This is a genomic window from Paludibaculum fermentans, assembly GCF_051172195.1.
In the GTDB taxonomy this organism is placed as follows: Bacteria; Acidobacteriota; Terriglobia; order Bryobacterales; family Bryobacteraceae; genus Paludibaculum; species Paludibaculum fermentans_A.
Map to the genome: position 1 here is coordinate 2,364,499 of NZ_JBPJAQ010000001.1, position 109,909 is coordinate 2,474,407.

The 109,909-nt window shown below is 61.4% G+C and carries 118 protein-coding genes, 1 tRNA gene and 1 pseudogene (2 of these 120 running past the window's edge); 78 read left to right on the top strand and 42 right to left on the bottom strand.

All coding sequences use genetic code 11. From position 1 onward, the window contains the following. The 35 genes and pseudogenes from rplC to ACR9Y2_RS09660 form a co-directional block, all read left to right on the top strand. Positions 1 to 182, top strand: the 3' end of a protein-coding gene (gene rplC, locus ACR9Y2_RS09490) for a 50S ribosomal protein L3 (protein ID WP_435040907.1). It extends 445 nt beyond the left edge of the window; the window shows 182 of its 627 coding nt (coding positions 446-627); its start codon lies beyond the left edge, outside the window; the stop codon is at positions 180 to 182. Positions 183 to 188: 6 nt separating this feature from the next. Continuing rightward, on the top strand, positions 189 to 815 hold the full coding sequence (gene rplD / locus ACR9Y2_RS09495) for a 50S ribosomal protein L4 (RefSeq protein WP_435040908.1): 627 nt from the start codon (positions 189 to 191) through the stop codon (positions 813 to 815). Continuing rightward, positions 815 to 1,102, top strand: coding sequence for a 50S ribosomal protein L23 (locus ACR9Y2_RS09500; protein WP_194447951.1), 288 nt, complete (start codon positions 815 to 817; stop codon positions 1,100 to 1,102). The genes rplD and ACR9Y2_RS09500 overlap by 1 nt, the downstream gene beginning before the upstream one ends. A gap of 18 nt (positions 1,103 to 1,120) precedes the next feature. After that, entirely contained in the window at positions 1,121 to 1,954 is an 834-nt protein-coding gene (rplB, locus tag ACR9Y2_RS09505; RefSeq protein ID WP_435040909.1) for a 50S ribosomal protein L2, read from the top strand. A gap of 19 nt (positions 1,955 to 1,973) precedes the next feature. After that, a complete protein-coding gene (gene rpsS / locus ACR9Y2_RS09510; RefSeq protein ID WP_194447953.1) occupies positions 1,974 to 2,258 on the top strand; it encodes a 30S ribosomal protein S19 in 285 nt (94 codons plus the stop codon). 33 nt (positions 2,259 to 2,291) lie between these two features. Further along, a complete protein-coding gene (rplV, locus tag ACR9Y2_RS09515; protein WP_435040910.1) occupies positions 2,292 to 2,654 on the top strand; it encodes a 50S ribosomal protein L22 in 363 nt (120 codons plus the stop codon). A 19-nt stretch (positions 2,655 to 2,673) separates the two neighbouring features. Beyond that, a pseudogene (rpsC, locus tag ACR9Y2_RS09520) lies at positions 2,674 to 3,294 on the top strand (30S ribosomal protein S3); the annotation flags it as partial. Positions 3,295 to 3,630: 336 nt separating this feature from the next. Next, on the top strand, positions 3,631 to 4,050 hold the full coding sequence (gene rplP / locus ACR9Y2_RS09525; protein ID WP_194447956.1) for a 50S ribosomal protein L16: 420 nt from the start codon (positions 3,631 to 3,633) through the stop codon (positions 4,048 to 4,050). Between the two features lie 39 nt (positions 4,051 to 4,089). Further along, positions 4,090 to 4,299: a 50S ribosomal protein L29 gene (rpmC, locus tag ACR9Y2_RS09530; RefSeq protein ID WP_435040911.1), complete on the top strand. Its 210-nt coding sequence runs from the start codon at positions 4,090 to 4,092 to the stop codon at positions 4,297 to 4,299. A 3-nt stretch (positions 4,300 to 4,302) separates the two neighbouring features. Continuing rightward, complete coding sequence (gene rpsQ / locus ACR9Y2_RS09535; RefSeq protein ID WP_435040912.1) at positions 4,303 to 4,593, top strand: 30S ribosomal protein S17; 291 nt, start codon at positions 4,303 to 4,305, stop codon at positions 4,591 to 4,593. 43 nt (positions 4,594 to 4,636) lie between these two features. After that, entirely contained in the window at positions 4,637 to 5,005 is a 369-nt protein-coding gene (rplN, locus tag ACR9Y2_RS09540; protein WP_194447959.1) for a 50S ribosomal protein L14, read from the top strand. Between the two features lie 2 nt (positions 5,006 to 5,007). Beyond that, complete coding sequence (gene rplX, locus ACR9Y2_RS09545) at positions 5,008 to 5,385, top strand: 50S ribosomal protein L24 (protein ID WP_435040913.1); 378 nt, start codon at positions 5,008 to 5,010, stop codon at positions 5,383 to 5,385. Positions 5,386 to 5,417: 32 nt separating this feature from the next. Next, entirely contained in the window at positions 5,418 to 5,969 is a 552-nt protein-coding gene (rplE, locus tag ACR9Y2_RS09550; RefSeq protein WP_435040914.1) for a 50S ribosomal protein L5, read from the top strand. A 27-nt stretch (positions 5,970 to 5,996) separates the two neighbouring features. Beyond that, on the top strand, positions 5,997 to 6,182 hold the full coding sequence (locus ACR9Y2_RS09555) for a type Z 30S ribosomal protein S14 (protein WP_194447961.1): 186 nt from the start codon (positions 5,997 to 5,999) through the stop codon (positions 6,180 to 6,182). Between the two features lie 104 nt (positions 6,183 to 6,286). Beyond that, positions 6,287 to 6,682: a 30S ribosomal protein S8 gene (gene rpsH / locus ACR9Y2_RS09560; protein ID WP_194447962.1), complete on the top strand. Its 396-nt coding sequence runs from the start codon at positions 6,287 to 6,289 to the stop codon at positions 6,680 to 6,682. A gap of 65 nt (positions 6,683 to 6,747) precedes the next feature. Continuing rightward, positions 6,748 to 7,284, top strand: coding sequence for a 50S ribosomal protein L6 (gene rplF, locus ACR9Y2_RS09565; RefSeq protein WP_435040915.1), 537 nt, complete (start codon positions 6,748 to 6,750; stop codon positions 7,282 to 7,284). A 20-nt stretch (positions 7,285 to 7,304) separates the two neighbouring features. Next, positions 7,305 to 7,664, top strand: a complete 360-nt coding sequence (gene rplR, locus ACR9Y2_RS09570; RefSeq protein WP_435040917.1) for a 50S ribosomal protein L18 — start codon at positions 7,305 to 7,307, stop codon at positions 7,662 to 7,664. Between the two features lie 2 nt (positions 7,665 to 7,666). Further along, positions 7,667 to 8,179 carry a 30S ribosomal protein S5 gene (rpsE, locus tag ACR9Y2_RS09575; protein ID WP_435040918.1) on the top strand — a complete coding sequence of 171 codons (513 nt, stop codon included), beginning with the start codon at positions 7,667 to 7,669 and terminating at the stop codon, positions 8,177 to 8,179. 1 nt (position 8,180) lies between these two features. Beyond that, positions 8,181 to 8,363: a 50S ribosomal protein L30 gene (gene rpmD, locus ACR9Y2_RS09580; RefSeq protein WP_194447966.1), complete on the top strand. Its 183-nt coding sequence runs from the start codon at positions 8,181 to 8,183 to the stop codon at positions 8,361 to 8,363. Positions 8,364 to 8,378: 15 nt separating this feature from the next. Further along, the gene (rplO, locus tag ACR9Y2_RS09585) at positions 8,379 to 8,852 is read left to right on the top strand and encodes a 50S ribosomal protein L15 (protein WP_435040920.1); all 474 of its coding nucleotides are present in this window, start codon (positions 8,379 to 8,381) and stop codon (positions 8,850 to 8,852) included. 63 nt (positions 8,853 to 8,915) lie between these two features. Continuing rightward, positions 8,916 to 10,319: a preprotein translocase subunit SecY gene (gene secY, locus ACR9Y2_RS09590; protein WP_435040921.1), complete on the top strand. Its 1,404-nt coding sequence runs from the start codon at positions 8,916 to 8,918 to the stop codon at positions 10,317 to 10,319. A 72-nt stretch (positions 10,320 to 10,391) separates the two neighbouring features. Further along, entirely contained in the window at positions 10,392 to 11,069 is a 678-nt protein-coding gene (locus ACR9Y2_RS09595; RefSeq protein WP_435040922.1) for an adenylate kinase, read from the top strand. Further along, complete coding sequence (gene map / locus ACR9Y2_RS09600) at positions 11,066 to 11,836, top strand: type I methionyl aminopeptidase (protein ID WP_435040923.1); 771 nt, start codon at positions 11,066 to 11,068, stop codon at positions 11,834 to 11,836. The genes ACR9Y2_RS09595 and map overlap by 4 nt, the downstream gene beginning before the upstream one ends. Continuing rightward, positions 11,815 to 12,057: a translation initiation factor IF-1 gene (locus ACR9Y2_RS09605; protein ID WP_435040925.1), complete on the top strand. Its 243-nt coding sequence runs from the start codon at positions 11,815 to 11,817 to the stop codon at positions 12,055 to 12,057. The genes map and ACR9Y2_RS09605 overlap by 22 nt, the downstream gene beginning before the upstream one ends. Positions 12,058 to 12,069: 12 nt before the next feature. After that, positions 12,070 to 12,183: a 50S ribosomal protein L36 gene (rpmJ, locus tag ACR9Y2_RS09610; RefSeq protein WP_194447972.1), complete on the top strand. Its 114-nt coding sequence runs from the start codon at positions 12,070 to 12,072 to the stop codon at positions 12,181 to 12,183. Between the two features lie 20 nt (positions 12,184 to 12,203). After that, entirely contained in the window at positions 12,204 to 12,587 is a 384-nt protein-coding gene (rpsM, locus tag ACR9Y2_RS09615; RefSeq protein ID WP_435040926.1) for a 30S ribosomal protein S13, read from the top strand. Positions 12,588 to 12,624: 37 nt separating this feature from the next. After that, the gene (gene rpsK, locus ACR9Y2_RS09620) at positions 12,625 to 13,032 is read left to right on the top strand and encodes a 30S ribosomal protein S11 (RefSeq protein WP_194447974.1); all 408 of its coding nucleotides are present in this window, start codon (positions 12,625 to 12,627) and stop codon (positions 13,030 to 13,032) included. A 214-nt stretch (positions 13,033 to 13,246) separates the two neighbouring features. Continuing rightward, positions 13,247 to 13,879 carry a 30S ribosomal protein S4 gene (rpsD, locus tag ACR9Y2_RS09625; protein ID WP_435040928.1) on the top strand — a complete coding sequence of 211 codons (633 nt, stop codon included), beginning with the start codon at positions 13,247 to 13,249 and terminating at the stop codon, positions 13,877 to 13,879. Positions 13,880 to 13,891: 12 nt separating this feature from the next. Then, positions 13,892 to 14,935, top strand: coding sequence for a DNA-directed RNA polymerase subunit alpha (locus tag ACR9Y2_RS09630; RefSeq protein ID WP_435040929.1), 1,044 nt, complete (start codon positions 13,892 to 13,894; stop codon positions 14,933 to 14,935). A gap of 29 nt (positions 14,936 to 14,964) precedes the next feature. After that, positions 14,965 to 15,429 (top strand): 50S ribosomal protein L17, encoded by a 465-nt coding sequence (rplQ, locus tag ACR9Y2_RS09635; RefSeq protein ID WP_435040930.1) that lies wholly within the window; start codon positions 14,965 to 14,967, stop codon positions 15,427 to 15,429. Positions 15,430 to 15,630: 201 nt separating this feature from the next. Further along, positions 15,631 to 16,086: an Hsp20/alpha crystallin family protein gene (locus ACR9Y2_RS09640; protein WP_435040932.1), complete on the top strand. Its 456-nt coding sequence runs from the start codon at positions 15,631 to 15,633 to the stop codon at positions 16,084 to 16,086. A gap of 72 nt (positions 16,087 to 16,158) precedes the next feature. Then, positions 16,159 to 16,521, top strand: coding sequence for a cupin domain-containing protein (locus ACR9Y2_RS09645; RefSeq protein WP_435040933.1), 363 nt, complete (start codon positions 16,159 to 16,161; stop codon positions 16,519 to 16,521). A gap of 402 nt (positions 16,522 to 16,923) precedes the next feature. After that, positions 16,924 to 18,117: a methionine adenosyltransferase gene (metK, locus tag ACR9Y2_RS09650; protein ID WP_435040935.1), complete on the top strand. Its 1,194-nt coding sequence runs from the start codon at positions 16,924 to 16,926 to the stop codon at positions 18,115 to 18,117. A gap of 116 nt (positions 18,118 to 18,233) precedes the next feature. Then, on the top strand, positions 18,234 to 19,529 hold the full coding sequence (gene tig / locus ACR9Y2_RS09655) for a trigger factor (protein ID WP_435040936.1): 1,296 nt from the start codon (positions 18,234 to 18,236) through the stop codon (positions 19,527 to 19,529). A 1-nt stretch (position 19,530) separates the two neighbouring features. Further along, positions 19,531 to 20,514 carry a KpsF/GutQ family sugar-phosphate isomerase gene (locus ACR9Y2_RS09660; RefSeq protein WP_435040937.1) on the top strand — a complete coding sequence of 328 codons (984 nt, stop codon included), beginning with the start codon at positions 19,531 to 19,533 and terminating at the stop codon, positions 20,512 to 20,514. Here the strand turns inward: ACR9Y2_RS09660 and ACR9Y2_RS09665 are convergent. The 3 genes from ACR9Y2_RS09665 to ACR9Y2_RS09675 form a co-directional block, all read right to left on the bottom strand. Continuing rightward, positions 20,511 to 21,170 (bottom strand): hypothetical protein, encoded by a 660-nt coding sequence (locus ACR9Y2_RS09665; RefSeq protein WP_435040938.1) that lies wholly within the window; start codon positions 21,168 to 21,170, stop codon positions 20,511 to 20,513. The genes ACR9Y2_RS09660 and ACR9Y2_RS09665 overlap by 4 nt on opposite strands. 51 nt (positions 21,171 to 21,221) lie before the next feature. Further along, positions 21,222 to 21,875 (bottom strand): hypothetical protein, encoded by a 654-nt coding sequence (locus ACR9Y2_RS09670; protein ID WP_435040939.1) that lies wholly within the window; start codon positions 21,873 to 21,875, stop codon positions 21,222 to 21,224. Between the two features lie 126 nt (positions 21,876 to 22,001). Next, the gene (locus tag ACR9Y2_RS09675; protein ID WP_435040940.1) at positions 22,002 to 23,474 is read right to left on the bottom strand and encodes a ThuA domain-containing protein; all 1,473 of its coding nucleotides are present in this window, start codon (positions 23,472 to 23,474) and stop codon (positions 22,002 to 22,004) included. Positions 23,475 to 23,674: 200 nt separating this feature from the next. Here ACR9Y2_RS09675 and ACR9Y2_RS09680 point away from each other — a divergent pair, with 200 nt between their 5' ends. Both ACR9Y2_RS09680 and ACR9Y2_RS09685 read left to right on the top strand, forming a co-directional pair. After that, the gene (locus ACR9Y2_RS09680) at positions 23,675 to 24,244 is read left to right on the top strand and encodes a sigma-70 family RNA polymerase sigma factor (RefSeq protein WP_435040941.1); all 570 of its coding nucleotides are present in this window, start codon (positions 23,675 to 23,677) and stop codon (positions 24,242 to 24,244) included. Continuing rightward, complete coding sequence (locus ACR9Y2_RS09685) at positions 24,241 to 26,736, top strand: protein kinase domain-containing protein (RefSeq protein WP_435040943.1); 2,496 nt, start codon at positions 24,241 to 24,243, stop codon at positions 26,734 to 26,736. Before ACR9Y2_RS09680 ends, ACR9Y2_RS09685 begins: the two co-directional genes overlap by 4 nt. Here the strand turns inward: ACR9Y2_RS09685 and ACR9Y2_RS09690 are convergent. The 12 genes from ACR9Y2_RS09690 to ACR9Y2_RS09745 form a co-directional block, all read right to left on the bottom strand. Next, positions 26,733 to 27,686, bottom strand: coding sequence for a BsuPI-related putative proteinase inhibitor (locus tag ACR9Y2_RS09690; protein WP_435040945.1), 954 nt, complete (start codon positions 27,684 to 27,686; stop codon positions 26,733 to 26,735). The two genes, ACR9Y2_RS09685 and ACR9Y2_RS09690, sit on opposite strands and share 4 nt — an antisense overlap. A 360-nt stretch (positions 27,687 to 28,046) precedes the next feature. Next, on the bottom strand, positions 28,047 to 28,835 hold the full coding sequence (locus ACR9Y2_RS09695; protein WP_435040947.1) for a carbohydrate-binding family 9-like protein: 789 nt from the start codon (positions 28,833 to 28,835) through the stop codon (positions 28,047 to 28,049). After that, positions 28,832 to 29,992, bottom strand: a complete 1,161-nt coding sequence (locus ACR9Y2_RS09700) for a DUF1015 domain-containing protein (protein ID WP_435040948.1) — start codon at positions 29,990 to 29,992, stop codon at positions 28,832 to 28,834. Before ACR9Y2_RS09700 ends, ACR9Y2_RS09695 begins: the two co-directional genes overlap by 4 nt. Positions 29,993 to 30,033: 41 nt before the next feature. Beyond that, positions 30,034 to 30,837 (bottom strand): HpcH/HpaI aldolase family protein, encoded by an 804-nt coding sequence (locus ACR9Y2_RS09705; protein ID WP_435040950.1) that lies wholly within the window; start codon positions 30,835 to 30,837, stop codon positions 30,034 to 30,036. Further along, positions 30,834 to 31,946, bottom strand: coding sequence for an alanine dehydrogenase (ald, locus tag ACR9Y2_RS09710; RefSeq protein WP_435040951.1), 1,113 nt, complete (start codon positions 31,944 to 31,946; stop codon positions 30,834 to 30,836). The genes ACR9Y2_RS09705 and ald overlap by 4 nt, the downstream gene beginning before the upstream one ends. After that, the gene (locus ACR9Y2_RS09715) at positions 31,943 to 32,503 is read right to left on the bottom strand and encodes a peptidoglycan-binding domain-containing protein (protein ID WP_435040952.1); all 561 of its coding nucleotides are present in this window, start codon (positions 32,501 to 32,503) and stop codon (positions 31,943 to 31,945) included. The genes ald and ACR9Y2_RS09715 overlap by 4 nt, the downstream gene beginning before the upstream one ends. 293 nt (positions 32,504 to 32,796) lie before the next feature. Continuing rightward, a complete protein-coding gene (locus tag ACR9Y2_RS09720) occupies positions 32,797 to 33,564 on the bottom strand; it encodes an ABC transporter ATP-binding protein (RefSeq protein ID WP_435040953.1) in 768 nt (255 codons plus the stop codon). A gap of 1 nt (position 33,565) precedes the next feature. Continuing rightward, entirely contained in the window at positions 33,566 to 34,327 is a 762-nt protein-coding gene (locus ACR9Y2_RS09725) for an ABC transporter permease (protein ID WP_435040954.1), read from the bottom strand. 120 nt (positions 34,328 to 34,447) lie between these two features. After that, on the bottom strand, positions 34,448 to 35,434 hold the full coding sequence (gene galE / locus ACR9Y2_RS09730; RefSeq protein WP_435040955.1) for a UDP-glucose 4-epimerase GalE: 987 nt from the start codon (positions 35,432 to 35,434) through the stop codon (positions 34,448 to 34,450). 129 nt (positions 35,435 to 35,563) lie between these two features. Continuing rightward, positions 35,564 to 37,174, bottom strand: a complete 1,611-nt coding sequence (locus ACR9Y2_RS09735) for a Do family serine endopeptidase (RefSeq protein ID WP_435040956.1) — start codon at positions 37,172 to 37,174, stop codon at positions 35,564 to 35,566. A 37-nt stretch (positions 37,175 to 37,211) separates the two neighbouring features. Next, on the bottom strand, positions 37,212 to 38,111 hold the full coding sequence (locus ACR9Y2_RS09740; RefSeq protein WP_435040958.1) for a DMT family transporter: 900 nt from the start codon (positions 38,109 to 38,111) through the stop codon (positions 37,212 to 37,214). Beyond that, the gene (locus ACR9Y2_RS09745) at positions 38,108 to 39,397 is read right to left on the bottom strand and encodes a M20/M25/M40 family metallo-hydrolase (RefSeq protein WP_435040959.1); all 1,290 of its coding nucleotides are present in this window, start codon (positions 39,395 to 39,397) and stop codon (positions 38,108 to 38,110) included. The genes ACR9Y2_RS09740 and ACR9Y2_RS09745 overlap by 4 nt, the downstream gene beginning before the upstream one ends. A 133-nt stretch (positions 39,398 to 39,530) precedes the next feature. Between ACR9Y2_RS09745 and motA the strand changes: the two genes are divergently transcribed. Together motA and ACR9Y2_RS09755 are read left to right on the top strand one after the other, a co-directional pair. Next, positions 39,531 to 40,400, top strand: a complete 870-nt coding sequence (gene motA, locus ACR9Y2_RS09750) for a flagellar motor stator protein MotA (RefSeq protein ID WP_435040961.1) — start codon at positions 39,531 to 39,533, stop codon at positions 40,398 to 40,400. A 27-nt stretch (positions 40,401 to 40,427) separates the two neighbouring features. Next, a complete protein-coding gene (locus ACR9Y2_RS09755; protein ID WP_435040962.1) occupies positions 40,428 to 41,234 on the top strand; it encodes a flagellar motor protein MotB in 807 nt (268 codons plus the stop codon). On the opposite strand, the gene ACR9Y2_RS09760 is transcribed toward ACR9Y2_RS09755, so the two are convergent. Further along, positions 41,209 to 41,871, bottom strand: a complete 663-nt coding sequence (locus ACR9Y2_RS09760; RefSeq protein ID WP_435040963.1) for an HAD-IB family phosphatase — start codon at positions 41,869 to 41,871, stop codon at positions 41,209 to 41,211. The two genes, ACR9Y2_RS09755 and ACR9Y2_RS09760, sit on opposite strands and share 26 nt — an antisense overlap. A gap of 68 nt (positions 41,872 to 41,939) precedes the next feature. On the opposite strand from ACR9Y2_RS09760, the gene ACR9Y2_RS09765 reads away from it, so the two are divergent. Continuing rightward, positions 41,940 to 42,359, top strand: coding sequence for a hypothetical protein (locus ACR9Y2_RS09765; RefSeq protein ID WP_435040964.1), 420 nt, complete (start codon positions 41,940 to 41,942; stop codon positions 42,357 to 42,359). Here ACR9Y2_RS09765 and ACR9Y2_RS09770 read toward each other — a convergent pair. The 3 genes from ACR9Y2_RS09770 to ACR9Y2_RS09780 form a co-directional block, all read right to left on the bottom strand. Then, entirely contained in the window at positions 42,356 to 42,640 is a 285-nt protein-coding gene (locus ACR9Y2_RS09770) for an NAD(P)H-dependent oxidoreductase subunit E (RefSeq protein WP_435040966.1), read from the bottom strand. The genes ACR9Y2_RS09765 and ACR9Y2_RS09770 overlap by 4 nt on opposite strands. Beyond that, entirely contained in the window at positions 42,628 to 43,785 is a 1,158-nt protein-coding gene (locus tag ACR9Y2_RS09775) for a radical SAM protein (protein WP_435040968.1), read from the bottom strand. Before ACR9Y2_RS09775 ends, ACR9Y2_RS09770 begins: the two co-directional genes overlap by 13 nt. 198 nt (positions 43,786 to 43,983) lie before the next feature. Then, positions 43,984 to 47,439 carry a carboxypeptidase regulatory-like domain-containing protein gene (locus tag ACR9Y2_RS09780; RefSeq protein WP_435040970.1) on the bottom strand — a complete coding sequence of 1,152 codons (3,456 nt, stop codon included), beginning with the start codon at positions 47,437 to 47,439 and terminating at the stop codon, positions 43,984 to 43,986. A 487-nt stretch (positions 47,440 to 47,926) separates the two neighbouring features. Here ACR9Y2_RS09780 and ACR9Y2_RS09785 point away from each other — a divergent pair, with 487 nt between their 5' ends. Both ACR9Y2_RS09785 and ACR9Y2_RS09790 read left to right on the top strand, forming a co-directional pair. Then, positions 47,927 to 48,913, top strand: coding sequence for a mannonate dehydratase (locus tag ACR9Y2_RS09785; RefSeq protein ID WP_435044845.1), 987 nt, complete (start codon positions 47,927 to 47,929; stop codon positions 48,911 to 48,913). Positions 48,914 to 49,145: 232 nt separating this feature from the next. After that, positions 49,146 to 50,429, top strand: coding sequence for a tetratricopeptide repeat protein (locus tag ACR9Y2_RS09790; protein ID WP_435040972.1), 1,284 nt, complete (start codon positions 49,146 to 49,148; stop codon positions 50,427 to 50,429). Positions 50,430 to 50,511: 82 nt separating this feature from the next. Here the strand turns inward: ACR9Y2_RS09790 and ACR9Y2_RS09795 are convergent, their stop codons facing one another. Further along, complete coding sequence (locus tag ACR9Y2_RS09795) at positions 50,512 to 50,766, bottom strand: hypothetical protein (protein ID WP_435040973.1); 255 nt, start codon at positions 50,764 to 50,766, stop codon at positions 50,512 to 50,514. Positions 50,767 to 50,941: 175 nt separating this feature from the next. Between ACR9Y2_RS09795 and ACR9Y2_RS09800 the strand changes: the two genes are divergently transcribed. Then, positions 50,942 to 51,280, top strand: coding sequence for a hypothetical protein (locus ACR9Y2_RS09800; RefSeq protein WP_321473551.1), 339 nt, complete (start codon positions 50,942 to 50,944; stop codon positions 51,278 to 51,280). Between the two features lie 8 nt (positions 51,281 to 51,288). On the opposite strand, the gene ACR9Y2_RS09805 is transcribed toward ACR9Y2_RS09800, so the two are convergent. From ACR9Y2_RS09805 to ACR9Y2_RS09815, 3 genes are all read right to left on the bottom strand, one after another. Beyond that, on the bottom strand, positions 51,289 to 52,323 hold the full coding sequence (locus tag ACR9Y2_RS09805) for a glycosyltransferase family 4 protein (RefSeq protein WP_435040974.1): 1,035 nt from the start codon (positions 52,321 to 52,323) through the stop codon (positions 51,289 to 51,291). Next, positions 52,320 to 53,384, bottom strand: coding sequence for a sigma-54 interaction domain-containing protein (locus ACR9Y2_RS09810; RefSeq protein WP_435040975.1), 1,065 nt, complete (start codon positions 53,382 to 53,384; stop codon positions 52,320 to 52,322). The genes ACR9Y2_RS09805 and ACR9Y2_RS09810 overlap by 4 nt, the downstream gene beginning before the upstream one ends. Positions 53,385 to 53,485: 101 nt before the next feature. Beyond that, positions 53,486 to 54,145: a septal ring lytic transglycosylase RlpA family protein gene (locus ACR9Y2_RS09815; RefSeq protein ID WP_435040976.1), complete on the bottom strand. Its 660-nt coding sequence runs from the start codon at positions 54,143 to 54,145 to the stop codon at positions 53,486 to 53,488. Positions 54,146 to 54,319: 174 nt separating this feature from the next. Here ACR9Y2_RS09815 and ACR9Y2_RS09820 point away from each other — a divergent pair, with 174 nt between their 5' ends. Beyond that, positions 54,320 to 54,442 (top strand): hypothetical protein, encoded by a 123-nt coding sequence (locus ACR9Y2_RS09820; RefSeq protein WP_435040978.1) that lies wholly within the window; start codon positions 54,320 to 54,322, stop codon positions 54,440 to 54,442. An 84-nt stretch (positions 54,443 to 54,526) separates the two neighbouring features. Here ACR9Y2_RS09820 and ACR9Y2_RS09825 read toward each other — a convergent pair whose 3' ends face one another. Together ACR9Y2_RS09825 and ACR9Y2_RS09830 are read right to left on the bottom strand one after the other, a co-directional pair. Further along, entirely contained in the window at positions 54,527 to 55,540 is a 1,014-nt protein-coding gene (locus ACR9Y2_RS09825) for a class I SAM-dependent methyltransferase (protein WP_435040980.1), read from the bottom strand. After that, complete coding sequence (locus ACR9Y2_RS09830) at positions 55,537 to 55,815, bottom strand: hypothetical protein (protein ID WP_435040982.1); 279 nt, start codon at positions 55,813 to 55,815, stop codon at positions 55,537 to 55,539. Before ACR9Y2_RS09830 ends, ACR9Y2_RS09825 begins: the two co-directional genes overlap by 4 nt. 42 nt (positions 55,816 to 55,857) lie before the next feature. Between ACR9Y2_RS09830 and ACR9Y2_RS09835 the strand changes: the two genes are divergently transcribed. Beyond that, positions 55,858 to 56,460, top strand: a complete 603-nt coding sequence (locus tag ACR9Y2_RS09835; RefSeq protein ID WP_435040983.1) for a hypothetical protein — start codon at positions 55,858 to 55,860, stop codon at positions 56,458 to 56,460. Here the strand turns inward: ACR9Y2_RS09835 and der are convergent. Next, entirely contained in the window at positions 56,457 to 57,788 is a 1,332-nt protein-coding gene (gene der, locus ACR9Y2_RS09840; RefSeq protein ID WP_435040984.1) for a ribosome biogenesis GTPase Der, read from the bottom strand. The genes ACR9Y2_RS09835 and der overlap by 4 nt on opposite strands. A gap of 192 nt (positions 57,789 to 57,980) precedes the next feature. Here der and typA point away from each other — a divergent pair, with 192 nt between their 5' ends. From typA to ACR9Y2_RS09855, 3 genes are all read left to right on the top strand, one after another. Beyond that, positions 57,981 to 59,774, top strand: coding sequence for a translational GTPase TypA (gene typA, locus ACR9Y2_RS09845; RefSeq protein WP_435040985.1), 1,794 nt, complete (start codon positions 57,981 to 57,983; stop codon positions 59,772 to 59,774). Positions 59,775 to 59,890: 116 nt separating this feature from the next. Continuing rightward, positions 59,891 to 61,075 (top strand): Gfo/Idh/MocA family protein, encoded by a 1,185-nt coding sequence (locus tag ACR9Y2_RS09850; protein ID WP_435040986.1) that lies wholly within the window; start codon positions 59,891 to 59,893, stop codon positions 61,073 to 61,075. An 18-nt stretch (positions 61,076 to 61,093) separates the two neighbouring features. Then, a complete protein-coding gene (locus tag ACR9Y2_RS09855) occupies positions 61,094 to 62,461 on the top strand; it encodes a Gfo/Idh/MocA family protein (protein ID WP_435040988.1) in 1,368 nt (455 codons plus the stop codon). Between the two features lie 82 nt (positions 62,462 to 62,543). Here ACR9Y2_RS09855 and ACR9Y2_RS09860 read toward each other — a convergent pair whose 3' ends face one another. Continuing rightward, positions 62,544 to 63,149 (bottom strand): RNA polymerase sigma factor, encoded by a 606-nt coding sequence (locus ACR9Y2_RS09860; RefSeq protein ID WP_435040989.1) that lies wholly within the window; start codon positions 63,147 to 63,149, stop codon positions 62,544 to 62,546. Positions 63,150 to 63,275: 126 nt separating this feature from the next. On the opposite strand from ACR9Y2_RS09860, the gene ACR9Y2_RS09865 reads away from it, so the two are divergent. From ACR9Y2_RS09865 to ACR9Y2_RS09900, 8 genes are all read left to right on the top strand, one after another. Then, positions 63,276 to 64,622 carry a tetratricopeptide repeat protein gene (locus tag ACR9Y2_RS09865; protein ID WP_435040990.1) on the top strand — a complete coding sequence of 449 codons (1,347 nt, stop codon included), beginning with the start codon at positions 63,276 to 63,278 and terminating at the stop codon, positions 64,620 to 64,622. Further along, positions 64,619 to 66,457, top strand: a complete 1,839-nt coding sequence (locus ACR9Y2_RS09870; RefSeq protein ID WP_435040991.1) for a prolyl oligopeptidase family serine peptidase — start codon at positions 64,619 to 64,621, stop codon at positions 66,455 to 66,457. Before ACR9Y2_RS09865 ends, ACR9Y2_RS09870 begins: the two co-directional genes overlap by 4 nt. Positions 66,458 to 66,522: 65 nt before the next feature. After that, positions 66,523 to 66,927, top strand: coding sequence for a GntR family transcriptional regulator (locus tag ACR9Y2_RS09875; RefSeq protein ID WP_435040992.1), 405 nt, complete (start codon positions 66,523 to 66,525; stop codon positions 66,925 to 66,927). 21 nt (positions 66,928 to 66,948) lie between these two features. Then, positions 66,949 to 67,095, top strand: a complete 147-nt coding sequence (locus ACR9Y2_RS09880; RefSeq protein WP_435040993.1) for a hypothetical protein — start codon at positions 66,949 to 66,951, stop codon at positions 67,093 to 67,095. 6 nt (positions 67,096 to 67,101) lie between these two features. Further along, positions 67,102 to 68,025 (top strand): slipin family protein, encoded by a 924-nt coding sequence (locus tag ACR9Y2_RS09885; protein WP_435040994.1) that lies wholly within the window; start codon positions 67,102 to 67,104, stop codon positions 68,023 to 68,025. A 151-nt stretch (positions 68,026 to 68,176) separates the two neighbouring features. Continuing rightward, on the top strand, positions 68,177 to 69,424 hold the full coding sequence (locus ACR9Y2_RS09890) for a magnesium transporter MgtE N-terminal domain-containing protein (RefSeq protein ID WP_435040995.1): 1,248 nt from the start codon (positions 68,177 to 68,179) through the stop codon (positions 69,422 to 69,424). Next, on the top strand, positions 69,424 to 70,677 hold the full coding sequence (locus ACR9Y2_RS09895; protein WP_435040996.1) for an NRAMP family divalent metal transporter: 1,254 nt from the start codon (positions 69,424 to 69,426) through the stop codon (positions 70,675 to 70,677). The genes ACR9Y2_RS09890 and ACR9Y2_RS09895 overlap by 1 nt, the downstream gene beginning before the upstream one ends. Positions 70,678 to 70,696: 19 nt before the next feature. Further along, positions 70,697 to 71,443 carry a DUF5995 family protein gene (locus ACR9Y2_RS09900; RefSeq protein ID WP_435040998.1) on the top strand — a complete coding sequence of 249 codons (747 nt, stop codon included), beginning with the start codon at positions 70,697 to 70,699 and terminating at the stop codon, positions 71,441 to 71,443. Between the two features lie 2 nt (positions 71,444 to 71,445). Here ACR9Y2_RS09900 and ACR9Y2_RS09905 read toward each other — a convergent pair whose 3' ends face one another. Further along, positions 71,446 to 72,552 (bottom strand): N(4)-(beta-N-acetylglucosaminyl)-L-asparaginase, encoded by a 1,107-nt coding sequence (locus ACR9Y2_RS09905; RefSeq protein WP_435040999.1) that lies wholly within the window; start codon positions 72,550 to 72,552, stop codon positions 71,446 to 71,448. 38 nt (positions 72,553 to 72,590) lie between these two features. On the opposite strand from ACR9Y2_RS09905, the gene ACR9Y2_RS09910 reads away from it, so the two are divergent. From ACR9Y2_RS09910 to ACR9Y2_RS09920, 3 genes are read left to right on the top strand one after another with little or no spacing between them, the layout of a single operon-like run. Further along, a complete protein-coding gene (locus ACR9Y2_RS09910; protein WP_435041000.1) occupies positions 72,591 to 72,986 on the top strand; it encodes a hypothetical protein in 396 nt (131 codons plus the stop codon). A gap of 22 nt (positions 72,987 to 73,008) precedes the next feature. Further along, on the top strand, positions 73,009 to 74,289 hold the full coding sequence (aroA, locus tag ACR9Y2_RS09915) for a 3-phosphoshikimate 1-carboxyvinyltransferase (RefSeq protein ID WP_435041002.1): 1,281 nt from the start codon (positions 73,009 to 73,011) through the stop codon (positions 74,287 to 74,289). Continuing rightward, a complete protein-coding gene (locus ACR9Y2_RS09920) occupies positions 74,286 to 74,960 on the top strand; it encodes a sensor histidine kinase (protein WP_435041004.1) in 675 nt (224 codons plus the stop codon). Before aroA ends, ACR9Y2_RS09920 begins: the two co-directional genes overlap by 4 nt. A gap of 6 nt (positions 74,961 to 74,966) precedes the next feature. Here the strand turns inward: ACR9Y2_RS09920 and ACR9Y2_RS09925 are convergent, their stop codons facing one another. After that, positions 74,967 to 76,436 (bottom strand): hybrid sensor histidine kinase/response regulator, encoded by a 1,470-nt coding sequence (locus ACR9Y2_RS09925; RefSeq protein ID WP_435041005.1) that lies wholly within the window; start codon positions 76,434 to 76,436, stop codon positions 74,967 to 74,969. A gap of 43 nt (positions 76,437 to 76,479) precedes the next feature. On the opposite strand from ACR9Y2_RS09925, the gene ACR9Y2_RS09930 reads away from it, so the two are divergent. From ACR9Y2_RS09930 to ACR9Y2_RS09945, 4 genes are all read left to right on the top strand, one after another. Continuing rightward, positions 76,480 to 77,337 carry a hypothetical protein gene (locus ACR9Y2_RS09930; protein WP_435041006.1) on the top strand — a complete coding sequence of 286 codons (858 nt, stop codon included), beginning with the start codon at positions 76,480 to 76,482 and terminating at the stop codon, positions 77,335 to 77,337. Positions 77,338 to 77,692: 355 nt separating this feature from the next. Then, positions 77,693 to 78,877, top strand: a complete 1,185-nt coding sequence (locus tag ACR9Y2_RS09935) for an N-acetylmuramoyl-L-alanine amidase (protein ID WP_435041008.1) — start codon at positions 77,693 to 77,695, stop codon at positions 78,875 to 78,877. Beyond that, on the top strand, positions 78,874 to 79,878 hold the full coding sequence (locus ACR9Y2_RS09940) for a hypothetical protein (protein WP_435041009.1): 1,005 nt from the start codon (positions 78,874 to 78,876) through the stop codon (positions 79,876 to 79,878). Before ACR9Y2_RS09935 ends, ACR9Y2_RS09940 begins: the two co-directional genes overlap by 4 nt. Before the next feature lie 734 nt (positions 79,879 to 80,612). Continuing rightward, positions 80,613 to 81,929, top strand: a complete 1,317-nt coding sequence (locus ACR9Y2_RS09945; RefSeq protein WP_435041010.1) for a sulfatase-like hydrolase/transferase — start codon at positions 80,613 to 80,615, stop codon at positions 81,927 to 81,929. 3 nt (positions 81,930 to 81,932) lie between these two features. On the opposite strand, the gene ACR9Y2_RS09950 is transcribed toward ACR9Y2_RS09945, so the two are convergent. Further along, entirely contained in the window at positions 81,933 to 83,363 is a 1,431-nt protein-coding gene (locus tag ACR9Y2_RS09950) for an amidohydrolase (protein WP_435041011.1), read from the bottom strand. A gap of 36 nt (positions 83,364 to 83,399) precedes the next feature. Between ACR9Y2_RS09950 and ACR9Y2_RS09955 the strand changes: the two genes are divergently transcribed. From ACR9Y2_RS09955 to ACR9Y2_RS09975, 5 genes are all read left to right on the top strand, one after another. Next, positions 83,400 to 84,932 carry a Ppx/GppA phosphatase family protein gene (locus ACR9Y2_RS09955; RefSeq protein WP_435041012.1) on the top strand — a complete coding sequence of 511 codons (1,533 nt, stop codon included), beginning with the start codon at positions 83,400 to 83,402 and terminating at the stop codon, positions 84,930 to 84,932. A 7-nt stretch (positions 84,933 to 84,939) separates the two neighbouring features. Beyond that, complete coding sequence (locus tag ACR9Y2_RS09960) at positions 84,940 to 85,854, top strand: CHAD domain-containing protein (RefSeq protein WP_435041013.1); 915 nt, start codon at positions 84,940 to 84,942, stop codon at positions 85,852 to 85,854. 72 nt (positions 85,855 to 85,926) lie between these two features. Continuing rightward, positions 85,927 to 87,609 carry an IPT/TIG domain-containing protein gene (locus ACR9Y2_RS09965; RefSeq protein ID WP_435041014.1) on the top strand — a complete coding sequence of 561 codons (1,683 nt, stop codon included), beginning with the start codon at positions 85,927 to 85,929 and terminating at the stop codon, positions 87,607 to 87,609. An 83-nt stretch (positions 87,610 to 87,692) separates the two neighbouring features. After that, positions 87,693 to 88,691, top strand: coding sequence for a methyltransferase (locus ACR9Y2_RS09970; RefSeq protein WP_435041015.1), 999 nt, complete (start codon positions 87,693 to 87,695; stop codon positions 88,689 to 88,691). A gap of 48 nt (positions 88,692 to 88,739) precedes the next feature. Next, positions 88,740 to 90,368 carry an L-lactate permease gene (locus tag ACR9Y2_RS09975; protein WP_435041016.1) on the top strand — a complete coding sequence of 543 codons (1,629 nt, stop codon included), beginning with the start codon at positions 88,740 to 88,742 and terminating at the stop codon, positions 90,366 to 90,368. Between the two features lie 61 nt (positions 90,369 to 90,429). Here the strand turns inward: ACR9Y2_RS09975 and ACR9Y2_RS09980 are convergent, their stop codons facing one another. Then, positions 90,430 to 91,029 carry a Spy/CpxP family protein refolding chaperone gene (locus tag ACR9Y2_RS09980; protein ID WP_435041017.1) on the bottom strand — a complete coding sequence of 200 codons (600 nt, stop codon included), beginning with the start codon at positions 91,027 to 91,029 and terminating at the stop codon, positions 90,430 to 90,432. Between the two features lie 180 nt (positions 91,030 to 91,209). Here ACR9Y2_RS09980 and ACR9Y2_RS09985 point away from each other — a divergent pair, with 180 nt between their 5' ends. From ACR9Y2_RS09985 to ACR9Y2_RS09995, 3 genes are all read left to right on the top strand, one after another. Then, the gene (locus tag ACR9Y2_RS09985) at positions 91,210 to 91,512 is read left to right on the top strand and encodes a PilZ domain-containing protein (protein WP_435041018.1); all 303 of its coding nucleotides are present in this window, start codon (positions 91,210 to 91,212) and stop codon (positions 91,510 to 91,512) included. Positions 91,513 to 91,545: 33 nt separating this feature from the next. Then, the gene (locus tag ACR9Y2_RS09990; RefSeq protein WP_435041020.1) at positions 91,546 to 91,851 is read left to right on the top strand and encodes a hypothetical protein; all 306 of its coding nucleotides are present in this window, start codon (positions 91,546 to 91,548) and stop codon (positions 91,849 to 91,851) included. A 126-nt stretch (positions 91,852 to 91,977) separates the two neighbouring features. Beyond that, entirely contained in the window at positions 91,978 to 93,423 is a 1,446-nt protein-coding gene (locus tag ACR9Y2_RS09995) for an AAA family ATPase (RefSeq protein ID WP_435041021.1), read from the top strand. Positions 93,424 to 93,429: 6 nt separating this feature from the next. On the opposite strand, the gene ACR9Y2_RS10000 is transcribed toward ACR9Y2_RS09995, so the two are convergent. Next, positions 93,430 to 94,437, bottom strand: a complete 1,008-nt coding sequence (locus ACR9Y2_RS10000; protein ID WP_435041022.1) for an SMP-30/gluconolactonase/LRE family protein — start codon at positions 94,435 to 94,437, stop codon at positions 93,430 to 93,432. A 276-nt stretch (positions 94,438 to 94,713) separates the two neighbouring features. Here ACR9Y2_RS10000 and ACR9Y2_RS10005 point away from each other — a divergent pair, with 276 nt between their 5' ends. After that, positions 94,714 to 95,064: an RNA recognition motif domain-containing protein gene (locus tag ACR9Y2_RS10005; RefSeq protein ID WP_435041024.1), complete on the top strand. Its 351-nt coding sequence runs from the start codon at positions 94,714 to 94,716 to the stop codon at positions 95,062 to 95,064. Between the two features lie 139 nt (positions 95,065 to 95,203). On the opposite strand, the gene ACR9Y2_RS10010 is transcribed toward ACR9Y2_RS10005, so the two are convergent. Continuing rightward, positions 95,204 to 95,938, bottom strand: coding sequence for a hypothetical protein (locus ACR9Y2_RS10010; protein WP_435041025.1), 735 nt, complete (start codon positions 95,936 to 95,938; stop codon positions 95,204 to 95,206). A 146-nt stretch (positions 95,939 to 96,084) separates the two neighbouring features. Between ACR9Y2_RS10010 and ACR9Y2_RS10015 the strand changes: the two genes are divergently transcribed. Next, positions 96,085 to 96,444, top strand: a complete 360-nt coding sequence (locus ACR9Y2_RS10015) for a thioesterase family protein (RefSeq protein ID WP_435041026.1) — start codon at positions 96,085 to 96,087, stop codon at positions 96,442 to 96,444. 4 nt (positions 96,445 to 96,448) lie between these two features. After that, complete coding sequence (locus ACR9Y2_RS10020; RefSeq protein ID WP_435041027.1) at positions 96,449 to 98,023, top strand: M28 family peptidase; 1,575 nt, start codon at positions 96,449 to 96,451, stop codon at positions 98,021 to 98,023. A gap of 6 nt (positions 98,024 to 98,029) precedes the next feature. On the opposite strand, the gene ACR9Y2_RS10025 is transcribed toward ACR9Y2_RS10020, so the two are convergent. Beyond that, positions 98,030 to 99,343 (bottom strand): cytochrome P450, encoded by a 1,314-nt coding sequence (locus ACR9Y2_RS10025; protein WP_435041028.1) that lies wholly within the window; start codon positions 99,341 to 99,343, stop codon positions 98,030 to 98,032. A 58-nt stretch (positions 99,344 to 99,401) separates the two neighbouring features. Between ACR9Y2_RS10025 and ACR9Y2_RS10030 the strand changes: the two genes are divergently transcribed. Beyond that, positions 99,402 to 99,695 (top strand): putative signal transducing protein, encoded by a 294-nt coding sequence (locus ACR9Y2_RS10030; RefSeq protein WP_435041029.1) that lies wholly within the window; start codon positions 99,402 to 99,404, stop codon positions 99,693 to 99,695. Here ACR9Y2_RS10030 and ACR9Y2_RS10035 read toward each other — a convergent pair. From ACR9Y2_RS10035 to ACR9Y2_RS10055, 5 genes are all read right to left on the bottom strand, one after another. Then, positions 99,687 to 100,109 carry a DUF2238 domain-containing protein gene (locus tag ACR9Y2_RS10035; protein ID WP_435041030.1) on the bottom strand — a complete coding sequence of 141 codons (423 nt, stop codon included), beginning with the start codon at positions 100,107 to 100,109 and terminating at the stop codon, positions 99,687 to 99,689. The two genes, ACR9Y2_RS10030 and ACR9Y2_RS10035, sit on opposite strands and share 9 nt — an antisense overlap. 338 nt (positions 100,110 to 100,447) lie before the next feature. Continuing rightward, positions 100,448 to 101,050, bottom strand: coding sequence for an NYN domain-containing protein (locus tag ACR9Y2_RS10040; protein WP_435041031.1), 603 nt, complete (start codon positions 101,048 to 101,050; stop codon positions 100,448 to 100,450). A 164-nt stretch (positions 101,051 to 101,214) separates the two neighbouring features. Next, positions 101,215 to 101,291, bottom strand: a tRNA-Arg gene (locus tag ACR9Y2_RS10045). Between the two features lie 65 nt (positions 101,292 to 101,356). After that, positions 101,357 to 102,517 (bottom strand): class I SAM-dependent rRNA methyltransferase, encoded by a 1,161-nt coding sequence (locus ACR9Y2_RS10050; RefSeq protein WP_435041033.1) that lies wholly within the window; start codon positions 102,515 to 102,517, stop codon positions 101,357 to 101,359. Beyond that, positions 102,514 to 103,362 (bottom strand): zinc metalloprotease HtpX, encoded by an 849-nt coding sequence (locus tag ACR9Y2_RS10055; protein ID WP_435041034.1) that lies wholly within the window; start codon positions 103,360 to 103,362, stop codon positions 102,514 to 102,516. Before ACR9Y2_RS10055 ends, ACR9Y2_RS10050 begins: the two co-directional genes overlap by 4 nt. A gap of 130 nt (positions 103,363 to 103,492) precedes the next feature. Between ACR9Y2_RS10055 and ACR9Y2_RS10060 the strand changes: the two genes are divergently transcribed. The 3 genes from ACR9Y2_RS10060 (at position 103,493) to ACR9Y2_RS10070 (ending at position 107,807) form a co-directional block, all read left to right on the top strand. Next, complete coding sequence (locus tag ACR9Y2_RS10060) at positions 103,493 to 104,767, top strand: Gfo/Idh/MocA family oxidoreductase (RefSeq protein ID WP_435041036.1); 1,275 nt, start codon at positions 103,493 to 103,495, stop codon at positions 104,765 to 104,767. Positions 104,768 to 104,899: 132 nt separating this feature from the next. Next, positions 104,900 to 106,486 (top strand): S8 family peptidase, encoded by a 1,587-nt coding sequence (locus tag ACR9Y2_RS10065; RefSeq protein WP_435041038.1) that lies wholly within the window; start codon positions 104,900 to 104,902, stop codon positions 106,484 to 106,486. 31 nt (positions 106,487 to 106,517) lie between these two features. Further along, complete coding sequence (locus ACR9Y2_RS10070) at positions 106,518 to 107,807, top strand: hypothetical protein (RefSeq protein ID WP_435041040.1); 1,290 nt, start codon at positions 106,518 to 106,520, stop codon at positions 107,805 to 107,807. A 6-nt stretch (positions 107,808 to 107,813) separates the two neighbouring features. Here ACR9Y2_RS10070 and ACR9Y2_RS10075 read toward each other — a convergent pair whose 3' ends face one another. The 3 genes from ACR9Y2_RS10075 to ACR9Y2_RS10085 all read right to left on the bottom strand — a co-directional run. Next, a complete protein-coding gene (locus ACR9Y2_RS10075) occupies positions 107,814 to 108,395 on the bottom strand; it encodes a hypothetical protein (protein WP_435041041.1) in 582 nt (193 codons plus the stop codon). 10 nt (positions 108,396 to 108,405) lie between these two features. Next, positions 108,406 to 109,227: an SDR family NAD(P)-dependent oxidoreductase gene (locus ACR9Y2_RS10080; protein ID WP_435041042.1), complete on the bottom strand. Its 822-nt coding sequence runs from the start codon at positions 109,225 to 109,227 to the stop codon at positions 108,406 to 108,408. A gap of 61 nt (positions 109,228 to 109,288) precedes the next feature. Then, positions 109,289 to 109,909, bottom strand: the 3' portion of a protein-coding gene (locus ACR9Y2_RS10085; RefSeq protein WP_435041044.1) for a diguanylate cyclase domain-containing protein. Its footprint extends 369 nt past the window's final position; the window shows 621 of its 990 coding nt (coding positions 370-990); its start codon lies beyond the right edge, outside the window; its stop codon occupies positions 109,289 to 109,291.

Below are 109,909 nucleotides of genomic sequence, written 5' to 3' on the forward strand. Positions count from 1 at the left end.
CGAGCTTCCCGTCCCGCGTTTTCCCCGGCACCCGCATGGGCGGCCAGATGGGCGACGTGAATGTGACGGTACGGAATCTCGAAGTGATCGATGTTGACACCGAGGACAACGTACTGATGGTCAAGGGGGCGGTGCCCGGACCGAATGGCGCTTACGTCATTGTGCGCCGCGCGAAGAGGTAACTAGCCATGCCAAAAGTTGACGTTGTTGATCTGAAAAATACGAAGGTGGGCGAGGTCGAACTGGCCGATGCTGTGTTCGGTGCCCCCGTCAACGAGAATCTGATATACGAGAGCGTGCGCCATCACCTGGCGGGCGTCCGCAGCGGCACGGCCAAGACGAAGGTTCGTCGTGAAGTGGCAGGTTCCGGCAAGAAGCTGTGGCGGCAAAAGGGTACCGGCCGAGCGCGCGTCGGTTCCGTCCGTTCTCCGCTGTGGCGCCATGGTGGTACGACGCACGGCCCGGTGCCGCGCGACTACTCCTATCGCCTCAACAAGAAGATGGTCCAGGGCGCACTGCGTTCGGCCCTGACGGCCAAGCTGCGCGACGGTGAGCTGAAGGTTGTGTCTGAGTGGAATCTTGCTGACGCCAAGACTAAGGTCATGGCCGAAGCGCTGAAGAATCTACAGGCTGACCGCAAGGTTCTGCTGGTGAGCACGAACGACGCGAACCGCAACCTGGAGCTCGGCAGCCGCAATTTGCCGGGTGTGAAACTGGTAGCGACCCAGGACGTGACGACTTACGACCTGCTGGCGCACAAACACGTTGTTTTAAGCGAGGCAGCCGCGAAAAAGCTGTCGGAGGCGTTGGCCTAATGAACCGCTACGAAGTCATTGTGCGCCCCATTGTTACGGAAAAGGGCGTCGGGAAGAAGGATACAGAGAGCACTCTCTGCTTCCAGGTTCATCCCGAAGCGACCAAGACAGACATCAAGGGTGCGGTGGAATCCCTCTTCAAAGTGAAGGTGGAAGATGTCCGTACCGCAACGTTCGAAGGCAAGCTGCGCCGCCGTGGCCGTTACGCCGGCTACCGCGGTGATTGGAAGAAGGCCTATATCCGCCTGAAGCCGGGCCAGAAGATGCCGGAGTACGCGGAGCTCTAAAGGGAGGCCGAATCAACCATGCCGATTAAATCATTTCGTCCTACCACTCCGACCAAGCGCTTCCAGACCGTTGTTACCCGCGACGAAATCACGAAGCAGACGCCTGAGAAATCGCTGACCACGGGTACTGTTGCCAAGTCCGGCGGGCGCAACAACAAGGGCCACCTGGTTATCCGGTTCCGTGGCGGCGGGCACAAGCAGACTTACCGCATCATTGATTTCAAGCGCAACAAGCACGGGATTCCGGCCAAGGTTGCCGCGATCGAATACGATCCCAACCGTACTGCCCGCATCGCCCTGCTGCACTATGTGGACGGGGAAAAGCGATACATTCTCTGCCCCGTGGGTTTGGAGATTGGCCGCACTGTCCTGTCCGGCCCCCAGGCCGACATTCTGGTGGGCAACTCGCTTCCCCTGGAAAACATCCCGGCCGGCACAATTGTTCATAACATTGAGCTGCGGCCTGGCAAGGGTGGGCAGATGGCGCGTTCGGCCGGTGCATCGGCGCAGCTGGTTTCCCGTGAAAGCGGGATGGCGCTGCTGAAGCTGCCTTCGGGCGAAGTGCGCCGTGTGATGACTTCCTGCTACGCGACAATCGGCCAGGTGGGCAACCTGGACCACGAGAATGAGTCGTTGGGCAAGGCCGGCCGCAACCGTTGGAAGGGCGTGAAGCCCCACAACCGCGGTGTCTCCATGAACCCGGTAGATCACCCCCACGGTGGTGGTGAAGGCCGTACCTCCGGTGGCCGTCACCCCGTGACGCCCTGGGGCCAGCCGACACGCGGTTTCAAGACGCGCAACAACAAGCGGACGGATCAGTACATTGCCACGCCGCGGTCGAAGAACAAGTAAGCGATAGGGATTTAAGACCATGAGCCGTTCACTGAAAAAAGGGCCGTTCACCGATGGGCACCTCCTGACTAAGGTGGTGGCGATGAACGAGAAGAACGAGAAGAAGGTTGTCCGGACCTGGTCTCGGCGTTCGACGATCAGACCGGAATTCATCGGCCACACCCTCGCCGTTCATAACGGCAAGAAGTTCATCCCCGTGTACGTCACGGAAAACATGGTGGGGCACAAGCTGGGCGAGTTCTCCCCCACCCGCACCTTTAAGGGGCATGCCGCGAAGGCCGACAAGTCCGGCAAGCCGTCCTAAAGAGCGCCGCGGGAAGGGAAAGGAATCAAGGATATGGAAGCGAGAGCGGAAGCCAGATTCATTCGAGTGTCGGCGCAGAAGGCGCGGCTCGTAATCGACCTGATCCGCGGCCGTAAGGCCGGGGACGCGATTACGATTCTGCGGACCACCAACAAGCGCATTGCGCCAACGGTGGAAAAGGTTCTGCGGTCGGCCATTGCCAATGCGGAAAACCGCAATACTGACCTCGATGTCGACACCTTGTTTGTCATTGAGGCCTATGTCAACGAAGGGCCGCGCCAGAAGAGGGTGCGCCCCGCACCGATGGGCCGCGCCTACCGGTATCAACGCCGGACTTCCCACATCGTGGTGAAGGTTGGCGAAAAGAACGCCGAAGCGGCGCTGAGTCAGAAATAAGCGGAGATACGAGAAGCGCATGGGTCAGAAAGTTCATCCCTACGGTTTCCGGTTGGGCGTCACCAAAAACTGGCGCTCTCGCTGGTTCGCCACCCAAGATTACGCGAAGCTCCTCCATGAGGACCTCGAGCTGAAGGAGTCGCTCCGCGAGCGGCTGAAGGCGGCGGGTGTCAGCTCGGTGGAAGTGGAGCGCCCGGGCGGCTCCAAGCTCCGCATCACCATTCACACTTCACGTCCAGGCCTGATCATCGGCCGCAAGGGCGCGGAGATTGAGAAGCTGAAGACGGAGTTGGCTCAGAAGACAAAGCGTGAAGTGTTCATCGACATCCAGGAAGTTCACAAGCCTGAGATGGACGCGCAACTGGTGGCGGAGTCAATTTCTCTGCAGCTCGAAAAGCGCGTAGCGTTCCGGCGTGCGATGCGCAAGGCCGTGGAAAGCGCTCTGCGTTTCGGTTGCAAGGGTATCAAAGTGCGCGTGTCGGGGCGTCTGAACGGTGCCGAAATCGCACGAAGCGAATGGTACTTGCAGGGACAACTGCCGCTGCACACCCTGCGCGCCGATATCGATTATGGTTTTGCCCAGGCGTACACGACCTACGGTGTAATTGGTGTGAAGTGCTGGGTGTATAAGGGTGAGGTTTCGACCGACGGTTTCTCGCGCCGCACGCGGACTGATGAGCCAAGGCGGAATCCGCGCGGCGACCGTGGGGATCGTGGTGACCGTGGCGATCGGCGTGAACGCCGGCCGTCTGGTGATCGCGGCGATCGCGTGGAGCGCAATAACGCTCCGGCGCCGATCACGGTGAGTGCGGACGCGGCTCCGGTGCAGGCTGCACCGCCGGCTGCGAGCAGTGTTGTGCCCCCGGTGGCGCAGCCTACGGCTCCCAGCTGGAAGCCGGAACCTGAGGCCCAGACCCCGGCCGGCGAAACCGCCGCCGAGTAAGGGACACGAGTTTAGTCAGGGAGATTACGACCCATGTTGATGCCGAAGAAGGTTAAGTATAGGAAGCAGCAGCGCGGCCGTCGCGCCGGCAAGGCGTGGCGCGGCTCAACGCTGTCATTCGGCGATTTCGGCCTGAAGGCCATGACGGTGGGCTGGGTGACGGACCGGCAGATTGAAGCGGCTCGTATTGCAATGACACGCTTTATCAAGCGTGGCGGCAAAGTGTGGATTCGCCTCTTCCCGGACAAGCCGATCACGAAGAAGCCCGCTGAAACGCGTATGGGTAAGGGCAAGGGCGCACCGGAGCAGTGGGTGTGCGTCGTTCGCCCTGGCAAAATCATGTTCGAGATGGAAGGCGTGACGCAGGAATTGGCCGCCGAGGCAATGCGTCTTGCGGCAATGAAGCTGCCCATCCGTACGAAGCTGATTACCCGCGAGGACACGGTTGGTTAATCCGGGTGAAAGGCTAAGCCGGAACAAGGAACTATCGCTATGAAAGCGGAAAAGATTCGGGAACTCGACGAGAAGGAATTGGCCTCCAAGGTCAAGGAAATGGAAGAGCAGCTCTTCCGGCTCAAGTTCCAGATGTCCATGGGGCAGATGGAAGGCCTGAAGAAGTACCGCGAGCTGAAGAAGGATCGGGCGCGCATCTACACGGTGCAGCGCCAGCGCCAACTGAAAGCCGCTGGGGAGGCAAAGTAACTCATGGCCGAAGTGCAAGCCAACCACAAAAACGAGAAGGTGGGCGAGGTCGTTTCGACCAAGATGGCCAAGACCATCGTGGTGCAGGTGACACGACGCGTGCCGCACCCCCTGTACAAGCGAATTGTGTCGAAGCGCAACAAGTTCTACGCGCACGACGAGGACGGGACGGCGAAGGTGGGCGACGTGGTGCGCATCATCGAAAGCCGGCCGTTGAGCAAGTTGAAGCGCTGGACCCTGGGCGAGATCGTTCGCCGCGCGGTGGACACCAGTGTTGCGGGACTGGCGGAGTAGCCGCAGGCCGGCAAGGTTTTAGAAGGGAAACGAGGATACTGCCATGATTGGAATGAGAACAATCCTCGAGGTGGCCGACAACAGCGGCGCCCGTAGGCTGAGCTGCATTCTGCCCCGCGGTGGCGATAAGGGCCTGCAAGCGGGCCTGGGTGACGTGATCACCGCGGCTGTTAAAGAGGCCGCCCCGGACTCCAACATTAAGAAGGGGAAGGTCGTCCGTTGCGTAATCGTACGCATGCGCAAGGAAACACGGCGCAAGGACGGCACCTATATTCGCTTCGATTCGAACGCGGCTGTGCTGGTCAACGACCTCGGCGAGCCTGTCGGCACCCGCGTCTTCGGTCCCGTCGCGCGCGAATTGCGCGACAAGAAGTTCATGAAGATTGTGTCGCTCGCTCCGGAGGTAATCTAACCATGGCGGGCCGTCTGGCAAACCGGCATAACGAGCCGAAAGAAGTAGTTAAGATCCGCTTCCGCAAAAACGACACCGTGAAGGTGATTGCGGGCAAGGATAAGGGTAAGGTTGGGCGCGTTCTTGAAGTGAACCGTGAGACCGGCCGCATTCTGGTGGAAGGTGTGCAGATGTCAAAGAAGCACATCAAGCCGAATCCGGGCCAGGGTATCAAAGGCGGCATCGCCGAACGTGAATCCCCCATCCATGCTTCGAATGTCATGATCGTGACCAACGATGGGCACACCTCCCGCATCGGGGTCAAAGTAGAGACTGTCGGCGGCAAAACCCGCCGTGTTCGTATCGCCCGCAAAACCGGCGAGACCCTCGACAAGAAGTAGAACGAGGAAACGCTGAGAGGAAGCTTCAAGCAATGGCAACGAAGGCGAGACTGAGAGATTTATACGTGACCACGGTGGTCCCGGCGCTGACGAAGGAGTTCAATTACTCCAACGTGATGGCCGTCCCGAAGTTGGAGAAGGTTACGGTCAACATCGGACTGGGCGAAGCGACGCAGAATCCCAAGATGGTTGACGGTACAGTCAACGAACTGGGCTCGATCGTCGGCCAAAAGCCGGTCGTGACCAAGGCTCGGAAGTCCATCGCGGCATTCAAACTGCGCGAAGGAATGTCGATTGGCACCATGGTGACGCTGCGCGGCGACCGGATGTACGAGTTTCTCGACCGGTTGATGAACGTGGCGCTGCCCCGTGTGCGCGACTTCCGGGGCGTATCGACAAAGAGTTTCGATGGCCGCGGCAACTATACCCTGGGTATCAAGGACCAGTTGATCTTCCCCGAGATCGACTACAACAAGGTCGAGAAGACCAAGGGCATGAACATCTGCATCACGACCACGGCTCAGACCGATGCCGAGGCGAAGGCGCTGCTGAAGTTGCTGGGGATGCCGTTCCGGCAAAACTAGGCCAGGCGAATAAGGAGCTAGATAAGAATGGCGACCACGGCGAAAATTGCCAAGGATAACAAGAAGCCGAAGTTTGCGATCCGGCACCGCAATCGCTGCAAGCGCTGCGGCCGGCCTCGGGGCTACATGCGCAAGTTCGAACTGTGCCGCATTTGCTTCCGCCTGCTTTCGCTCGCCGGGGAAGTCCCGGGCGTGACGAAGTCGAGCTGGTAAGCCCCCTCCGTTGGATCCAATCGGCGCAGCTGGCTGGTAGAGAACCCGCCAAAGCACGCCGGAGTGAAAGCAATAGCTTAAGGACGACAGGAAGAGTTTAAGTCATGGTTTCCGATCCCATCGCCGACATGCTCACACGTATCCGGAACGGCATGAAAGCCAAGTTCCCGAAGGTGGACGTACCGGCCTCGAAGCTGAAAACCGAGATTGCCCGCATTCTCAAGGATGAAGGCTACATCCTCAACTACAAGATTGTGGATGAAGGCAATCACAAAGCGATCCGCGTGTACCTCAAATACACGGCGGCCAATCAGCCGGTGATTTCGATAATTGAGCGGGTTTCCCGCCCCGGCTGCCGCGTCTATGTGGGCAGTGACGAGATTCCGAAGGTGCTAGGTGGTCTGGGGATTAACATCCTGACCACGCCGAAAGGCCTCCTGACGGGTAAGGCTGCGCGCAAAGAAGGCGTGGGCGGCGAGATTCTCTGCCAGGTCTACTAGACCGGCCGGATTTATTCAAGTCTGGAAATCTACAGGTTTCCTGGAAAGCGGACTGGAGTTAAGGAATGTCACGAGTTGGAAAAAAACCTATCCCGCTGCCGACCGGCGTCAAAGTGACGCTGGGCGCCGAGATGAAGGTGGAAGGTCCCAAGGGTAAGCTGATGGTGCCGATCCCCCACGGCGTGCGCATCGAAAAGAACGATGCGGTACTCGACGTGAAGCGGGATGGGGATCAATACGCGGCCCTGCATGGTTTGACGCGGGCTTTGGCCTCGAACGCGGTGACCGGAGTCAGCGCCGGATTCACCCGCGAGCTCGACATCGTTGGTATCGGCTACCGCGCTGAAGTAAAGGGTAGCGTCGTTGTATTCGTGCTGGGCTATTCGCACCCGATTGAGTTCCTGTTGCCGCCCGGCATTGACTGCAGGGTGGACAAGAATACGCACCTGGTGCTGACCAGCATCGACAAGCAGGCTCTTGGTCAGGTTGCGGCAAACATCCGCGCGTTGCGCCCGCCGGAGCCCTACAAGCAGAAGGGTATCCGCTATACGGGTGAAGCTGTTCGCAAGAAGGTCGGCAAGACCGGCGCGGGCGGAAAGTAGTCGCGGGAGGGTATTGAAAAATGAAGCGCTCCATCGATAAAGATTCGCGTCGCCGGCGGATTCACGTCCGGATTCGCGAGAGGGTGAAGGGTACGCAGGAGCGGCCCCGCCTGGCGGTATTCCGCAGCCTGAAAAACATCTACGCGCAGGTGATCGACGACCGCGCTGGCCGCACCATCGTTTCAGCCTCAAGCTCCGAAACGAACGCGACCGCGACTGGTGGCAACCTCGCCGGAGCCAAGGAGATCGGCAAGCTCGTCGCCGAGCGCGCCAAGGCACAAGGCGTCAGCAAAGTGGTCTTCGACCGCGGCGGTTATCTGTACCACGGGCGCATCAAGGCTTTGGCCGATGCTGCCCGGGAAGCCGGACTGGAGTTCTAACCATGGCAGCCGTTCCTGTTAAGAAAATCGATCCGAAGGCCTTCAACCTGAAAGAACAGGTTGTCAGCATCAACCGCGTGACCAAAGTGGTCAAGGGCGGTAAGAACCTCAGCTTCTCGGCCTTGGTGGTGATTGGCGATCCGGACCAGCGAGTGGTTGGTTTCGGCACCGGCAAAGCGAAGGAAGTTCCTTCGGCCATCAAGAAGGGCATCGAGGCGGCCAAGAAGAACCTGCATCATGTGAACACCGTGGGCAGCAGTATTCCCCACGTCGTGCTCGGTAAGTTCGGCTCCGGCGCAGTGCTGCTGAAGCCGGCCCCGGAAGGTACAGGCGTGATTGCCGGCGGCCCGGTGCGCGCCGTCATCCAGGCAGCTGGAATTCACAACGTGCTGACCAAGTCACTGGGCACCCACAACCCTCATAATGTTGTGAAGGCGACCATTGCTGCTCTCGACCAGCTCCGCGACAGGGCGGCAGTGGCTGAGCTGCGCGGGTTGGCTGTGGAGAATCTCTAACATGGCTGCCACAATCAAAATCATGCTGATTTCCAGCCCGATCGGTAGCCCCGAGAAGCACAAGCGGATTGTGCGGGCGATCGGACTGCACAAGATCAACCAGGTGGTCGAGAAGCCGGATACGCCGAGCTTTCGCGGGATGGCTATCAAAGTGCCCCACCTGCTGAAAGTCGTCTCCGAGTAAGGGAATAGGATTGCCATGAACCTCAGCGAAGTAAGACCGCCAAAGGGGCAAGTCAAGACCCAGCGCCGCGTTGGACGCGGTATGGGTTCCGGTCGCGGTAAGTACTCCGGCCGCGGCGCGAAGGGCGCCAAGTCGATCAGCGGCTACTCCAAGATGCGCGGCTTTGAAGGCGGCCAGATGCCGCTGCACCGCCGCCTGCCGAAGCGTGGCTTCTCCAACGCCATCTTCAAGAAGGAGTATGCCGTCATCAATGTTGGAAACCTCGAGAAGCTGGAAGGCGACACCTTTACGCCCGCCAGTCTCAAGGCGGCAGGTATCATCAAGAAGTTGGGCGATGGCCTGAAGGTCCTGGCCAACGGCGAACTGAAGCGCGCTATCACTGTGGAAGCGCATCTCTTCTCTGAAGCCGCTCAAGAAAAGATCAAGGCCGCCGGCGGCACCGTCACGGTGATCCCTCCGAAGGTCCGCCAGGAAAAGCCCGCTAAGTAGTCGTTTTCGGGAAGCGCCGCGTGCCGGGAGCATGGCGGCGCATTCGCATCAGCAAGGCAGCCCATGCAAAAGTTTTTCGAAGCTCTGGCCAACATATTCCGGGTACCCGATCTGCGGAACCGTGTGCTGTTTACCCTCGGCCTGCTCGCAGTCTACCGGTTGGGAGCGGCGATCCCGATCCCAGGCGTGGACGCTATCAAGTTCGAGGAGTTTTTCCGGCGCAATCAGGGAACGTTGTTCGGATTCCTGGATCTGTTCTCCGGCGGTCAGTTCCGTAAGCTGACGATCTTCGCTCTAGGCATCATGCCGTACATCACGTCCTCGATCGTCCTGCAATTGCTGACGATCGTCGTGCCTACCCTGGAAAAGCTCCAGAAGGAAGGCGAACTGGGACGCCGGAAGATCACCCAATGGACTCGCTACCTGACTGTCGGCCTGGGCCTCATGCAGTCGCTCTTCATCGCGACGGCGCTGCAGGGTCAAGGTAACTTCGTCGTGAATCCGGGTTTCGGTTTCATTGCTCTGACGATGTTGACGCTCACCACCGGTACGGCGTTCATCATGTGGCTGGGTGAGCAGATTACTGAGCGCGGCGTCGGCAACGGCATGTCGCTCATCATTTTCGCCGGAATCGTGGCCGGCCTTCCCTCCGCCATCGGCAATGTCTATCAGAATACGTTCGTTACCAATACCTGGCATCCGCTGCAGTTGATCATCATCCTGCTGATGATGATCGCCGTAGTCGCGTTCATCGTCCTGGTGGAGCGGGGTGAACGTCGAATTCCGGTACAGTATGCCAAGCGCGTGGTCGGGCGCCGCATGATGGGTGGACAGTCCACTCACCTGCCCCTGAAGGTGAATGCGGGCGGTGTGATTCCCGTCATCTTCGCGAGTTCGCTGCTGGCGTTCCCGCTGACGATGCTGAACATCCCCTTCATCGCGAATAACAAGTGGCTGTCCGGCTTCCTGAGTTCGATTCGCAGTGGTGAACCGCTGTACATCATCCTGTTCATCACGCTGATCATCTTCTTCTCATTCTTCTACGTCAGCATCATCTTCAACCCCAACGAAGCCGCCGACAACATGCGCAAGTACGGCGGTTTTATTCCGGGTATCCGGCCTGGCAAGAACACGGCCGATTACATGAACAAGATCCTGACGCGCATCACTGTGGTTGGCGGTCTGTACCTTGCGATCCTGTCGCTCATCCCGGAATTGATGATCGGCGGCATCAAGCTGCAGCATCTGCCCCCGGCCATTCTTGGAAACTGGATTGATGCCAATTTCCCGCGATGGCTGCTGGATGGCCTGGGCGTCACGTTCGTTTTCGGCGGCACCTCGCTGCTGATCGTCGTGGGCGTGGCCATGGACACGGTCAATCAGGTGGAGGCGCAGTTGATTATGCGCCACTATGAAGGATTCACTCCGCGCGCAGGCCGTATTCGTGGCCGGCGTAGCGGAATGTAGTGATGGAATTCGTTTCGGGCTCCTCCCAGTTCGAGGAGAGCGCCCGCCGAGGCGTCAAGCAATAAGGTGCTTATGCGGCAAACGGGCGATAGACTCCCGAAGGCGTTGATCTTGTTCGGCCCCCCTGGATCGGGAAAAGGCACCCAGGCGGCTCTTCTGAAGGAGCAGCTTCGGGTTCCTCACATCTCGACAGGGGATATGCTGCGGGAACGGATCGCCACGGGCGACCCCCTTGGGTTACAAGTCAAGGATTTGATGCAGGCTGGCCGGCTGGTTCCCGACGATGTCGTCAACCGGCTGGTGAACGATCGGATCTCCTTGCCGGACTGTGCGGGTGGATTCATCCTGGATGGATATCCCCGGACGATTCAGCAGGCTGAGGCTCTGGATGGTGAATTGCGGGCGCGCGGCTTTGAGCCGGTGGTGATCCACTTGAAAGTGGATTACAATAGGATTATCGCGCGTATAGCGGGCCGCAGGCAGTGTCCTGTCTGTGGTGCGTTGTACAGTCTCACTTCGCATCCGCCCAAGTCCCCCGACATTTGTGACAACGAGGGCAGCCGGTTGGTGGTTCGTGACGACGACAGGGAAAGCGTGATTCGCGAGCGGCTGGAAGCTTATGACCGTCAGACCAGTCCTTTGTTGGCGTATTTCGCCGCTTCCGGCGATGCATTCCACGAGGTGGATGGCAGCGTAGGTAGTCCTCAAGTGATCCTGTCGGCGGTGTGTGCGGTATTGAGTTTGGAATGATTATCCGGAAGAGTCCTGCAGAACTAGAGAAGATGAGGCGTGCCGGCCTGCTGGTGCACGCAATCCTTCAACAGGTCTCCGGAATGGCCCAGGTGGGCGTCTCGACACATGACATGGAAGTTGTGGCCGAGAAGATGATGAAGGATGCCGGCGCGAAGCCCGCCTTCAAGGGTTACTACGTGCCCGCGGCGGGGAGTAAGTTCCCCTTTGTTCTTTGCACTTCAGTCAATGATGAAGTGGTGCATGGGATGCCGTCGGCCAAGCGCGTGTTGAAGTCGGGCGACATCGTCTCGATTGATACCGGGGTGAGCCTGGAAGGCTACTTTGGTGATTCAGCGGTGACTGTTCCGGTGGGCGAAGTGAGCGACGAAGTGAAGAGGCTGTTGAGGGTGACCGAAGAGTCCCTGCAGTTGGCGATCGGGCAGATGAAAGCCGGGAACCGGTTGTTTGACGTCTGCAGCGCTGTGGAACGGCATGTCACTTCAAATGGATTTTCGATCGTGCGTGAGTTTGTGGGGCATGGGATTGGGACTTCGCTCCATGAGGAGCCGCAAGTTCCGAACTATGTGGACCGCCGCAACGAGAATCCGAGGCTGAAAGAGGGTATGGTGCTGGCCATCGAGCCGATGGTCAATGCGGGCCGGCCCGAAACCAAGGTTTTGTCCGACCGCTGGACAGCAGTTACGAAGGACGGCAGCAATGCGGCCCACTTCGAACACTGTGTGGCGATCACCGCGAACGGTCCATGGGTTCTGACTCGGCCGTAAATGCGGGCCGCGGGCCGGGCGCCAGCGGCGAAGTGGTTGAGATTTTGCCGGCGTCTACTTATCTGGTGGAGCTGGCGGATCGTCGCCGGGTGGTAGCCCATCTGGCATCGGCGGTCCAGCGTGGGTTTGTGCGGCTCCGGCTGCGGGATCGTGTCGAGGTGGAATTGACTGCCAGCGACCCGAACCGCGGGCGGATCGTAAAAGTTCTAAAGAACGACTAGAAGAGGCACGAGATGAAAGTTCGGGCGTCGGTCAAAAAAATGTGCGATAAGTGCAAGATTATCAACCGCGAAGGTGTGGTGCGAGTGATCTGCACGAACCCCAAGCATAAGCAGCGGCAGGGCTAGTAGGAGAATCGAGGAAAGCTATGGCGCGTATCGCAGGTGTGGATCTGCCGGCTCGCAAGCGGGCTGAAATTGGCCTTACATACATCTATGGGATCGGGCGCACCCGTGCGAAGTCGATCCTGCACCGGGCTCATATCGACCCGAACAAGAAGATCTCGGATTTAACAGAAGAAGAAGTTGCCCATATCCGTCAGATCCTGGAAGACGAAGGGGCCGTAGAAGGTGATCTCCGCAAGGAGATCTCGATGAACATCAAGCGGCTCATCGAGATGGGTTCCTACCGAGGCCTGCGCCACCGCCGCAGCCTGCCGGTGCGCGGTCAGCGCAGTCATACGAACGCCAGAACGCGGAAGGGTCCGCGCCGTGGCACTGTGGCCAACAAGAAGAAAGCCGGAGTGAAGTAAGCGGAGCTCGAGCGCAGGATAGGAGTGGACGTTCAAGATGGCGAAACAGCAAGCTAAGGCCAGTAAGAAGAAATCCTTCAAGAAGAAGGAAAAAAAGAGCGTACCGGTGGGCTACTGCCATATCCAGGCTACGTTCAATAACACGATCGTCACCTTCACCGACCCCATTGGCAACACGCTGGCCTGGTCCAGTTCGGGTTCCCTCGGGTTCCGTGGTTCGCGCAAGGGTACGCCGTTCGCTGCCCAGCAAGCGTCGCTCACTGCTGCCAACAAGGCGAAGGAGAGCGGCCTGCGTCAGGTGGAAGTGCGCGTCGCCGGTCCCGGATCCGGTCGTGAGTCCGCTATCCGTGCGTTGGCCACCGCCGGGATCGAAGTTCGCACCATCCGCGACACGACACCCATCCCGCACAACGGTTGCCGCCCCCCGAAGAAGCGTCGCGTCTGATTGCGGCGAGTCTTCAGGCTGCTGTGTTTCCCGCAGTTGGCGAGAAACGTGCAAGCGTTGCATGAAGCGTGTAATATTGTAAATGGCCCTTATACGGCCAGGAATTGAGGACCGGGCCTTGCGCCCGGCTTCCTCTTGTTAAGCAGGATGAAGGGAAGCTTCCCCAGCATTCCGTAAACTGCACCTCATCAGCAGGTAGTTCGAAGGAGGTCCATTGGCTCGTTACATTGGTCCCGTCTGCCGGCAGTGCCGGCGCGAGGGCATGAAACTCTTCTTAAAGGGCGCACGTTGTTTCAGTGAAAAGTGCGCCATCGAAAAGCGCAATTTTCCTCCGGGACAGCATGGTAAAGACCGTAAGCCCAAGATTGTTGGCTACGGCCTGCAGCTTCGTGAAAAGCAGAAGGCGAAGCGGTTCTATGGCGTCGGAGAAATTCAGTTCCGAAACCTGTTCGAGAAGGCCGTCCGCCAGAAGGGCGTCACGGGCGAGAACCTGCTCAGCATGTTGGAGCGCCGTCTGGACAATATCGTCCACAAGATTGGTTTTGGCACCTCCCGGGCAATGGCCCGTCAGTTCGTCCGTCACGGACACATTGCCGTCAATGGCCACAAAGTTGACATTCCTTCGTATATCGTGAGGCCCAACGATGTTGTTGAGGTGCGCGAGAAGTCGAAGCTGAACTCGGCTATCCAGGGTGCCATCGAGGCAACTGCCCACCTGCCCGCCCCCAACTGGATCGAAGTAGATCGCGAGAATCTGAAGGCACGCGTGTTGAGCCAACCGAAGCGCGAAGATCTCGTCCAGATCAAGCTCGAAGAACAGCTGATCGTCGAGTTGTACTCGAAGTAAGAGGAGCGTGCGATGTTCAAAGGATTCCAGAAACCCAAGCGGCTGGTCGCAAATACCGAAACTCTGACCGAACGGTATGGCATGTTCACCGCGCAGCCGTTCGAGCGCGGTTTCGGGACGACCATCGGCAACGCGCTGCGCCGCATCCTGCTGAGCTCCATCGAGGGGGCCGCGATTACCGCGGTCCGTATCGAAGGCGTCGAGCATGAGTTCAGCCCGATCCCCGGCGTGGTGGAAGACGCCACGGACATCATCCTGAACCTGAAGCAGGTTCCGTTTAAGATGATGGACGACAGCGTAAAGACCATCACTCTGCGCGTTGACCAGCCCGGCGAAGTCACGTCGGCGATGATCGAAACGGGACCGGATATGGAGGTTCTCGACCGAAATCTCCATATTGCTACTGTCTCGGCCGCAGGCAAGCTCCACATCGAGATGCGCATGAAGCAGGGCCGCGGCTATATCAGCCGTGACCGCAACTTCGATGAAGATCTGCCCGTCGGCTATATCCCCATCGATTCCGTTCACTCTCCTGTCCGCAAGGTGAAGTACACCGTCGAAGCAGCTCGTCTGGGCCAGATGACGGACTATGACAAGCTGATTCTCGAGTTGTGGACGAACGGCGCAGTTTCTCCTCAGGATGCGGTTGGCATGGCCGCCAAGCTGCTCAAGGATCACATGGCGATCTTCATCAACTTCGAGGAAACCCCCGATGTTGTGGAAGAGCCGGTGGAGCGCGCGGCTGGCCACATGAACGAGATTCTGAACCGCTCTGTGGAAGAGCTCGAGCTCAGTGTTCGTTCATACAACTGCCTAAAGAACGCAAATATCCAAACGATCGGCGACCTCGTTCAGAAGACGGAAGCCGAAATGTTGCGGACGAAGAACTTCGGCCGCAAGTCGTTGAACGAAATCAAGGAGATCCTCGCCGGGCTCGGACTCTCCTTTGGCATGAAGATCGACGCGTCCGGCCGTCTGATCGGGCCCAGCGGTTCGCCCAGCCCGATTACCGGCGACGACGAAGAAGACGAGAGTGCCCAGTTGGCGGGTGAGTAACACTCGCAGGAGAGCCTAGGAGAAGCGAAATGAGACACAAGAGAGCTGGTTTTAAGTTAAAGCGGGACACGAGCGCCCGCCGTGCCCTCCTGCGCGGGTTGGTCACCAGTGTGATTGAGAGTGAAGGCGAGCGGATCGTGACCACGGTTCCGAAGGCCAAGGCGGCTAAGCCGCTGCTGGAAAAGATGATCACTCTGGCCAAACAGGACACGCTCCATACCCGCCGCCAGGCTGCATCGTTTCTGATGACGCCGGCTTCGGTTAAGAAACTGTTCGACAAGCTGGGGCCCCGCTTTGCGCAGCGCAACGGCGGCTACTCCCAGATCGTTCGCGTCGGATGGCGCAAGGGCGACGGCGCTGAGCAGGCCATCCTGCAACTCGTCGGCTCGCAGCTGATTAAGCGCGCTGAAGATCGTGCCAAGCGGCGCGAAGAACGCCTCAAGGCTATGCGCGAAGGGCGCGAAGCTGAAGAGGGTGGCGAAGCAGCCGAGTAGTTTCAAACACTTACAAATAGTTCGAAGACAAGCGGGCGCTCTCCGGAGCGCCCGCTTTTTTGCGTCTCCAGCGGGGAGCGAAGGCGGGCAGAGTACTGAGTCAGAGAAGATATGAGTGTGGTACGCTAAAGACGCTTGACATAGCCACTAACATAGCGTACAGTGAGGTTGTAAGATTTGTTTGATAGGAGAGCAATAGATATGAGCAACCTCACTCGTCGTAACCCTTTTGCCGCCTTCGAGGCTTTCCCAACGGCTGGTCTCTCACTCTTCGAGGACACCCTCAATCGATTTCTCTCCGAGTCGCCTACGTCGCGCCCCTGGTCGCCCGCTGTCGATATCGCTGAGAATGAGAACGAACTCGTCCTCACTGCCGATATCCCGGGCGTCAAGCTCGAGGAGATCGACATCAAAATTGAAGACGGAACACTGAGCCTCAGCGGCAAACGGGAATTTGAAAAGAAGCAGGAGAAGGGCGGCTATCACCGCATCGAACGCAGCTATGGCTCTTTCCAGCGCGTCTTCACCTTGCCGGAAACCGTCGATGTGGAGAAGGTCTCCGCGCAGTTTGACAGCGGGGTTCTGAAGGTGACCCTACCCAAGAAGGAAGTCGCGAAGCCGAAGAGTGTCAAGATTTCCGTCGGCAGCGCCAACTAAGCTGTTCCGGATACTGCACTTTCTCGTAGCCGGTTGCCCTTGCCCGGGCAACCGGCTTATTATCATGGGGCTATGCCCCAACTCATTGCAGCGCCCACTCGTATTGAAGCAGCGGGGACCCTTCCGAAACTTATCGATGAGTACGTCGGTTGCGTCAATTCCGGTGACACAAAGGTCTCGGTAGCGCACATGCGCTCGCCCGGCGGCTGGTTGGAACCCGGGCAGCGGCCTGAATTTGACGAGTTCACCGTTGTACTCAAGGGGATGCTCAGGGTCGAATTCGAAGGCGGTACGCTGGATGTGGAGGCTGGACAGGCAGTCCATACGAAGCCTGGCGAGTGGATCCGCTATTCCACTCCGTACCCGGAGGGCGCCGAGTATATCGCCGTCTGCCTGCCTGCATTCACGCCCGACACGGTCCACCGCGATCGATAGCTTCGTTATCGGCCAGGAGCCTCGATTGAGCTTGGTCCAGATCCGGTAATGCCCGTTCGCAGGTTCGGTTCTGGCCGGGCGATCGCTGCGGAACTCCTTCCCCAAGGCCTCGAGGAGGATTCCTGTGCACATGCGCGTATTCCTCAGCCGCCAAGGCAAATAAAGGAGGAACTGTCCCTTTCCAGGGTATGGCCGATTCACCTCGCATCCCCGGCGGCACCTCCATCGTCCTCCACTCACCCCTCAAATCTCCCCATTCAGCCGAGCCCATCCCCCTTTACTCCCCAGTCATTGACGCTATTCAAACTCGTCCGCTAGACTGTCTGAGGAACCCTGAAATACCCGTGGCCTGCTCCGCAGAGCTCCCGGGATCAATACTGTCATTCCCAGGAGGGATTTGCATTGGCCGACGTCAGCCGACACATATTTACGTCGGAGTCCGTCACAGAAGGACACCCCGATAAGATCGCCGATCAGGTAAGCGACGCAGTTCTCGACGCGATCCTGAAGGAAGACCCTACCGGGCGTGTGGCTTGTGAGACTCTGGTGACCACGGGTACTTGTATCGTTGCCGGTGAGATTACTACCAGCAACCTGAAGTTCTTCCGCGATATTCCGGACCTGGCCCGCGAAGTCATCAAAGACATCGGTTTTACCAGCTCGGATTACGGCTTCGACTATAAGTCCTGCGCAGTCATCAACCTGCTGCATGGGCAGTCGCCCCACATCGCCATGGGTGTGGATACCGGCGGCGCCGGTGACCAGGGCCTCATGTTCGGCTATGCATGCGACGAGACGGCGGAATTGATGCCGTTGCCGATCATGCTGGCACACAAGCTGGTCCAGCGCCTCTCTGAAGCCCGCAACAAGAACGAAGTTTCTTTCCTCCGCCCTGACGGCAAGAGCCAGGTCAGCGTCGAGTATGTGAACGGCAAGCCCACCCGCATTGACGCGATTGTGGTCTCCACCCAGCACGACCCCAACCCCAACAAGCCGAACACGATGCCCGACGGGCTGGTGGAAGCCATCAAGGCAGACATCATCGGCAAGGTGGTTCCGGCCGACATGGTGGACGCCAACACCAAGTACCACATCAATCCCACCGGCTGTTTCGAAGTGGGTGGACCGCACGGCGACACCGGCCTCACCGGCCGCAAGATCATCGTCGACACCTACGGCGGCATGGGCCGTCATGGCGGCGGCGCCTTCTCCGGCAAGGATCCGACGAAGGTTGACCGTTCGGCCTGCTATATGGCCCGTTACATCGCCAAGAACATCGTCGCCGCCGGCCTCGCCTCGCGCGCCGAAGTCCAGCTCGCCTACGCCATCGGCGTGGCCGATCCTGTGAGCGTCCTGGTGAACACGTTCGGCACAGGCCTCATTGATGAAGAGCGCCTCACCGAGCTCGTGCGCGCCCACTTCCCGTTGACTCCCAAGGGCATCATCGAGCACCTCAAGTTGCGGCGTCCCATCTACCGGGCCACCGCTGCGTTCGGCCACTTCGGCCGCACGGGCGAAGGCTTCACCTGGGAACTCACCGACAAGGCCGACGGCCTGCGGGAAGATGCGCGGATTGCGGCAGCAGCGCGTAGCTAAACCGTGCGAAACTATTAGTTCAGGCTCATTCGCGCCGAAACGATCAACTGGCAAATTCAGCCACTACTGGGCGGGCCTTTGAGGCCCGCCTTTTGGTGTGTGGAGGTTCTTGGAAATTGGCACTCATCGAAGGTTGTAAGCACTCTCTTGACATCCATATCCCGGCCGACGCCGTCGCCGCGGAGATCGAAAAGGTAGTCGAGAAGGTTCGCGCCAAGGCGCACATTCAAGGTTTCCGCCCGGGCAAAGCTCCGGCGTCGATCATCCGCTCCAAGTTCATGGGCGATATCCGGCAGGAGGCTCTCGAAAACCTCATCCCGAAGTACCTGGACAAGGAATGCGAGAAGGAGAACCTCCACGTCGTCAGCCGGCCGAACGTCAAGGACCTTCATTTCCACGAGGGCGAAGCTGTCCATTTCAAGGCTGAATTCGAAGTCGCGCCCGAGTTCGAGCTCAAAGAGACGCGCGGGCTGACCGTCGAGTACGCCGAGCCTGTCGTCACCGAGGCCGACATCGACGCCCGCATCGAAGAGATCCGTGAGAGCAAGGCCGAGTTCGTCAACGTCGACCCGCGCCCCGCTCAGGACGGTGATCACTGCTTGGTTTCGCTGCGCTCCATCGAGGGCATCGAAGGCGAGCCCATGACGCAGGACGACATCAATATCGAGATCGGCGGCAAGGATACGTTCCAGGCGTTCAGTGATGCCCTGCGCGGCGCCGAGCCTGGCGACGTGCACGACGCCGAAATCACTTACCCTGCCGACTATGCGGCCGAGCGTCTGGCTGGCAAAACCGTCAAGTTCGCCGTCACCCTGAACCAGATCCGGCTCAAGGAAGCGCCCGAACTGAACGACGACTTCGCCAAGGACCTGGGCGACTTCCAGAACATCGCCGAATTGCGCGAAGAGATCCGCAAGGCGATCTTCCGCGAGCGCGAGTTCGCCGCCCAAAACGAAGCCAAAAACAAGCTCATCGACAAGCTGGTCGACATGCACGACTTCCCGGTGCCGGAAGCCTACGTCGAAAACCAGATCGAGAATACGGTGGAGAGCCAGATGCGTCAGTGGCAGGCGCAGGGCATCGACACCAGCAAGATCAAGCTCGATTGGACCAAGCTGAAGGATACGCAGAAGGACAAGGCTCGCCGTGACGTGATGGCCTCCCTGCTGCTTGGCAAGCTGGCTACCACCGAGAGCATTGGCGTGACCAACGAAGAGATGGACGCCGAAGTCCAGCGCATTGCCCGCCAGAAGCGCGAACCTGTCGCCGCGGCCCGCATGCGCATGGAGAAGGACGGCTCGCTCTCACGCATCGCCAACCGCATCATCACGGAAAAGACGCTGAACTTCCTCTTCGAACATGCTGTGAAGGAAGCGCCCACCACCCCTCCGGAGCCAGCACCGGCCGAGTAGCATGCTGCCGGCGGCCCGCCATCTTTTGGAAACGGAAGCCCGCGCCATCGCGCGGGCTTCTGAACGTCTGGGCGACGATTTCGAACACGCCGCGCGCCTCATTCTCCAGGCCGAAGGACGCGTCATCACAACGGGCATGGGGAAGAGCGGCTACGTGGCCCGCAAGCTCGCCGCCACGCTGTGCGCCACCGGCACCCCTGCCTCATTCCTGCACCCGGCGGAAGCTGTCCATGGCGATCTCGGCCTGGTCCAGACCGGCGATGTCGTCATCCTGATCTCCAAGAGCGGAGCGACCGAGGAACTGGTCCGGCTCGCTCCCCGCCTGCAGCAGGCCGGCGTGTCCTGCATCGGCATCCTGGGCAAGACCGACAGCCCGCTGGCGCGTGTGTGCCAGGCTGTCCTCGACGCCGGTGTCGATCAGGAAGGCGACCTGCACAATCTCGTACCCGCCGCCAGCGCCATTGTGGCTGCTGCCCTAGGTGATGCCTTGGCGGTATCCCTAATGCAGGCTCGTCAGTTTGGTCCCGAGGACTTCGGGGTCTTCCATCCCGCGGGGCAACTCGGCCGGAACCTGAGGCTCCATGTCCGTGATGCGATGCACACGGGCGACGACGTAGCCTGGGTGACGCCGGAGGCAGCTCTACGCCAGGTGGTCATCGTCATGACACGCCGATCGCTAGGCGCTGCGTGCGTACTTACACCGCAAGGCGCGCTAGCCGGCCTCATCACCGACGGCGATGTGCGCCGGGCGCTGGAATTACACGACGATATCCGTCCATTGCGCGCGGCCGACATCATGACCGTGGCGCCGCAGACGATCGGCCCGGATGCCACACTGCGCGAAGCGTTGGTTTTGATGGAGAACCGGCCCCGGCAGCTCTCGCTGCTGCCCGTTGTGGATTCCGAGAGCAAATCATTGGGGCTGCTCCGGCTGCACGATATCTATCAGGCGGGTTTGGCGAAGAGCAGCCGGGGCGCCGGCTAATCCGTCATTTCGAACCTGTGGTGGCGCGGACTCCAGCGGCGCCGAGCCAGGGCCAAAGCGGCAAGGATCAGTGGGCCACCGGTGAGCAACCCGGTACCGGGCTCCGGAATGGCATCAAGATCAGCGTATTTGTACGCGACTGAGAGGGTTCCAGTGACTCCAACAAACACCGGATCGTGGAAACCCGGGGAGAAGTGAGACTCTTCCCCATAGTAGAAAGTGAATTCCAGCGAAATCCCGCTCACCGATCCGATTCTTCCAATACCACCTTTTGACGATGCGTTGAGCCCGACCTCAATCAACTCCCCGCATTCGTGCGACATCTGTTCTCCGTGCCCATAGTCGAGATGGATACCCGGGAGCTCCGATGGAGTGAACGACCCAGATGCACTCGCAGTGTAGCTGAGCCATCCAAAGCAGCCGTACCCGGGTTCAGGCTCCCATATGGAGATCCCGACTGAGGCAAAGCCTTTCAAGTCCCAACCGAGATAGTACGATTCGAGCTTGCCGAGCCCGTCAGGAAAATCCGGCAACGTAGCGACGTTGTAAGAGCTACAGAACTCGCCGTAACACGCATCGACCGTCGTCTGATACACCAGCAATCCACCGCTGGCAGGGAAGCACAGCAAAGCACCAAGAACCAGCCTGCACCACATGGACATCCTCCTTGATGCGCCGAACACCGGCTCATCCGCCACTCGCCGACATCATAACCGCGGCGCCGGCTCACCCCTCATTTCGAGCCTGTGCTTGCGCTGGCTCCAGTGGCGTCGAGCCAGGGCCAAGGCAACCAGAATCAGTGGGCCACCCGTGAGCAGCCCGGTACCGGGCTCCGGAATGGCGCCGTATTCCACGTATTTGTACACAAGTGTGAGATCAAGCACAACGTAGCCGATCGGCGGATCGAAGTACCCCCACTCAGTCAACTCGTGCTGTTCGTAGCTGATACTCAACCACCCTGTCACTCCCTCCGGAGGTCCTGAGCTTCGACTTCTTCCGTGAGCCGAACCATCCAATCCCACCCCGACCATGCCCGTGCCGCCATCTATACCAGGTCCAAGATGAAGCTTGATCTCAGGGTCGAAGGGTTGTAACAGAATGGCATCTGCCCAGCACTCGTATGTGATGACCGACACATGAGTTTCCTCAGACCAGGGCTCAGGCCAGTGCAGCGCCAACGCACCGCCAGTGAGCTTCCAGTCTAGGAAGTACGCTTCGAGCGTCCCCAAGCCAGAGGGAAATCCCGGCATCGAAATTGGACTTCCGTCCCCAATTGAGGCGTGAATAGTCGCTTGATACACCAGCAAAGCTCCACTGGCAGGGAAGCACAGCAAAGCACCAAGAACCAGCCTGCACCACATGGACATCCTCCTCGATGCGCCGAACTGCGGCTCATCCATTCGTGTTTAAGGTGCGTTTATCGATTAACCAGATTCCTCTCAATACCACCGCCACATGCCGTCGTCAAGGGGCCTCCTTCCGGCCCCCTACCGCCCGCCGGACCAGACGATCGCCCGGTGCAGCAGATTCCGGAACCACGGACTCTCGTGCGCTTCCCGCCCATGCCCCAGCAGAATCACCGCGACACGGGATTTCTCATACGGGCTGATCCAGGCCAGTTCCTTGTCCGAGGTCTTCTCATCCGTTGTCAGCAGCGGTTGGATCCCGGCCGAGTGCCAAACGTTCTTGTACGTCTCATCCAGGACACGCATCTGCGGCAGGCCCTTTGTGATGGCGTGTGTGCCCACCGGTGTGGCCACCATCTCTACGTCGTGCAGGTACGACGACGCCGAATGCTCACCCGTCGCCTTCTCGAAGTAATGACCGCCCACGACGTCTTTCCACCACCACTCCCAGGACTGGAAGCTCACCACGGCATGATGCAGAACAATCAGGCCCTTGCCCGATTCCACAAAGTCCTGCAGATTCCTGCGTTGCGCCTCAGGCAGGTCCTGAATCATGTCATAGAGCACCACGACGTCGTACCGTTTCCGCAGGTCGCCGCGGAAGGCCGCAGGGTGTGGATCCACATTCACCCTTACACCCGGCCAGCCTTCGAAGGCGCCATAGAGCGAAGTCTCGTGATCATGCCCGCCCGCCACCAGCAGCACACGCAGGGCATCTTTGTTGACCGGATGCAGGTCCACCTGCGCGGGCAGGGTCACGGCCCTGGTCGCGGCCCACTCGACTCCGCGCGCGTAGCTGGCCGTGAAACCCGTCGATTGCATCGCATCGAGATCGTGCCCCAAGGCGGTGTGGAACACGCGCCCAGTACCATACACGTTCGTCCACAGCAGCGGCTCTTCTTTGCCATTGCCACCGATCTTCGGAGAATCAAAGGCGGTCGCCAGAATGTGTACGCCCGGCTTCAGACGGAAGTTGTGATACAGCTCATCGCTGAGCAGAAACGACGGTTTCATGCCCGCCGCGATCGGATGCGCGGCATCCTGCCATTTCACCTCGTACGCATGCCGCTGCGCATGCCCGGTCTTCGGATCCTTGTCCGACCAGACGGCGCCCACCATGGCGCCCCACGCGGTCCAAGGCGGCTGGTAGACATCCGTGCGCCCCATCTTCTCGCTCAACACCGCGGTCTCGCCAAATGGGTAGCTGCCTGCATGCACCACCACCAGGCCTTTGCCGCCCTTCACGAACTCTTCCACGGCCTTTTCGGCCGGCATGCCCCAACGGGGTCCGCAGTAATTGGAAATCAGAACATCGTAGGGCCTCAGCGTCTCGGCCGTCAGGCCCGAGGGTTCCTCCGTCACGCGCACGTCGAAGCGCCCCGTCACTTCCAGGACGCGTCGCAGGTAGGGGGTAGTCGTCCGCCAATCATGGTTGTTCCGGCCCGTCAGGATCAGAACCCGGATCTTCCCTTCCTCGAAGAAGAACTTGTCGGGCACCTGCGGGACCTGTGCCTCGGCGGTCAGGCAGAGAAGGAACAAAAGAGAACGGAACATGCTCGAACCTCGGTACTGCGTGCTATCAAACCCCCTCCAGCATACGCGCGTGACAAGGCGGTTGCGCGCCGCCGCCAGAGGACCGCAATTGCCAATAACCTCAGGCCGTTTCGCACGTCCAACTTCCAGAGACAATGAAATCGAAATTTTGGCTGGCGCCCCCGGTCAAGTCCCGAGTAGCTCAGGTTAGACTGTAGGCTATGCTCTCGTCAGACGTAACTCAACTCCTGAGAAGCTGGCGCGACGGCAACAAGCAGGCCCTCGACGAACTCCTGCCTCTCGTTTACACGGAGCTCCGCGGCCTGGCCGAACGCGCCCTCCGCCACGAGCGGCCCGGTCACACCCTCCAAAGTACGGCTCTCGTCCACGAGGCCTACCTCCGCCTGGTCCAACAGGACAATGCGGAGTGGCAGAATCGCGCCCACTTCTTTGCCATGGCCGCGCGCATGATCCGCCGCATCCTGGTCGACCACGCGCGGGCTCGGCATGCCGCCAAACGCGGATCTGGTATGCCCAAGCTGGCCTTGGACGAGGCCCTTGGCGTCGCCGAAAAGAACGATTGGGAAGTACTCGCCCTCGACGATGCACTCAATCGCCTCGCCCAGATGGACGAACAACAGGCCCAGGTCGTCGAAATGCGGTTCTTTGCCGGGCTCACCGTGGAAGAGACCGCTGAAGCCCTCGGCATCTCCACCGCCACCGTCAAACGGGACTGGGCCACAGCCAAGGCTTGGCTCTTCCGCGAGGTCAGCCGCGCCGGCGGGTCATGAAAAGCGAGCAGTGGGCCGTCGTCAAGGAGATCCTATACGAAGCGCTCGAGCGTCCCTGCGAAGCGCGACGTGAGTTCGTACTGCAGTCCTGCGGCCCCGACACCGAGCTGGCGGAAGAGGTCTTCTCTCTCCTCAACGCACAGGACGAGAACTCCGGCTTCCTCACCGTCCATCCTCCGGCCGAAATCGTTCCGGTCCCCGATCTTGAACCTGGTGACCGCATCGGACCCTACCGCATCGTGGAGGAGATCGGCCGCGGCGGCATGGGTAGCGTCTACCTGGCGGTGCGCGACGACGGCGCTTATGAACAACAGGTGGCCATCAAGCTGGTCAAGCGCGGCATGGACACCGATTTTGTCCTGCAGCGCTTCCGCTATGAACGCCAGTTGCTCGCTTTCCTCAGCCATCCCTACATCGCCCGCCTGCTGGAAGGCGGCACCACCGCCGATGGCCGGCCCTACTTCGTCATGGAGTACGTGCCCGGCCGGCCCATCATGCACTACTGCCATGAGGCGCGGGTCGATCTACAGGGCCGCCTGTGCATGTTCCGGCAGGTCTGCGAAGCGGTTGACCATGCCCACCGCAACCTGATCGTCCATCGCGATCTCAAGCCCGCCAACATCCTGATCACCGAAGACGGCATTCCGCGGCTGCTCGATTTCGGCATTGCTACGCTGCTGCTGCCCGACGCGCCGGAAATGGCCTCCGCGCGTACGGGAGAGACGCGCATGCTCACACCGGATTACTGCAGTCCGGAGCAGTTTCGCGGCGAGCCCGTCACCACTGCCGCCGACGTCTACTCACTCGGCACTGTTCTCTACGAACTGCTCACCGGCCAGAAGGCCCACAAGTTCCAGTCCAAGGTGCACTCTGAACTCGAGCGGGTCATCTGCCATGAGGATCCGGTCAAGCCCAGCGACGTCCTCACCGACGAGGTCGTGCACGCCACCATCCTGCCTAAAACCCTGCGCGGCGACCTCGATCGCATCATCCTCAAGGCCATGCACAAGGAGCCGGCCCGCCGCTACACCTCGGTGGAGCAGCTCTCCGAGGATCTGCGCCGCTACCTGGAAGGCCGGCCCGTCCTTGCCCAGCCCGACTCGCTGCCTTACCGTTGGCGCAAATTCGCAACACGAAACAAAGCCAGTGTCGCCGCCGGAGCTCTCGCCGTGCTGTGCCTGCTGGGCGGCATCGTGGCCACCACCTGGCAGGCCCACATCGCCCGCATCCAGCGCGATCGCGCCGAGCGCCGGTTTGAGGATGTCCGCCGACTGGCAACTTCCTTCCTGGTCGAGAACGACACCCTGGCGACTCTTCCGGGCGGCACCGGCATTCGCGGCAAACTCATCCAGCGATCCCTCGAATACCTTGACGGCCTGGCCAAGGAGGCCGCCGGTGATCTCGGACTGCAGCGCGAACTCGCCATGGCCTATGAAAAGATGGGCGACGTTCAGGGCCGCGCCGATGGTCCCAATGTGGGGGATACCGCCGCCGCCCTCAGCAGCTACCGCAAAGCCCTCGCTATCCGTGAATCCATGCAGGCGGCCGACCCGGGCAATGTCGAGAATCAACGCCACCTCGCCGTGTCGCTCTCCCGCATGAGCGGTGTGCTGAAGATCGCAGGCGAATACCCCGCGGGCCTCGAATTGGACCGCCGCTCTTTAGGCATCCGCGAACGACTACTGGCCGGTGATCCCGGCAATCGCGGACTCCAGCGCGAGGTCGCCGCGGGCTACACCACCCTGGGCGGCAGTCTATTCCAGGTGGGCCAGTGGGCTGGAGTCCTCCCGGCCCGCCAGAGTGCACTGAAGCTCTACATCGCCCTCACACAGCAGCCGGATGCGTCCTCTGAGGACTGGCATGGCCTGGCTCTCGCCAATCTGCGCATGGGCAGTATCCTCCGCCATTCCAAGGAGCCGGTCGAGTCGGAACGTCACTACCTCAATGCCATGAAAGCCGCCCGTGGAGGCCTCAAACTCTGGCCGTCCAACCTCGGGCTGCGGCAGATGGAGGCGTCCGCCGCCAGCGGCCTGGGCAGTCTTCAACTGGAACAGGGCCATCCCGATGCCGCCCTCCGCAACTATCAGACCGCGCAGGCGATCTACGAGGATCTGGAGCGGGCCGACCCCGACGACGTCCGCCTCCGTAGCCTCACCGCCACTGAGCACTATCACATCGGCCGGGCCCTACTGAAGCAGCGTCAGGCCAGCCAGGCGATGGAGGAGTTCCGCCAGTCGCTTTCGCTGCGCGAATCCGTCGCAGCCAGGAATTCCCTCAACGCCGGAGCAAAAGGCGAAGTGGCGGAATCGTTGGCCGGGCTCGGCGATACCCACGCCGCCATCGGCAACCGGGGCGAAGCGATGATCTGGTATGGCCGCGCCCTGACCGTCCTCGACGACCTCAAGAGACAGAAACGGGCCAACTCAGCGAGCTTGACTGAGTTGGCCCGGGTCACCGCGGAGATGGCAAAGTTGACCGCGAACGGCCGCTAGGGCGTCTGCCGGGTGTTCAGTTCCACCGAGACTGTCGACGAGAACTTCGGTCCGTCGCCAGTCGTCAGCCACGCTTCCAGTGTGTAGATGCCGTCGGCCAGGTTCGCGGCCGCCGCGGCATCGATTGCGTCTTCAATTTGATAGGCTTTCGGTCCGCCGCCCACAAACTCCTCGCCCACTACGTCAAGGAACGCCTTCCCGTCGGACCAGCGGTAGACGACTTCGCCGGCGGCATTGCGCAGCACCAGGTCATATCGTTGCGAGGTGGGGAACCGGACCTTCACGCTCAGCGCGGAGATGGCGCCCACATGGAGTACCGCCCTTAGGTGGAGCGCCTCGACCGCCGTCTGCCGTTGCAGCGAGTTCTCCGGGACGCTCAGGCGCACGATCACGCTGGGGTCGGCGCTGAATGTAAACTTTCCCACCCGGGCCGCCACCAGGTCGTATTGGACAGGGCCCGCCAGGGTGGACACCACACGGCGAACCAGCCCGACGTTCTCGACGTAAGTCTCTTCCGTGAAGCCCGCGTCGGAGCAGGCGCCCGGCCCATAGGTGACCGTCACCGCGCTGGCGAAGATACCGGCAGGACCCGCATATCCGCCGCGCTTCGCCGAAGCTTCTCCGGTCTGCTGGCAGCCGCTCAACGGCGATTCCCATTGTTTGCCAGGCGCAAAAATGGTGACTGGAGACTCGGTGCCCGCCTCCATATCCACCTGGAGGAGATCCCCCTCGGCCGTGCTCCGCAGGAAGCCGTTGGCTACCCCATAACCCTTAACGGAGTAGTACACCTGATCGTTGAATTGGTAGGGTGTCCCGACAGTGATCGTGAAAGATTGCGAGGCTCTATCCGACCGGTAAGTCCAATAGTTGCCATCTCCCAGCGGTAGGTAATCCTGGGCGAAAAGCGCTGGGCACAACAGTACCGCGAACAGGGCCGTAGTGGTTCTCATGCCGTACACGCGATGAATCAAAGGGCGAAGGATCAAACTTCTGCAATAAGTTACATTTGGAACCGGCGTCCGTAGGCAGGGTACCGGGGGCCTTGGCGGCGTCGACAGCCACCTGGAGGAGGAGGAAGCCAGCGGATGCCGCTCGGCCCCCGCCAGTGAAGGCGTACGGACCCACCGGACGGAGTAGTCAAATTGCTCGACCAGTGGAGGTACGCAGTGTATCTTGGTTCCAATTTATTGCAAGCCGAAGCAGGCAGCCAGAAACGCGGCCGCAGATTCCACAGGCGGCCAGCGATAGAGCACCTCCCTGCAGAGAGTGTAGGCCTAGCCGTGAATATTGGAAAGAAGAATTTGAGATTTCTATCTGCCAAGTTTCGGCAGGTTTTCCAGCGAATTAGAAGAGAAGTAAACTTCCGTCCAGGATTCCGGACGGTGCGTATCGTACATTCCGTGAGGGGTCCAGCACCAGGCCGGGTGCGGTTGCACTTCTTTCCCTCCAGCCATCAGCTTCTCGAAACGCCCGAAGAATATACGCCACATGTCGCCCTCGCGGGGAGGCAGCGCCCGGCCGTTTGCCAGGTGCCGCATGCCCTGCCAAGGCAGCGAGACTTCGGCCCACCAACCCTTGGAAATGTGTGCCGGATCGTTCAACTTCCCGTCAATCTGGATCGACGTCCGCAATCCGGGGAAATCCCAGTCCAGAAACGCCCAGCGCAGTCCGCGCGGATGCGTGCCGCGCCAGAACGTCGCCCCGCTGCGGTCGTAATCGCCGCCGAAAGTCAGTGCCTTCCGGTTGTGGACGTCGAACTCCTCGGAATGAAACTTCTCATACGTATCCCGCCAGATGAAGAAGACCTCGTAGATCGTCCCCAGCGCGTTCATCTCGAACTCGTAGTAGCAGTCGCCGCCGTCGATGAAGACCTCGACATCGCTTTCGAGGAAGATGAGCGAGTCGCGCTCGGTCAGCTTGGCCTCGATGAACCGCTCCTCACTCCAGAAGCGGATGTGGAGCGCCTCGTCGTCCCAGACAGCCGCCGCCCGGGTGTCGAACAGCCCTGGATCGCCCGAAACCATATCGACGAAGCGGGGCGATTGCGGTACGCGGTTCCAGTCGACGGGGCCGTCCGCGCGATAGCAGGTGTAGCTCACGGTTGCAGTTCCAGCATCACCAGGCCGGAGCCCATCTTCGGGTAGAAGTAGGTCGACTTTTGCGGCAGCACCTGACCGCCGAACGAGACCCGCGCCATCCCGTCGATGGGCAAGTCTTCCAGCAGGAACGTGATCTGCGCCCGGCCTTCCTTTACCTCCGCCAACGCCTCTTCCCGCGTCCGCTTATACCGGAGATTTGTGCCGGCGGTCACCACCTCGGGCGTGATGCCCAGCAGCGGCGAAAGGATGGAATCCTGCAGCACCGCCACATTCAACGCACCCTCGGCCGCCGGCACGTCACAGTGGAATTCTCCGCTCTCCATCACTACACCGAAACGGATGGCGCCGGCGGGCGAAACCAGCGGATCCACGCCCTCGCCCACATTGGGCAGCTTGGCCAGAAATGCCTCCGGCTGGAAATCCGGCACGGAGTGCACGATGCGGTGCGTCGCGAAGCAGCGCAGGCCCGGCGAATCCAGGCTGACAAACGTCATCAGCGTCCTGGGCTGGCCCATGCGCAACGCCGTCTCGTAGCGGTGGTGGCCGTCCGCGATCAGCAGTGGCCGGTCGCTCATCAGCGCCTGCATCGAGGAGACCCAAGCCGCGTCGGCCACACGCCACAACTTGTGCTGGGTTCGCTCGTGGTCGGCGTAGGCCAGGTCGGGTTCCGTGGCGCACACTTCGGCCAGCTTGGCCTCCACCGTGCCGCTCGGATCCGGGAACAGCATGAATATGGAATCGAATTGGACTTGCGTGGCCTGCAGCAGCCGGAAGCGGTCTTCCTTAGGGCCGCTCATCGTCCACTCATGGCGGAAGACGTTCGTCCCGTAATCCTCGGTGTCGCCGAGGCCGACAAACCCGCGGCGCATCAGGATCTCTCCTGAGCCCGGCGCGGGGAACGTCTGTTCGTACACGAAAAACGCCTCTTCCGGATCCCTGGCCACGATGCCTTCCTGCTTCCAGGATGCGAGTTTCGCCGCCGCCCCGGCATAGTCGCCCTGCGGCAGGATCAGGTGCGCGAAGTTGTACGGGCTGCGTGACTTATAGTCGGCCTCCAGGGCCGCCGGGATGACATCGTAGGGCAGGGTTGCCAGTTCCGCGATATCTCCGGCCGCAGCCGTATAGCGCAGAGCGTGAAGAGGGTGAATATTGGCCATGGTAAGCGACGAAGCCTTCCCGCTAGTGTATCGACCCGCCGCTAGTATTGCGAGCGCGTGGCCGGATTCGGAGCCGAGATGCCCACCGAGTCCAGCAGTTGGCGCGCGCCCAGTTCCATCAGTCCGATCTCGGTTGGTAACTGGAACAGCAGAAAGCCCTTCTGCCGGAACGCTTCCACCTGCGCCGCATTGCCGGCGGGCCGCCCCAGGAACTTGCCGTGCCGTTGGGCGGCGGCTGCAATCTTGTCGATCGCGTCCAGTAGTTCCGGTGCATCCTGCCGGCCGCGCAGGCCCAAGGAGAACGACAGGTCGCTGGTGCCGATGAAGATGATATCGACGCCCGGCGTCGCGCAGATCTCGTCAATATGCTCGAGGGCGGCCGCCTCTTCCACCACGCACATCACAGCCACGTTGCGGTCAGCGGAATCGTAGTAGTTGCCCGGCTCCGGCCAGGTGCGGACAGCGTTGCCGGCACCGGAGCCACGCCGCCCCAGTGGCGGATAGTGGCAGGCGTCGGCTGCGCGCTTCGCCAACTCCGCCGTCGTGGTGAAGGGGAAGATAACCCCCGTTACACCCTGGTCCAGCACCAGTTTGGCCGTCCAGTATTCAATCACCGGCACCCGTGCGAACACCTGCGCCGGCAAGCCACGCGTCCCCAGCACCATCACTCGCAGGGTCTCCAGGGTAATGGGCGAATGCTCCATCTCGATCCACAGGAAATGGAATCCAAGATTGGCCAGATGGGCCGCCGCCTCCACCGAAGGTGTGGTGACTGTGGCCGCAAAAACAGGCTGGCCCGCGCGAAGGCGGGCCAGTACGGGGAATGGATGGGAAGAAGACGTCACAGCAACGATTGTAGATCGGTGCAGGGGATGTTCTGGCTCTCGGCGACGCCAGGATACGTGACATGGCCCTTGTAGGTGTTGACGCCCAGCGCCAGAGCGGGATTCTCCGCAATCGCCTTGCCGACGCCCTTGTTGGCCAACTGCAGCAGGTAAGGCAGCGTGGCGTTGTTCAGGCCGTAGGTGGACGTGTGCGGCACGGCGGCCGGCATGTTCGAAACGCAGTAGTGCAGTACGTTGTCGACGTAGTAGACCGGATCCGTATGGGTTGTAGCGTGCGACGTTTCGCAGCAGCCGCCCTGGTCGATGGCGACGTCGACAATCACCGCGCCGCGCTTCATCAGCGGCAGCATGTCGCGCCGCACCAGCCGTGGCGCGGAGGCGCCAGGAATTAGCACGGCGCCGATCACCAGATCCGCCAGGCGAAGGGATTCCCGGATGGTCCACAGGTTCGAGGCCAGCGTGATCACGCCGCCGTTATAGATGTCGTCCAGTTCGCGCAGGCGGTTCAGGTTGCGGTCGATGATGGTGACGTTCGCGCCGAGGCCAAAGGCCATCTTCGCGGCATTGTGGCCGACGATGCCGCCGCCCAGCACCACTACGTTGGCCGGAGCCACGCCCGGGATGCCGCCCAGCAAAACGCCGCGGCCACCGTTCGGAGCCTCCAGGTACTGCGCGCCAATCTGCACGGACATGCGGCCGGCCACTTCGCTCATCGGCGTCAGCAGCGGCAGCGAGCCATCCTTCTCCTGGATGGTTTCGTACGCGATGCCAGTGACCTTGGTGTCCACCAGCTTCTGCGTAAGCTCCGGCAGGGGAGCCAGATGCAAGTATGTGAAGAGCGTCAGTCCCTCGCGGAAAAACCCGTACTCCGAAGCTTGCGGCTCCTTCACTTTGCTGACGATATCCGCCTGGTTCCAGACATCGGCTGCCGTGGGCACAATGCGTGCGCCAGCCTCCACATACTCTTCGTCGGTGATCGAAGAGAGGTGTCCGGCGCGGGTTTGTACAATCACCTGATGACCCGACTCCAGTAGCGCGGTAACGCCGTGAGGAACCAGGCCGACCCGGGATTCATGGTCTTTTACTTCACGAGGAACGCCAATGATCATGGGAGTTTTCCTTCTGGTGCCGCCTTGGGTTGAACCGGGGCCGTAGTCTGTGGCGGAGGTTCCCGTTTTGGACCGAGCCCCAAGGCGATGAGCGTGAGCGAGTCCAGCTTGCCCCGTCCGGACATGTTGTTGATGTTCTGGTCTTCCTGAAACTTCTTCAATGCTTCCGCGGACTCGGGCCCCCAGACACCGCTGGCGTCCACGTTGTAGCCCTTTTCCGTCAAGGCCTGCTGGATCTCGCGGACACGTTCTTCACCAGGCTGCTGCTGCGTCATGCGCCTGGGCGCCGCCGCGCGCCGCGAGGCCACTGCGCCCTTTTTGCCGGAACCGGTCCTAGTGGCGGCAGACTTCGTGGCGGCAGCCTTTGTCGCGCCGCCCTTCGTCGCCGGAGCTTTAGAGGCAGTAGTAGCAGCTGATTTCGATGGGCCGGCCTTCCCGGCCGCCCCTTTGCCCGCGGGCGCCTTCGAAACCGGAGCCTTGGCTACTGGTTTCTTCTGCGCGAGGGAGAAATCAGGAAAGCTGAAAGAGAGAAGCAACGCAAATGGGACAAATAGCAAACGAGGCGGCTTCACGATTGAAGGATAGCAAAGAGAGTCGAACATGGACACCACTAAGAAGGCCGAGCCGACCCCTTCCGCGAGTGCCAGGAGCTTAGGGGGAGCGGGAGGGGGGCGGATGGGGGAATATCCCTCCCGCTCCTGGCGGGTGGTGGAGCCTTCATTATACGCACTTCGATATCGCTCTGAAAGCCTCAAATTGAGACAAAGTGGAGAAAAAAATCCAGAATCCGGAGTCTGTGGCTCGATAACTGTACCAAAACATCAAGTAGAGACTCCGGGCCGCCACTTGCTCAGCCCTCAGGGGTCGGGGCACCAGGCAAGGCGTGCGTCGGATCCGCTACAAATCGCATATAAGCGGCGCAGGTTTCCCGTGCCGGAGCGTCCAGGATCAACTGCCCCTGGTGCAGCCAGATAGCCCGGTCGCAGAACTCCAGCACCGTCTCCGGGCTGTGCGAAACGCACAACAGGGTTTTGCCCTCGTCGCGCAGTTCGGCGATGCGTGTGTGGCATTTATGCTGGAACGCCGCGTCGCCTACGCCCAAAACCTCGTCGATGATGACGATAGCCGGATCGCAGTGCACCGCAATCGAGAACGCCAGCCGCAGCGACATGCCCATGGAGTAGGTCCGCAGCGGTTCGTTGATGAACTCCGCGATTTCGGAGAACTCGAGGATCGAGTCGTACCGTTCCTTTACCTGCGCCTTCGTCATGCCCAGCATGGCCGAGTTCAAATAGAGATTCTCGTGGCCCGTCAGGTCCATGTGGAACCCCGATCCAAGCTCCAGCAAGGGAGCAATGGATCCATGCACTTCCACGGATCCCTCGTCCGGTTGGGCCAAGCCGCAGACCATGCTCAGCAGAGTGCTCTTGCCCGCGCCGTTGGCGCCGATCAGCGCAATGCTCTCCCTTGGCTCCACCTCGAAGGAGATGTTCCGCAGCGCATAAAAGCCCTCCTTGCCGGGCTTGGAGGTGAATTGGCGCAGCCGGTCCCTGAGCACTACACGCGGTTTGCGGTGCTGGAAGATCTTCGAGGCGTTTTTGATGCGGATCAGGCTCATGCTACAGGTATTCGTAGAAGCGCTTCTCCGCTCGCCGGAAGATGGCAAACCCCAGCGCCATGGAAAGGGCGGAGACCAACGCCAGTTTGAGGAGTAGCCGCATGGTCGGCGCCGCGCCACCCAGGATGATGGTTTGTGTGGCCAGGATCAGCGCCGCCACCGGATTGTACTGGTAGAGATCCCGGAAATCGGCCGGCACGTTGTCGAATGTATACACGATCGGCACGATCCAGAACAGCAGTAAGTTGATTGACTCCACCACATAACGCACATCGCGCACGAACAGGTTCATCGCCGACGAGGCCAGTCCCAGACCGATCAGGAACATGATCTCGAGTCCCCATACCACCGGCAGCCACAGCCAGTTGATGTTCACCGAGAGCCCCGAGATGAGCACGAAGAACAGCAATAAGCCCAGCTGAATCAATAGATGCGTCAGATTCGAGAAGATCGAGGCGATCGGAATGATCTCCCGCTTCATGGGGATGCGCTTGATGATGGCCACATTCTCAATCAGCGAGTTAGTCGCCGAGAGCCAGGCTATGGTGAAGAAATTAAAAGGGATGAGCCCGCATAGCAGGTGCACGCTGAAGTGCGGCAACGGCCGTGCCAGGATGCGGGTGAACACGTAGGTATACACCGCCATCATCACGAGCGGATTCAGCAGCGACCAGAAAACGCCCAGCGACATGTTGCGGTAGCGGACCTTGAAGTCCTTGGCCACAAGTTCGCGGAGCAGAAATAGATAGTCGCCGTGCCACATGCAGTTACAAAAAGGTGCCGAATTTAGGTTAGCGCAGGCGGGCGGCGGGCAGCTATCAGCAATCCGCCAGGCCCGCCGGAGAACTGGCCGCGGCATCTATTCTCAAACAGATAGCTGGCGCTAGGCCAACTGCCGGGGCAGGTGCTCGTGCTGCCAGGCCCAGGCGCTGCTCACGATCTGTTCCAGTGATGAGTACTGGGGCCTCCAGCCGAGAAGCTCCGCGGCTCTGCTGGAATCGGCTACCAACGCGGCCGGATCCCCGTCGCGGCGCGGCGCCATGACGAGCGGCACACGCAGTCCGGAGACCTCTTCCACCATGTTCACCATCTGGCGCACGCTGAGCCCCGCGCCCGTGCCGAGATTCAGCTTCATACACCCGCCGCCGCTCCGTAACCGGTGCAGGGCCAGTACATGCGCCCGTGCAAGGTCGCACACGTGGATGTAATCGCGCAGGCACGTACCATCATGGGTGGGGAAGTCATCCCCAAAGACGTGCAGCGCATCCCTCTTGCCCATGGCCGCCTCGATGATGCTCGGGATCAGGTGGGTTTCCGGCGTGTGAAACTCGCCGGCCTCCCCCTCAGGATCGCAGCCGGCGGCGTTGAAGTAGCGCAGGGCGGCATAGCGGAAGCCATGGCAACTGGCAAACCAGTGCAACGCTCGTTCCACCATCCTTTTCGACTCGCCGTACGGACTCACCGGGTTCTGGGGCGCATCTTCCCGGATGGGTAGGCTGTCCGGAACGCCGTAAGTCGCACAGGAGGAGGAGAAAACAATATCCTTGACGCCGTGATCCAGCATCACGCGCAAGAGATTCAAGCTGCCTTCCACGTTGTTGCGGAAGTAGCGTACAGGTTCCGACATGGACTCGCCCACATAGGCGAGCGCCGCGAAATGCATGACGGCGTCAGGTTGATGAGTCCGGAAGACCTGGCGAAGCGCCGCTTCGTCCGTGAGGTCAGCTACCTCCAGCGGGCCCCATTTGGCGGCCCAATCGTGTCCCCGGAAGAGATTGTCCACGACAACGACTTCATGCCCCGCCTGACTGAGGGCCTTGGCGGCGTGGGAACCAACGTAACCCGCGCCCCCCGTTAGAAGTACTTTCATCGGCGAGAAGACTCTACGCACCCATGGTAACCCGGTCGAGCGCGTTCCGTTGGCTTTGTCTGCCCAAAAACGAAAGCCGCCGTAGCCCGCGGGGGCCTACGGCGGCTTCTTCTGCGTCGGCTGGAATGCTTAGTTCTGTGGAACGGTGCCCGGCAGGTAGATCCCCGTCCAGGTGATTTCCGACCGGTTGCCCGGCGCCGCGCTCGACCGCATTACCCGGAAAGCGACCGGCGCGCCCGGTTTCAGGCTGCTCAGAATTGCCTTCACATCTTCGAAGCTGGACACTGGCCGGCGGTTGATGCTGGCCAGGATATCCTTCTCCTTGATGCCGATCTCCTCGGCGGGAGAGCCGTCTTCGACCGTGGTGACCATGACGCCGCTGGGCAGGTCGTACTTCATCTCCTTGCGTTCCGCCGGGGTGAGGGATCTCACTCCGAAACCGAAGCGCGGCGACGTCATGGAGGGTTTCTCGGCCCCCGGTTCCGTCATCTCCCGGCGCAGGCCGGCGAGCTGCGGATCGTCCTTGAAGACCTCATCGCGGTCGCCAATCACAACCTTCTTTTCCAGCTTCTGGCCCTCGCGATCGAGCCCGACGGTCACTTCTGTGCCGGCCGGCATCTCGGAGACGCGGCCGACCAGATCGTCGCCATCCTTGATCGGATGGCCGTTGAGGGACAGGAGTACATCTTCACCCTTGAGTCCGGCTTTCTGCGCCGGGCCGTTGGTGGTGACGGACTCAATGATGACGCCGTTCTTGAAGCCCAGGGCCTTTAAGGTCATCTCCATGGACGTCTGGTTGCGCGGGAACTTGATGCCGATGGAGCCGCGCGAAACTTTACCGGACTGGATGATCTGGTTGTAGCTGCGAACAGCGGTGTTCACCGGCAACGCGAAACCGATGCCCTGATAGCCGCCCGACGAGGTGGCGATCATCGTGTTGATGCCGATGACGTCACCATTGATGTTCACCAGCGGACCGCCGGAATTGCCGGGATTGATCGCCGCGTCGGTCTGGATAAAGCGTTGAAATTGCTGGGGTGAGATGTCGCGGCCGGTGGCCGAAACGATGCCGGCGGTGACCGACGTCTCCAGTCCGAAAGGAGCGCCTATGGCCACTGCCCAATCACCCACCTGGACGCTCTCGGAGTTGCCGACGCGGATCGACTGCAGCGGCCGGCCGACATCGATCTTGAGAACCGCGATGTCGATCTCCGGATCGGAGCCAATCAGCTTCGCCTTGTAATCGGTCTTGTCGCCGGTGAGACGGACCTTGATGTGATCGGCCTGTTCCACCACATGCAGGTTCGTCATGATGTAGCCGTTCTTGTCGACAATGAAGCCGGAACCGGAGCCTTCCCGCTTGCGCGGGGCTTCGCCGCCGAACGGCGAACCGAAGAAGCGCTGCAATGGATCGGCGGGGCTGGCCTCGTCGTCATCGTCCTGTGGAGCCGCGTGCGGGTTGCGGCGCTTATTGGACGACTGCGTCTGCTTTGGCGTGTAATCGGTGGCGATGAACACCACCGACGGCTCGAGCATCTGCGCCAGTTTGGTGAATTCATTGGACAACTTCTTCACCGGGGGGAGGGCGAGCGGAGTTGCATCCGGCGCCACGGCCTGTCCCTTGGCGGCGCTGACTCCAACTGTCAGCGCATTGCCGACAAGGACGACCGCGGCAACGGCAAGCAGGGCCATGTTCATCGTAAAGAGCTTTTGCTGGCGGAACTTGTCAAACCAACGCATAGAACTTCCTTGTTGAATCTTTCCAGTGGTGCGACCGTTACCCCTCTTGATGTCTGGAGGGTGGCGCGGGTTTCACTTCTACCAATACGATACCTGACAAGATCAGGCCTGCACCGGTCAACGACCGCACCGTCCAGGCTTCGCCGGCCGCTAACCAGGCCGTGAGGCCCGCGAAGACGGGTTCCAGGGCGAAGATGAGGGCGGCGCGGGTGGCCGATGTATGCTGCTGAGCCCAAGTATAAAGCAGAAACGAGAGGGCGGTGGCCAGGACGGCCGTGACCACAATGCCGAAGAGGAGGCGTGGCGACCAGGCAATGTGGGGTGTCTCCAGGGTTCCGGCGGCCAGCCAGGAGAACGCGGCTACGCCTGCGACCTGAAACAGACTCAAACGCTCGTAGTCCATCTTCCTCGAATAGTGCGCCACCGAGAGCATATGCGCCGTGAAAGCCACCGCGCAGCCGACCGTGAGGATATCCCCTGCATTTAGACGAAGATCCCAACCACCGGAGGTCATCAGGGCCGTGCCGGCGGTAGCGGCTGCCGCGCCGGCGATCTCCGTCAGCCGCGGCATACTCTTATTGACGAGAGAAGCGCCCAAAGGTACCAGCACGATGTACAGCCCAGTGATGAATGCCGACTTGGAGGCGGTGGTCAGGCGTAGGCCAGCCGTCTGAAGAGCGTACCCGAGAAACAGCAGGAAGGCGCACTGGAGGCCGCCCACCCAATTGAGGGGCTGCTTCCGGGACAGCCGGCCACGGAGCACGGCCGCCAGGATCACCCCCGCCAGGGTGAAACGCAGCGCCAGGAAAAGAAAGGTGGAAGCATCGAGCAGGGCTTCTTTGACGACTACAAACGTAGCGCCCCAAATAAAGGCAATTGCAGCCAGTGCCAGTTCGGCCCGCAAGTGGCGGACTGGGCGGGTGATGGAGGAGTTCATGCGGCAAGGGCGCTGTCAGCCAACAGCAGGCACAGCAGTAGGAAGGCGCGCCGCAGCCCCAGGTCCCGGCCGTCGGGGGAATACCACTCGTTGACGGTGTGGGCTCCGCCTCCCTGCCCCCCGGCGCCGATGGAGATTGCCTGCAAGCCCATGGAAAGAGGGATATTGGCGTCGGTGGAGGCGCAATCGAGGTGCGATTTGATGCCCAGGTGCGAGTCGACGGCTTCAATGAACCCGCAGATGGGGGATCCTTCGGCGAGCCGCCCGCCGGGCCGGGCTCCGGTCTCTTTCAGCCGACCGGTGACGCGGCCCGAGACGGCGCGCTCGTTTTCCGCCCGCAACGCCCGCTCGAGTATCGCGGCCAGCGACTCGGCGAGTTCTTCCAGGTCGTGCGCTGCTTCGGCCCGTAAGTCCACTTTCACCCGCGCGCTGGCCGGAATTGCGTTGACGGTGGAGCCGCCTTCGATCACTCCGAAGTTCCAGGAGGACGGGCGCTGCCGCGGCGGTTCTTCCAGGCGGGTATCCGAATACCAGGTGATGGCGCGGGCCAGGGCGTGAATGGGGTTGGCGGCTCCATGGTCAGACCAGGAGTGTCCGCCGGGACCGGTGACTGTGATCTCAAACCGGCGGCAGGCCAACGCTTCCACGGTGATGTGGCTGGTGCTGGGGCCGTCGAGCACGAGGACCGCCCGGAGCCGCGAAGCAAAAGGAGACTGGCGGCAAAGAAAGCGCATCCCGCTGAGGTTTCCCTCGCCCTCTTCACCCACGTTGGCGACCAGCAGCAGGTTACCGAGGGGCAGTTTGGGTTTGGGCTCACTGGCGAGCGCCTTGGCGATAGCCAGCAGGGCCGTGAGTCCGGTGCCGTTATCGGCGACGCCGGGCCCACAGAAGCGTTCGCGGGCCTCGATCCGGATGTCCTCCGGATTGCGGGGAGCAAGAACTGTATCCAGATGGGCCGTCACCGCAACTAACGGGGTGTTCTTCTCGGGGGGACCCAACTGAGCCGTGACATTGCCGGCGCGGTCAATGCGGGCATCCCAGCCGAGTGAATTGAACTGCGCGGCCATCCATTCGGCACGCTTCTGTTCCTGGAAGGTGGGTGCGGCAATCCGGCAAAGCGCCAGGTGCTGCTCGTCGATCCAGCGGCGTTCGCGTGCGAAGAAACGGAGCACTTCCCGCACGCCGGGACTGTTGGCCAGCCATTCGAGGGATTCGACGGCCGGGGGCAGGGCGTGGGTCTTTGCCGCCGGATTGCGCTTGCGCGTCAAGTCGATGGGACCCAGCATTCTCTTCCAGTGTACATTGCCGCTCCAATTCCGCCGGATTCGATCCGTTCCCGGGCGGGCCGCCGGGTTCAAGGTTGGAAAGAATGGGCCGATACGGTAGACGGAAGCCCGCCCACGTGGGGGCAACTTACATATGTTTGTACTCATCGGAGTCGCAATCGTAATCGGCGCGATCATTGGCGGCTACCTCATGGAGCACGGCAAGCTGATGGTGCTCATGCAGCCGGCGGAGTTGGTGATCATCGGAGGGGCGGCGCTGGGCACGATCTTCGTCGGCAACCCGCTGCACACCATCATTGGGATGGGGAAAGCGGTGCTGGGCGCCCTGAAGGGCTCGCCGTTTACCAAGGCCTTTTATCTGGAACAGTTACGGATGCTGAACGACATCTTCGTCTATGCCCGCAAGAATGGCATGGCAAAGCTGGAATCCGATCTGGACGAGCCGGAGAAGAGTGCCATCTTCACGAAGTATCCAAGCTTCATGAAGAATCACCATGCACTGGATTTCTTCTGCGACACGGTGCGCATGTCGATCTCCGGCGGCGTAGGGCCATTTGAACTCGACCAACTGATGGAACTGGACATGGAAGTCCAGCATCATGAGGGGGCGGAGCCGGCGTCGGCGCTGACGACTGTGGCCGACGCATTGCCGGGCTTGGGCATCGTGGCGGCCGTTCTGGGCGTGGTGATTACCATGGGCGCCCTGGGCGGCCCGCCGGAAGAGATCGGCCACAAGGTGGCGGCGGCACTGGTGGGGACTTTCCTGGGGATCCTGCTTTGCTATGGGTTCCTGGGGCCGCTGGCTTCGAATATCTCCAAGATCAATGACGGACACGCGCAATACATGGGCTTCCTGCGCATGGCGATTCTCGCCTTTGTAAAGGGGACGGCTCCTTCACTGGCAGTGGAATTTGCACGGCGCGCGATTCCCACCCATCTGCGCCCGGGGTTCAAGGAAACTGAAGCAATCATTAAGGGTGGGGCTGCTGCAAAGCCGGCCTAGAGGCCGCATTGCAGGGAGAGTCGAAGTATGGGAACAGCAACAACACCTCCGCCGATCATAGTTGTCCGCAAGAAGAAGGGCCATGCCGGCCACCACGGTGGGGCCTGGAAGGTCGCCTATGCGGACTTCGTCACGGCCATGATGGCTTTGTTCATTGTGCTTTGGCTGCTCTCTAGCGACGAAAAGGTCAAGAAAGCGGTGGGCGGCTACTTCCTGGATCCTACGGGCAATGGAAAGATGGTGGGCTCAAATATGTCCGGAGCTGGAACCGGGATCGAGATGACCACGGAGAACATGAGCAAGTTGAAAGAGAAGATCGAGGCTGCCATGAAGGAGTTGCCTAAGTTCGAGCAGATGAAGAATAACGTACAGGTGACCGTGACGAATGAAGGGTTGCGCATCGAACTGCTGGAAAAGGAAAGCGGGATGTTCTTTGAAAGCGGAAACGCCAAGCCTTCGCCCCAGGGAACTGAGTTGATCAGGATGCTGGGCGAGCAATTGAGTCAACTTCCAAACAAGCTCCTGATTGAAGGACACACCGATGCGAAGCCATATGCGTCGGAGGCCGGCTATACCAACTGGGAGCTTTCCGCGGATCGGGCGAACTGTGCGCGGCGGGTTTTGCAGGAATCTGGTATCGCGGTGGACCGGGTGGCTCAAATCCGTGGTTTCGCCGATCAGCACTTAAGGAACAAGGCGGATCCGTTCGACCCGTCGAACCGCAGGGTCTCGGTGCTGGTGCAGTACCGGGATGTCCCGGCGACCAGCAAGCCGGCTCCTGAGCCGCCAAAGAGTGAAACGACGCAGCCTAAACCCGCTGAGCCTCACCACTAAGGGCGGGGGCGATTTCAGACCACCGGCGGAATGGGTGAAACTGCACAGATCTCCGTCTGAGCTGGCCGGCGAGCCAGCCCGTGGCGAACCGGCGTTCGGATGCGACCAGCAACGCGGGTTGCTCGTCGGGAGGGCCATTGCCGGCAAACGCAACGCGGTCGTACCGATTCAAGGCGTCCAGCACCACGGCGGATTTGTCGATGCCGTACGCGGGGTCATAAAACTTCGATCCGGAGGGCAGATCGAGCACGAGTCCGGATCCCTCAACAAACCGGCCCGGGTTGGAATGCACCTCCAGGTGGGATAGGCCCAGTCCCGAGAGAAGCTGATCGATGTACCAATTGGAGCCGTTGGAAACGATCACGACGTCCCAGCCGGAATCCTGGAGTTGGGCGACAGCGGCGGGCAGCGCCGGATCCACTTCCATTTGCGGCAGCAGGGCCTGCAGCACCGCCTCTCTGCAACGAATCTGCGCGAAGATGCCGGCCATGGCTTCGAAATGCGTCAGCCGTCCGGTGGAATAGCCTGCCCAGTAGTCAGGAATCGACTCGGCCGGGCAGTGTGGAAGGGCCAATTCGTAGAAGTCGACACGCGAGATGGTGCCATCGAAATCGGTGATCAGAGCGGAGGAGGGCATGGGGCGGTGCGGTGAGGGTGAAATTGCCCCCGTCCTTGCATGATAATTTATCTAGGAAACACGCGTTTATGTCACAGGTCCAACAAATTGCACTGGCGCCCGAACGGCAGGCGCTGCGGGATGCGAATCAGCTCAGAGCCGTCAACTCCCAGGAAGAGGGGACGGCCATCCGGCACCTGCCAAATGGCGTTTACGGATTCACCGGCGCTCCGGCGACCAACGAAATCCCCTTGTTCTCGAAGCCTGTCTTCGAGTGCTTCGAGGTTCAGAAGAGAGCCGACGGGGAGCTGGTCTTCGTAGGCTATGTCACTGAAAAAGAAAAGCAGACAATCGAGCAGGGGCTGGAGCCCGTCGTTGCGGATCTATACCCGGAACCGCACGGCGAGGCTGTGCAGCTGATTTCGATTCCGGGCACCCGTGTAGACCGGCGCCGTCCGCCGACGCGCGACAACGGGAACTCGATGAAGGTCGATATCGGCCCGCGCTAGTTCAGCAGGCCGAGGCGGAGCAGTTCGATTTTGAGCCGCATGCGGCTCATCCAACCCATGACGCGGCCATCCTCGATCATGGCTGGAGCGGCTTGGCAGCGGTGGATGCATTTCGACTCGCCGATGCGCAGGTCACCAGAGGCGTGCTCGTGGTGGTGCTTCAGGTCGTGCAGCAGGTCGGTTGCGCCGGCATTCCTGCAGGATTCACCGGTGCAGACCACCATCACGTGCCGGTTCCGGCACACGTGCGGGGTGGGTTTGTTCAGCGCTAGGCTTGCCATGGTGCTCCAGTGGCTTCCTTCCGTTGGGGATTCGGCTCGTAGATGCAGAAGGGCTCTTCAGCGTGATAGTCGCCCGTGACACCAAATGCGCGCGCCCGGCAGCCCATGCAAACCTGTTTGAATTCGCAGTAGCCGCACTTTCCGTCCAGGTTATTGAGATCGCGCAGGTCCTTGAAGAGTTCTGAGCCGCTCCAGACCTCTTCGAACGTCTGGCGGCGGAGATCGCCGGCCTCGAGGGGTAGGTAGCCGCAGGGTTGGACTGAGCCGCGATGGGAGATAAAACAGACCCCGGAAGCGGCCAGGCAGCCGCGCGTCATCTGGTTCAGGTCAGTGGGATGTCCACCCTGATGGGGATGGCCGGCGTGTTGGGGGTGCGGCATCTGGGCCGGAACGGCTTCGCCGGCACGGCGGGACTCGGCGCGACGCTGGCGGGCGATGCGGTAGTACTGCGGCGCGCAGGTGGCTTTCATTTCCATGCCGGAGTCCAGGTTGCGGTCGTAAAACCAGTTCAGGATGCGCTCGGCGTCGGCGCCGGTGACGGACTGATCTTCGGCGATGGTCAGCCCGCAACCCACGGGAACCAGCAGGAAGAGGTGGAAGGCGTCGACCTTCAGGCTCTTGGCCAGTTCGACCATCTCGGGCAGTTGATGGGCGTTGTGCTTGGAGACGGTGGTGTTGACCTGGGTGGAAATCCCCAGGTTCTGCAGATGTTGGATGCCGCGGATGGCAGCGTCAAATGCCCCATCGTGACCGCGGAAGGCGTCGTGGGTGCCGCGGTCGGCGCCGTCGAGGCTGATGGCGACGCGGACGATACCGGCTTCCTTGATGCGATCGGCCATGGCTTCGTCGACAAGAGTGCCGTTAGTGGCGAGGGCTACGCGGATGCCGTGGGAGACTGCACGCTTAGCAATATCGAAGACATCGCGGCGCCAGAGGGGTTCTCCACCGCTCAGGACCAGGATGAATGGGGCATATGCCGCAAGTTGGTCGACGATGTCCAAGCACTCCTTGGTGGAGAGGTCATCGGGGCTCATCAATTCGGTGGCGCTGGCGCGGCAATGGATGCACCGGAGATTGCATCCGGTTGTGAGTTCCCAGAAGACCAGCCTTGGATTGGCGATGGCGGGGATGGCTGGCGCGGTCATACAACTTTGTATGCAATTCGGGGCCCACGCAACAGTCATTTAAATTCAATAAGTTAGGGGTGTAGATAGGGCGGGTGGGGGATTACCCCCACCTCGGTAGTGTGTGGAGCAGTGTCGTCCCACCCAATTGGCCCCAGAAAAGAAAAACGGGATACCCCCGGTGAGGGGTATCCCGCGACTGAAAGGGTTAGTGTCGAATCAGAAGTCGTAGCGAAGCGCCATCTGATAGATACGGGGATTCCCGGTGGTGCCGCTGATCCGGCCGAAGCTGGCCGGCGTGGTCAGGGACACACTGGGGTTGGCGAAGTTGACGTTGTTGAGAACGTTGTAGCCTTCGGCGCGGAAGGTGACAGCGTGGCCTTCGTAGATCTTGAAGCGCTTCACCAGGGACATGTCGATATTGAAGTAGCGAGGTCCGCGGAAGGCGTTTCTGCCGCTGCTGCCAAGTTCGCCGGCGGCCGGGAAGCTGAAGCGGCCGGCTTCCTCGGAGGTGAGGTACCACACGCTGTCGCCGCGCCGGTCGATGCTGCCGATGTTCCGGCTGCCGGTGTAGTTGGCCCAGGTGTTCACGGCGCCATTGGTCGTGGTGCGGGAGGAGCTGACAGTGAAGACGGAGCCGCTCTGCCAGATCATCAGTCCGCCCAGTTCCCAGCCGCCGATGGCGGTATCAAGCCACTGCGGCATGTCGGTGCCGAAGCGCTTGCCCTTGCCGAACGGGACGCGGTAGGTGGCGGAGGCGTTGAACGAGTGGGGCCGGTCGAAGTCGCTGCGGGCGCGGTTGAGGGCGAGGTTGAAGCTGTCAATCGGGGCGGTGTAGCCGTTGCCCTCGGCGGAGCCGTTGTCGATGCTCTTGCTGAAGGTGTAGTTGGCGAACACCTGCAACGAGCTCATGTTGCGGCGCACGCTGAACTGCATGGAGTTGTAGTAGGAGCGGCCGTTGTTGGTGCCCTGACGGAGTTCGATGTACTGCGGGTAGTTCCTCAGGTAGAAGTCGGAGACACCGGCGGCGGCGTAGCGGGTGTAGTGGGTGCGGTCCAGGTTGGTAGCCGCGGTGCCCACGAGACCCTGAGTGAAGTTGGCCGCACCCAGGCTGGAGATCGCCGAGGCAGGCGTGCCGAATATCTTGACGAGGGTGTTGTTCGCCGAGATCGGTGCGGATGAATTAGTCTGGAATGCCTGCAGTTCCTTAAAGGAGCTGAGGAAGTCACCGTAGACCCGCTGCTGGTTCTGGTTCACGTTCATGAACAGTTTGATACCGCTGCTGCCCACATACGCGACTTCCACGATGGTGTTACGCATGACTTCTCGCTGCAGGTTTAGGCTGAACTGGCTGGTGTAGCCGGTGCGCAGGTTGGGGTTGAACACCGAAATCGTGTTCTGGCGGTTGTTGGGGAGCACGAGAACCGGGGCGGAGGGCTGCGCGGGCAGCGGAATGCCGTCGGCTGCGCGGATGTCGGTGCCGCTGGCGTTGGGATTGACCGGCACGCTCTGCGAGAAACCAGGGGTGGCGCCGTCGACCGAACTGGTGGTGGCGCCGATGATGCGGTCGAAGAAGACGCCGTAGCTGCCACGAACGGCCGTCTTGCCGTCGCCCTTCACGTCCCAGGCGAAACCGAAGCGGGGTGCGAAGTTGTTGAGATCGTTGTTGTACCAGGAGCCCGACTTGGCCACTGCGAAATTGGCGATCTGGCTGACCGCATTGATCTTCACGGCTTGGTCGATAATGCCCTGCTGTCCGTTGGCCTCCGACGGAACGCTGGAGTATTCCCAACGCAGGCCGAAGTTGAGGGTCAGGTTGCGGCGCACTTTCCAATCATCCTGTGCGAAGTAGCCCTGCTCATTGAAATTGAAGGTTCGGACGCGGGGCGTGCCGGCCTTCTGGAAGGTGGTCAAGTCGCTGTAGAAAGTCTGAACGACCTGATTCATCCGGCCCAGGACGTCGTTGTAGAGGCTCTCGAAGGTCTGGCGGTTACCAGAGGAGATGGTGCCGCTGGCGACGGTCGGTCCGATGTTGGCGGGCACCGCATTGCCGAGGTTCGTACCGGTGGTGACGTTCGCGTAGATGCCGGCATCGTTATAGCCCCACTGCTTGGTGCGCCGGTATTGGCCGCCGAACTTGAAGGTGTGGCTGCCCATCACCTTCGTCAGATTGTCTGTGACCTCATCGACCGGTGCGTTGCGGCCTTGGGCGAAGGCGGCGTTGTACGGATCAGTGAACAGGTTGGAGATGATGGTGGCACCCTGGAGGCGGCCGGGGCGCAGGAAGTCGGAGTTGGCGCTCTGGTGGCCGACGCGCAGTTCATTGACCAGCGTGGGCTGCAGAACCCAATCCGAACCGGCAGAGAAGCCCCACCGCACGCCGCCCTGGGCGCCCTGGGGGAACCCGGGGAAGGTGGCGTCCGCTGAATTCAGGGAGTCGATGGAGTAGGTGCGGAACCAGCTATAGCGGAAAAAGACGTGGTGGTTCTCTGTCAGGTTGTGGTCCACCTTGCCGGTATAGGCGTTGTTGCGGCTGCCGGCAGGATTGTTGAACCGGTAACCGCCGGTGTTGAGGCCGTCACCGGTATCGAAGTTGTTCGGGTCGGGCAACACCTTGAAGATCTTAGCCATCTCGGCGTCGACGCCCTTGCCGCGCGGATCGTTCTGGGCGATGTTGAACGACGAAATGGCGGTGCTGCCAGGGGCGCGCCAACGGAAAATGCCGGCCTTCGCTTCGGGCGTGAGGACGGTGCGGTTGCGGACGACTTCCTGGGAAACGCGGCTGCCCTGGTAGTTGAAGAAGAAGAATGTCTTCCCTTTCTTAATGGGTCCGCCGATGGAGCCGCCGAACAGATTCTGGATGTACTTCGGCCGGGCGATGCCTGAAGTGTTGTTGAAGAAGTTGTTGGCGTTCAGTTGGGTGTTGCGGAGGTAGTCGAACAGGTTGCCATGGAACTGGTTGTTGCCGGAGCGGGTGATGAGTTCCACCTGGCCACCGGCGTTCCGGCCGTACTCAGCCTTGGCGCCGTTTGTGATGACGCGAAATTCGCCGACGGAGTCGGTATTGTTGGCCGTCATGGCCAAACCGAGGCGCGGTGCCACGGCATCGTTCACGTCGATGCCATCCAAGGTTGTGTTGTTGCTACCCTGGCGCGTGCCGTTGACACGGGAAAAGGTCGTGTCACTGGGATCGATCTGAACGCCGGGCTGGAAGACTGCGAGAGCCACCGGGCTGCGGCCCAATTGCGGCAGTGTGTCGATATCGCGCATCGTGATGGAGCGGCCCATCTGCGCATCCGTTGTCTGGACGCGGGCGGCTTCGGCCTCCACGACCACGCTTTCCGTGACCTGACCGACCTCAAGCTTGAAGCGCTGGGTGGTGGCCACAGAGACGTTCAGTTCCACACCGCTGGCGATCGCCTTGCGGAAACCGGGTGCCTCGACGCTGATGGTGTAAGTTCCGGGCTGAAGTGAAGGAAAGATGAACATACCGTCGGGGCTGGTGACCCCTTCGGCGCGCACCTGCGTCTTCTCGTTAAGAACGACGATCTTCGCACCGGGAACCACGGCACCACTTTCGTCCTGGACAGATCCGTCCAGTCGCGAGGTTGCCACCTGTGCGACGCTGAGCGCTGCCAATAGCGCTAGAGATAGAAGTAACCTGAGTGTCGACATGACTAACTCCCCTTCGAAGCTAAGGCACGCGAGCGATGCCTCGCTACCTTTCGATGGGTATTAGTGTAGGAAGAATTGTTACTACTGTCAATGTGTTTGTTACATAACGGCAATTAATGATATTTGTATCCGAAACAGTAAGTAACTTATAATCATTCACTTGTAGGTATTGACTAGCGCTTGCTGCCGAGTGTCGTCGAGGCACACTGAATGACGTGTAAACAGCAAACTCGACATGCGGCTCAATTCGAGGCGTTGCTACATTCTCGTCAAGTAACGCGGCATTTAGCCGGATTGAGACGGACTGGAGTGCTCATGCCGGGCGGCCCGAATGAGGAAGGATCCTCCTCCACCTCGCCGAAATCCGGATATGATGCTTACGACACCAATGAAGCGGCGCACACTCCTTCTCTCTTCCGCGGCCATGGCGGCCGCTCCGCAGATTGCGGCCACGGCGGCTCCGGCGGCTAAAAGGCAGCCGATGCTGATGAAGCTGGGGACCCAGAACAACTCGGATCCGGCTTACCTGCGCATGATTGCGCCGCTGGGGATCACCCACATTTGCAGTACGCTTCCGTCGCGGAAGCTGGACGAGAAGTGGAGTGTGGAGTCGCTGAAACGCCTGAAGGAGGGTGTGGAGGCGACGGGCATTCAATTGGCCATGGTGCCCTTGCCGTTGAGCTCGAGCGTCATTGAAAAGGCGGAGTATCCCAGCCTGCTGCTGGGGCAATCGCCTGCACGCGAGAAGGCCGTCGACGAAATCTGCCAAATGATCCGCAATTGCGCCCTGGCCGGGATCCCGTCGGTGAAGTACAACATGAGCATTCTGGGTGTGGTGCGGACGGCGCCGACCACGGGGCGGGGCGGCGCGCAATACAGTACTTTTAAGTATTCGGACGGGAAGCAGGATCCGCCGAGCGCCGCGGCTCCGATGTCCGCCGATTTGTATTGGGAGCGGATCACATGGTTCCTCGATCGTGTGGTGCCGGTCGCGGCTGAGCACAAGGTGAGGATCGCCTGTCATCCGCACGATCCGGGGATGCCGAAGGGGAAGGGGTTCAAGGGTGTTGAGACCGTGCTGGGCTCAGTGGACGGGCTGAAGCGATTTGTCTCGATCCGAGAGAATCCGTACCACGGCCTGAACTTCTGCCAGGGGACCGTGACGGAGATGCTGGAGGACCCGAACCGCGAGATCGGCGACGTGATCAGGTACTTTGGCACCCGGAAGAAGATCTTCAATGTTCACTTTCGCAACATCCAGGGTAAGTTCCTGGACTTCCGGGAGACCTTCCCGGATAACGGTGACGTGAACTTCCTGAACGCCATCCGCACGTATCGAGATGTTGGCTACGACGGGATGCTGATGCCGGACCATGTGCCTCACATTGAGGGGGATGCTGGCGGGCTGATGGCCTTCGCCTTCTGCTATGGCTACATCCGGGCCCTGATGCAGGTGCTGGAGCGGGAGGGCTGAATTCGCCGGGCGACTGGAGTTCCATGACTGGAATTCTGTTGTCTTAAATAAGGATGAAGCACAGTGAGCCATTGGTCGCGGCAATGCGCACAGCCGCTGGTTCCCGCACTTGCGCTTACTCCTGGTGGCCGAATGGGAGTCGAAGAGGGGGAACAAATGAAGGCAAGCTATCGAAGGGTTCCTGTGCCATAATACCTACACTTAGAACTCAGCTACACCAGCGGAGGGTGCCATGAGTCATTTTCAACTGCTTCCGGCCGGGTGGAAAAAGGCCGTAATGGTCGGTCTGCTGACGGTCTGCGGAACGTTTGGCGCGTTCGCGCAGAAGACCGGCGGCACAGGCTCAACGGGTTCGACCGGTGGTACAACAACCCCCACTATTCCGACGCGGCCGAGTACGACGACCGGAACCACGAATCCGACCACGAGTACAACGCCTTCCATTATGGATTACCAGCGTCCCATCTACTTGTCCGGACGGGTGATGCTGGACGATGGCACTGCGCCACCCGAGCCGGTGGTGATGTTGCTTGTCTGCAACGGGCAACCGCGGCCTCAAGGCTATTCCGATATGAAGGGCCGGTTCAGCATTTCGCTGGGCCAGAACCAATCTATGTTCACCGACGCGAGCATCGGCAACCCCAATGATGCTTTCGGCACAGGAACCAGCCAGAAGAGTTCGTCTCCTGGCGGCGTGCGGAACGGGATGTCGGAGCGCGAGTTGATGGGCTGCGAATTCAAGGCGGATCTGCCTGGCTTCCGCAGCGATGTGGTTCAGTTGAGCGGCCGGCGGATCCTGGACAGTCCGGAGCTAGGTACGCTGGTGCTGCACCGGTTGGCGAACGTGCAGGGTTTTGTTTTCAGCGCGACGACAGGCATGGCGCCAAAAGACGCGAAGAAAGCATACGAGAAGGGCATGGACCTCGCGAAGAAGAAGAAGTACTCGGAGGCCGAGGCTCAACTGCAGAAGGCTGTCGAGGTGTATCCGAAGTATGCCGCGGCCTGGTTTGAACTCGGTAACAGCCTGATGGCACAGAAGAAGAACGAGGACGCGCAGAAGGCATACGAAGAATCGGTGAAGTCGGACGGCAAGTTCCTGAAGCCGCATATTCAATTGATGCAGTTGGCTCTTTCAAGCAGGGACTGGCAGTTGATCTCCGATCGCAGCGACACCGTGCTGAAGCTGGATCCGTATTCCTACTCGCAGGCGTGGTTCATCAACGCCGCTGCCAAGTACAACCTCAAGAAGATGGACGAGGCGGAGAAGAGTGCGAGGGAAGCGGTGAAGCTGGATCCGGACCACCACAACCCGAGGTCGGCTCAGTTGCTGGGCACGATCCTGGCGGATAAGGGCGATTATCCTGGTGCGCTGGAGCAGATGAAGGGCTACTTGAGCTTTGCTCCGAACGCTCCGGATGTGGAGTCGGTGCGGAAGCAAGTGGCTGAGTTGGAGCGTGTGGCGGGCGTGAAGGCTACGGCCCAGGGCGCGCCGGCGACTCCAGCGCAGAACAAGTAGGCCGCGGTCCCCTCAGTTGCGAAAGTAAGGAGCGTCCGAGCCAGATGGCTGGGCGCTCTTTCTGTTTTCGGAGCGGTTGTAATCAGGACTTCGAGATGCGGCGCGCGCGCCAGAAGGCATGGAGGCCGAAGCCAAGCATGACTAGGAAGAAGAAGGCGCCCAGGACGAACTTGACGAAGTGGGCGAAGCCGAGATCGATTTCGTTGTAGCCGCGCCAGAGAGCGCGGATCATGAGAACGGCAATGGCGATGAAAAGAAAGCCGAGAATCTCATTCCACAGCGAGTGGAGAGGCTTAATGATGCCGGGCAGGAAGGCTTGGAGGAACTTTTTGAACATTACTGGCTTGGATGGAACTGGTCCCTAAACATAGTATCAGGCGGGTGAAAAGCGATCGAATGGTGGGGATCACTCAAGCAGGGGCAGAAACCGGCCGATAAATGGGATGGAAGTGGTCCGGAGCCTTGAATGCATCCGGATGGTATTCTGAAAGTGGCCGCACACGAGGCTTACCTTGGACGATCGACTGAAAGAACTGATGCAGGAGCTGGGCAATGCGATCAACGAGTCACTCTCCGACTCGGATCGAATCGCCGCGGCGATTGGCGAAATCAAGCGAGCGGGGTATGACGTGTTCCTGGTGCTGGAAGCGACCATCGGGTTCAACAAGCGCGATGAAGCGGACGGCGAGGACGATGACGGTGCGGTACTGGAAACACGGCTGGAAACCGACTTCGAGGAAGAGTACACGAGCACGGGCAAGAACGAGCAGACGGCCCGTCTGAAGTGGACTTCGCAGGATCAGAAGTTCCTGCGGGCTCTGAAGATCGCCGTGGACGAAGACGGCCGCTAAGCGGTCCTCTACCCGCTTAACTCCTGATAGACCTTCCATGTAAGGTCCACAGCCCGCTGCCAGGAAAACTCAGCGGCGCGAATTTGCCCCGCACGCACCAAGTGATTCCGAAGTCCCTCATCCTGGATGAGGCGGCCGAGGGCGTGACCGATGGCGTCTTCATCGGTGGGGTCAACCAGCAAAGCCGCGTCTCCGCAGGCTTCAGGCAAAGCAGAGCGGTTGGAGGATACAACGGGCAGGCCATGGGCCATGGCTTCCAGCACCGGAATGCCGAAGCCTTCATCCAGCGACGGGAAAGCGAAGATCGACGCTGAGGCGTACAATTCGGCGAGTCGCTGATTATCGACCCATCCGGTGACAGAGATCCGTTCCCGGGCGGGGCTGGCGGCGATGCGCTCGTGAATGGCCGTGGCGCCATAGCCGTCGGAACCAGCCAAGACCAACTTCCAGGGTGGCGGGGCATTTCTTTCGAAGGCGGCTACGAGGCGGGCGAGATTCTTGCGCAGTTGAATGGCGCCGACGTGGAGGATCGTGGGTCCGCGATGCACCTCCGCGACTGGAAGTGGTAAATGGGTGCCGTGGGGAATGATGCGCAGGCGCGCCTCCGGGACACCGAGGAGTTCCTGAACCTGGTTCGCGGTGAAGCGGGAGACGCAGATGATGAGGGCAGCGCGGTGAGCGGCTTCACGGGCCTGTCCGGCGAAGCGGGCCCGAAAATCCGGAGAAGAATACTCCGAGGTAAGGACAAAGAGATCGTGAAAAGTGCAGATAGCGGGAGCGCCGGAACGGAGGGGCAGGCGCTGGTTGAGTCCATGAAAGAGTCCGGTACGGAATAGGGGCAGGCTGTCGAAGAGGGGACGGGCCGCGGCGTTAGGAGGCAGGGGCTCGCGGCGGCCACGCAGGTAGCGGTGCAGTCGATAGCACCAGGTGAAGCGCTGCCCGGGGTGGCTCGCAGCAAGCCCATAGAGGATCTCGCGGCTATAGACGCCGACACCAGACAGGTTCTGTCCCAGGCTGTAGGTGGCGTCGAGAGCGATGTTCAATCCTGGATCCCGTATTCCTTAAGCTTGCGATAGAGGGTCGTGCGGCCGATTCCGAGAAGGTGTGCGGCCATCACGCGATCGCCCTTAGTGTACTGCAGGGCCTGAATGATGGCGCGCTTCTCCATCTCCGAAAGAGGCAGGACCGGCATGACGAACGTGGATTCGGGCGAGGCGGTGGGGCTGGGCGCTCCCTGAACCGGAAGGTAAGAGAGGTTGCCGGGCGGCGACTGTCCGCCGGCGGCGAGGCGTCGTTTCTGCTCGAAGTTGAGAAGATTAGAGGGGGCATCGCCACCGTGGAGGAGCGGGCCGCTATTGACCGCCACCATATGCTGGATGCAGTTCTCCAGTTCGCGCACGTTGCCGGGCCAGTCATAGGCCATCAGGAGTTCGAGCAGTTCTCCGCTTAGGCGATGGCCGCTGCCATAGTTCTCGAGGAAGTGAGCGATGAGAGACGGCAGGTCATCCTTCCGCTCGCGCAATGGGGCGAGGCGGAGGGTGACGACATTGAGGCGGTAGTAGAGATCCTGCCGGAAGGTGCCCTTGTGGACTTCTTCGGCCAGGTCGCGGTTGGTGGCGGCCACGATGCGGAAGCTGGATTTGCGGACCTGCAATGAGCCGACGGGGCGGAACTCTTTCTCCTGCAGGACGCGCAGCAGTTTGGACTGCAAGTCCAGCGGGAGTTCGCCGATCTCATCGAAGAACGCGGTGCCGCCGTCGGCCTGTTCGATGAGGCCGATCTTCTGCGTATGCGCACCAGTGAAGGCGCCCTTGGCATGGCCGAAGAGTTCGCTCTCCATGAGAGGGCCGACCATGGCGGAGCAGTCGATGGTGACGAAGGGGCCGCTGGGGGAGTTGCGATGGATGGTGCGGGCGACCAGTTCCTTGCCGGTGCCGGTCTCACCCAGCAGGAGGACAGGCCAGTGCCCTTTGCCCAATTTTGCAGCCAGCCGGAGTACCTGGCGCAGGCGCGCAGACTGACCGACTAACTCATAACTCTTCTGTGACGAATCCACTGTCATCCAGTCTGGTGTCTCAAAGTGCTGTTCGAGCTGAACTGGCATACGACCTCATAGAGGTAGTGGCCGGGCAGCAGGAAATCTCTTCGTTAGATTGCGAGGCACCTATTATTCTACGCGGGCGCGGGCCGGAGAGAAGGCCCTGTCTATTGACGGGGTCGCATCTCGAGCCGCACGACGTAGCCGGCGCCGACATCCTTGCTGATCTCGTCAGCGATGACCTGGGCCTCACTCTCGGTGGCAGTGCGGCCGACACGGATGAGGTAACTGCCGGGTGTGGCGGGCCGTTCAATGAGGTCGACGGATGGGTATTTCTTAATGAGGCTCTTGCGCAGCTTAGTGCCTTCCGGCTCGGAGAAGAAGCGACCGACCTGTACGGTGTAGGTGGCCGTTGCGGTGGGCGTGCCGGCATAGGAGAGGAGCTCGATGCGGACGCGCGCCGTGCCGGGGCCAATCATATTGATGTTGCGCGCGGCGGCCCTGGAGATGTCCACGATGCGCCCGGCGGCGAAGGGACCGCGATCATTGATGCGCACCTCCACCTTCTTATTGTTGGTCAGGTTGGTGACACGTACGATAGCGCCGAAGGGCAGTGTGCGATGTGCGGCGGTCATCTGCTCCATGTCATAGATCTCGCCGCTGGAGGTGGGACGGCCGTGATAAGGGTTGCCGTACCAACTAGCGATGCCGAGCTCGGACCAGCCTGGAGAGGGCGCAGGCGGGGTGCGGGCCGTGTGTTTGTGCCTGGAACAGCCGGCCAGCGCGAGGAGTGCGCAGGAGCACAGGAGAGCAGCTTCGCGGCGCATGACAACAATGATGCTAACGGTGCGCGGATGGTTTCCACAAGCGTGTTTGCACGAACGTTTCCGCAGGCGATTGTTTCAATCGTAGAGGCACGATGATGGAGTTGCACGCGAAGGGCCGTAAGGACACTTTTTTCCTTGACTTTGGGAAGAGACCAAGTTTATAAAGAGATCACAATGCGATCGCTTGCGATCGCAAAATCTGATGTCACGGAGAATCGATCAATGAAGAACGCAACCAAGAAAGCGGCCAAGAAGGCCGTAAAGAAAGCCGCCAAGAAGGCCGCGAAGAAGAAGTAGAAACGCAGCGTTCCAACGAACGCGGCAACAGGGATCAACGACACGGCCCCGGGCAACCGGGGCCGTAGGTGTTTCAGGGCCCGCCTAGCTGCCTTCCGGCGCTTCCCGCTTCTCCATCACAAGACATCGAAACGTCTCGCCGAGCCCGAATAACAGGCTCTTGAGCTGCATGCGCAGCCGTTGCGCGGAGGCTTCATCGTCTGCATGCAGGGCAGCGGCGAACTGGTCGGTTTCCCCGGCTGACATGAGCAGTTGAGTCAGCGTAAGCAGAGGCCTGGTATGCAATCCGAGCTCGTGTGCGCAGTGCTCCAAATGAGTGAACGGCACATGCGCGGTGATGTCCTGTTCGCCGGGATTGAGCAGCACATCATCCAGTGCTTGGTGGCGACGATAGGCCATGAGTGTGCCACGCGGGAAGCGGATGATCTCACGCTCGGTGTAGCCGTAGTCGATGGCCAGGACGAAGCCGCGCGACAGAGGCTGCGTGATGCTGGCGAGCAATGATTCCAGGCCGATGGGGAGCTCGAGCCACACCTCTTCTTCCTCCCGTATATCCGTTACACGGGCACACAGATTCACAGCATAGGGCAGCCACGGACCTGAGAGGGGTTCCCCTTCCACCCACACGAAGCGGCCGTCGTGGTGGCCCACGCGCATCACGCGCGCCTCACCTTGCCGCACGCGCACGGCCTCAACGGGCAAGGCATCGAAGAGCTCGTTGCAGAAGATGACGCCTTCGAAAGCCGCAGGGACGGTGCCGCCATCGATATCGACAGGGTAGTAGTGGAAGGCATTCAAGAACTCAGCCATCTCACCGCGTCCGGCGCCCCATTCCACCACATGGAATGCACCGGCAAGGCCAAGCTGGCGCTGCCACTGCGTGCACAGCGCGGCGATGAGACGGCCGAAGACGGGTTGGAGTTGGGTGGCCGTGTAGAAGTCGCCCTGCCGGCCGAAGGGATCGGCGCCTTGCTGCCGCCGTGCGCGGCGGTAGTAGCCATGCTCGGGGTGATAGAGCGCGGCGTCCATGAAGCGCGAGAAGAGGATGGGGCCCTGGGCTTCGATCTCGGCGGCAAGCAGTTGTCCGGCGGGTGTCATGAGCGCGGCTCTCTTTCCTGCGGGTTGGAGATGAACATCTCGCAGAGGTAGTCGTGGAGGCAGTCGTAGAGGTACTTCTGAAAGGTCCAGGGAAACTGCGCTTGCTCGATGTCGCGCGGGTGGATGGGCGCGCGATAGGTATGGGCTCCGGGCACTTCTGTCTTCAGATGGATGACGAGTTCGACACCGCCGGAGGGATCGTGCTCGGCTTCGAAGACGAGGAGCAGGTGCTGATAGCGTGCGAGTTCGGCACGAACGCGTTCGAGTGGAGTCACTGCCTCCGATTGTGACTCAAAATGGGGCAGTAGACTGTGAGTATGGCGTTGCCGCAAGAGGTCCGCGTAAAGCTGTCGAGCGAGGCGGCGGAGTATGTCGCGCTGACTCCGGTGGTGGTGCAGGATCTGCCCTTCGCAGAGTTGATGCATCATGTGGCTACGGCTGCCGGCACCGATCCCGTGCGTGTGCGCGAGATTCTGAAACGCGGCACCCTCGTCAGCGGAGCTTCGCGGTTCCGTTGGGAAGGCTGGGTGTGCGAAGAGACTGATGCGGAGGCGGCGGTGGCCATGCTGCCGAAGCCGGAGCCGGGACGGCGGCTGGATCCGGCCTGCTGTCTCAGGGCGACGCTGGCGAGCGCGACGTCGCGCATCGATATCCCTCGGGAGGCGGCGCTGCCGCGGCGGTTCCTGCGCAGGCGCAGCTTCTGGCAGTGCCTGCTGGAGGCATCAGGCGATGCGCGGTATCTCACGTATTCCTATCGCGACCGCGCGGACCACTACCGGGTGGAGCTATCCGCGGAGGTATGCGGGCGGCTCAAGCAAGATACGGCACTGCTGAAGTTTGACGGACTCAAGCAGCAGATCAGGATGCGGGAGTTCGACCACATCCACTGGGTTGTGGGGCGGGCGGCTGCCGGGGCCTAGGCTCGCGCGTCTTTTGGGCCGCGGCGCGCTTTGATCTTGAGCACGATGGGTGTGCCGTCGAAGCCGAACTTCTTACGAATGCGGTTGATGACCTGGCGTTCGGTGGAGAAGTGCAGCGCCTCGCCGCGATCCATGAAGAGCACAAACGTGGGCGGCCGCACGGAAGGCTGTGTCATGAAGTAAATGCGGCGATCGCGCTCGAGCTTGAGCATGTCGACGAAGCGATTGAGCTCACCGGTGGTGACGCGCTTGTCGAAGTTCTCATAGACGGTGGCGATGTGGCGGAAAAGGCTGTTGATGCCCTTCTTCTCCTTGGCGGAGAGGAAGACGATGGGCGCGTAATCGAGGAACTTGAACTCGTCGCGGATGTTCTGTTCGAACTCTTTGCGCTTGTTCTCGGGCAGCAGGTCCCACTTGTTGACACAAATGACGAGGGCGCGGCCTTCCTCGTGGGCATAGCCGCCGATGGTGGCGTCGCTGCCGACCGGGCCTTCGGTCGCATCGATCACCAGCAGGGCGATGTGGGCCATGCGGATGTTGCGGCGGGCCATGACGACACTCAGCTTCTCGGCCATGAGGTGCGTCTTGCCCTTACGGCGAATGCCGGCAGTGTCGACGAAGACGTATTCGCGGCCGTCAATGATGGTGTGTTCGTCGACGGAATCGCGGGTGGTGCCTGCAATGGGCGAGACGATGGCGCGTTCGCCGCCGACCATGGCGTTGAGCAGCGTGGACTTGCCGACGTTGGGGCGGCCGATGATGGAGACGCGGATGGGCCGCAGCTTGCCGGCTTTCTCTTCGGGGTCCTCGGGCTCGACTTCGGTGAAGTCGCGGGTGACGTGATCGAGCAGTTCTTCCAGGCCGAGGCGGTGCTCGGCGGAGACAGAGAGAACATCCTTGAAGCCCAGTTCAAAGAAAGCGGTGGTGAGCGACTCACGCTTGGCTACGTCGATCTTGTTGACGGCGAGAGTGACTGGCTTACCGAGGCGGCGGAGGATCTGGGCGAGATCGCGATCGGCCGAGGTGATCTCGGTGCGGCCGTCGATGAGGAAGATGATCTGGTCGGCCACGTCGAGGGCGACGCGGGCCTGCTTAAGAATCTGGGCGGGAATCCACTCGGCGTCTTCCGGCACGATGCCGCCGGTGTCGATGAGCTGGAACGGGCGGTTGAAGTGAACAGCGTCGCCGATGATGCGGTCGCGGGTGATGCCGGGCTCGTCGCCGGTGATCGACTTGCGTTGACCGAGAATCGCGTTGAAGAGGGTGGATTTACCCACGTTGGGACGACCCACGATAACGACCGTGGGGAGCCCAGTGGCTTGCGGCATGACTCCTATAAGTTTAGCATCTGGTCCTAATTTCTCCCGAAGGAGCGGAGAAGAGAGCGGCGGCGTGCTGGTAAGTGATTGATTCCACGGGGTGATTGTGGTGTGAGGGGCCGGGCACCACGCTGAGTGAGCGATTCCGAGCGCGAAGAGGGGGTTACATGGGACAATGGAAGTTCCCCTTCCGATTTCCCAATGAAAGTTTCGAACCCTAATCTTCGCAATATCGCCATCATTGCGCACGTCGACCATGGCAAGACGACGCTGGTGGACTCCATGTTCAAGCAGAGTGGTATCTATCGCAGTAATGAGACGGTGCAGGACCGCGCGATGGACTCCAACGAGCTGGAACGCGAACGCGGCATTACCATTCTGTCGAAGACCACCGGCGTCCGGTATCACGGCATCAAGATCAACATTGTAGACACCCCAGGCCACTCCGATTTCGGTGGCGAGGTGGAACGTGCGCTGAAGCTGGTGGACGGCGTGATGCTGCTGGTGGATGCCAGCGAGGGTCCGCTGCCGCAGACGCGCTACGTATTGTCGAAGGCCTTGGAGCAGGGACTCACTCCGATTGTCGTCATCAACAAGATCGACCGTCCGGACGCTCGCATTCAGGAAGTGCTGAACGAGGTCTTCGACCTGTTCATCGACCTGGATGCGGCAGAGGAGCAACTGGAATTCCCGATCGTCTACACGATTGCGCGCGACGGCATCGCGAAGCTCTCACCGGAGGACCCTTCGGAGACGCTGGAGCCGCTGTTTGAAGCGATTGTGAAGTACATCCCGCCGCCGGAAGGAAATCCCGATGGGATCCTGCAGTTCCAGGTGGCGAATCTCGACTACTCGGATTATCTGGGCCGCATCGCGATCGGCCGCGTTTTCCAGGGGACCCTGCGCCAGGGCGATGAAGTGAGTGTGTGCCGCCTGGACGGGCAGGTGCACAAGACGAAGATCACGCGCATGTACTCGTTCGAGGGGCTGAAGCGCGTGGACGAGACGGTGGCGACGCCGGGCGACATCCTGGCGATTTCGGGTGTGGAAGGCATCACCATCGGCGAGACGGTGAGCCATCCGGAGACACCCAAGGCGATGCCGAAGATCCGCATCGACGAGCCGACCATCGGCATGGTGTTCACGATCAACACTTCGCCGTTTGCGGGCCGGGAAGGCCAGTGGGTGACGTCGCGGAACCTGCGCGACCGCCTGGATAAGGAACTGCTGACGAACGTCTCGTTGAAGGTGGAAGGCGGTCCGGACGCGTTCCAGGTGATGGGCCGCGGCGAGTTGCAGCTGGCGATCCTGATCGAGATGATGCGGCGCGAAGGGTTCGAGCTGATGGTGGGCAAGCCGCAGATCCTGACGAAGGAGATCGACGGCAAGGTCCATGAACCACTGGAGTTGCTGGTGGTGGACGTGCCTGAGCAGTATGTGGGCGTGGTGATCGAGAAGATGGGCATGCGCAAGGGCAAGATGTCCAAGATGGTGAACCACGGGTCCGGCCGCGTGCGCCTGGAGTTCCAGGTGCCGTCGCGAGGCCTGATCGGGCTGCGCAGCGAGATGCTGACCGACACCAAGGGTACGGCGATCATGAACTCGTTGTTCCAGGGCTACATGGAGTGGCAGGGCGACATTCCGATGCGTCCGACGGGCGCACTGGTGGCCGACCGCGCGGGTTCGACGACGGGTTATGCGATCTTCAACCTGCAGGAGCGCGGCGAGATGTTCATCGCGCCAGGCACCGAGGTGTACGAGGGCATGCTGGTGGGCGAGAATTCGCGCACGGACGACCTGGTGGTGAACATCGTCAAGGAGAAGAAGCTGACGAACATGCGGTCGTCGAGCGCGGATGAAGCGATCCGCCTGGTGCCGCCCCGGCTGCTGAACCTGGAGCAGGCGATTGAGTTCATCAACGAAGACGAGTGGGTGGAAGTGACACCGAAGTCGATCCGCCTAAGGAAGAAGATCCTGAAGGCGAACCAGCGTTAGAGGTTCGGACGATTTGAGTAAAGCGGCGGCTGGGGCACTTCCCTGGCCGCCGTTTTGTTTTGGCGGGTAACTAGAGGCTTCCTCCCTATCGTCTAGTCACATAGACTGGCAACACGATGAATCGCAGAAGCTTTGTACTCTCAGCCGGGACGGCCGCGGCTTCCACCGCGGCGATGGGAGCGAACGACCGCGTGCGCGCCGGCATCATCGGTAGCGGTGGACGCGGGCGCCTGCTGACGGCCGAATTCAAGGAAGTCGGCGCCGAGATGGCGGCGGTGTGCGATGTGTACCAGCCGAATCTCGAAGCGGGCCTGAAGGCTGCGAACACGGGCGCCCAGTCCTATAGCGACTACCGGCGCATGCTGGAGGATAAGTCGCTGGATGCCGTGATCGTGGCGACGCCGGACCACTGGCACGCGCGGATGGTGATCGATGCCGTCAACGCCGGCAAGGATGTCTACGTTGAGAAGCCGCTGTGCCACAAGATCGACGAAGGCTTCGAGATTGTGGACGCGGTGCGGCGTACGAAGCGTGTTGTGCAGGTGGGCATGCAGCGGCGCAGTTCGACTTTGTTCATAGAGGCGAGGAATGTGGCGAACTCCGGCGTGCTGGGCGACGTGCGGCTGGTGACGTCATGGTGGTTGAACCGGCAGGATGGCCTGAGCAGCGCGACGCTGCAAGGTCCGCTGGACTGGAAACAGTGGCTGGGCACGGCCCCCGCGCGTGAGATGAGCTCGCAACGTTTCTTCAACTGGTATTACTACTGGGATTACTCCGGCGGCCTGCTGATCGGCCAGGCGGCGCATGTGGTGGATGCGATCCAGTGGTTTATGAACTCGAAGCATCCGGCGGCGGTGACGTGTTCCGGGGGACGTGTAAACCTGCCGGGGGCGGAGATACCGGAGACGGCCAGCATCATCATCGAGTACCCTGAGAATTACATGGCCACCTTCACGCTAGGGTACAAGGCCATGCGATACTCCACGTCGCTGGATCAGATGAAGCAGTTCCATGGCTCCAAGGCGAGACTGGATGTTGGCCGGGAAGGCTTCCGGTTGTTCCCGGAACAGACAGGATTAGAGTTGAAGGCGGTGAAGGAAGACATCCAACCGGGTTCCTTCGTGCCGGCCACCCGCCAGCATATCCGCAATTTCCTGGAGTGCACGAAGAGCCGCAAGGATCCCAATGCGCCCGTGGAGGCCGGACTGGCAACCGCGATCGTACTGTGCATGACCCTGGACTCCCTGCGGAGCGGCCGCCGATTGAAGTGGAACGCCGAAACCCGGCGCGTAGAAACCTAGAGTGAGAGGACTTCTGAAATGCCCGAGGATCGATTGAATTCGCGCCGTGCGTTTCTGGCTACCGCGGCGGCTGCCGCGTCGGCCATGACGGCGCGTGCTGAAAAGACCATCAAGCCGGGAATCACGGCGAAGAGCGCTTCGCGCACGCTGGGCGCCAACGACCGGATTCGCGTCGGCATGATCGGCGTCGGCATCATGGGGACGGGCCATCTGCGGGCGTTCAAGCGCCAGGTGGACACGGACAAGGACATCGAGATCACGGCGATCTCCGATGTCTATAAGCGTCACCGCGAGCGCGCGCAGGCGATCTCCAAGATCGACGCGAAGAACATCGTGGTGGATTACCGCGACGTGCTGAAGCGCGACGATGTGGATTGCGTGCTGATCGCCACTCCTGATCACTGGCACGCGCAGATGGCGATCGACGCCTTTGCGGCCGGCAAGGACGTGTATCTGCAGAAGCCGATCACGTTGACGGTGGACGAGTCGGCACAGGTGATCGCGGCGGCCGCGAAGTACAAGCGCGTCTTGCAGGTGGGCAGCCAGTTCCTCTCCGACGCCCGGTGGCACAAAGTGAAGGAGCTGATCGGCGAAGGCGCCATCGGCGAAGTTCTCTGGGGCCAGACGACCTACAGCCGCAACTCCATCGTGGGCGAGTGGAACTATTACGTCGACGAGGAAGCCACGCCCGAGAACATCGACTGGACCCGCTGGTTGGGCTCAGCGAAGAAACGGCCGTTCAGCGCCGAGCGCTTCTTCCGTTGGCGCAAGTATTGGGAGTATTCCAACGGCATCGCCTCGGACCTCTTCTATCACCGTGTAGGGCCGATGCTGTTCGCGATGGGCGCGCAGTACCCCACCCGTGTATCGGGCGCGGGCGGCATCTATGTCCAGAAGGATCGCGAAGTGCCGGACACGCTCGGAATCATGGCCGAGTATGGCAAGTTCATGATCGTGGTCGCCGGCTCGATGGCGAATAACTCCGCCAACAAGTACCTGCCGGAGGTCGTTTACGGCCACTCGGGGACAATCCTGGTGGAGAACGACAAGGTAACCGTGACTCCGGAGCGGATCGCCAAAGCCTTGAACCGGCCCACCGAGGTGAAGACCTTCGACTTCCCGACGGCGGTCCGCGACATGGCCCGGCGGCACAGCGACAACTTCTTCTCGTGCATGCGGACACGCCAGACGCCGGTGCTTGGACCCGAACTGGCACACCAGATCATGGTGTCGGTGATGTTGGGGTGTGAGAGCTGGCGGACGGGTGAGATGAAGTTGTTCGATCCCAGCACGCAGAAGCGGGGCAAGAAGGCCGCGACGCGCGAAGGCTTTGAAGGCGACGGGAAGAACAGTCCCGCCGGTCCGAGGAAAGAACCGTCGGTCTAGTTAGAGAATAGGAAAAGAAGAGGGCGGCAGTTCCTCACGACTGCCGCCCTTTGTTTGCAGGAAATCCGTCCAGCAGCGCGCATCAGGCCGCTTGCGGGAGGGTCATCCGCTCTTCGAGGTAACTCTTCATGGCCTGGCGGCCGCGATATAGGTGCACCTTAATGGTGTTGACCGGGATCTTGAGGCGGCCGGCGATCTCTTCAACGCTGAGATCTTCGCTGAGGCGCAGTTTCATGGCCTTGCGGTAGGCCGGTTTCACGGCGCGCAGGCTCAACTGGATGAGGTTCGAGGTTTCGTCGCGCAGGTAGCGCTCTTCCGGATTCTCGGTTGTATCCGGCAGCTCCAATCGAATGGGTTCGCCGTTGTTGTCGGGCACGTCCTCGATGGGACGGAAGTCGTGTTTGCGGCGGCGCAGCAGCGTCAGGGACTCGTTCAGAGTGATGCGCGTGAGCCAGGTGGAGAACGATGATTCGCCGCGGAAACGGTCCAGTTTGGTAAAGGCGGCGACAAAGGCCTGCTGTGTGGCGTCCTCGGCATCTTCGGGATTGCGAACAACACGCAGGGCTGTGCGCAGCATGCGCGGCCAATACTCTTTCGTGAGCTCGTCGAACGCCGTGCGGTCGCCGTTTTGTGCGAGGAGGATCAGCTCTTGCTCTCCGGTCGATTTGGTGGTTGTCATTGTCGTCATTACTGATTCCTCCTGTGCATGTCCAGAATGCACGATGATGGGGTGTCGTCCAGAGTGAGAAATGGTGATCTCACGGTGAGAAGTCTCGCGCTACAATCGGGGAATCCAGTGGGGGAAGCCCAAGGAATGCAAAGGGATAGCGTCGAAGCAGCGCTGGCCAAGATCGATCGGTCGAAGCCGTTCCGGCAGTCGGAACGGATGCGGCGGTTTCTGCGCTTCGTTGTCGAGAAGGTCCTGGACGGTGACAGCGAAGCGCTGAAAGAGTATACGGTCGGCATGGCGGTGTTCGACCGGCCCGCGGACTTTGACCCTCGCATCGACTCGATTGTTCGTGTCGAGGCCCGCCGCCTGCGCCGGAAGCTCAATGAGTATTACGAGACCGATGGCAAAAGCGATTTCGTACGGATCCACCTGCAGGAAGGGACGTATGCGCCGACCTTCCTCACAGGTATGGCACCCGCGCTGCCCGCTCCGGCCAAGCCGGATCCGAACGCGCCGCACATCATTATTGGGGATGCCTACCAATTGCTGTTGGAAGGCCGGCATTTTGCCAACCGGATGACCCCGGCGCACCTGCGGCGCAGCATCGAGTGCTTCCAGCGCGCGATCCATCTGGACCCGAATTTCGCAGCGGCCTACGCAGCCGTGGGCGGCTCGATTCTACAACTGGCACTCTTTGGCAATATTTCGCCCTCGGTGGTGATGACAGACGCGGGCCTGATGATCTACCGGGCATTGAAATTGAACCCGGACCTCGCCGCCGGCCACCTGTGGCGTGGCTTCCTGAACGCCGTGTTGCAGTGGAATTGGGAAGAGGCTGAGGTGGACTACGAGCGGGCGCTGGAGCTGAATCCGAGCCTGGTGCAGGCGCGGCTCTACTATGCAGCGACGGTGATGAATCCGCAGGGCCGTTTTCTGGAAGCGAGGGCACATCTGGGCGCGGCGGCGCTGCTGGATCCGGCCTCGGTGATGCTCAGCGCAGCCACTGGCATGACCGAGTACTTTTCGGGCGATCATGAAGCGGCATTGGGTCACTACCGGCGGGCCATTGAGCTGAATTCGTCGTTCTATGGCGCCCACCGGCTGATGGCCTATGCCCTACTTTCGCTGGGGCGAGGCGAGGATGCGCTGGTGGCACTGGAACAGGCTGAGCCTTTAGCAGGCGGGGATCCCCGCCTGCTGGCCGCGCAGGGCTACGTCCACGGACGTTTGGGCCATGTGGAGCAGGCGACGAGGATCCTGGATTCGCTCGTAGCGCTCTCGGCCGATTCGTATGTGTCGGCTTACGACCGCGCACTGATCCACCTCGGCCTGGGGCAGCATGACGAGGCCTGCCGGCTGTTGGTGGAGGCAACGGCGGAACACGAACCGTGGCTCATCATGCTGCGCGTGGATCCGATCTTTGAGCCGCTGCGCGGGCTCCCTCAGTACCTCGATCTGGTTGGCCGGATCCTGCCTCCGGAGAAAAAATGAAGACCGTCTATCTGGGATTCGTATGGGCCGCCGCCGCCGCGGCGCAGGGGCCCGCGTTCGAGCCGGCTCCGGTGGAGCAGATGGTGGCAGGCATGACCCGTTATCTGCAGAGGCTGACAGCGGAGTCGCCGGCAAGCCGGAAGCCTACGCCCGGAAAACTGCGGCGGATGATCGGCGTAGTAGACGAACGTGTGCAGTTTCAGGAGCTGGATCTCCGGCTGCGAGGGGAGACCTCGGCCTACCGCGTATTTGCGGCACGCTGGCCCGTGCTCGATGGCGTAACGGCCGAAGGGCTTTACTATCAGCCAAAAGCGGCGGCGCGGCTACGTGTCGTCGTGCTGTCTGAAAATGTCATGCGGGCTCGTGAGCTGGCGGCGGCGGGCTGCGAAGTGCTGGCTCCCGTTCTCATTGACACGCTGTCGACATACAGCGGGAATCCCGGTCTGGGATTGCAGACGGAGCAATCGCATCGTGAGTGGATCTACCGCATGGCTTTTCCCGTGGGCCGGCACATCTATGGCTATGAGGTCCAGAAGGCGTTGGCGGCAGTGGACTGGTTTGCGTCCCGGACGCCGGAGGTTCCGATCGCAGTTTACGGGGATGGCGAGGGCGCGGCCGAAGCCGTGTTCGCCGCGGTGCTGGACGAGCGGATCCGCCAGGTGGAGGCACGCGGCTTCTCAGTCGAAAAGCCGGCGCTGTGGCAACAGCCTATCTATCGGAATGTGTTCGGATTGCTGCGCGATTTCGGCGATGCCGAGTTTGCCGCCTTGCTGGGCGCACGGCTTGGGCACCTGTCTGCAGCCGCGCCGCTGCCGGACGGTGTGGAACCGGAGCTCCGCATGCGGCAGCAGGTGCGGGAACTGGTTGACTACACGCAGCGTTTGGTGGCGGCATCAGAGAATGTCCGCGCGGCGCTCTGGGCGGCCGCAGGTCCACGGCAAGTCGCGGGGCAATTCCTGGACGAGGTGATTGGACGCCTCCCTGGACCGGCCAGCACTCCGAACGTGCGGCGCGCCATCTATCGCGACGGCGGACGCTGGGTGGCGTATTCAATTCAGTTCGATGTCCGCCCCGGTGTATTTGGTTCGGGCTGCCTGTTGGTGCCGAAGGATCTGAAGTCAGGTGAGAAACGGCCGCTGGTGGTGGTGCAGCACGGGCTGAACGGCCTGGCGGATGTCTATTTCGGCCAGAAAGAGGGACGCGGGCTGGAGGTGTACCGGAACCTGGGCGCCCAGTTGGCGGATCTCGGTTTCATCGTCTATTCGGCGCAGAACCCCACCGTCGGGGAGTTCCGGCATCTGGCGAGACTGGCCAACCCGCTGGGGTTGTCGTTGTATTCGTTGATCCGGGCGCAATATCAGGCTCTGACCGACTGGCTGGTGACGCTGCCCGAGGTGGACCCGACTCGATTGGGGTTCTATGGGCTCAGCTACGGCGGGAAAACGGCGCTGCGCGTGCCCGTTTTTGATGAGCGGTATCGTGTGGTGGTGTGCGGCGGCGACTTCAACGAGTGGATCCGGAAGCTGACCACGGTGGATGAGCGCTACAGCTATATGTTCACGAAAGAGTACGAGATTCTCGAGTGGAACATGGCGAATGTGGCAAGCCACGCCGAGCTGGCGATGGTCATGGCGCCCAGGGCTTTTATGGTGGAGCGCGGCCATCGCGACGGGGTTAGCAAAGACGAGTGGGTGGCCTATGAGTACGCGAAGGTCCGCCGGTTCTACGAAGAAGCCGGGTGGGGAGAGCAAACGCGGATTGCGTTCTTCAACGGGCCCCATCGTGTCGACGGCCCCGCCGCGATCGAATTCCTGCGCAAGTTCCTCGGCTTGTAGATTTGTGACCGGCAATCATTTTTTCTATTGACTTGTATTAGAGAACTAGTACACTAGCTAACTAGATGAGCAAGTCAGAACCATTCCGGTTTCGATTGGACAACGCCACCGGCGTTCCGGTCTATCGACAACTGATTGACCAGGTTCAGCTAGCCATCGCCTCCGGAGCCATGCGGGGAGGCGATCAGCTTCCAACCGTCCGCCAGGTCGCAGTCGACCTCGCCATAAACCCCAATACTGTGATGCGCGCCTATCGTGAGCTCGAAATCCGTGGCACACTCGCCACGCAGCAGGGGCTGGGCACTTTCGTCTCCCTGAACCGTGTCGAGCAGGATCAGGTGCAGCGCGACGTCCGGCTCAGCCGCCTGGCCGCCGAGTGCGCCACCCGCGCTGGTTCCGAAGGTTTCAGCGTCCGTGAATTGATCGGCCGTCTCACCGATCTGGTACCCGATAACGAGCCCGAACCCTAACGGGCTCAGGAGGATAGAGAGATGTTTGGCAGATGCGCCGTCTGGTTGGCGGCGTGGATGGTCATCGCCATCGGCGTCATGGATCTCATTCAGGCTCGCCGTGTGATCTTCGAACTCGCCGGTGAGCAGCTACAGGAAATGTCGGTCAGGCAAATTGCAAGGAGATAGAAGTTTATGTTTCCCAAGGGTTTCTCGGTAAACACCAGCGGTTCCAGCGTCGTGCGGGCCCAGCCCGTCAGCAGCATCGGCGCCACCGTGTTCGCCATTTGCGTCCTTGTCGGCGTCGCACTCGGCGCCATCCTCAAGACCCCCCTCGTCGTGCTCGCCTTCGCACTTGTGGGCATCTATTTCCTCTTTGCCATCAAAGTGGCTCAGCAGTGGGAGAGAGTGGCCGTCCTGCGGCTGGGCAGATACCAGGGACTCAAGGGCCCCGGCATCTTCACCATCGTCCCCATTGTTGACCAGTTGAGCGATTTCATCGACCAGCGAATCCGTGTTACGGACGTAAAGGCGGAATCCTCGCTCACCCGCGACGCCGTCCCTGTTTTCGTCGATGCCATCGTCTTCTGGGTTGTCTGGAACGCCGAAAAGTCGATCCTGGAAGTGGAGAACTTCTTTAGCGCCATCACCATGAGCGCCCAGACCGCGTTGCGGGAATCCATCGGCCGGCATATGCTGACCGAGATGCTGACAGACCGGGAAGTGCTGGGAAAGGAGCTCCAACGCATCCTGGACGAAAAGACCAACCCCTGGGGCGTCACCGTCCAGAGCGTCGAGATCCGCGATGTCCAGATTCCGCAGGAGTTGCAGGACGCCATGTCCCGCGAAGCGCAGGCCCAGCGCGAACGCCACGCCCGCATCATCCTGGGTACGGCTGAGACGGAAATCTCGGAGAAATTCGCGGTAGCGGCCGAGCACTATCGAGACAACCCCATCGCTCTTCAGTTGCGAGCCATGAATATGCTGTATGAAGCCATTAAAGAAAAAGGCTCCATGGTGATCGTCCCCTCTTCGGCCGTTGAAACCATGGGCTTGGGCGGCATCATGGGCACCACAGCGCTCGCCAGGGGCTCGAGCGACGCGGCTCCCACCAAGTAACGCGTCCGTCATCAAGACTTCCGCCGATTGCGATCGCCGCCTGGCAAGGGCCATCCCCGACGCCAGGCGGCTTTCTTTTTGCAGCCCCGTCATTGCCACAACCAATGCCCCTGCGGGATAGTGGAAGGAAGCCTGGAGGCAGCGATGGCGGATGGCGGAAAACATTCTCTATCTCACAGAACTGCTTGGGCTGAAGGTCTATGATCTGAAGCGCCGAGTGCTGGGACGAGTGCGCGATGCCGCGCTAGTGCCCGTGGTGCATCCGGTGCGTATCGAACGCATCCTTCTCAGCGGCGGCGGCGGATATACCTGGGTCTCGGTCCGCTACGACCAGATTGAATCCATCACCCTCGACGGCATCTACCTCAGTGACGAACACCTGATTCCCTATCACGAGGATGAGTATGTTCTTCGCCTCGTCCGTGACCTTCTTGACCAGCAGATCATTGATGCCCAGGGCCGCAAAGTCGTCCGTGTCACCGACATCACCTTCGACATTCGCCGGGAAGCCTTGCGCGATGTCCTCCACGTCCTGGAAGTCGACATCGGCGTGCGCAGCGTTTTCCGCCGCCTCGTCCAGGGCGTCCTTCCACGGCGTATCGTGCGGAAACTCCAGCATTACATCCCTGTCAACTCGATCCGCTGGGAGCTGTGCAACATTCTCGAGCCCGACCCTCAGCGTCGCCTGCGGCTGAACATCGACCTCACCCTGCTCGAAGAGATGCATCCGGCCGACCTGGCTGACATCGTCGAAGAACTCAGCCCCGAGGATCGCGAAGCCATTTTCGAGGCAATCGACACCGAAGCCGCTGCCGAAGCGCTGTCTGAGATGGAGCCCGACATCCAGGCCCAGATCATCGAATCCCTCGAAACCGAGAAGGCCGCCGACATTCTCGAGGAGATGGACCCTGACGAAGCCGCCGACGTACTCGCGGAGCTTGGCAGGGAGACGTCCGAGGAGATCCTCGAAGAGATGGAAGGCGAACCCAAGGCCGAGGTTGAAGAACTGCTGGAATACGACGAAGACACAGCCGGCGGCATGATGAACACCGCCTTCGTGGCTGTGCACGAAGACGGCACCGTCGCCGATGCCCTCGAGGCCCTGCGCCGCCAGCAGGAACTAGCCGACACGCTGAATACGATTTTCCTTACCGATCTGGACGAGCGCCTCAAAGCCGCACTCCCGGTCGCTCGCGTTTTCCTGGCCCGCCCCACGCGAAAGCTCAGCGAACTCGTCCAGGACGACGTCATCAAAGTTCCGGTACGCGAAAAAGCCAACCGCATCATCGAGCTTTTCGACAAATACAACCTGCTCACTCTGCCCGTGGTGGATGAAGAAGGGCGCATGGCCGGCGTGGTGACGGCCGACGACATCATCTCGGTGCTGAGGCAGCATTGATGCAGTTGCTCAAACGGCTGAAGTACCACATCCTGGTCTTCTTCTCAGTCATTGGCCCCGGCTTTATCACCGCCATGGTCGACAACGACGCCGGCGGCATCTTCACCTACTCCCAGGCCGGCGCCAAGTATGGCTACCTGCCCTTGTGGACCCTCGCCCCCATCACCCTGCTGCTCATCGTCACGCAGGAGATGGGTTCCCGCATGGGCGCCGTCACCGGCAAGGGCCTTTCTGACCTGATTCGCGAGGAGTTTGGGCTTCGCACCACGTTCCTCATGATGGCAGTGCTTGTGCTTGCCAATCTGACCAATGTGATGGCCAACTTCGCCGGCATCGCCAGCGCGCTGGAGATGTTCCACGTCAGCCGTTTCATCTCCGTACCCATCGCGGCTGTTGGAGTCTGGCTCCTCATTGTGAAGGGGACCTATGAACGGGTGGAGAAGGTTTTCCTCTTCGCTACGGCCCTCTATGTCTGCTACATCTTCTCCGGAATTCTGGTAAAGCCCGATTGGAAAGAAGCCGCCATCAACAGCGTCAAGCCTGTGCTGATGCTCGACGAAGGCTACCTGACGATGCTGATCGGCATGGTTGGCACATCAGTCGCGCCGTGGATGCAGTTCTATCTCCAGGCGGCCGTGGTGGAGAAGGGCATCACCGCCAAGGACTATGCCGAGAGCCGCATCGAAGTGATCGTCGGCTGTATCGCTATGTCGGTCATTGCGTTCTTCATCATCGTGGCCTGCGCCGGAGCGATTCACACCATCAAGCCGCGCGATATTACCGACGCCACCGACGCGGCGAAAGGACTCGCACCCTTCGGCCAGTATGCTGTCCTGCTCTTCTGCGCAGGTCTGTTCAACGCCTCGATTTTCGCCGCCTGTATTCAGCCTCTCTCCACCGCCTATACGGTCTGCGAGGGCATGGGCTTCGAATCCGGCGTCAACAAGCGGTTTAGCGAGGCGCCCATCTTTTACTGGCTGTTCACTCTGCTCATCGTGATCGGCGCCGGGGTCGTATTGCTGCCCGACTTCCCTCTCATCAAGATGATCCTGATGAGCCAGGTGCTCAATGGAGCACTGCTGCCCTTTGTGTTGATCTTCATGATTCTGCTCATCAACAAGGAGCGGCTCATGAAGAAGTGGAAGAACAGTACGATGTTCAATGTCGTGGGCTGGTTGTCAGTCGTCCTGATGATCGGACTCACCAGCGCTTTGGTGCTGCTCAGCATCCGCGATATGATGGCAAGCCACTAGGTTCAACCTGCGCCTGCCCATGCCCTGCTCCACCATCGACGAAGTCCTGGCGTGCCTCGACGCCATCATCGATTCGCCCGAGGCCGCCAGTTCCTACCTTGGCTACTTCCCCACCCTCTATCGGAAGGTAACCGCCCAGGTGAAGCTCGGCATCGCCAATGGGCGCTTCCAGGATGGCCCGCGAATGGAGCGTATGGACGTGGCTTTTGCGAACCGTTACCTGGACGCCTACGATTGCTGGCGCGGCGGCCGTCCGGTCACTGGAGCCTGGCGCGCTACCTTCGAGGCCGGCCAGCGCTGGCGGCCGACGATCCTGCAGCACCTGCTGGCCGGCATGAACGCCCATATCAACCTGGATCTGGGGATCTCGGCAGCAGAGATCTGCACCCTGGACGATATCGACGCCTTGCGCCACGACTTTGATGAGATCAACACAATCCTGTTCGACATGGTGCAGGAAGTGACGGATTGCATTGGGAGTGTGTCGCCCTGGATGTGGATTCTCGACAAACTCGGCGGCCGCACGGACGATCGCCTGATCGAGTTCTCCATCTGGAGGGCCCGCTCCGTAGCCTGGCAAAACGCAACGGGCCTGGTCCGCCTGGACAGGGACGGCTTGGCCGCCCGCATCGTCGAGATCGACAACTTTGTAGAGGGACTGGGCCGGTTTATGTTGACGCCCGGCCCAATGCTGCGTCTGGGGCTCTTCTTCATCCGCCTGCGCGAGCCGAACGACCCGCGCCAGGTGATGAAAGCGCTTTGCTGACTTTAGGCCTTCTTCCGCTCGAGCAGGTACACGCACTTCTCTTTGCGAGACTGCCCTCCGCCGTCGTTCACCGCATATTCGAACGACGCCATATAACCGTCCCGCCGGATCCGCCCATTCCACAACGAAGCGCCTGCGTGCACGCCATCCTTGCGTAAGGCGTAGAAGTTGATGTCGAACTGATCCAACTTCTTCTGGTCGTTCTTGTAATTCCTGGCGATCCGCTTCAGCGCATCCATGCACGCGTCCGCCGGCGACATGCCGTGCCGCATATTCTCCACAATCGTGTGCGCCCCGGCGATGCGGATATTCTCCTCGCCGCGCCCGGTGGAGCCCGCCGCGCCCACTTCCTGGTCGACAAAGCAGCCCGCGCCGACAATCGGGGAATCGCCCACACGGCCGGGAATCTTCCACGCCAATCCACTGGTCGTGGTCGTGCCGGACATTTCGCCCTTCGTGTTCAATGCCAGGCAGTTGATCGTGCCGGTCGTCGGATGCTTCGCCATCCACCGCGCCCACTGGAAATCATCCTCGGTTGCATGGGGGAACATCTCCCGCAGCATCGCCGTTCCCTTCTTCTCCGGCGCATCCAGCCCGTCGGTCCAGTTGTTGTGGTTGTCCCCGTCCCGCAGCGACTGCTTCCATGTCATCCAGGCCAGCCGCGCCTTCTCCGTCAACAGGTTCATCTCCTCGATGCCCCAGGCCTTGGCGAACCGCGTCGCGCCCTCGCCCGCCAGCATGACGTGGTCGGTATTCTCCATCACCATCTTGGCCAGCCGTGCCACGTTCTTGATGTTCCGGACACTCGCCACGGAGCCCGCGCGGCCGGTGGGCCCGTGCATCACACACGCGTCCAGTTCCACCACGCCCTCTTCGTTTGGCAGACCGCCAAAGCCGACGCTGGTGTCATTGGGGTCGTCCTCAACTGTAGTGACGCCCTGCACAACCGCTTCCAGTGTGTCACCGCCTCTTTGGATGACGGCTATGGCCCGTTCACAGGCCAACATACCGTTTGCGCTTGAGATCACAATGTTCTTCGGCGCGCTCTGCATCGCCTGCGCTGCCATTGGTAAGGCAGCGCTCGACAACAACCAGTCCCGTCTCCGCATCGGAAGACCCCCTCTCGCGTTCGCTACACTGAAACTTTATGAAATGGTGGTTGCTCGCGTTCATCACGCTAGCCTCCCTATTCTTGTGCGTCGCGCAGGACCAGCGCAAGCAGAAGGGGGCATTGCTCAACGTAGTTGAGTGTAAGGCCGTGCGCCGTGAGGACACCATTCTGCTCGATGCCAAGCTGAGAAACGATGGCGAAGACACCATCCGCAACGTCGTTTTGACGATCTATTTCGTGGGGCCAGGCAAGAAAGTGGTCGCGACCCGCAAAACGGATATCGATGCCACAGATATTGAACCCGGCGGCGAAGCCGAGATCAGCCTTGAGACCCCCTTCCCGGCGCGCGCCATCGCCCTCCGGTTTGAGACCCGCACGCGCATGGAACGCTGGATCAACCTTAAGAACGATGGACCGTTCCCTATTGAATAGAGAGCGGAGGAAAGACACACTTATGAGAGAAATCATCACCCCGGGCGGCGCCCTGGAAGGCACAGTCCGCCTGCCTGGCGACAAGTCCATCTCGCACCGCTACGGCATGCTCGCCTCTGTCGCCGAGGGCGCCTCCACCATTCATAACTATTCGTCCGGCGCCGATTGCCACTCCACCCTCGGCTGTGTCCGTTCCCTCGGCATTGAGGTCGAGATCGACGGCCGCCAGGTGAAAGTCCATGGCCGCGGGCTCCATGGCTGGCAGGCTCCATCAACTGACCTGGATGCCGGCAACTCCGGTTCCACCATCCGCATGATCTCCGGCCTGCTCGCCGGCCAGCCGTTCACCAGCCGCCTCATTGGGGACGAGAGTCTCTCCCAGCGCCCCATGCAGCGCATCATGGGCCCGCTCACCCAGATGGGTGCAACCCTCACCGCGCGCGGCGGTAAGTATCCTCCGCTGGAGATTCGGGGCGCCGCCCTTCAGCCCATCGACTACACCTTGCCGGTTGCCAGCGCCCAGGTGAAGAGCTGCGTCCTGCTGGCCGGGCTGACCGCCAAGGGCGAAACCACCGTCCATGAACCCGCCACAACCCGCGACCACACGGAAGTCGCCCTGCGCGAGTTTGGCGTCGACATCGAAACCGGCCGTGGGTGGGCGCGTGTCAAAGGCCCTGCCCGCCTGGAAGCTCGCGAACTGACCGTTCCCGGCGACCTCTCCTCCGCCGCCTTCTTCCTGGTCGCGGGAGCCATCGTCCCCGGCTCCAAACTCGTGCTGCAGGACGTGGGACTCAACCCCACCCGCGCCACCCTGATCGAGTTCCTCGTCTCCACCGGGGTCGACGTCAAGATTCTCGACATGCGCATGAGCAACGGCGAACCGCGCGGAGATCTACTGGTCCAGGGCTCCAAGCTCAAGGGCGGTCTCATCGAGAAGCAATGGGCCGCGGCCCTGATCGACGAAATTCCGGTCCTGGCCATCCTCGGAGCCGTCAGCGCCGACGGCCTCACCGTACGCGACGCCTCAGAACTCCGCATCAAGGAGTCCGACCGCATCGAAACCGTCGCCACCAACCTGCGCGCGCTGGGCGTCACGATTGAAACAACCCCCGACGGCTTCCACATTCCCGGCGGACAGACCTTCCACTCTGCTGAAGTCGAGAGTTATCACGACCACCGCATCGCCATGGCCTTCGCCATAGCTGCATTGCGTGCCGATGGCCCCGTGGCTATCAACGGATCGGAAGCAGCGTCGGTGAGTTTCCCCGAATTCTGGAGTACACTGCGAGGGATCATTTCTTGAGCCGTGCGGTGGAGCCCTCCGTGGCGGATGACCCGAATCCTACTCCAGACCTGACCTTGGCCGGACTGGTCCACGATCTCAACAATGTCTTCGAGACCATCTCCGAAGCCGCCGAACTCGTCTCAGGTGACCCACAGTCCCGAGCCCTCGCTCAGGCCATTCATCGCAGCGTCGACCGCGGCCGCCGCATCGTCGGCCTCTATGTTGAACAGAGCCGCTCCGGTCCCGAACTCGATCTCGTGGTCGAGCGTGCCGCCACATTTCTGCAGGACTTCCTCACCCACATGCCCGGCACCAGGGTCAAGGTGATCAGAAAGGTTCCTGCCGGGCTGCGGCTCCAGGGCGAGCCCAGTGACTGGGAGCGCGTCTTCATGAACCTGTTCCTCAATGCCGCCCAGGCTATGAAGGAGAACGGTGGTGGCGAAATCGAGGTCGTTGCTCGCTCCGCGGACGGATCCGTGGAACTCCTCGTCTCCGACAACGGCCCGGGCATTCCCGATGCCATTCTCGGCAAGATCTTCAAACCGCGCTTCTCCACCCGCAGCAAGCATGGAGGACTGGGGTTGCATATCGTCCACACCATCGCGCAGCAATGTGGCGGCACCGTCCGGGCGGAGAACCGTAAGGACTCCGCCGGAGCGCTCTTCACCATCACCGCACCGGTCGCCTAACCACCTCTAGGCCTCGTTTGCGCTCTGCAGCAGTTCGTTCAGCGCCGCCACGAACTCGGCCACCTTCGGCTGCTTGGGCAGAAAATGGTAGGGCTCGGCACCCGCCAGTTTGGCCCGGGCCGCCTCTTCCTCGAGACCGCTCCAAATGACGATCTTCATCTTCGGGAACATCGACCGGATGCCGTGGACCATCTCCTTGGCCCGCATGCCCGGAACATGGAGATCCAGGATCACGACATCCAGCGCCGCGCCCACCTGCTCGCACAAGCCCCACGCTTCCGCTGCATTGTCCGCCGAGAACACTGTGTAGCCCGCTCGCCTCAGCAATTTCTCCGCCATATCCCGTACTGCCGGCTCGTCTTCCACCAACAGCACAGTCGCCGGCCTGGCAATGGCTGACTGCTGCATACTGCGTGCCGGTGTCACCATTCGCCATCCGGCGATGGGAGGTATCAATGCCCGCAGCATTACCCCGCCATCGGGCCGCTCCAATACTTCCAGGGCTCCGCCGTGCGACTCCGCGATGCTGCGTGACACGGTCAAACGCAGTTCGGCTGCTTCGGACTGAACCTCCGGCCCTGGTCTGCCGGCCAACCCGACGGCCTCCGTCTCCAGGACCACCACGGGTTCCGCTGCCTCTTCGTCGAACACGGTGCGCAGCCTCAGTTCGCCGCCTTCCTCGCCCAGCCCCCCGCATGCGCCCCAGGCCAGATTCAGAACGAGTTGCCTCAGTTCCGAAGCACGGCCCAGCAGCGGTGGGATGTTTCTCGCCAGGCCCGATTTCACACTCCAGCCTTCCGGCACCGAGACGCGCACCAGTTCGCTCATTTCCTGGACAATTAAGTTGAGATTCAGTGCCTGCCTGGGCGCCCCTTCCTGGTTGCGAGCATAGGCCAACATCTGCTTTGTCAGGTCGCCCGCCCGCTGCGAAACCCTGTCGATCTGAGTCAACCCATACCGCAAGGTCTCCGGCAGCGTCCGGTCCATCATCGCCAACTGCGCATTGCCCTGGATCGCAGCCAGTAGATTGTTATAGTTGTGAGCCAGAGCGCCGGCCAACGTGCCAAGCGTTTCCAGTCTCTGTGCCCTGCGCAGTCGTTGATCGAGTGACTGTTGCGTACGCTTCTCCAGCCGTTCCTTCAACGCCAGCAACCGCACCGCCAGTTCGCGCGTCTCGCAATTGAGGCTAACGTAATCATCAGCACCGGCCGCAAACAGTTGCCCGATCTCCGCTGGATCCACCCATTCGCCGGTTGCCAGCATCACGGCATCCGGCGCCAGCACTTGTCTCAACGCCCGCACCGCCGCGAGCGCGTGTTCCAGCGGGCCGCGGGGGTACGCCATGTGCAGCACGGGCAGCGTCTCGTCCGGTGGGGCTGTCAGGCCGCCAGCAATCGACACGTAACCCAGCATCTCGACCCTCTGCCGCAGGGCCAGTACGCTATCCTCAATCGGAACCGGCCAGTGAATCTTCATTGCATTACTAATACCAACGGATTAGTCTAACCCAGTCAGACGCATGAATTCCCGACTCGTTTGTCTCTTCTTCGTCCCCATCGCCGGACTCTCGGCGCAAACGTCAGCTCCCGATCCGAATGCAATCCTTCGCCGTAGCCTCGAGCGCGACCGCCTCAACAACGCGCGCGCCAAAGACTACACCTACACCCAGCGCGCGGAAAAACGCGACCTTGACTCAAAGGGGAAGGTCAAAAACACACAATCGGACACCTTCGACGTGATCATGATCGGCGAACGTCCCTATAGTCGCAAGATCGCCCACAACGACCAACCTCTACCGGCCAAAGAAGCGGCTAAGGCGCAACGGGAATTCGATAACGAGCTTAGAAAACGCCAGGAAGAGAATCCTGGCGAGCGCCGCAAGCGTATAGGCGAGGAGGAAAAACGGCGGCAGGAGGGCCGCGATTTCCTGGCCGAGATTCCCGACGCCTTCCTCCTCTCCCTGGTTGGCAGTGATATGGTCGATGGCCATCCCGCCTGGATCATCGACGCCCAGCCCCGTCCTGGCTACCAAGGCAAGGCGAAGAGGTGGGATCTGCTCACCAAGTTCAAGGGCCGCATCTGGGTCGACCAGCAGGAGTATCAATGGGTTCGGGTCGAGGCCGAGACCATCGCTCCCGTATCCTTCGGTTGGATCCTCGCCCGCCTCGATCCTGGAGCCAGGCTCACCTTCCGCCAAGCCAGGATTAATTCAGAAGTCTGGCTTCCCGTTCATGCGGTCACCCACCTCGACGCACGCCTTGGACTCCTCAAGAAGATGCGGGCCGATGTGGAAGTCACCTGGAAGGACTACCGCAAATTCCAGACCGATAGCCGGCTCCTCCCGGCCGGAGAAGCGCCCGAGTCGCCGAAGCAATAATTAGCTGCCTCATCCTGATTCAACTTCCGGGTTCCGCCTACCCGCGAGGCCAACCGGCACCAGCAGAAGGCCTCTGTCTGCTCGCCGCGCTTAATCATCCCCAATCGGCTCAGTGCTATCCGAAAAAACTGCTCCTCGTGCCTCGGGATACTCTTCCCAGAAAGACGCTGAGGCCCTATCATGACTCAGGAGATCACCCCCACCCGAGAACCCCCTTCCCTCATTTGAGCTTAGTGCTTTCCCCAAATATTCACTAAGGTAATTCACCGATGACACTAAGGTTTTGCCGCATCCCTGTCGATCTACTCCACAGCGGGGAACCGTGCGTTCAGACACCGCTCCTGGTCTTATGCCCATGACCACAACGCGAAAAGCGCCGAATGCCCTACTGCGAGCCGCTGCCGGCTGGCGGGCCGACCAGATTGCCGACCCCGTCGAGCGTCTGCGCTTCCTGCGCCACACCTTGGGCGATCGCTGCATCTGGGATCCACGGTCTGACGTCGGCCAGGCTTTCTTCCGCAGTCGCCGCACCTCCATGGTGGTCGCCCTGATCGCGCTCCTCCTGCTGCCTGCCGGCACTATGACGAGTGCCAGCCGCCTCTGGAAGCGCGGGCCCATCGTCACCGTTCAGGCCAATGAGACCGGCCCCGAGACCTTCCCAAGTGTCTGGCTTGTCGAAGCAAACCCGGGCTTTGAAACCTACTCCAACGGCCTCCGCATCGAGCGCCGCTACGAAATCGCCAACGAACCGCGCAAATACCCGGTCTTCCGCCGCGGCGACGAGGACGCAGGTCCTGTCGAAGAGCGTACGGCGCCCTCCGGGATCGTTTTCCACACCACCGAGAGCAATCAGGTGGAATTCGCTGAAGACAAGACAAAGACCATTCGCCGCGTCGGCGCACAGCTGCTCGAATTCCTGCAGCATGAGCACGCCTATCACTATATGGTCGACCGGTTCGGCAACGTCTGGCGTGTCGTCCGCGAAACCGATTCCGCCAACCATGCTGGTTATTCCATCTGGGCCGACAACAGATTCACCTACGTCAATGTCAATCGCGCCTTCCTCGGAATCTCCGTCGAAACCATAACGCAGCCGGGGGAGGCCAAGGCACAGGCCACACCCGCCCAGATTCATGCCTTGCGCGTGCTGACCGAAATGCTGCGCGCAAAATACAAAATCAGTACGGCCGACTGTGCCACGCACGCGCAGGTGTCCGTGAATCCCGACAACATGCAGGTGGGCTACCACTACGACTGGGCCTCGAACTTCCCCTATGTCGCAGTGGGACTGCCCGACAATTACGCCGTGCCCGCTCCGGGTCTCTGGCTCTTCGGCTTTACCTATGACCCCTCGCTGGTTCAGGTGACTGGTCAGGCCTTTTGGCGGGGCCTGCTACTTGGTGAGGATCAATTGCGGCAGAACGCCACGGCCCATGGCCTCGACGTCGCCGCATATCGCAAAGAATTGGAGAAGCGCTACAGGAAAGTGCTCTCCCGCATGAAAACTAAGACAGAGCTGTCCAAGGAGAATAAAGGATGAAAACCGAGCAACAACAGGCGACCATGATCGGACTCGACATTGGTACGAGCCGCGTTGTGGCAGTCAAGCAACAGAATGAGCAGGAAAGCGTGCAGGCGCAGCTCAACGCCTTCGTCGCGATCCCCCACTCCAAGCTCACGGAAAACAGCTTGAAACGGGAGAACGTTCCGCACTCCGTCAGCGACGGGCAATTGGTGGTCTTCGGCAATGAGAGCGCCCGCATGGCAGACCTGCTGGGCCGCGAAATCCGCCGCCCGATGACCCGCGGCATCCTCAACTCGAACGAACCGGAGAGCCTCCAGCAGATGGAGGAGATCGTCAACTCCGTTCTCGGCGACCGTCCCGAGGGGGGCGCCAAGGTCTGCTTCAGTGTTCCAGCTCCGCCGCTCGGCCAGGAAAGCAATCTCACCTACCATGAGGCGACCATCAAGCAGATCCTCAACCAACTGGGGTTCCTGGATGTGCGCAGCGTGAATGAAGGACTCGCCGTCATCTACAGCGAGTTGGAAGATTCCAACTATACCGGTATCGGCATCAGTTGCGGCGGCGGCCTCTGCAATGTGGCGCTCTCGTACATGTCCGTGCCCGTGCTCAGCTTCAGCGTCGCCAAGGGTGGAGACTTCATCGACTCCAGCGCGGCCGGCGTCACCGGCGAACTCATCAACCGCGTCCGCATCGTGAAAGAAGAATCCTTCCACTTCAACGGCCACTTCGCTGACAAGGTGCAGCAGGCGCTCACGGTTTACTATGACGACATGATCCAGGCAGTCGTCCAGGGCCTGAAAGAGTCATTCCAGGCTTCGCGGAATGTGCCGAAGTTCGGCCGCCCAGTACCTCTCGTGCTCAGCGGCGGTGGGGTTATGCCGCAAGGCTTCCGAGACCGCTTCGAGAAATCGATCGCGGCCACCAGCCTCCCGGTCGCCATCTCGGAGATCCGCATGGCCAAATCTCCACTGGAAACCACTGCCCGGGGTGCTCTCATCGCCGCCCTCAGCGAGTAACACTGCGGGGACGTCCGGCTCCTGCCGCCAATCGCGCGATCAATTGGACTAATCGGCGACGGGAGACGTAGCCACGCATTTCGACTGAACTTCCATCGCGGCCCGGGTGGCACCGTCCGCCCGGGCCGCGATGGCGTTTAGCCTGCTCCTCGAGTATCCTCAATTGCCATGGCAAGACTCGTGGTGGTACTGGCGTGCAGCTTACCCTTTCTGTTCATCCCCACTGCAACCCTCTGCGCTGAAAAAGCGGTGCGTCCACGTCTGCCTGGTTCTGCCCGACAACATATCAGCACGGCTGGCATCTACTGCAAGATGGCAATTACCAGCCAGGCGCAGGCCGGCCGGTTGATGGACGCACTGGCAAAGCGGGGCTGGCCCGTGCGAACCGAGTCTGCTGAACGCGGTCACGGCCTGCGCCAAGTGCTTGTCGGGCCCCTGGATACCGAGTCTCTGGACCAACTCCGCTTGCGATCCAGCAGCGCGGGCTTCCCCCCTCCCTCTTGCCGTGTTCGCCGTTGAGGTCAAACCCAGGCGATCGCTGTCGCGGACGCCCGGCAGGTCTCCAGGCAGTGTTCCTCTCCAGTCGGCCTTCCGCTCGATATGATCTCATTGGACGCGGACACATACAGCCGCCATGGAGGATCAGGCCAGTGGTACAGCGACGGGATTTCCTGAGAAGCATGGGCGCCGGATTTGCGATAAACGCTGCCCCTCCAACGGCTCGACTGAATGTGGTGCAAATCCTAATCGACGATATGGGCTATGGTGACCTGGGCTGCTTCGGAGGCCCCGTCCCCACACCCAACATCGACCGCCTCGCTTCAAAAGGTGTGCGCTTTACCAAGGCCTGCGTCGCTTCCCCGGTCTGTTCTCCCTCCCGGGTAGGCATTACCACTGGACAGTTCCCCGCGCGCCAGGGCATTCACTCCTACCTCGACACCCGGCAGAAGCAGCGGGAACTCGGCCAGAGAAACTTCCTGGACGCCAAGGCCCCCTGCGTTGCCCGTGCTTTCCAGCAGGCCGGATATGCCACCGGCCACTTCGGCAAATGGCACATGGGTGGCGGACGCGATGTCGGTGACGCGCCCCTGCCCACGGAGTATGGCTTCGACGAATCCTACACCTCGTTCGAAGGGCTTGGCGACCGGGTGCTGCCGCCCGGCAAGCTCTCTGAGTTGAACGAAAAGCTGGGCCGCGGCAGGATCGCGCACGCGCCGCAGAGCGAACTGACCGGGATCTACGTCGACCGCTCCATCGATTTCGTCCAGCGCAGCGTGGCCGCCCGCAAGCCGTTCTACCTGCATCTCTGGCCAAACGAGGTGCACGACCCGTTCGAGCCGAAGCCGGAACTGCTGAAGAAATACGCGCGCTTCGCCGCGAACAAGTACGTCCAGCAGTACTTTGCCATGCTCGATAACCTCGATCAGCAGGTAGGCCGCCTGGTCAACAAGATTGAGCAGATGGGACAGGCGGGCAACACTCTATTCGTCGTCCTGAGCGACAACGGGCCCACAGCGTGGCCCTACTACTACAAGGAGCAACTCGACCCCCCGGGCAGCACCTCCGGACTGCGGGGTCGCAAGTGGAGCCTCTATGAAGGCGGCATCCGCACGCCCCTCATTGTCCGTTGGGACAACCGCATCCCGGCGGGCAAAACCGACTCAACGACCGTCGCCAGCTCCATCGACCTGTTCCCTACCTGCTGCGCACTGGCCGGCGTCGCTCCTCCCGCGAATGCGCAATTCGATGGTGTGAACCTCAGCCAGGCGTTCCTGGGACAACCAATGGACCGCCACAAGGATCTGCTGTTCGACTATGGCCGCTCCCCGTCGATGATCCGCCCGGGTCTGCCACGCGATCAAAGCCCCAACCTGGCGATCAGGAGCGGACCGTGGAAGCTTCTCGTCAACGGCGACGGCTCAAGCCTGGAGCTATACGATTTCCGACAGTCCGATAAAGAGGACTCAAACGTCGCAGCCGCGAATCCTGCGGTCGCCCGGCAGCTTTCCGAAAAACTGTTCGCCTGGCGCCAGTCGCTGCCATCTGTTTAGGGACTACGGCCGCCCCGGCAGCGCCGGCTGCTTCCCTTCAGGGATCAGCGAATGGTATTGCTGCCCGGCCATCTTCTGGTCAAATGCGGCCCGCGCCGCCTTCACCAGTTCCGGACTGTGGAACAGGTCCGCTGCGCTCAACGCCAACGCTTTTGCCGCCACCATCATGCCCTTGCGCCCGATCTCCGTTCCCGCGCAGGCCGTCGACTGCCACGAGTGCAGCGGCGTGCCCGGCGGAAAGGTGCCCGCCCGCATGTGGCCCACCGGCACCACCCAGCTCACGTCGCCCACATCGGTGGAAACCGAACTTACCGTTGTTTGAGGCGGCAGGATCTTCGAGATCGTGTCCAGTGGCGGCAGATTCGGATTGTTCAGCGACTGCCGGATCTTCTCCGCGAACGCCGTCTCTTCCGGTGTATAGGTGAACCCACCGGTCAGGCGCAGGTTCTTATCCAGCAGGTCGCGCAGCACCGGGTTTGTCACGAAATTTGCATAAGCGGAGGCGATCTCGATCTCCACCCGTGTACCGCTGGCCAGCGCCCCGGCCTCGGCACAGTTCTTCACCCGCGCCCAGATCCCGTCCAGCGTCTTCAAGTCAGGATGACGCACAATCATCGACAGCTCCGCGAAGTCCGGCACAATGTTTGCAGCCGCCCCGCCACTGGTGATGATGTAGTGCATCCGCGATTCCTGCGGGATGTGCTCGCGCAGCATGTTCACCGCATGCGTCATCAGTTCCAACCCGTCCAGCGCCGACCGGCCAGCCTCCGGAGCTCCGGCCGCATGCGACGCCTTCCCATAGAACCGCACCTTCGCACTGATGTTCGCCAGGTGCGAGTTGTCGTCCGCCTGGTGAGTGTCGCCGGGATGCCACGCCAGAACCACATCCGCGTCCTTGAAAGCGCCCGCGCGAATCATGTACACCTTACCCGCGCCGCCTTCTTCATTCGGCGTGCCGTAGAACCGGATCGTGCCCGGCAGCTTCGCCTCCACCAGATGCTCTTTCACGCTGACCACCGCCAGCGCCGACGCCGTGCCGAACAGGTTATGGCCGCAGCCATGCCCGGGACCGCCAGACACCCTCGGACTGCGTGCAGGTTCCGCATCCTGCGATAAGCCAGGCAACGCATCGTACTCCCCGATGATCCCGATCACTGGTCTGCCGCTGCCCCACTCCGCGACAAACGCCGTCGGCTGCCCGCCGATATTCTCCTCGATCCGGAAGCCCGCCGAACGCAGTTGCTCCTTGAGCAGGGCCGAACTCTTGAACTCCGACCAGCCCAACTCCGGGTTCTCCCAGATCTGCCGCGACATCGCCTTATATGGATCCGATCGCGCCTCCACCTGCTGCAGCAGTTTCTGGGTGTCAGGCGTCTGGGCGGAACTGAGCGCGGCCAGCGCGAACAGTCCCAGGATAGTGGTCCGTTGGGTCATAATCGAAGTCTCGCGGGAACTCATTCATTTTGCACCATGCCACGCTATGCGGCGATAGACATCGGCAGTAACTCGGTCCGCATGATGGCGGCTGAAACGGAACGGGGCGGACCCCTCAAGGTGCTGGCCGAAGATCGCCAGGTGACTCGCCTGGGCGAAAGCGTCTTCCGCACCGGCAGCATTGATCCCGCCGCCCTGGAGTATCTCTGCGGCATCCTCGCGCGCATGGTGGCCGCTTACCGCCCCCTGGGCGTCCTGGCGGTCCGCGCCGTCGCCACCGCCGCCGTCCGCGACGCCTCCAATGGAGAGGAGTTTGTACAGCGTGTCAGCGGAATCCTCGGCCAGCCTGTCGAAGTGATCTCAGGCCAGGAAGAGGCGCGTCTCATTCATCTGGGTGTCGAAACCCGCTGGCCCCATCCCGATGAACGCATTCTCATTGTCGACATCGGGGGCGGCAGCGCCGAAATCATCGAAGCCGAACACGGACTCATGAAGGCCGCCTTCTCCCGCCCCCTCGGCGCCGTCCGCCTCCATTCCGTCTTCCTCCAAAGCGATCCACCGCTGCCCGAAGATCTCCGCCGCATGGGCGAGTTCATTGAGGAGAAGCTCGCCATAGTCTCGCGCCGCATCGAAAAAGGCGGCTTCGCGCGGGCCATCGGAACTTCTGCCTCCGCTTCCGCCATCGTGTGTGCCGCCAATCGGATCCCCCGCGCCCGCCGTCCTGAAGCCGACCGCCGCCGCGCCAGCCTCGTCCAGATCCGCCGCCTTTACAAATCGCTGGCCACCATGAAACTGGACGAGCGCCGCAAGGTCGTTGGGATCGGCCCGCGCCGCGCTGAAATCATCCTGCCCGGCGCTGCCGTCCTCGCCGCCGTGATGGAGCACTTCCAGATTTCGCAACTGGCCTACTGCTCCGCCGGGGTCCGCGACGGCATCCTGCGCGATCTCGCCGAACGCGGAGTCGGCCGCGAACGCACCCGCCTCGACAATGAGCAACGGCTCCAGGTGGAGCAGTTCGCCCGCCGCTTCGGAGTGGATCTCCGCCACGCCCGCCGCGTCTGCATCTTCGCCCGCGAGCTTTTCCAGGCGCTGGAACCCTGGCATCGCCTTTCCCCCGAGCAATGCCGCCTGCTCGAGGCCTCCGCCTATCTCCGCGACGTCGGCCATGCCATCAACGACATGAGCCACCATAAGCACTCGCAGTACATCGTGGCCAATTCCGACATCGCCGGTTTTACCGACCAGGAACGCATCGAGGTCGCCATGCTCTGCCGCTATCACCGCAAGGCCATGCCCGGCACCCGGCACGCCGACTTCCTGCAACTGCCGCCCGAACGCCAGCGCGTCGTATTTTTACTCGCCCCCCTGCTGCGCATCGCTGACGCCCTCGACCGCAGCCGCGATCAGCGCGTTGCCGGCATCCAGTGCGAGCTCCGCGCTGGTGCGTTCTGTCTCACAATAGAAGCAAGCGAGGACACCGGCCTGGAACAATGGGCGGTCGAACGCGCCGCCGCGCAGTTCCGCCAGGTCTACCAGAAGCCACTCACCGTGACCTCCGCTCGATTGTGAGCTCGACATGACATCGGCTGAACACGCCCGCGATACCCTCCGCCAATCGATTGAGAAACTCGAGGCGCAAGTCGCGGTCACCCTCAAGGACACAGGCGAAGATCCAATCCACGACCTGCGTGTCTCCATCCGCCGCGTTTCCCAGGCCCTGCGGACCTTTGGACCCCTGCTGCCCGGCAAATCGGCGAAGAACATGCGCAAGGCGCTGAAGCCCGCGCTGGATGCCGCCGCCATCGCCCGCGATCACGATGTCTGCGAAGCGCTCCTGCTGAAATGCGGTCTCCCCGCGGAACATCCCTTGCTCGCCGGCATGAAGGCGGAACGGGCCAGCGCCGCCTTGGCGCTCCTCGGGCAGATGTATCTGCTGCTCTCCACCGGCGCACCGGTCTCCTGGCATCAGCGCATCGCCGTCATCGCCGGGCCGGAAGATGACGCTGCCCTGCAGGCGCGCGAGGCGCTGCCGCCATTGGCTTCCGATTTCTTTGAATCCGGCCGCAAGGTGGCTCTACAATCCGGCTCCGCAAAGAAGCTGCACGCCTTCCGCCTCTCGGCCAAACGCTTTCGCTACACCCTCGAGCTCTTCCGTCCCTTCTACGGGCCCGTCTTCCTACAGCGCCTGGAACGGGTCCGCCTGATCCAGTCGCTGCTCGGCAAACGGCAGGATTGCGCAGTCGCCGCCGACCGGCTCAGGCCGCTCTCCGCCTCAGATCCGCAAGTCCTGCCGGCCCTGGCGGAAGTGGACGCCCGTGCCCAGAAGCTCGAGGCGGAATTCCGGGAATACTGGCAGATCACCTTCGATGCGCAAGGCCAGTGCATCCTCTGGCTTCGCTACTTTGCCCGCCGTCCCGCCGCTCCGCATCCAGTTGAGCCCCAGCCGCCCGCCTCAACGAAGAAGCAGCCATCCCGCCCTCCGGCCCAGTAGATCCACATCCCCCGGCATCCCACCGCCGGCAATAGATTGGGCGTATTATTGAGATGTCAAACGGAGTAAACGGTGCGAAATTCCATTAAATTCCTTTTCATTCTCGCCATCCTGCCCGCGTCCAATCTATTTGCGCAGTTCGCCAGCCTGAGCACCACGAATGACGGCAGCGTGCTGTATTTCACGACCCCGCTGGTTCGCACTGGCACTGATCAACCCGCCCACGGAAAGACCTTCCGCATTGGAGCGAACGGCCTGGAAGTGGTGGAGATCCGCACGGTCACGCCTACGGCCGAAGGTTCACGGATTACGAACTACTACGACATTGAACGGGTGACCGTCTCCGGTGACGGCTCGGTTGTCGCGACCGCGGCCCGCCGCGACTGCAACGCCATGGGGTGTTCCCGCATCCCCAATCAGATGACGAACGCCGTTGGCAGCGGCCCCGCAGTCGAATTCACCGGGGCTGCCACCATGAGTACGAACGGCCGGTATCTGGTGAATTATGTGACCCCGGCACCAGACCGGGCGGATCCGCTCGTTCAACTCGATATGACCACCGGCGAGTCCTGGACGCTCCTTGGAACCGTCCCGACTTCCCCGCATGTGCTGACGACGGCGCGCCTCGTGGCGGACAACGGACTGGTGACGGGACTCATCAACAACCGGGATCTCGCAGTCTGGGAGCGTGGCGAGCCCAGACAGTTGACGTTCGGCAGCGAGGCCATTGAGAACGCCACCATCGATGCCCTGGGCAAGTCCGTCCTGTTTGTCTCTCGCTGGCCGGTTCCCTACGACACCTATCCCCGCTTGCGGCGCGTGGACCTTGTCACCGGGGCACTAGTCACCGTGCACGAGGGGTTCCCCTCCTACTCCCAGCCTCGGCTCTCCAATGATGGCAGCGTGATCACCTTCCAGAGCGAGCGCCAACTCTTCGTCATCCACAGCGACGGTTCGGGCCTGCGCAAGCTGACAGACGAGACTGACGGCATCGACTACTCGAATCTTTCCGGCGATGGCCGCGTGGCCTTCGCAACGACGAATGGAGGGCGGCTCGTGCGCGTCGACGTGGAGACGGCCCAAGTGACGGAGATCCTGGGCCGCACCTTGAGTCCCCGTAGCTGGCTGAACTATCCGTCCCCGGGCTCCGCGCTTCTGATCTCAGGTTCCGCCATGGATCAGCCGGGTCTCACTGTCACCATCGGCGGCCTGAATGCGCCCATCATCGAGGCGATACCAGGCCAGTTGACGGTCCAGGTCCCGTGGGAAGTGCCGGTGGATGTCTCTACAACCGTCAGCATCGTCTCAACCGCGAAGTCGGAGTTCACCGCCGGGCTCGACAAAACAGGAGCGCCGAGACAGTGGATTCCCTACCGCCTGGGTGCGCCTCTGCACGAGAATCGAGACCGGCCCGTCACCCATGACGACCCTGCCCAGCCCAACGAGATCATTCACTTCTTTCTGGCTGGTCTGGGCCCGGTGTCCGTTCCTGTGCGAACAGGTGTGCCGCAACCGGCCGAACCGTCGCCGGTGCTGGCCCGCTCGCTGGCGTGCTATCACGGAGGCTCAATTCCAGGCCCAGCGACAGAACTACTGTACGCTGGACTGGAGCCCGGCGCCTTGGGCGTTTACCGTGTCTCGGTGCGCATGCCGATCGAAGGCGACAAAGGCACACCTTGGCTGATTAATTTGGCCTGCCAGGCGGCCGGCTCCTCAACGATCGATTTGTCCCTGGAGGTCCCCTTCGTAAACTGAAGCGGCTGGGATCCCGCACCATCAAAGGATGGGCCGCTCCGGCGCATGAACTGTGGGATAAGGGGTTGTCCGCGAACCATCCCATGAAACAACCTTCCCCGCTTAAGTTCATGGAAGCCATCAACGGCATCCAAAAGGCTGCCGTGGCTCGTGCCGCCGTTGAACTGGATGTCTTCACGCTGGTAGCCCGGGGCCACGACACGGTCGAATCCCTGGCCACAGCAACTGGCTGCGCGCCCAAAGGCATCCGTGTCCTGATGGACGCACTCACCGTCCTGGAGATGGTGGAAAAACAGAGCGGCGCCTACCGGCTTACGCCAGACTCGACTGTCTACCTGAATCGCGACTCGACGGAGTTCATGGCCGACAGCATCCTCTTCACTCACTCAGATTTCGTTCAGCGGGCCTTCCAGAGTTTTACCGAAGCGGTGCGCATAGGCGGCGCTGCTGTCGATGGGGAAGGCACAATCGGCGCCGGCCACCCCGTTTGGATTCAGTACGCGCGCGGAATGATGGCGCTCGCCCGCCCCCAGGCCCGCACAGTGGTGAATCTCGCGCCCGCCGCGCATCGCATCCTTGACATCGCCACCGGACACGGCCTGTTCGGCATCCTGCTGCTCCAGGCGCATCCCCTGGCCACCTGCGTAGCTGTCGATTGGGAAAACGTTCTGCCGAATGCGTTGGAGAACGCCCGCGCCGCTGGAGTGGACGGCCGGTTCCAGGCCATCGCCGGCAGCGCCTTCGAAGTGGAATTCGGAACTGGCTACGATACGGTCCTGCTGCCCAACTTTCTTCACCACTTCCAACCCGCCGCCTGCCTGCGGTTGTTGCGCCGTGTGGCGGAGTCCATGGTCCCGGGCGGGCGTCTGTTCGCCATCGCGCCCATCCCGAACGAGGACCGCGTCTCCCCCTCGGCGCCAGCCTGGTTCGCCACCATGATGCTGGCCACTACCCCGTCAGGTGATGCCTACACCGAATCCGAGTATGCCGGACTGCTCAGGGAAGCCGGATTCGGCCAGCCGGAACTCCACCCGGTGACTGGATCCGCCCGCAGCGTTTTGGTCTCCGTGAAACCAGGCTGACCAGCCCTCCGCACGCTACATGGGTCGAATGTCATAGAATGGCCTGCCATGTGGCAGCAGCACTATACTCCAGTTGTCGGAAGTCTGGGTCTATCCGCTCTGGTGGCCGCGCTACCTCTCTTCACCCTGCTCTATCTGTTGGGTGTGAAGCGGAAAGCGGCCTGGGTTGCGGGCCTTTGGGGGCTCGCCGCCGCTACCCTTGTCTCTGTGGGCGTTTACCAGATGCCCGCCGGTTTGACGATCAGCGCCATCGCCTACGGAGCCGCCTTCGGACTCTTCCCCATCTGCTGGATCATCTTCTGGGCCATCTTCCTCTACCGCCTCAGCGTCGAAACCGGTCAGTTTGAGGTGGTGAAGGACTCCATCGGCGGCCTGACCCAGGACCGCCGCCTGCAGGCTCTCCTTATCGCTTTCGCCTTCGGAGCGTTCGTTGAGGGCGCTGCCGGCTTCGGAGCCCCCGTCGCCGTGGCTGCCGCCATGCTCACCGGGCTCGGCTTCTCCCCGTTCTACTCGGCCGGCATCTGCCTTCTGGCCAATACCGCCCCCGTCGCCTTCGGTTCCATCGGAATCCCGGTCATCACCCTCGCCGGAATTACAGGGCTGCCCCTGGCCCAGTTGAGCGCTGCCGTCGGACGAATCTGCGCTCCTGTGTCCGTTTTCGTCCCCAGCTACCTGATCATGGTCATGGGCGGCTGGCGTGCCCTTCGCGGAGTCCTCCCCGCCACCATCGCCTGCGGAGTCGCCTTCGCCGGCTCACAGTTTTACGCGTCCAACTACCTGGGCCCGGAGCTCACCGATATTCTCGGCTCGCTGGCCGCCATCGGCTCCTGTATTCTACTCACGCTGATCTGGAAGCCCAAGGATCACTTCGTCTTCGATGGGGCGGAAGCCATGACCAAACTGCCTCCGCGTCACCCGCTCGGCGAGGTCGTCAGGGCCTGGGCGCCCTATGGACTCCTCGTGGTTTGTGTTCTCCTCTGGGGCCGCCCTGAAATCAAAACCTTTCTGAACAGTTTCACCGTCCTCATCGATTGGCCGGGATTGCACAATCAGGTCTTGCAGGCTCCGCCTGTGACCACCAAGGTCCTCCCCTATGCGGCGAAGTACACTTTCAACTGGCTCTCCGCCGCCGGCACCGCCTGCCTTGTCTCCTGCCTGCTCTCCATCCTCGTCCTCCGGCCGCCGGCTGCCAAAGTGCTGCTCGCCTTCCGAACCACCTGCAGCCAGTTGGGCAAGCCGGTCCTCACCGTCGGTTCCGTCCTTGGCCTGGCGTTTCTGATGAATTACTCCGGCGCTACCGGCACCCTGGGCTTGGCTTTCTCCGCCACTGGAGCCGCCTTCCCCTTCTTCAGCGCCCTGCTCGGCTGGCTCGGCGTATTCCTCACAGGCAGCGACACCAGTGCCAACGCCCTGTTCGGCAACCTCCAGGTCGTGACGGCCAACCGGTTGGGCCTGAACCCAATCCTGATGGCGGCGTCCAATTCCAGTGGCGGGGTTATGGGTAAGATGATCAGCCTGCAGAGCATTGCCGTCGCGGCTGCGGCCACCGGCATGCCCCTCTCAGACGAGTCCCGGCTCTTCCGCTTCACCCTCCGCCACAGCATCTTCCTCGCCTCGGTGATCGGGCTGGTTGTCCTCTTCTATGCCTACATCATGCCCGGTTGGGTGCCCAGATAGAAAGAAGGCGGAACCATGTCGGTGATGACATGGTCCCGCCTCTCCTCCATCCCGATAGAGATTACTGCTGATTCGCGGCCGGCGGCGGAGGGCCGTTCGGGCGCATCATCATCCGCCCGCGCGGCCGGGCCATCATTCCTGCCCTGCGGCCCATGCCGCCTTGCCCAGCCATTCCGGCCGGAGGAGCAAGCAACCCCAGCGCTGTCGCCTGTCCGGCAGCTTGCATCAGCTTCTGCGCCTGTTCCAGCGCAGCCATCTTTGTTTTCTGGTCTGGCGTCAGCAGGGCCTGCGCCTTCGCCTGCAGGTCCGTCCGATTGGCCAGCATCGCCTCCGTCAACTTCTTGATATCCACCGTCAGTTGACCGATCAAAGCGGAATCCGGGCTCGCCGATTGGACCGCGTCCCGCAGCTGCTGCCGCTTGTCACGGATCTGCTCCATTGCCGGCCGCTGCGATTCCGCCTGCTGCTTCCGCAAGTCCTTCAATTGCTGGACTTGCGTATCCGTTAAGCCAAGATACTGTTTCAGCGCGTCGGCGTTTCCAGCCGGCTGCATTTGCTGCGGCCGTGGGCCCATTCCGTTACGCCGAAATCCCGGGCCCCCAGGCCCCTGCGCCAGCAGACTGCCCGCCAGCATAAACATCACGACCGTAAGGCGTTTCATAACGTGATTCCCTTCAACCTCTTCCGGGCTTCTTCGCAGCGCCTTCCGCGGCGCCGCAGCTTCCTCACCTCTGATGACGGGAGTCTGCGCAAATGGATTACCCCCCTTGCATTCCGCGCTTGCTTAAACTACCCCTAGAGTGGGGTAATGGTGTTTCACCCAATTAGGGTGTATCAGGCGATGGCAACCAACAATGAGGAACGTCGGCATGTGCGGCATCCGCTGCCTGGGAAGGTGAAACTGCACTGGCGCACCGCGGAGGGCCATTCCTTCCACTCCCCCGCCAAGTGCCTCAACATCTCCCGCGGCGGGCTCCGCCTGGAACTGGAGCGTTCCATCCCCATCGACACCATGGTCAGCATCGAGAGCCCCCAGTTCCGCATCGCTGGTGTAGCGTATGTCAGGCACTGCGTGGCCAAGGGAATCCGCTTCGTCGTTGGCATCGAATTCGGCGGCGGCCTGCAATGGACCGAGCCGGATTAGAGAATTCCCCGGACTTCCAGCCACTAGCACGGTGTGGACGGACTCAATCGCGATGAGCCAGAAGAGATGCTGGCCGCCCATCTAGACCGCCTCGAATCCATCCTTGCCCAGAAGGATAGCGAAGTGCGGCGTCTTAGAACCGAGTTGGACCTCAGGCAGCTCTACGTAAACGAATTGCACGCTGTCCTGAACCGGCAGACACGACAGTTACAGGACCTGGACAAGCGGGTACGGTCGTTGGAGCCCCGCAGCCCAGTCGCACTTCCGCCGGCCTCGGCCGACCTCTCGCCGCCTCCGTCTTCCTGGATCGCCCGCATTCGAATCAAGAAAGCCTTCTAATGGCCGAAATGCTCTATGGGCGGTTCCAATCGCCCAGGTTCCACAATGGCGGAAATCAATCCTACTCCCACTGATCGGTCCGCGAAACCGCACGAGTTGCGGGTTCAGGAACTCACGCGCTGGGCTTTGTCTGAGTCTCCCGAGCAATTCCTGGGTCTTCAGGCGCCGCGCGGCATTCTCCTCTCCGGCCCCCCGGGCTGCGGCAAAACCCGTCTGGTCAGAACCGCCGCCCAGGAATGCGGAGCGCGATTCTTTGCGCATAAATGCGGTCATTTGCTCGACGCGTTTCACCGCGATGGCGTGGCCAGCCTCACCAGGGCCTTCGACGAGGCCCGCGCACATCCACCCAGCATCCTCTATCTCGCTGACATCGAAATGATGGCGCCCCGCGCGACATTCGAACAGGGCCGGCCTGAGCTTCCGCTGGTCGCGCATCTCCTCAAGCAACTCGATTGCACTGAGGCCGGCAGCCGCGTTTTCCTCGTCGCCGCCAGTTCCATGCCCGGTGCCATCGCCCAGGAACTTTGCAGCCGCGGCCGCCTGGATCGGGAAATCGTGGTGCCCGTCCCGGATCGTCTCGCCCGGAAGGAGATCCTCGAGGCCTGCGTCCGAAACCTGCCCATGGACGGCGTTATCGATCTGGAGAATCTCGCACGGATTACTTCGGGCTTCACGGGTGCTGACCTTTCCAGCATCTGCGAAGAAGCTGTCCTCTCGGCCTGCCGCCATCAACGCGAGCAACCTCGCCTGAGAATGGACGACTTTCTCATGGCCCTGCGTGTGGTCGAAGGCTCTGCGCGCGGTGAGGTCTTTCTGGAAACGCCCAATGCCCGCTGGAGCGGTATTGGCGGTCTCGAACCGCAGAAGCAGCGTCTTCGGGAACTGATCGAATGGCCCATCCGGCATGCGGAGGCCTACGTCCGTGCCGGCGTCTCCGGCAGTCGCGGAGTCCTGCTCAGCGGGCCACCGGGTGTGGGCAAGACGCTGCTGGCCCGTGCCGTCGCCAGTGAAAGTGGTGCGGGTTTTCTTGCCATCCATGGCCGGATCTTCCATGCCCAACACGAAGACCCGGCCGGGACCCTGCGCGAGGCCTTCCGCCGCGTGCGGCAGTCCGCACCCTGCATCCTATTTCTCGATCACGTCGAAGACCTGATGCAGTCCTATTTGTCCCAGCACCTGCTGGCCGAAATGAGTGCTCTCGCCGGCTTGCGCGGGGTTATCGTTCTCGGCGCAACCAGCAGCATCGATAAGATCGATCCCGCTCTGCTTGGGCCGGGTTTCTTTGACGAGATCATAGAGATTCCCCTGCCCTCCGAGCAGGAACGACGCTCGATCCTCGATCTGATCCTGGGCAGCCGTGCCCCGAAGGTCCACGCAGACCTCGAATATCTGGCCCGCTCCACACAGGACTTCTCCGGTGAAGACCTGTCTGGGCTTTGTAGCCGGGCATCCCGCCTGGCCCTTTTGCGTGTCCTGAACTCCGGCGTCCCGGGCGAGGCCATGCCGCAACCCTCTGATTTTGAAGCCGGTCTGGACGAGTTGCGCCGTCGCCGTCGACGCCACTTCGTCTGACGCGATCTACCAGCCGGCCCCTTTGGTTGTCGTCTTAACCCGGCAGAGGTACATGTCCGCAGTGATATAAAGTGTGGAGCCGTCGTCTCCCCAGGCGACGTTGGCCGTGGCCTCGCCCGTCTCGATGCGACCCAGGCGCGTCCCGTCCGGAGCGAAAACGTGGATCCCGCCTGGTCCGCTCGCGAACAAGTTGCCGTTCTTGTCCACTTTCATGCCGTCGGGGAGCCCTGGATACTGCGCCACCATCGAGGTGACATCTGCGAAAACCCGGCTGGCCCCCAGCGTCCCATCTCCCTTCACAGGAAACGCCTTCCACAACGCATGGGCTGGATCGCTCTGCGCAACATAAAGTACCTTCTCGTCCGGTGAGAACGCGATCCCGTTCGGCAAAGTCATTTCCTTGGTCAGCAGGGTGACCTTGCCGTTCGACCAACGGAAGACTCCGCAGTAATCCATCTCGCGCCGCGGATCCTCCCCCCGGTTCGGGAGCCCATACGGCGGATCGGTGAAGTACACGTCGCCGTTTGATTTCAGCACGCCATCATTGGGGCTGTTCAGCCGCTTGCCCTCATATCCGTCCACCAGCGTGTTCTTGCCACCGTTCGTGTCCATGCGCGCGACGCGCCGGTCCCCGTGCTCCATGAGGATCAATCGCCCCTGCGAGTCAAGAATTAGCCCGTTACTGCCCGGTTCAGCACCCCATTGGGAGACCCCGGTATAGCCCGCGGGTTTCATGTACAGCTCGATCCCTTTCTCCCTCGTCCATTTCATGATGGAGTTGTTCGGAATGTCAGAGAAGAGCAGGAATCCATGGCGCTTATCCCATACCGGACCCTCGGCCCACTCGAACCCGGAGGCGAGTACCTCGATGGTCGCGTTCGGCGGAATCAGGGCGTCCAGCGCCGGACTCTCGCGGTGGATCTTGCCAATGGTCGGATAGCCGTTGGGCGGCTGGGCGGCGACGAAGCCTGTAGCAAGCACAGTCAGGGTGAAGGGCAGGACAAAGCGTCTCATTGGGGATCATTGTAGTGCTCGCCGAGCCGTCGTGCGCAGGAATCTGTGGCGGACCAATCAGGCGTTATCCCCCCAGATGAATGAAGGCGAATACAGCCACATTGAGCTATCTATAGATTAAGGATATTTAACTTTTAATAGTTGACAAGGTCTGCTATTCTGAATCGGTATTTAGATTGCCTGTGTGAAGGTAGGTTAGAGTCCGACCCGCGTTTGTTCCCGCCTGTCTGAACTCCCCCGAACTAGCCAGCTGTCCGAATACGAAGGAGCGTCTGCTTGAAGAATATTTTTGTAGGTAATTTGAGCTTCAGCTCGAGCGAAGACTCAGTGCGGGGCTTGTTTGAAGCATATGGAACCGTGGACCGCGTCAGCATCATCACGGACCGTGAAACCGGCCGCTCGCGCGGCTTTTCGTTCGTTGAAATGCCCAACGACGACGAAGCCGAGCGCGCGATCAACGCGCTGAACGGCGCTGACTTCGGAGGCCGCAAGCTGAATGTGAATGAAGCTCGTCCTCGTGAGGAGCGCCCCTTCGGTGGTGGCGGTGGCGGCGGTCGTGGTGGCGATCGTGGCGGCGGTGGCGGCGGCGGCGGCTTCGGCGGCCGGCGGCGCGAGCCCCGCTGGTAACTACCAACCCAATTCATTCTTCGGGCCGCCTGCTCAGGCGGCCCGTTGTACGTTTAGGGCTTGCTGTACACCACCGGCAGGCGGTGCACAACGAAATACTAACCAGTCGAATGGGTGGGGGCGAAGCGCGGCGAGCGGCCTAGTTGGCCATGACGTGCAGGTCTTCCCAATGGAATTCGCTGTACTGGATGGCGAGTTCCGCCATCCCCCAGAACCTGGTCTGGCTGTTGATTTCCATGGTCTGCGGTACGGCTACGCCCTCTTTGATGGCGTAGTCACGGGTGAAGTCTACCTTCTTGAGGAAAACTGAAGGACTCTTCACAAAGCGCCCAACCTCGCGCACCGGCAGCGCCGTGTCGGTGTCGATCCAGATCTCACCCTTGAACAGGCCTTCCCGCTTCTTCCGCGGGTTCACTTCGAACACATACGCCTGCCGGCCATCGCGATCCCGGATACCTTTGTACTTGAACTTATAGTTCTCGTTGCTGATCGCGACTTTTGTATTTTCTTTGCCGGAGTTCTCCATCTCGCCGTTGATGAAGCGGACGATGAGCTCCTTCTGTACCGTGCTGTCGCCCTGCCGCTCAGTCGGCTCGTAGATGATCGTGCCTTCCTTGGTCACCCGCCGGCGGGCGTCGAGAGTAGCTGACTTCTGCATCTTGGGCAAACGTCCGGCGAAATGAGCCATCATGCTCACGCCCCGGATCAGGTTGCGGCGGCTGGCCTGCAGGTAGCGGGTGAGTGCTTGCTCGCTCTCGCGTTCCGCCTGGGTATCCGCCAATCCCGAGATGATGAGGGTCTCTGGTCTATCTACCGCTACCTCGGTGGCGGGTGACAGCAGTCCCAAAACTATCAGCGCACAAAGCACGGGCAAATAATCAAATCCTCAATCGTCAGGTACGATCTATCCGTTGGATGCGGTTATTGGGGCGAACGTTACTGGATTCGGGGAATCGGGCCCACTCTGCACCGCGCTACTATAATCTCATGAATGAGATCCCGGTTGGAACCACAGGCCAATTGCCACTGCTGGTGACGCCGGAAGTGGCCATCGACTTCCTCGGCCACGAAGAAGCCCGGGTGCTCTCCACGCCCCACATGATCGCCTACATGGAATGGGCTTCCCGGAACACTATCAAGCACTTACTGGACGAAAACGAAGACAGCGTCGGCACCACCGTGAACATCCGCCACCTGGGCGCCACCCCTGTTGGCATGTCTGTAACATTCACCGCCACCGTCCTCGAAGTCGTCGACCGCCGGATAGTATTCCGCGTCGAAGCTAGGGACGAAAAAGAGCTGGTTGGCGAAGGAACTCACGAGCGCTTCGTCATCAACATTCCCAAATTCATCGCCCGTCTTGCCGCCAAAAGGACATGATCGAATGAAATCCGCCCTCCTGTTGCTGGCCGCTGCTGCGACCTTATCCGCCCAGATCGATCGAGTAGAGGGGGAACGCATCCGTCCCCATGTGAAGTTCCTCTCCAGCGACCTGCTGGAGGGGCGTGGTGTCGGCGCCCGCGGTGGCCAACTGGCCGCCGAGTACATCGCCGCCCAGTTCGCTGCCGCCGGACTCAAGCCCGGGGGCGAAAACGGCACCTACTTCCAGCGCGTACCCCTGCGCAGCGTGGAAGTGGAGCCGGGTGGAATCCTCACCGCCTCGGCCGGAGATAAGTCGATCAGTTTCAAATGGCTGGATGATTTCGTGGCGACCTCCCACACGCAGGAGCCCGCGGGCCAGTTCGACGCCGAAGCCGTCTTTGTCGGCCACGGCATCGTCGCCCCCGAATACCAGTGGGACGACTACAAAGGAGTAGACGTCAAGGGCAAGGTGGTCGTCCTGTTCACCAACGAGCCACCCTCCACCGACGCTAACTTCTTCAAGGGAAAGGCTCTCACCTACTACGGCCGCTGGACCTATAAATATGAAGAAGCCGCCCGTCAGGGCGCCGTCGCGGCCATCATCATTCACACCACCCCCACCGCCAGCTACGGTTGGCAGGTGCTGCGCGCCAACGGCCGGGCCCAGCCCCAGGTCCGTCGCGCGGCCGGGGAGCCCGCCCTCACCCTCGCCGCCTGGGTGACCACCGACGCCGGAGCCCAACTGCTGGGCCTCGCCGGTAAAACTTTCGACGAGATGCTGCAGGCCGCCGATAAACGCGGTTTCAAAGCTATGCCGCTCGGCAAGATGCACGTGGCGGGCAAGTTCAACTTCAAGCTGCAGGACATCGAGACGGTGAACGTCGCCGGCGTCGTTCCGGGCAGCGATCCCAAGTTGTCGTCCGAAGCCGTCCTCTACTCCGCTCACTGGGACCACCTCGGCATCGGCCAGCCCGTCAACGGCGACCCCATCTACAACGGCGCCATCGACAATGCGACCGGTTGCGGCCTGCTCATCGAGATGGCCCGCGCCTGGTCTTCGATGGAGCCTAAACCCTTGCGCAGCGGCTGGTTCGTCGCCGTCGCCGCCGAAGAAAGCGGCCTGCTCGGCTCGCGCTATTTTGCCGACCATCCCATGCTGCCGGCCGCCCAGATCGCCGCCAACCTGAACTTCGACTCCTTCTCCCCGTACGGGCGAGTCAAGGATGCCATCATGACCGGGGCCGATCGCACCTCGTTCTTCCCCCTGGTCCAGTCCATCGCCGAGCGCCATCGCCTCACCATCAAGCCGGACGGCCACCCCGAGTCCGGTGGCTACTACCGCTCCGATCACTACTCCTTCGCCCGTGTCGGCATCCCAGCCTTCTCCATCAACATGGGGGGCGAATACGAAGGCCGCCCGTCGGACTATGCGGCCCAGAAGGCAAAGGAAGAGGGCTCTACTTACCACCAGCCCACCGACGAATACAAAGCTGCGTGGGACTTCAGCGGGATGGAGCAGTTCGCCCGCTTCGGCCTGGCCTTGGGCGTCGAGATCGGAAACTTGGAGAAGATCCCAGCCCGCGTCGACGCCAAATAGCCCGGTCTACCGCCGGTGAATCGATACTTTTATGCCGTGTTTGGGCCGCAGCGTCAGTAAGGGCTGCGGCTCAACGGGCTGTCCGGGATCCAGTTCGAACCGCCAGTGCTGACCGATCGCCGCCAGCACCAGAACCCCCTCCAGCCAGGCGAAGCGTTCACCGATGCAGACGCGCGGTCCGCCGCCAAAGGGGAAGTAGGCGAACTTCGGTTGTGCGGCGCGGGCTTCTCCACGAAACCGGTCGGGATCGAAGCGTTCGGGATCCGCCCACAGCGCCGGGCTGCGATGCGTCACCCAAGGGCTGACGGCGAAGATCGTGCCGGCCGGATACTCGACACCGCGTACGGTATGGGCCGCAATCGCCCGCCGCCCGATGCCCCAGGCCGGAGGATAGAGCCGCATCGATTCCGCGAAAATGCTCTCGGTCACCGGCAATTTGGCGAAGTCGTCGTAACCGGGCAGCCGGCCCTGCAGCACGGAATCGAGCTCCTCATGAAACCGCCGCTCGGCGTCCGGATTCCGGGCCAGCAGGTACCAGGTCCAGTTCAGCGCCATGGCCGTCGTCTCGTGTCCGGCGATGAACAGCGTCAGGGCTTCGTCGCGCAACTCCCTGTCGCTCATGCCGTTGCCGGCTTCGTCGCGCGCGTCCATCAGCATGCTGAGCAGGTCGCCCTGGTCGGCGTGGGCGTCGCGATGTTCACGGATGATGCGGTAGATGACCGAATCGAGCCGGCTGCGCGCCTCACGAAACCGCCGGGCCGCCGGCAGCACTGGGATGCGGATCAGCCACTCGCTCATCGGCAGCATCAGCAGGTTGAACATGTTGAGGATCGACGACATGGCGGCGCCAATCTCAGCCGTCTCCGCCTCGACATTCGCGCTGAACAGCGTGGCCGTGACGATGGAGAGGGTGAGGCGCATCATCTCCTGGTCGAGGTCGACAGCCTGCCCATCGGACCAGCGGCCGCCGGCGTCCCGAGCCTTTTCCGCCATCGTGGCGGCATAACACACCAGCCGGTCACGATAAAACGCGGGTTGGACGAGTTTCCGCTGGCGGGTGTGGTACGGCTCCTCGCTGGTGAGCAGCCCTTCGCCGAGCAGGACGCGCGTCCGCTGCAGCATGCGGCTCTTCACGAAGCGCTGGTTATAGGTGACCAGCACGTCGCGGATGTCGTCGGGGTGGCGCAGCAGGACCACGTTTTGTGGACCGAGCCGGAAGCGGGCCACGTCGCCCTGTTCCGCGGACATGCGGGCGAGAAAGCCCACGGGATCGCGGCGAAAATCGGGGAGCCGGCCGAGGAATGGGAGGGGACGTCGCAAAGGGGAGTCTGCTTCCCATTATCGCCGAACCCGCCGGAACGGCTGCTACGCTGGAGCCATGCCGGATGAAGAATTGGTGGTAGTCCAGAGCTACCAGTGGTACGACGAGGCAAAGCTGGCGGAATCCGTACTCCGGGCGGAAGGTGTGCCGTGCGAGTTGTTCGACGAGCATATGCTGGCGGGCAGGCCCATGCACGTGGCCGCTTCCGGAGGCATGCGCCTGATGGTGCCGGCATCGCGGGCAAAGGAAGCGATGGAGTTGCTGGAGGCATCGACTCTGTCGGACGAAGATCTGGCCGCGCAGGCTGAGGCGGCCGTGCCTTCGGCCGAGGACGCTGACCTTCTACTCTGAGCCCCCGCGCGCCGGTTCCGCCAACCGCACCTGCCAAGCCCGCACCGCACCCGCGACACAGACAACCACCAGCGAGCCAATGAGCGCAGCCGCCATGTCCTCGGCCGCGTCCCAGGAGTCGCCCTGCGCACCAATGAACTCCATGCCGAGATCCGGATCCACGGCCGACGCCACCAGCCACTCGGTGATTTCGTAAAGCGCGCTGGCCGCCAGGATGAACTGCACGCCCAGCGCGTAGAGGACGGCGCCTCGCACGCGAGTCAGGGAGCCGATAGCCTCCAGGGCCGGCCAGGTTAGCATCAACCCGAAGAGCAGATGTACCAGCCGGTCGTAATGGTTTCGCTGGGTGTGAAACCACGGCATCATCCACTCACCCAGAGGAGCGTTGCTGTAGCTGTAGAGCTCCATATTCATGAAGGCACAGGAACAGGAAAAGCAGTATCCACGAGATGTTTGAGAGGGGCAGTCGCTTGTACGCAAGCGCCAGGGCGAGCATTACGACAAAAACCGCGAGGTTCTCCAGCCACCAGTCGGCCAGGATGTGAGAGAGGGCGCCCGTGATCGCCAGCACGAGGGGCAACAGGATACAGAGGGCTCGCAGGACCAATGGCACAGTTGCGATGATAAGACGCCTTGCGAGCAGCCAGCGGCGATTCATCGTGAAGACTCAGGATTTGCGCAATTAGATTGTGGCGACTGCCTGATTGATCGCCGCCGCAAGCAGATGTTTCCCCATGCAAGGGGGCGCACCGCTACAGTGCAGGCCAGGCGACGGTCCGCCTCAGGTCAATATGCGGCAGCAGTTCCTGTGCGAGATTTGAATTGGGGAAATCCACCAGAACTACCTGGAGTCCCGCCTTCCGGGCGTGTTTCATAGCCGGGATGCAGTCGGTATCGCCAGCGACCAGAATCACCCTGTCCACAGTTCGCTCGTCGGACATCGTGGCGATGTCCAGGCCAATCCGCATGTCGACGCCCTTCTGCTCGAAGACGGGTTCAAAGTCGCCGTCGACCAGCGCCCGCGTGGGCTGGTAGGGAATTCGCTTCAGTTTGTAGCCGCGGAACTTCAGGACTCCCCGCCTCACAGCGAGATAATCTTCACACGACAAATCCATTCGCCACCGATCATTGCCAGTCCAACTGGTGAGAGCTCCGGACACAGGTTGGCGGTGTGTGCCCGTGTAGGGAGCGCAGTCGTAATAAAGAACCCTTTGGAGTGTCTCAGCGGCGACATCCAGGCACGCTATCGCCGCCTTCTCAATCAACTCCGGATCGTAAATGAGGCCGGCTTTTCTGGTCCGCACGCGTAGATATCCGCCATCAACCAGAATCGCCGCCTTCAACCGAGCCTGCATAAAGGAAAAGCCCTCCCGGTGATACCGAGAGGGCTGTCGGATACGTGCTCGCCTACGAGCGTGGCGGATACGTTTTCAACTTACTCTTGTAGGGCGGTGTTGTCAAACAAGGGCTGGGTTTGAGGCCGGTAAGAGTTGCGCCGAAAACGGCTGCGAGGAGGGAATGGTGCGCCCGGAGTGATTCGAACACCCGACCTACTGGTTCGTAGCCAGTTGCTCTATCCAGCTGAGCTACGGGCGCACATGCGAACAATCTCCAGTATAAACGCTGCGCCCCTCACGGGCAACATTTGGCGGCGAAAATGCTCACAACACCTCAAAGATCAAACACTTGAGGTACAGCGTCTCTGGCACCGTCAGCAGAATCGGGTGGTCCTGCGCCTGTGCCCGGCGCTCCAGCACCCGTAAGGTCTTGCCCGCATCCAGCGCCGCCTCGGCCACCAGTTGCAGCAGCGTCCCCTCGTTCACATGATGCGAACAGGAACACGTCACCAACACTCCGCCCGGCTGCAACAGCCTCAATGCCTTGAAGTTGATCTCTTTGTACCCGCGCATTGCCGCGTCCATGTTGGTCTTCGACTTCGCGAAGGCTGGCGGATCCAGTACCACGGTGTCGAAATGACGCCGCCCGGCCGCCAGCCCGGCCAGGTAGTCGAACGCATTCGCCTCGCGGAATGTCACGTTCTTCAGCCCGTTGGCGTCCCGGTTGGCCGTCGCCGTTTTCAACGCTTCGGCGCTGGAATCGATGCCCTCTACTGACTCGCAGTTCGGCGCCATATGCAGCGCAAACCCGCCCGTCGAGGTGAAGCAATCCAGCGCCCGGCCGCGCGCCCAATGCGCTGCCGCTACATAGTTCTCCCTTTGGTCCAGATAGACTCCGGTTTTCTGCCCATGCAGCAGATCGGCTTCCAGGGACAGCCCGTTCATCTTGACAGGAACACGCTCCGGCAATTCGCCGGACAATACCTTCGGTACCAGCGGTAGCGACTCCAGTTTGCGTACCGGCACGTCATTGCGAGCCAGGATCCCTTTGGGCTGGACCACCTCTTCCAGGCAACTGGTGAGCACTTCGCTGGCGGTGTCCATGCCCTGGTCCAGCAACTGGACGGACAGGTAGTCGCCATAGCGGTCGACGATCAGGCCGGGCAGCAGGTCGCCTTCGGCGTGCACCAGGCGGTAGCTGTCGCTCTCACGAACTACATGCTGCCTGTGTTTCAGCGCTGCCTGCAGCCGGGCCAGGTAGAACGCGCGATCCACCACTTGATCCTTGCGGGACAGCATACGCAACACGATCTGCGACGTACTGCTGTAATGCGCGACGCCCAGGCACTGCCCGCGCAGGTTCAGCACACGCACGACCTCGCCGGGCTGGGCTTGGCCGCGCTCGGCGACGTCGCTGGAGAAGATCCAGGGATGTCCGGACTCAATCCGGGATTCTGCTTTGCGAGTGACTTTGACGCCGCTCACTGGGCGCGCAACCCTTCCAGCCGCGCAATGCGTTCTTCCGTGGCCGGGTGGGTCGAGAACAGCCGGGCCAGGGTTTGGCCCGTGAACGGTTTGATGATGTACATATGCGACATGGCCGGGGAGACGTCCATGGGGATGCGCTTCGACCAGGTTTCGAGTTTGCCGAGGGCGGAAATCAGGCCGTTCGGCGAACCGGTATACTTCGCGGCCGCCGCATCGGCGCCGTATTCGCGCGAGCGGGAAATCGCCATCTGGATCAAGCCGGCCGCGATGGGCGCCAGCAGCATCATCAGGATGGCCACCAGTGGATTCGGCGCGTCGTCGTCATCGTTGCGCCGGCCGCCGAAGAACATGGCCATATGGGCCGAATAGGTGATTGCCGCGGCCAGGGTGGCGGCAATGGAGCTGATGAGAATGTCGCGGTGGCGCACATGGCCCAGTTCATGGGCGATCACGCCTTCCAGTTCCGTATCGTTCATCAGTTGCAGCAGCCCGGCCGTGACGGCGACAGACGAATGGCTGGGGTTGCGCCCGGTGGCAAAGGCGTTCGGAGCCTGTTCGGGGATCACCCACAGGCGCGGCATGGGCAGGCCCATGCGTTCCGTCAGGCGGCGCACCATCGGTTCCAGCCGCCAGTAAACTTCCTGGTTCTGCGTTTCGCTCACAGCGATGGCTCCACTCGACATCAGCGCCATCTTCTCTGAGAAGAAGTAGGTGAAGAAGTTCATGCCCACCGCCAGGATCAAGCCAATCTGCAAACCGCTCCGTCCGCCCAGCAGTTGGCCGCCCACCAACAGGACGCCGCTCATCAGGCCGAGGAGGAGTGCCGTTTTCAAACCATTCATATAACTCTCGCTTCTATCATCTCAGATGCTCCAGGAGGGATTTGCGTTGCCGAACCTGGCCCCGGTTCCTGTATGCTGGTGCGTTGGGGACAAACGGGCCTTTTCTTTAAGTAAGTAAGGAGATGAATAGATGAGCCAGGAACTCTCGAGACGTAACTTTGTAGCGAAAGCAGCCGCTCTGGCCGCTGCTCCGGCCGTGCTGCCGGCGCTGGGCGCCAACGACAAGATCTCGCTCGGCGTGATCGGTACGGGAGGCCGCGGCTACTATCTATCCCAACGCGCCTATGCCGGCAACGCCGGCCGCTTCCAGATCAATGCCGTCTGCGACACCTACTCCGGCAACCTGAACCGCGCCAAGGACCTGGTCCAGACACAGGGCAAGAATACCGCCAAGACGTTTGTCGACTACAAGGAACTGCTGGCCGACAAGTCGATCGACGCCGTCATCATCGCCACGCCGGAGCATCTCCACAAGACGATGCTGCTGGACGCCCTCGCCGCCGGCAAGAATGTCTACGTCGAGAAGCCGCTGGCCCACACCGTGGAAGAGGCGCAGGAGATCATGCGCGTCGTCTCCAAGTCGAAGAGCGTCGTGCAGGTGGGTACGCAGAATCGCTCCAACAGCCTGTATCAGATGGCCAGGACAATGATAGGGCAGGGCCTCATCGGCGACTGCCATTACGTCCGCGCCTTCTGGTACCGCAACGCGCTGCCCAATGGCGGAGCCGCCTGGCGTTACCCCATGCCGCCCGAAGCGACGCCCCAAAACACCGACTGGAATAAGTTCCTCGGCTCCGCGCCCAAACGCGAGTTCAACAAACCCCGCTACTTCCAATGGCGCCTGTATTGGGACTATTCCAGCGGCATCGCCACCGACCTGATGGTCCACCAGACCGACATCATCGCCTATGTGATGGACCGCCACTTCCCCTCCTCCGTTGTCGCCACCGGTGGAATCAATCGCTGGGTCGACGGCGATGACCGCGACGTGCCGGATACCTGGAGCGTTCTGCTGGACTACCCCGAGAGCAAGTTCCATGTGAACTACTCCAGCTACCTGGGCAGCGACCACTTCGGCTACGGCGAGCAGTTCTGCGGCAACGAAGGCACCATCGAGATCAGCAAGCGCTCGACCTTGAACTTCTACCCCGAGAACTACAACGGCGTCTCCGACATCGTGAAGGCCCGCAAGGAACTTTCCATCACGATTCCGAACAACGACCACCTGGCGGTCGAGGCCCATATTCGCAATTTCTTCAATTCGATCCTGGGTGTGGAGAAGCCCATCGCTCCTCCGCAGGCCGGCTACGAAGCGGCCATCCCCGGGTTCCTTTCGGTGATGAGCTATCGCACCGGCAAGAAGATGCTTTGGGACGCGAAGAACGACAAGTACTCCGCCGCCTAAATCATTCGAAAGTAACGAAGAGCCCCGCTGCTTCCCCAGTGGGGCTTTTTCGCGTCCAGACCGGCTCTCCTATGTCCGTATTCTCTGGCATTTCGCGCTAGGAAGGGATATAACCGTCTCACTGGATGCAACATGCCTGATCTCCCTACGCCCGGATTCTCGGACGACAACAGCCGTTTAAACGAATCGCTGGCGAAGTCCATCATTACCGAGCCGCTCTATGGCAAGATCCGCCGGGAGGCTTCCGGCCAGGCCACACCGCCGCCGCAGGGTCACCGGGTGATCATTGAAGTGAACCTGGAGTACGCCGCGGGCCGGCAAGCCGCCGTTCAGGCCACCGCGGATATGGTGGCGAAGGTCCTGGTGCCCCCGGTAGCACCGCCGGTGGGGGGTGCCGATCCACTGCCCGCGCCAGGTTCCCACCTGGCTACACCGTCTCCCACGCTGCCCTTCCTCTTCGCCCAGCTCATGTGGTGGCAGATCTTCGAACTGGTGGAGTTGAACGAAAAGGCGGGGGACGATCGCCGGCGTCGCCCGATTTACCACATCTGGGACGATCACCAGGTGTCCACGATGATCGTGGAGTCAGTCAGGACCGTGAAGGCGGATGCCGCCCGCGTGGCCTTTGGCGCGCGGGGCCAGGGCATTACCTGGGCCGTCCTCGATTCCGGCATCGACGCCTCGCACCAGCACTTCAGCTCGGATTACAAGAACCTGAAGTTGGAACTGCCGCTCTCCCATTGGGATTTCACAGGATTGAGTCCGGTGGCCGTCGAACTGCCTGTGGATCCCTATGGCCACGGCTCGCATGTGGCAGGCATCATCGCCGGCAGCTATACTCCTCCCCCGGAGCCCGCACTGGCGCCCGCCATCAGCTTGGCCGCCAAGCGGCAGGAATCGGCCGGCGGTGTCGGAGCCGCGGGCGTCCAGTACACCAGGTACGAGATGGGCAAGACGCCTTACACCGGCATCGCGCCGGCTGCACGGCTGGTCAGCCTGCGGGTGCTCGACGAGGCTGGCAAGGGCCGCGCCAGTTCCATCATTTCCGCCATTGAGAAGATCCTCGAGATCAACGACTACGGCCGCTACCTGCTCATTCACGGAGCCAACCTCAGCGTTGGCTATGCCTTTGAGCCGGAATGGTTTGCTTGCGGCCAGAGCCCGCTGTGCGTGGCCGTGAACCGCCTGGTTCGTTCCGGAGTGGTGGTTGTTGTGGCGGCCGGCAATACCGGCTACGGCCTCAACCGCGTGCAGTTCGCCGGACCCGGATCCGCCGGCCTGATGGTGAGCATCAACGATCCCGGCAACGCGCAGGACGCCATCACGGTGGGTTCCACCCATCGTGATTCCCCGCATGTCTATGGGGTTTCTTACTTCTCGTCGAAGGGGCCCACAGGCGACGGCCGCCTGAAACCCGACCTTGTGGCTCCCGGCGAGAAGATCCAATCCTGCGCCGCCGGCAAGCTGCTGGCGCAGACGGGGGTGCCCATCACACCCGCTGAGCAGCCTCGGGCGTACCTGGAGAACAGCGGCACCAGCATGGCCGCCCCACACGTCTCCGGCGCCGTGGCCGCCTTCCTGTCCATCCGCCGTGAGTTCATTGGCCAACCCTCGGTGGTCAAAAACATCTTTCTCGACTCCGCCACAGACCTCGGCCGCGAGCGCTATTTCCAGGGCCGCGGACTGCTGGACCTGATGCGGGTCATCCAGTCGGTCTGATCTTTACTGAAGTTTATCGGAGGTGTTCGTTATGGCTTTTCCCGGGAATCTGTCAAACTTCCCATTCTTTCCCTTGCAGTTCGACAAAGACGCCCAAACGGTGGATCCGGGTGAGGAGCAGGCGCTATCCACCTGGCTGCAATCACAGGGGCCGGTGGACCTGATTGTCATCTCCCACGGCTGGAACAACGACGAGCAGGATGCGCTGGATCTCTACAAGCGCATGTTCGCCGCCTTCCGGTCTGTACTCGACAAGAATCAGGTTCCGGCCATGGCCGGCCGCACGATCGCCGTCGCCGGGGTCTTCTGGCCCTCGAAGAAGTTTGCGGACGACGAGAACATTCCCGGAGGGGCCGCCAGCGCCCAGGCCGTGGATCCGCTGGCCGATGCGTTCGCCGGGGCCTCGGCGGCGGCTGACCCCGCCCTCCTCTCCCGCCTGCAGGAGTTGATGGCGCAGGAGAATCTGAGCATCCCGGAGCGTGACGAAGCGGTGGGGTTGCTGCGCCGGCTTCTGGCCGCCGTCCCGCCCAGCGCGGAAGAGGGTTCAGCCAACGTCCAGGCCGCGGCCGCGGATGGCGGCACATTCAGCAATGAGGTCTTCCTGCAACAGTTGACCGGCGAGGGCGAAGCAGCTGCGGCCGGACCCGACTCGGGCGGCGCGGCAGGGCTGTTCTCCAGTAGCCTGGATGATCTGACCGGAGCCGTGCGCACCGGCCTGAACCTGTTTACTTTCTATACGATGCGCGAGCGGGCCGGCCTGGTGGGCCTGAACGCCCTGAATCCGCTGCTGGCGCGCATCGCCAGCCATGCGAATGTCCGCATCCACCTGATGGGCCACAGCTTTGGAGCACGCCTGGTGACCGCCGCGGCGGCCGCCGGCGGGCGGTTCCACCCCAAGTCGATGACCCTGCTGCAGGCCGCCTTCTCGCAGTACGGTTTCTCGACTCTTTACGACGGTCACAGCAATGGCGCATTCCAGCACGTGCTGCTGCAGCAGCGGATCGAAGGGCCGGTGCTGATCACGCATACGAACAATGACCACGCGGTCGGCTGGGCCTACCCGATTGCGGCCAGGCTGAAGAGCATCATCGCGTCGTCCATCGACGGCGGCCCCAATGACCCCTACGGTGGGATGGGTCGCAACGGCGCCCAAAAGACACCCCAGGCATTATCCAAGACGCTGCTCGCCGCAGGGACGGCTGGGTACAGTTTCCCGGCGTCGGGCGGAGTGCTGAACCTGGAGTCGACGACGTTCGTCAACGGGCACTCGGGCATCGCCAACGAGGCGGTTGCCTATGCTGTTCTCAGCGCCATGGCTTAGCTGCGGCTAACGGATGGTGACCACGAAATCGACATCCAGGATGACAGCGTCCTTCGACAGCTTCACCTGACGGAAATCGAAACCTGAAAGGTCGCGCAGGTAGCCGGCCTTCGGGTCTTTCTGCTCCAGCAGTTCGCGGGCCCGGCCTGTGATGTCCAGGCCGAACTCCTTCTCGAGGCTGGATCCCAACGCTTTGCGCACCTTGCGGATGTAGTAGGAATCCTTGCCGCCGGTGTCCACTTTGACGTCGGCCAGGACGAGTACCCCACGCTTCACCAAAGGGGTAGCAACAATAGTGAGGTCGAACGCGTCGCCCACGCCCATGCAGCGGCTGAAGACATCCCAGGCCGTACGGCCGGAGAATTTGGCTTTGATGGTGAGCTGGCCGTTCCACTCACCCACCTGCGGATTCTCAAGGTAGGCATAGTCGCAGCGCTTCGACTTGTCGCCGCGCACATACTTTTTGCCTTCGACCGTGAAGACCTGATCCGCCATCATCTTACGGACCGCCGGAAACGAAATGCGGATCTCGGCGGCTTGCGCCGGGAGGGCCATCAGGGCGGTCAGGATCAGAAAGAACGCGCGCACTGCCTTGAAGCTATACCTTCTGCAAACGGCGCAACGTAAACATCTCGGCGTGCGCGTTGGCGTGTTCCAGTTTCTTCCAATCGTCGTGGATCGAGATCAGCTTTCCGCTGAGGTGGTTGGATCGTTCCGAGGCCAGGAACTGGGCGAGTTGGATCTGTTTGTCCGGCGCTGTGCCGCCGGTGGTCCGAACCTGGGTGGCGTCCTTGGCCTCTTTCCAGCCCGCGCGGTCGCCCGCTTCCAGGATCTCGTCGGTCAGGCTGGTATAGGTGGGCCCGGGATTCATGCAGTTCACCTGGACATTCGCCTCACGAACCTCTTCCGCCAGCGTTTCGGCGAATCGGACCAGGGCTGCCTGCGTAGCGCTATAGGCGCTGAAATTGGGCCGCGGGCCCTCGCTGCCCGGTCCGACGAGCAGGATGATTTTGCCGGCCCGGCGTTGCAGCATGGACGGCAACACGGCGCGGCAGGCGTTCATGGAGCCAACAACATTCGTGGCCGTCGCCTCCGCCCATTGGGCCGGTTGGCATTCCGCCAAGGGTCCGATGGAACCGAAAACCCCGTTGGCGCAGATGAGGAGATCGACTCCGCCGAATTGGACGGAGAGCCGGTCGACGGCTGCCGCCACCTGTTCATACTCCCGGACATCGGCCCGCAGGCGGAGGGAGGTCCCGCCGGCGTGCTCGATCTCGAGATTAGCCAGGTCCAACTCTGCTTTGCTGCGAGCCATCAGCCCGATACGTGCACCAGCGTGGGCAAATCCGATTGCCAGCCGTTTCCCGATGCCACGTCCCGCGCCGATGATGAGAATTGTCTTTTCTTTGAATTGGCGCACCGATCAAACTTCCCATCCAGATCCTAGCAGACTCGCTCCGGGTTGGAATCGGGATCGGCGATCATCTGTGCTTGCAGGTATAGAGGGACTCGTCGGCGCGGGTCATCAACTGATCAATGCTCTCGCCGGGACGGTATTCCGCGATACCGATCGAGAGCGTCAGGTGGAGCCGAAGCGGCTTGCCACTCACGCGGATGGAATAGTCTCCGCTCAGGCTCTGTTGAAGCAGCCGTGTTCGGGCCATAGCGTCTGCCAAGGTGCAAGGCAGCACCACTACAAACTCGTCGCCACCCCAGCGAGCAGCCAAGTCATCCTGCCTTAAATGGTTCCTCAGGCGGGCCGCGAAAGCGCACAACAATTCGTCCCCGGCGAGGTGCCCATGAATGTCGTTGATCAGTTTGAAGCGGTTGAGGTCGATCATCAGCAGGCTGAGCGGGGTGCCCGAGGCGGCGAGTTCGGACAACCGGTCGTGCAACAGCCGCCGGTTGTTGAGGCCCGTCAGTTGGTCCCGGTTGGCCGTGTCAACAACATCCCTCAGCCGCCGCCGGTAGCGATTCATTTCCTCGTCCAACTCCTGCACCATGCGCAGATTGTCCTCCCGCATCCGTGCGAAAAGGTCGTTCACATGCTTCGTCTCCTGGCGGATCCTCTCGCGAACCTGGTCGATCTCATCCAGTTGCAA

Excerpts from the sequence above, each read along its gene's own strand:
- ACR9Y2_RS09595 (WP_435040922.1), top strand. The coding sequence starts at position 10,392 with ATGCGGCAAACGGGCGATAGACTCCCGAAGGCGTTGATCTTGTTCGGC.
- rplR (WP_435040917.1), top strand. The coding sequence starts at position 7,305 with ATGAAGCGCTCCATCGATAAAGATTCGCGTCGCCGGCGGATTCACGTC.
- ACR9Y2_RS10035 (WP_435041030.1), bottom strand. The coding sequence starts at position 100,109 with ATGAATATGGAGCTCTACAGCTACAGCAACGCTCCTCTGGGTGAGTGG.
- rplN (WP_194447959.1), top strand. The coding sequence starts at position 4,637 with ATGATTGGAATGAGAACAATCCTCGAGGTGGCCGACAACAGCGGCGCC.
- secY (WP_435040921.1), top strand. The coding sequence starts at position 8,916 with ATGCAAAAGTTTTTCGAAGCTCTGGCCAACATATTCCGGGTACCCGAT.
- ACR9Y2_RS09660 (WP_435040937.1), top strand. The coding sequence starts at position 19,531 with ATGCTGCCGGCGGCCCGCCATCTTTTGGAAACGGAAGCCCGCGCCATC.
- ACR9Y2_RS09675 (WP_435040940.1), bottom strand. The coding sequence starts at position 23,474 with ATGTTCCGTTCTCTTTTGTTCCTTCTCTGCCTGACCGCCGAGGCACAG.
- ACR9Y2_RS09960 (WP_435041013.1), top strand. The coding sequence starts at position 84,940 with ATGACATCGGCTGAACACGCCCGCGATACCCTCCGCCAATCGATTGAG.
- ACR9Y2_RS10060 (WP_435041036.1), top strand. The coding sequence starts at position 103,493 with ATGAGCCAGGAACTCTCGAGACGTAACTTTGTAGCGAAAGCAGCCGCT.
- ACR9Y2_RS09630 (WP_435040929.1), top strand. The coding sequence starts at position 13,892 with ATGTTCAAAGGATTCCAGAAACCCAAGCGGCTGGTCGCAAATACCGAA.
- ACR9Y2_RS09875 (WP_435040992.1), top strand. The coding sequence starts at position 66,523 with ATGAGCAAGTCAGAACCATTCCGGTTTCGATTGGACAACGCCACCGGC.
- ACR9Y2_RS09890 (WP_435040995.1), top strand. The coding sequence starts at position 68,177 with ATGGCGGAAAACATTCTCTATCTCACAGAACTGCTTGGGCTGAAGGTC.
- ACR9Y2_RS09950 (WP_435041011.1), bottom strand. The coding sequence starts at position 83,363 with ATGACCCAACGGACCACTATCCTGGGACTGTTCGCGCTGGCCGCGCTC.
- ACR9Y2_RS10065 (WP_435041038.1), top strand. The coding sequence starts at position 104,900 with ATGCCTGATCTCCCTACGCCCGGATTCTCGGACGACAACAGCCGTTTA.
- ACR9Y2_RS09835 (WP_435040983.1), top strand. The coding sequence starts at position 55,858 with ATGGCGTTGCCGCAAGAGGTCCGCGTAAAGCTGTCGAGCGAGGCGGCG.
- ACR9Y2_RS10055 (WP_435041034.1), bottom strand. The coding sequence starts at position 103,362 with ATGAATGGTTTGAAAACGGCACTCCTCCTCGGCCTGATGAGCGGCGTC.
- motA (WP_435040961.1), top strand. The coding sequence starts at position 39,531 with ATGTTTGTACTCATCGGAGTCGCAATCGTAATCGGCGCGATCATTGGC.
- rplQ (WP_435040930.1), top strand. The coding sequence starts at position 14,965 with ATGAGACACAAGAGAGCTGGTTTTAAGTTAAAGCGGGACACGAGCGCC.
- aroA (WP_435041002.1), top strand. The coding sequence starts at position 73,009 with ATGAGAGAAATCATCACCCCGGGCGGCGCCCTGGAAGGCACAGTCCGC.
- ACR9Y2_RS09795 (WP_435040973.1), bottom strand. The coding sequence starts at position 50,766 with ATGTTCAAAAAGTTCCTCCAAGCCTTCCTGCCCGGCATCATTAAGCCT.
- ACR9Y2_RS09700 (WP_435040948.1), bottom strand. The coding sequence starts at position 29,992 with ATGGCCAATATTCACCCTCTTCACGCTCTGCGCTATACGGCTGCGGCC.
- ACR9Y2_RS09745 (WP_435040959.1), bottom strand. The coding sequence starts at position 39,397 with ATGCTGGGTCCCATCGACTTGACGCGCAAGCGCAATCCGGCGGCAAAG.
- ACR9Y2_RS09885 (WP_435040994.1), top strand. The coding sequence starts at position 67,102 with ATGTTTCCCAAGGGTTTCTCGGTAAACACCAGCGGTTCCAGCGTCGTG.
- ACR9Y2_RS09935 (WP_435041008.1), top strand. The coding sequence starts at position 77,693 with ATGACCACAACGCGAAAAGCGCCGAATGCCCTACTGCGAGCCGCTGCC.
- ACR9Y2_RS09665 (WP_435040938.1), bottom strand. The coding sequence starts at position 21,170 with ATGTGGTGCAGGCTGGTTCTTGGTGCTTTGCTGTGCTTCCCTGCCAGC.
- ACR9Y2_RS09755 (WP_435040962.1), top strand. The coding sequence starts at position 40,428 with ATGGGAACAGCAACAACACCTCCGCCGATCATAGTTGTCCGCAAGAAG.
- ACR9Y2_RS09955 (WP_435041012.1), top strand. The coding sequence starts at position 83,400 with ATGCCACGCTATGCGGCGATAGACATCGGCAGTAACTCGGTCCGCATG.
- ACR9Y2_RS09640 (WP_435040932.1), top strand. The coding sequence starts at position 15,631 with ATGAGCAACCTCACTCGTCGTAACCCTTTTGCCGCCTTCGAGGCTTTC.
- ACR9Y2_RS09880 (WP_435040993.1), top strand. The coding sequence starts at position 66,949 with ATGTTTGGCAGATGCGCCGTCTGGTTGGCGGCGTGGATGGTCATCGCC.
- ACR9Y2_RS09865 (WP_435040990.1), top strand. The coding sequence starts at position 63,276 with ATGCAAAGGGATAGCGTCGAAGCAGCGCTGGCCAAGATCGATCGGTCG.
- ACR9Y2_RS09670 (WP_435040939.1), bottom strand. The coding sequence starts at position 21,875 with ATGTGGTGCAGGCTGGTTCTTGGTGCTTTGCTGTGCTTCCCTGCCAGT.
- rpsK (WP_194447974.1), top strand. The coding sequence starts at position 12,625 with ATGGCGAAACAGCAAGCTAAGGCCAGTAAGAAGAAATCCTTCAAGAAG.
- galE (WP_435040955.1), bottom strand. The coding sequence starts at position 35,434 with ATGAAAGTACTTCTAACGGGGGGCGCGGGTTACGTTGGTTCCCACGCC.
- ACR9Y2_RS09740 (WP_435040958.1), bottom strand. The coding sequence starts at position 38,111 with ATGAACTCCTCCATCACCCGCCCAGTCCGCCACTTGCGGGCCGAACTG.
- ACR9Y2_RS09860 (WP_435040989.1), bottom strand. The coding sequence starts at position 63,149 with ATGACGACAATGACAACCACCAAATCGACCGGAGAGCAAGAGCTGATC.
- ACR9Y2_RS09900 (WP_435040998.1), top strand. The coding sequence starts at position 70,697 with ATGCCCTGCTCCACCATCGACGAAGTCCTGGCGTGCCTCGACGCCATC.
- ACR9Y2_RS09810 (WP_435040975.1), bottom strand. The coding sequence starts at position 53,384 with ATGCCAGTTCAGCTCGAACAGCACTTTGAGACACCAGACTGGATGACA.
- ACR9Y2_RS09910 (WP_435041000.1), top strand. The coding sequence starts at position 72,591 with ATGAAATGGTGGTTGCTCGCGTTCATCACGCTAGCCTCCCTATTCTTG.
- rpmC (WP_435040911.1), top strand. The coding sequence starts at position 4,090 with ATGAAAGCGGAAAAGATTCGGGAACTCGACGAGAAGGAATTGGCCTCC.
- ACR9Y2_RS09825 (WP_435040980.1), bottom strand. The coding sequence starts at position 55,540 with ATGACACCCGCCGGACAACTGCTTGCCGCCGAGATCGAAGCCCAGGGC.
- ACR9Y2_RS09685 (WP_435040943.1), top strand. The coding sequence starts at position 24,241 with ATGAAAAGCGAGCAGTGGGCCGTCGTCAAGGAGATCCTATACGAAGCG.
- der (WP_435040984.1), bottom strand. The coding sequence starts at position 57,788 with ATGCCGCAAGCCACTGGGCTCCCCACGGTCGTTATCGTGGGTCGTCCC.
- rplD (WP_435040908.1), top strand. The coding sequence starts at position 189 with ATGCCAAAAGTTGACGTTGTTGATCTGAAAAATACGAAGGTGGGCGAG.
- ACR9Y2_RS09680 (WP_435040941.1), top strand. The coding sequence starts at position 23,675 with ATGCTCTCGTCAGACGTAACTCAACTCCTGAGAAGCTGGCGCGACGGC.
- ACR9Y2_RS09815 (WP_435040976.1), bottom strand. The coding sequence starts at position 54,145 with ATGCGCCGCGAAGCTGCTCTCCTGTGCTCCTGCGCACTCCTCGCGCTG.
- ACR9Y2_RS09605 (WP_435040925.1), top strand. The coding sequence starts at position 11,815 with ATGGGTTCTGACTCGGCCGTAAATGCGGGCCGCGGGCCGGGCGCCAGC.
- rplV (WP_435040910.1), top strand. The coding sequence starts at position 2,292 with ATGGAAGCGAGAGCGGAAGCCAGATTCATTCGAGTGTCGGCGCAGAAG.
- ACR9Y2_RS09905 (WP_435040999.1), bottom strand. The coding sequence starts at position 72,552 with ATGCGGAGACGGGACTGGTTGTTGTCGAGCGCTGCCTTACCAATGGCA.
- typA (WP_435040985.1), top strand. The coding sequence starts at position 57,981 with ATGAAAGTTTCGAACCCTAATCTTCGCAATATCGCCATCATTGCGCAC.
- rpsS (WP_194447953.1), top strand. The coding sequence starts at position 1,974 with ATGAGCCGTTCACTGAAAAAAGGGCCGTTCACCGATGGGCACCTCCTG.
- ACR9Y2_RS09770 (WP_435040966.1), bottom strand. The coding sequence starts at position 42,640 with ATGGCAAGCCTAGCGCTGAACAAACCCACCCCGCACGTGTGCCGGAAC.
- ACR9Y2_RS09500 (WP_194447951.1), top strand. The coding sequence starts at position 815 with ATGAACCGCTACGAAGTCATTGTGCGCCCCATTGTTACGGAAAAGGGC.
- ACR9Y2_RS09975 (WP_435041016.1), top strand. The coding sequence starts at position 88,740 with ATGTGGCAGCAGCACTATACTCCAGTTGTCGGAAGTCTGGGTCTATCC.
- ACR9Y2_RS09970 (WP_435041015.1), top strand. The coding sequence starts at position 87,693 with ATGAAACAACCTTCCCCGCTTAAGTTCATGGAAGCCATCAACGGCATC.
- ACR9Y2_RS09735 (WP_435040956.1), bottom strand. The coding sequence starts at position 37,174 with ATGCGTTGGTTTGACAAGTTCCGCCAGCAAAAGCTCTTTACGATGAAC.
- rpsE (WP_435040918.1), top strand. The coding sequence starts at position 7,667 with ATGGCAGCCGTTCCTGTTAAGAAAATCGATCCGAAGGCCTTCAACCTG.
- ACR9Y2_RS09850 (WP_435040986.1), top strand. The coding sequence starts at position 59,891 with ATGAATCGCAGAAGCTTTGTACTCTCAGCCGGGACGGCCGCGGCTTCC.
- ACR9Y2_RS09720 (WP_435040953.1), bottom strand. The coding sequence starts at position 33,564 with ATGAGCCTGATCCGCATCAAAAACGCCTCGAAGATCTTCCAGCACCGC.
- ACR9Y2_RS09980 (WP_435041017.1), bottom strand. The coding sequence starts at position 91,029 with ATGAAACGCCTTACGGTCGTGATGTTTATGCTGGCGGGCAGTCTGCTG.
- map (WP_435040923.1), top strand. The coding sequence starts at position 11,066 with ATGATTATCCGGAAGAGTCCTGCAGAACTAGAGAAGATGAGGCGTGCC.
- rplF (WP_435040915.1), top strand. The coding sequence starts at position 6,748 with ATGTCACGAGTTGGAAAAAAACCTATCCCGCTGCCGACCGGCGTCAAA.
- ACR9Y2_RS09985 (WP_435041018.1), top strand. The coding sequence starts at position 91,210 with ATGGCAACCAACAATGAGGAACGTCGGCATGTGCGGCATCCGCTGCCT.
- rpsQ (WP_435040912.1), top strand. The coding sequence starts at position 4,303 with ATGGCCGAAGTGCAAGCCAACCACAAAAACGAGAAGGTGGGCGAGGTC.
- ACR9Y2_RS09930 (WP_435041006.1), top strand. The coding sequence starts at position 76,480 with ATGAATTCCCGACTCGTTTGTCTCTTCTTCGTCCCCATCGCCGGACTC.
- rpmJ (WP_194447972.1), top strand. The coding sequence starts at position 12,070 with ATGAAAGTTCGGGCGTCGGTCAAAAAAATGTGCGATAAGTGCAAGATT.
- ald (WP_435040951.1), bottom strand. The coding sequence starts at position 31,946 with ATGATCATTGGCGTTCCTCGTGAAGTAAAAGACCATGAATCCCGGGTC.
- rplE (WP_435040914.1), top strand. The coding sequence starts at position 5,418 with ATGGCAACGAAGGCGAGACTGAGAGATTTATACGTGACCACGGTGGTC.
- ACR9Y2_RS09940 (WP_435041009.1), top strand. The coding sequence starts at position 78,874 with ATGAAAACCGAGCAACAACAGGCGACCATGATCGGACTCGACATTGGT.
- ACR9Y2_RS09790 (WP_435040972.1), top strand. The coding sequence starts at position 49,146 with ATGAGTCATTTTCAACTGCTTCCGGCCGGGTGGAAAAAGGCCGTAATG.
- ACR9Y2_RS09765 (WP_435040964.1), top strand. The coding sequence starts at position 41,940 with ATGTCACAGGTCCAACAAATTGCACTGGCGCCCGAACGGCAGGCGCTG.
- ACR9Y2_RS09820 (WP_435040978.1), top strand. The coding sequence starts at position 54,320 with ATGCGATCGCTTGCGATCGCAAAATCTGATGTCACGGAGAATCGATCA.
- ACR9Y2_RS09785 (WP_435044845.1), top strand. The coding sequence starts at position 47,927 with ATGAAGCTGGGGACCCAGAACAACTCGGATCCGGCTTACCTGCGCATG.
- ACR9Y2_RS09555 (WP_194447961.1), top strand. The coding sequence starts at position 5,997 with ATGGCGACCACGGCGAAAATTGCCAAGGATAACAAGAAGCCGAAGTTT.
- ACR9Y2_RS09855 (WP_435040988.1), top strand. The coding sequence starts at position 61,094 with ATGCCCGAGGATCGATTGAATTCGCGCCGTGCGTTTCTGGCTACCGCG.
- rplB (WP_435040909.1), top strand. The coding sequence starts at position 1,121 with ATGCCGATTAAATCATTTCGTCCTACCACTCCGACCAAGCGCTTCCAG.
- ACR9Y2_RS09895 (WP_435040996.1), top strand. The coding sequence starts at position 69,424 with ATGCAGTTGCTCAAACGGCTGAAGTACCACATCCTGGTCTTCTTCTCA.
- rpsM (WP_435040926.1), top strand. The coding sequence starts at position 12,204 with ATGGCGCGTATCGCAGGTGTGGATCTGCCGGCTCGCAAGCGGGCTGAA.
- ACR9Y2_RS10040 (WP_435041031.1), bottom strand. The coding sequence starts at position 101,050 with ATGCAGGCTCGGTTGAAGGCGGCGATTCTGGTTGATGGCGGATATCTA.
- ACR9Y2_RS10000 (WP_435041022.1), bottom strand. The coding sequence starts at position 94,437 with ATGAGACGCTTTGTCCTGCCCTTCACCCTGACTGTGCTTGCTACAGGC.
- ACR9Y2_RS09870 (WP_435040991.1), top strand. The coding sequence starts at position 64,619 with ATGAAGACCGTCTATCTGGGATTCGTATGGGCCGCCGCCGCCGCGGCG.
- ACR9Y2_RS10030 (WP_435041029.1), top strand. The coding sequence starts at position 99,402 with ATGCCGGATGAAGAATTGGTGGTAGTCCAGAGCTACCAGTGGTACGAC.
- ACR9Y2_RS09690 (WP_435040945.1), bottom strand. The coding sequence starts at position 27,686 with ATGAGAACCACTACGGCCCTGTTCGCGGTACTGTTGTGCCCAGCGCTT.
- ACR9Y2_RS10020 (WP_435041027.1), top strand. The coding sequence starts at position 96,449 with ATGAAATCCGCCCTCCTGTTGCTGGCCGCTGCTGCGACCTTATCCGCC.
- ACR9Y2_RS09775 (WP_435040968.1), bottom strand. The coding sequence starts at position 43,785 with ATGACCGCGCCAGCCATCCCCGCCATCGCCAATCCAAGGCTGGTCTTC.
- rplP (WP_194447956.1), top strand. The coding sequence starts at position 3,631 with ATGTTGATGCCGAAGAAGGTTAAGTATAGGAAGCAGCAGCGCGGCCGT.
- rpsH (WP_194447962.1), top strand. The coding sequence starts at position 6,287 with ATGGTTTCCGATCCCATCGCCGACATGCTCACACGTATCCGGAACGGC.
- ACR9Y2_RS09760 (WP_435040963.1), bottom strand. The coding sequence starts at position 41,871 with ATGCCCTCCTCCGCTCTGATCACCGATTTCGATGGCACCATCTCGCGT.
- ACR9Y2_RS09645 (WP_435040933.1), top strand. The coding sequence starts at position 16,159 with ATGCCCCAACTCATTGCAGCGCCCACTCGTATTGAAGCAGCGGGGACC.
- ACR9Y2_RS10070 (WP_435041040.1), top strand. The coding sequence starts at position 106,518 with ATGGCTTTTCCCGGGAATCTGTCAAACTTCCCATTCTTTCCCTTGCAG.
- ACR9Y2_RS09780 (WP_435040970.1), bottom strand. The coding sequence starts at position 47,439 with ATGTCGACACTCAGGTTACTTCTATCTCTAGCGCTATTGGCAGCGCTC.
- ACR9Y2_RS09725 (WP_435040954.1), bottom strand. The coding sequence starts at position 34,327 with ATGTGGCACGGCGACTATCTATTTCTGCTCCGCGAACTTGTGGCCAAG.
- rpmD (WP_194447966.1), top strand. The coding sequence starts at position 8,181 with ATGGCTGCCACAATCAAAATCATGCTGATTTCCAGCCCGATCGGTAGC.
- rplO (WP_435040920.1), top strand. The coding sequence starts at position 8,379 with ATGAACCTCAGCGAAGTAAGACCGCCAAAGGGGCAAGTCAAGACCCAG.
- rplX (WP_435040913.1), top strand. The coding sequence starts at position 5,008 with ATGGCGGGCCGTCTGGCAAACCGGCATAACGAGCCGAAAGAAGTAGTT.
- ACR9Y2_RS09925 (WP_435041005.1), bottom strand. The coding sequence starts at position 76,436 with ATGAAGATTCACTGGCCGGTTCCGATTGAGGATAGCGTACTGGCCCTG.